General features: G+C 68.2%; 111 protein-coding genes, 1 tRNA gene, 1 rRNA gene and 1 pseudogene (1 of these 114 running past the window's edge). 72 read left to right on the top strand and 42 right to left on the bottom strand.

What is annotated here, in order from left to right:
- From J2X34_RS14745 to J2X34_RS14735, 3 genes are all read right to left on the bottom strand, one after another.
- A protein-coding gene (locus J2X34_RS14745) for an ATP-binding protein (RefSeq protein WP_181818798.1) crosses the window boundary here: on the bottom strand, positions 1-383 show its 5' portion. 1468 nt of this gene lie to the left of the window's left edge; only the first 383 of its 1851 coding nucleotides appear in the window; the start codon lies at positions 381-383; its stop codon lies beyond the left edge, outside the window.
- 113 nt (positions 384-496) lie between these two features.
- Complete coding sequence (locus J2X34_RS14740) at positions 497-1360, bottom strand: DUF6339 family protein (protein WP_429518028.1); 864 nt, start codon at positions 1358-1360, stop codon at positions 497-499.
- Positions 1353-1922: a hypothetical protein gene (locus J2X34_RS14735; RefSeq protein ID WP_114722267.1), complete on the bottom strand. Its 570-nt coding sequence runs from the start codon at positions 1920-1922 to the stop codon at positions 1353-1355. The genes J2X34_RS14740 and J2X34_RS14735 overlap by 8 nt, the downstream gene beginning before the upstream one ends.
- Positions 1923-1940: 18 nt before the next feature.
- Between J2X34_RS14735 and J2X34_RS14730 the strand changes: the two genes are divergently transcribed.
- The 3 genes from J2X34_RS14730 to J2X34_RS14720 all read left to right on the top strand — a co-directional run bounded on the left by J2X34_RS14730 (position 1941) and on the right by J2X34_RS14720 (position 4180).
- Entirely contained in the window at positions 1941-2135 is a 195-nt protein-coding gene (locus J2X34_RS14730; RefSeq protein ID WP_114722266.1) for a hypothetical protein, read from the top strand.
- Positions 2136-2468: 333 nt separating this feature from the next.
- Positions 2469-3092, top strand: a complete 624-nt coding sequence (gene pnuC / locus J2X34_RS14725) for a nicotinamide riboside transporter PnuC (RefSeq protein WP_429518025.1) — start codon at positions 2469-2471, stop codon at positions 3090-3092.
- A complete protein-coding gene (locus tag J2X34_RS14720) occupies positions 3092-4180 on the top strand; it encodes an AAA family ATPase (protein WP_429518023.1) in 1089 nt (362 codons plus the stop codon). The genes pnuC and J2X34_RS14720 overlap by 1 nt, the downstream gene beginning before the upstream one ends.
- Positions 4181-4189: 9 nt before the next feature.
- On the opposite strand, the gene J2X34_RS14715 is transcribed toward J2X34_RS14720, so the two are convergent.
- The gene (locus J2X34_RS14715; protein ID WP_429518021.1) at positions 4190-5569 is read right to left on the bottom strand and encodes an FAD-binding oxidoreductase; all 1380 of its coding nucleotides are present in this window, start codon (positions 5567-5569) and stop codon (positions 4190-4192) included.
- Positions 5570-5666: 97 nt separating this feature from the next.
- Here J2X34_RS14715 and J2X34_RS14710 point away from each other — a divergent pair, with 97 nt between their 5' ends.
- The 7 genes from J2X34_RS14710 (at position 5667) to J2X34_RS14680 (ending at position 10614) form a co-directional block, all read left to right on the top strand.
- Complete coding sequence (locus J2X34_RS14710; RefSeq protein WP_429518019.1) at positions 5667-6293, top strand: maleylpyruvate isomerase family mycothiol-dependent enzyme; 627 nt, start codon at positions 5667-5669, stop codon at positions 6291-6293.
- A gap of 21 nt (positions 6294-6314) precedes the next feature.
- Entirely contained in the window at positions 6315-7055 is a 741-nt protein-coding gene (locus J2X34_RS14705) for a DUF429 domain-containing protein (protein WP_429518017.1), read from the top strand.
- 127 nt (positions 7056-7182) lie between these two features.
- The gene (locus J2X34_RS14700) at positions 7183-7707 is read left to right on the top strand and encodes a DUF3558 domain-containing protein (RefSeq protein ID WP_429518015.1); all 525 of its coding nucleotides are present in this window, start codon (positions 7183-7185) and stop codon (positions 7705-7707) included.
- A 167-nt stretch (positions 7708-7874) separates the two neighbouring features.
- Complete coding sequence (locus J2X34_RS14695; protein ID WP_429518013.1) at positions 7875-8120, top strand: hypothetical protein; 246 nt, start codon at positions 7875-7877, stop codon at positions 8118-8120.
- Positions 8121-8218: 98 nt separating this feature from the next.
- On the top strand, positions 8219-8740 hold the full coding sequence (locus J2X34_RS14690; RefSeq protein WP_429518011.1) for a DUF3558 domain-containing protein: 522 nt from the start codon (positions 8219-8221) through the stop codon (positions 8738-8740).
- Between the two features lie 58 nt (positions 8741-8798).
- Positions 8799-9134, top strand: coding sequence for a hypothetical protein (locus J2X34_RS14685; RefSeq protein ID WP_429518009.1), 336 nt, complete (start codon positions 8799-8801; stop codon positions 9132-9134).
- Between the two features lie 28 nt (positions 9135-9162).
- A complete protein-coding gene (locus tag J2X34_RS14680; protein WP_429518007.1) occupies positions 9163-10614 on the top strand; it encodes a PPE domain-containing protein in 1452 nt (483 codons plus the stop codon).
- A 95-nt stretch (positions 10615-10709) separates the two neighbouring features.
- On the opposite strand, the gene J2X34_RS14675 is transcribed toward J2X34_RS14680, so the two are convergent.
- From J2X34_RS14675 to J2X34_RS14660, 4 genes are read right to left on the bottom strand one after another with little or no spacing between them, the layout of a single operon-like run.
- Positions 10710-11294 (bottom strand): hypothetical protein, encoded by a 585-nt coding sequence (locus J2X34_RS14675; RefSeq protein WP_429518005.1) that lies wholly within the window; start codon positions 11292-11294, stop codon positions 10710-10712.
- Between the two features lie 46 nt (positions 11295-11340).
- Positions 11341-12780 (bottom strand): HAD-IB family hydrolase, encoded by a 1440-nt coding sequence (locus tag J2X34_RS14670; protein WP_429518003.1) that lies wholly within the window; start codon positions 12778-12780, stop codon positions 11341-11343.
- Complete coding sequence (locus J2X34_RS14665) at positions 12777-15092, bottom strand: glycerol-3-phosphate 1-O-acyltransferase (RefSeq protein ID WP_429518001.1); 2316 nt, start codon at positions 15090-15092, stop codon at positions 12777-12779. The genes J2X34_RS14670 and J2X34_RS14665 overlap by 4 nt, the downstream gene beginning before the upstream one ends.
- On the bottom strand, positions 15089-16561 hold the full coding sequence (locus J2X34_RS14660) for a wax ester/triacylglycerol synthase domain-containing protein (protein ID WP_429517999.1): 1473 nt from the start codon (positions 16559-16561) through the stop codon (positions 15089-15091). Before J2X34_RS14660 ends, J2X34_RS14665 begins: the two co-directional genes overlap by 4 nt.
- Positions 16562-16724: 163 nt before the next feature.
- Here J2X34_RS14660 and J2X34_RS14655 point away from each other — a divergent pair, with 163 nt between their 5' ends.
- From J2X34_RS14655 to J2X34_RS14645, 3 genes are all read left to right on the top strand, one after another.
- Entirely contained in the window at positions 16725-17036 is a 312-nt protein-coding gene (locus J2X34_RS14655) for an FmdB family zinc ribbon protein (RefSeq protein ID WP_429517997.1), read from the top strand.
- A 32-nt stretch (positions 17037-17068) separates the two neighbouring features.
- On the top strand, positions 17069-18322 hold the full coding sequence (fmdA, locus tag J2X34_RS14650; RefSeq protein WP_429517995.1) for a formamidase: 1254 nt from the start codon (positions 17069-17071) through the stop codon (positions 18320-18322).
- Positions 18323-18657: 335 nt separating this feature from the next.
- On the top strand, positions 18658-19026 hold the full coding sequence (locus J2X34_RS14645; RefSeq protein ID WP_429517993.1) for a hypothetical protein: 369 nt from the start codon (positions 18658-18660) through the stop codon (positions 19024-19026).
- Here the strand turns inward: J2X34_RS14645 and J2X34_RS14640 are convergent.
- The 3 genes from J2X34_RS14640 to J2X34_RS14630 are packed head-to-tail and all read right to left on the bottom strand — an operon-like array spanning position 18984 to position 21175.
- A complete protein-coding gene (locus J2X34_RS14640) occupies positions 18984-19640 on the bottom strand; it encodes a Type 1 glutamine amidotransferase-like domain-containing protein (RefSeq protein ID WP_429517991.1) in 657 nt (218 codons plus the stop codon). The genes J2X34_RS14645 and J2X34_RS14640 overlap by 43 nt on opposite strands.
- Positions 19641-19646: 6 nt before the next feature.
- On the bottom strand, positions 19647-20468 hold the full coding sequence (locus tag J2X34_RS14635) for a maleylpyruvate isomerase family mycothiol-dependent enzyme (protein ID WP_429517989.1): 822 nt from the start codon (positions 20466-20468) through the stop codon (positions 19647-19649).
- A complete protein-coding gene (locus J2X34_RS14630; RefSeq protein ID WP_114722315.1) occupies positions 20465-21175 on the bottom strand; it encodes a DsbA family protein in 711 nt (236 codons plus the stop codon). Before J2X34_RS14630 ends, J2X34_RS14635 begins: the two co-directional genes overlap by 4 nt.
- Positions 21176-21391: 216 nt before the next feature.
- On the opposite strand from J2X34_RS14630, the gene J2X34_RS14625 reads away from it, so the two are divergent.
- The gene (locus J2X34_RS14625; RefSeq protein WP_429517987.1) at positions 21392-22939 is read left to right on the top strand and encodes an AMP-binding protein; all 1548 of its coding nucleotides are present in this window, start codon (positions 21392-21394) and stop codon (positions 22937-22939) included.
- Here the strand turns inward: J2X34_RS14625 and J2X34_RS14620 are convergent.
- The gene (locus J2X34_RS14620; RefSeq protein ID WP_114722245.1) at positions 22915-23280 is read right to left on the bottom strand and encodes a DUF488 domain-containing protein; all 366 of its coding nucleotides are present in this window, start codon (positions 23278-23280) and stop codon (positions 22915-22917) included. The genes J2X34_RS14625 and J2X34_RS14620 overlap by 25 nt on opposite strands.
- A 269-nt stretch (positions 23281-23549) precedes the next feature.
- On the opposite strand from J2X34_RS14620, the gene J2X34_RS14615 reads away from it, so the two are divergent.
- From J2X34_RS14615 to J2X34_RS14605, 3 genes are read left to right on the top strand one after another with little or no spacing between them, the layout of a single operon-like run.
- Complete coding sequence (locus J2X34_RS14615) at positions 23550-24665, top strand: Re/Si-specific NAD(P)(+) transhydrogenase subunit alpha (RefSeq protein ID WP_114722244.1); 1116 nt, start codon at positions 23550-23552, stop codon at positions 24663-24665.
- On the top strand, positions 24665-24997 hold the full coding sequence (locus tag J2X34_RS14610; protein WP_114722243.1) for an NAD(P) transhydrogenase subunit alpha: 333 nt from the start codon (positions 24665-24667) through the stop codon (positions 24995-24997). Before J2X34_RS14615 ends, J2X34_RS14610 begins: the two co-directional genes overlap by 1 nt.
- Positions 24997-26421, top strand: coding sequence for an NAD(P)(+) transhydrogenase (Re/Si-specific) subunit beta (locus J2X34_RS14605; protein WP_114722242.1), 1425 nt, complete (start codon positions 24997-24999; stop codon positions 26419-26421). The genes J2X34_RS14610 and J2X34_RS14605 overlap by 1 nt, the downstream gene beginning before the upstream one ends.
- Positions 26422-26557: 136 nt before the next feature.
- Here the strand turns inward: J2X34_RS14605 and J2X34_RS14600 are convergent, their stop codons facing one another.
- The 4 genes from J2X34_RS14600 to pdhA form a co-directional block, all read right to left on the bottom strand.
- Positions 26558-27652 (bottom strand): MFS transporter, encoded by a 1095-nt coding sequence (locus J2X34_RS14600; RefSeq protein ID WP_429518173.1) that lies wholly within the window; start codon positions 27650-27652, stop codon positions 26558-26560.
- A 136-nt stretch (positions 27653-27788) separates the two neighbouring features.
- A complete protein-coding gene (locus J2X34_RS14595; protein WP_429517982.1) occupies positions 27789-28940 on the bottom strand; it encodes a dihydrolipoamide acetyltransferase family protein in 1152 nt (383 codons plus the stop codon).
- Between the two features lie 19 nt (positions 28941-28959).
- The gene (locus J2X34_RS14590) at positions 28960-29955 is read right to left on the bottom strand and encodes an alpha-ketoacid dehydrogenase subunit beta (protein ID WP_429517979.1); all 996 of its coding nucleotides are present in this window, start codon (positions 29953-29955) and stop codon (positions 28960-28962) included.
- Positions 29952-31049 carry a pyruvate dehydrogenase (acetyl-transferring) E1 component subunit alpha gene (gene pdhA / locus J2X34_RS14585; protein ID WP_429517974.1) on the bottom strand — a complete coding sequence of 366 codons (1098 nt, stop codon included), beginning with the start codon at positions 31047-31049 and terminating at the stop codon, positions 29952-29954. The genes J2X34_RS14590 and pdhA overlap by 4 nt, the downstream gene beginning before the upstream one ends.
- 166 nt (positions 31050-31215) lie before the next feature.
- Between pdhA and J2X34_RS14580 the strand changes: the two genes are divergently transcribed.
- Together J2X34_RS14580 and J2X34_RS14575 are read left to right on the top strand one after the other, a co-directional pair.
- Positions 31216-31695, top strand: a complete 480-nt coding sequence (locus J2X34_RS14580) for an Lrp/AsnC family transcriptional regulator (protein ID WP_114722237.1) — start codon at positions 31216-31218, stop codon at positions 31693-31695.
- A gap of 167 nt (positions 31696-31862) precedes the next feature.
- Entirely contained in the window at positions 31863-32891 is a 1029-nt protein-coding gene (locus tag J2X34_RS14575; protein WP_429517972.1) for a phosphotransferase family protein, read from the top strand.
- Between the two features lie 6 nt (positions 32892-32897).
- Here the strand turns inward: J2X34_RS14575 and J2X34_RS14570 are convergent, their stop codons facing one another.
- From J2X34_RS14570 to J2X34_RS14550, 5 genes are all read right to left on the bottom strand, one after another.
- Entirely contained in the window at positions 32898-33356 is a 459-nt protein-coding gene (locus tag J2X34_RS14570) for an acyl-CoA thioesterase (protein WP_174909428.1), read from the bottom strand.
- Between the two features lie 23 nt (positions 33357-33379).
- Positions 33380-33865, bottom strand: coding sequence for a DUF6328 family protein (locus tag J2X34_RS14565; protein ID WP_429517970.1), 486 nt, complete (start codon positions 33863-33865; stop codon positions 33380-33382).
- The gene (locus tag J2X34_RS14560) at positions 33866-34696 is read right to left on the bottom strand and encodes a shikimate 5-dehydrogenase (RefSeq protein ID WP_174909432.1); all 831 of its coding nucleotides are present in this window, start codon (positions 34694-34696) and stop codon (positions 33866-33868) included.
- A gap of 43 nt (positions 34697-34739) precedes the next feature.
- Complete coding sequence (locus J2X34_RS14555; RefSeq protein WP_429517968.1) at positions 34740-35444, bottom strand: HNH endonuclease family protein; 705 nt, start codon at positions 35442-35444, stop codon at positions 34740-34742.
- A 64-nt stretch (positions 35445-35508) separates the two neighbouring features.
- A complete protein-coding gene (locus tag J2X34_RS14550) occupies positions 35509-35826 on the bottom strand; it encodes a hypothetical protein (RefSeq protein ID WP_429517966.1) in 318 nt (105 codons plus the stop codon).
- A gap of 89 nt (positions 35827-35915) precedes the next feature.
- Here J2X34_RS14550 and J2X34_RS14545 point away from each other — a divergent pair, with 89 nt between their 5' ends.
- The 3 genes from J2X34_RS14545 to J2X34_RS14535 are packed head-to-tail and all read left to right on the top strand — an operon-like array spanning position 35916 to position 39808.
- Positions 35916-38741, top strand: coding sequence for a DEAD/DEAH box helicase (locus J2X34_RS14545; RefSeq protein ID WP_429517962.1), 2826 nt, complete (start codon positions 35916-35918; stop codon positions 38739-38741).
- Between the two features lie 22 nt (positions 38742-38763).
- Positions 38764-39564, top strand: a complete 801-nt coding sequence (locus J2X34_RS14540) for an SWIM zinc finger family protein (protein WP_429517960.1) — start codon at positions 38764-38766, stop codon at positions 39562-39564.
- Between the two features lie 31 nt (positions 39565-39595).
- On the top strand, positions 39596-39808 hold the full coding sequence (locus tag J2X34_RS14535; RefSeq protein ID WP_114722229.1) for a hypothetical protein: 213 nt from the start codon (positions 39596-39598) through the stop codon (positions 39806-39808).
- A gap of 33 nt (positions 39809-39841) precedes the next feature.
- Here J2X34_RS14535 and J2X34_RS14530 read toward each other — a convergent pair whose 3' ends face one another.
- Positions 39842-40207 carry a nuclear transport factor 2 family protein gene (locus J2X34_RS14530; RefSeq protein WP_429517958.1) on the bottom strand — a complete coding sequence of 122 codons (366 nt, stop codon included), beginning with the start codon at positions 40205-40207 and terminating at the stop codon, positions 39842-39844.
- A 130-nt stretch (positions 40208-40337) separates the two neighbouring features.
- On the opposite strand from J2X34_RS14530, the gene J2X34_RS14525 reads away from it, so the two are divergent.
- The 6 genes from J2X34_RS14525 (at position 40338) to J2X34_RS14500 (ending at position 47397) form a co-directional block, all read left to right on the top strand.
- The gene (locus J2X34_RS14525) at positions 40338-41135 is read left to right on the top strand and encodes a helix-turn-helix domain-containing protein (protein ID WP_174909439.1); all 798 of its coding nucleotides are present in this window, start codon (positions 40338-40340) and stop codon (positions 41133-41135) included.
- On the top strand, positions 41132-42463 hold the full coding sequence (locus J2X34_RS14520) for an alpha/beta fold hydrolase (RefSeq protein WP_429517955.1): 1332 nt from the start codon (positions 41132-41134) through the stop codon (positions 42461-42463). The genes J2X34_RS14525 and J2X34_RS14520 overlap by 4 nt, the downstream gene beginning before the upstream one ends.
- A gap of 305 nt (positions 42464-42768) precedes the next feature.
- On the top strand, positions 42769-43434 hold the full coding sequence (locus tag J2X34_RS14515) for a GntR family transcriptional regulator (RefSeq protein WP_114722226.1): 666 nt from the start codon (positions 42769-42771) through the stop codon (positions 43432-43434).
- Positions 43435-43460: 26 nt separating this feature from the next.
- On the top strand, positions 43461-45098 hold the full coding sequence (locus J2X34_RS14510; protein WP_429517953.1) for a BCCT family transporter: 1638 nt from the start codon (positions 43461-43463) through the stop codon (positions 45096-45098).
- Positions 45095-46234 (top strand): mandelate racemase/muconate lactonizing enzyme family protein, encoded by a 1140-nt coding sequence (locus J2X34_RS14505; RefSeq protein ID WP_429517951.1) that lies wholly within the window; start codon positions 45095-45097, stop codon positions 46232-46234. Before J2X34_RS14510 ends, J2X34_RS14505 begins: the two co-directional genes overlap by 4 nt.
- Complete coding sequence (locus J2X34_RS14500; RefSeq protein ID WP_114722223.1) at positions 46231-47397, top strand: mandelate racemase/muconate lactonizing enzyme family protein; 1167 nt, start codon at positions 46231-46233, stop codon at positions 47395-47397. Before J2X34_RS14505 ends, J2X34_RS14500 begins: the two co-directional genes overlap by 4 nt.
- 136 nt (positions 47398-47533) lie before the next feature.
- Here the strand turns inward: J2X34_RS14500 and J2X34_RS14495 are convergent, their stop codons facing one another.
- Positions 47534-49207 (bottom strand): sulfatase-like hydrolase/transferase, encoded by a 1674-nt coding sequence (locus J2X34_RS14495; protein ID WP_429517948.1) that lies wholly within the window; start codon positions 49205-49207, stop codon positions 47534-47536.
- 215 nt (positions 49208-49422) lie between these two features.
- On the opposite strand from J2X34_RS14495, the gene J2X34_RS14490 reads away from it, so the two are divergent.
- From J2X34_RS14490 to J2X34_RS14465, 6 genes are read left to right on the top strand one after another with little or no spacing between them, the layout of a single operon-like run.
- Entirely contained in the window at positions 49423-50928 is a 1506-nt protein-coding gene (locus J2X34_RS14490; RefSeq protein ID WP_114722221.1) for a CoA-acylating methylmalonate-semialdehyde dehydrogenase, read from the top strand.
- Positions 50929-50932: 4 nt separating this feature from the next.
- Positions 50933-52078, top strand: coding sequence for an acyl-CoA dehydrogenase family protein (locus J2X34_RS14485; RefSeq protein WP_429518171.1), 1146 nt, complete (start codon positions 50933-50935; stop codon positions 52076-52078).
- 48 nt (positions 52079-52126) lie between these two features.
- Entirely contained in the window at positions 52127-53275 is a 1149-nt protein-coding gene (locus J2X34_RS14480) for an acyl-CoA dehydrogenase family protein (protein WP_429517946.1), read from the top strand.
- Complete coding sequence (locus tag J2X34_RS14475) at positions 53272-54366, top strand: enoyl-CoA hydratase/isomerase family protein (protein ID WP_429517944.1); 1095 nt, start codon at positions 53272-53274, stop codon at positions 54364-54366. The genes J2X34_RS14480 and J2X34_RS14475 overlap by 4 nt, the downstream gene beginning before the upstream one ends.
- Positions 54363-55274, top strand: coding sequence for a 3-hydroxyisobutyrate dehydrogenase (mmsB, locus tag J2X34_RS14470; protein WP_114722217.1), 912 nt, complete (start codon positions 54363-54365; stop codon positions 55272-55274). Before J2X34_RS14475 ends, mmsB begins: the two co-directional genes overlap by 4 nt.
- Positions 55271-56047, top strand: coding sequence for an enoyl-CoA hydratase (locus tag J2X34_RS14465; RefSeq protein WP_114722216.1), 777 nt, complete (start codon positions 55271-55273; stop codon positions 56045-56047). The genes mmsB and J2X34_RS14465 overlap by 4 nt, the downstream gene beginning before the upstream one ends.
- Before the next feature lie 66 nt (positions 56048-56113).
- Here J2X34_RS14465 and J2X34_RS14460 read toward each other — a convergent pair whose 3' ends face one another.
- The gene (locus J2X34_RS14460) at positions 56114-56650 is read right to left on the bottom strand and encodes a MarR family winged helix-turn-helix transcriptional regulator (protein ID WP_114722215.1); all 537 of its coding nucleotides are present in this window, start codon (positions 56648-56650) and stop codon (positions 56114-56116) included.
- Positions 56651-56818: 168 nt separating this feature from the next.
- Here J2X34_RS14460 and J2X34_RS14455 point away from each other — a divergent pair, with 168 nt between their 5' ends.
- Positions 56819-57274: a tellurite resistance TerB family protein gene (locus J2X34_RS14455; protein ID WP_114722214.1), complete on the top strand. Its 456-nt coding sequence runs from the start codon at positions 56819-56821 to the stop codon at positions 57272-57274.
- A 76-nt stretch (positions 57275-57350) separates the two neighbouring features.
- On the opposite strand, the gene J2X34_RS14450 is transcribed toward J2X34_RS14455, so the two are convergent.
- The 5 genes from J2X34_RS14450 to J2X34_RS14430 all read right to left on the bottom strand — a co-directional run bounded on the left by J2X34_RS14450 (position 57351) and on the right by J2X34_RS14430 (position 60881).
- Positions 57351-57479: a hypothetical protein gene (locus J2X34_RS14450; RefSeq protein WP_258557924.1), complete on the bottom strand. Its 129-nt coding sequence runs from the start codon at positions 57477-57479 to the stop codon at positions 57351-57353.
- A gap of 166 nt (positions 57480-57645) precedes the next feature.
- Positions 57646-58329 (bottom strand): TerD family protein, encoded by a 684-nt coding sequence (locus J2X34_RS14445; RefSeq protein WP_114722213.1) that lies wholly within the window; start codon positions 58327-58329, stop codon positions 57646-57648.
- 26 nt (positions 58330-58355) lie between these two features.
- Positions 58356-59474 carry a DUF475 domain-containing protein gene (locus J2X34_RS14440; RefSeq protein WP_114722212.1) on the bottom strand — a complete coding sequence of 373 codons (1119 nt, stop codon included), beginning with the start codon at positions 59472-59474 and terminating at the stop codon, positions 58356-58358.
- 61 nt (positions 59475-59535) lie between these two features.
- Entirely contained in the window at positions 59536-60114 is a 579-nt protein-coding gene (locus J2X34_RS14435; protein ID WP_114722312.1) for a TerD family protein, read from the bottom strand.
- Between the two features lie 191 nt (positions 60115-60305).
- Complete coding sequence (locus J2X34_RS14430) at positions 60306-60881, bottom strand: TerD family protein (protein ID WP_114722211.1); 576 nt, start codon at positions 60879-60881, stop codon at positions 60306-60308.
- A 166-nt stretch (positions 60882-61047) separates the two neighbouring features.
- Here J2X34_RS14430 and J2X34_RS14425 point away from each other — a divergent pair, with 166 nt between their 5' ends.
- The 6 genes from J2X34_RS14425 to J2X34_RS14400 are packed head-to-tail and all read left to right on the top strand — an operon-like array spanning position 61048 to position 67993.
- A complete protein-coding gene (locus J2X34_RS14425; RefSeq protein WP_429517939.1) occupies positions 61048-62241 on the top strand; it encodes a hypothetical protein in 1194 nt (397 codons plus the stop codon).
- A 29-nt stretch (positions 62242-62270) separates the two neighbouring features.
- On the top strand, positions 62271-63428 hold the full coding sequence (locus tag J2X34_RS14420) for an HpcH/HpaI aldolase/citrate lyase family protein (RefSeq protein WP_429517937.1): 1158 nt from the start codon (positions 62271-62273) through the stop codon (positions 63426-63428).
- Positions 63425-64732, top strand: a complete 1308-nt coding sequence (locus J2X34_RS14415; RefSeq protein WP_114722209.1) for a phosphoribosyltransferase family protein — start codon at positions 63425-63427, stop codon at positions 64730-64732. Before J2X34_RS14420 ends, J2X34_RS14415 begins: the two co-directional genes overlap by 4 nt.
- Entirely contained in the window at positions 64729-65838 is a 1110-nt protein-coding gene (locus tag J2X34_RS14410) for a cysteine protease StiP family protein (RefSeq protein ID WP_429517934.1), read from the top strand. Before J2X34_RS14415 ends, J2X34_RS14410 begins: the two co-directional genes overlap by 4 nt.
- The gene (locus J2X34_RS14405) at positions 65835-66707 is read left to right on the top strand and encodes an HAD family hydrolase (RefSeq protein WP_114722207.1); all 873 of its coding nucleotides are present in this window, start codon (positions 65835-65837) and stop codon (positions 66705-66707) included. The genes J2X34_RS14410 and J2X34_RS14405 overlap by 4 nt, the downstream gene beginning before the upstream one ends.
- 38 nt (positions 66708-66745) lie before the next feature.
- A complete protein-coding gene (locus tag J2X34_RS14400) occupies positions 66746-67993 on the top strand; it encodes a TerD family protein (RefSeq protein WP_429517932.1) in 1248 nt (415 codons plus the stop codon).
- A 36-nt stretch (positions 67994-68029) separates the two neighbouring features.
- On the opposite strand, the pseudogene J2X34_RS14395 reads toward J2X34_RS14400, so the two are convergent.
- Positions 68030-68991 (bottom strand): annotated as a pseudogene (locus J2X34_RS14395) (MFS transporter).
- A 561-nt stretch (positions 68992-69552) separates the two neighbouring features.
- Between J2X34_RS14395 and J2X34_RS14390 the strand changes: the two are divergent.
- A complete protein-coding gene (locus J2X34_RS14390; RefSeq protein ID WP_114722205.1) occupies positions 69553-70404 on the top strand; it encodes an alpha/beta fold hydrolase in 852 nt (283 codons plus the stop codon).
- Here J2X34_RS14390 and J2X34_RS14385 read toward each other — a convergent pair.
- From J2X34_RS14385 to J2X34_RS14370, 4 genes are all read right to left on the bottom strand, one after another.
- Positions 70394-71797 carry an alpha/beta hydrolase domain-containing protein gene (locus J2X34_RS14385; RefSeq protein ID WP_114722204.1) on the bottom strand — a complete coding sequence of 468 codons (1404 nt, stop codon included), beginning with the start codon at positions 71795-71797 and terminating at the stop codon, positions 70394-70396. The two genes, J2X34_RS14390 and J2X34_RS14385, sit on opposite strands and share 11 nt — an antisense overlap.
- Positions 71798-71914: 117 nt before the next feature.
- On the bottom strand, positions 71915-73063 hold the full coding sequence (locus tag J2X34_RS14380) for a sulfotransferase family protein (protein ID WP_114722203.1): 1149 nt from the start codon (positions 73061-73063) through the stop codon (positions 71915-71917).
- A 22-nt stretch (positions 73064-73085) separates the two neighbouring features.
- Positions 73086-73868 (bottom strand): SDR family oxidoreductase, encoded by a 783-nt coding sequence (locus J2X34_RS14375; protein ID WP_114722202.1) that lies wholly within the window; start codon positions 73866-73868, stop codon positions 73086-73088.
- A 3-nt stretch (positions 73869-73871) separates the two neighbouring features.
- Entirely contained in the window at positions 73872-75038 is a 1167-nt protein-coding gene (locus J2X34_RS14370; protein ID WP_114722201.1) for a hypothetical protein, read from the bottom strand.
- A 93-nt stretch (positions 75039-75131) separates the two neighbouring features.
- Here J2X34_RS14370 and J2X34_RS14365 point away from each other — a divergent pair, with 93 nt between their 5' ends.
- The 5 genes from J2X34_RS14365 to J2X34_RS14345 all read left to right on the top strand — a co-directional run bounded on the left by J2X34_RS14365 (position 75132) and on the right by J2X34_RS14345 (position 80428).
- The gene (locus J2X34_RS14365) at positions 75132-76067 is read left to right on the top strand and encodes an IclR family transcriptional regulator (protein WP_114722200.1); all 936 of its coding nucleotides are present in this window, start codon (positions 75132-75134) and stop codon (positions 76065-76067) included.
- Between the two features lie 176 nt (positions 76068-76243).
- On the top strand, positions 76244-77170 hold the full coding sequence (gene cysD / locus J2X34_RS14360; RefSeq protein WP_429517927.1) for a sulfate adenylyltransferase subunit CysD: 927 nt from the start codon (positions 76244-76246) through the stop codon (positions 77168-77170).
- Positions 77170-79023: an adenylyl-sulfate kinase gene (cysC, locus tag J2X34_RS14355; protein ID WP_429517925.1), complete on the top strand. Its 1854-nt coding sequence runs from the start codon at positions 77170-77172 to the stop codon at positions 79021-79023. The genes cysD and cysC overlap by 1 nt, the downstream gene beginning before the upstream one ends.
- Entirely contained in the window at positions 79020-80135 is a 1116-nt protein-coding gene (locus J2X34_RS14350) for a 3'(2'),5'-bisphosphate nucleotidase CysQ (RefSeq protein ID WP_429517923.1), read from the top strand. Before cysC ends, J2X34_RS14350 begins: the two co-directional genes overlap by 4 nt.
- Positions 80136-80173: 38 nt before the next feature.
- Positions 80174-80428 (top strand): helix-hairpin-helix domain-containing protein, encoded by a 255-nt coding sequence (locus J2X34_RS14345; protein ID WP_429517921.1) that lies wholly within the window; start codon positions 80174-80176, stop codon positions 80426-80428.
- 26 nt (positions 80429-80454) lie between these two features.
- On the opposite strand, the gene J2X34_RS14340 is transcribed toward J2X34_RS14345, so the two are convergent.
- Genes J2X34_RS14340 through J2X34_RS14330 form a run of 3 tightly spaced genes read right to left on the bottom strand, consistent with a single transcriptional unit; the run spans position 80455 to position 84637 of the window.
- The gene (locus J2X34_RS14340; RefSeq protein ID WP_114722195.1) at positions 80455-80928 is read right to left on the bottom strand and encodes an SRPBCC family protein; all 474 of its coding nucleotides are present in this window, start codon (positions 80926-80928) and stop codon (positions 80455-80457) included.
- A 16-nt stretch (positions 80929-80944) separates the two neighbouring features.
- Positions 80945-81280: an ArsR/SmtB family transcription factor gene (locus J2X34_RS14335; protein ID WP_429517918.1), complete on the bottom strand. Its 336-nt coding sequence runs from the start codon at positions 81278-81280 to the stop codon at positions 80945-80947.
- 60 nt (positions 81281-81340) lie between these two features.
- On the bottom strand, positions 81341-84637 hold the full coding sequence (locus tag J2X34_RS14330; RefSeq protein ID WP_429517916.1) for an arabinosyltransferase domain-containing protein: 3297 nt from the start codon (positions 84635-84637) through the stop codon (positions 81341-81343).
- A 90-nt stretch (positions 84638-84727) separates the two neighbouring features.
- On the opposite strand from J2X34_RS14330, the gene J2X34_RS14325 reads away from it, so the two are divergent.
- Together J2X34_RS14325 and J2X34_RS14320 are read left to right on the top strand one after the other, a co-directional pair.
- A complete protein-coding gene (locus tag J2X34_RS14325; RefSeq protein WP_429517914.1) occupies positions 84728-85792 on the top strand; it encodes a TIGR03617 family F420-dependent LLM class oxidoreductase in 1065 nt (354 codons plus the stop codon).
- Entirely contained in the window at positions 85789-87069 is a 1281-nt protein-coding gene (locus tag J2X34_RS14320) for a hypothetical protein (protein WP_429517912.1), read from the top strand. Before J2X34_RS14325 ends, J2X34_RS14320 begins: the two co-directional genes overlap by 4 nt.
- 63 nt (positions 87070-87132) lie before the next feature.
- Here the strand turns inward: J2X34_RS14320 and J2X34_RS14315 are convergent.
- The 3 genes from J2X34_RS14315 to J2X34_RS14305 form a co-directional block, all read right to left on the bottom strand.
- Positions 87133-87205, bottom strand: a tRNA-Arg gene (locus J2X34_RS14315).
- 163 nt (positions 87206-87368) lie between these two features.
- Complete coding sequence (locus J2X34_RS14310) at positions 87369-88088, bottom strand: DUF305 domain-containing protein (protein WP_429517910.1); 720 nt, start codon at positions 88086-88088, stop codon at positions 87369-87371.
- Between the two features lie 8 nt (positions 88089-88096).
- On the bottom strand, positions 88097-89002 hold the full coding sequence (locus tag J2X34_RS14305) for a DUF3105 domain-containing protein (RefSeq protein ID WP_114722190.1): 906 nt from the start codon (positions 89000-89002) through the stop codon (positions 88097-88099).
- A 166-nt stretch (positions 89003-89168) separates the two neighbouring features.
- Here J2X34_RS14305 and argS point away from each other — a divergent pair, with 166 nt between their 5' ends.
- From argS to prfA, 8 genes are all read left to right on the top strand, one after another.
- Positions 89169-90821 (top strand): arginine--tRNA ligase, encoded by a 1653-nt coding sequence (gene argS, locus J2X34_RS14300; RefSeq protein WP_114722189.1) that lies wholly within the window; start codon positions 89169-89171, stop codon positions 90819-90821.
- Entirely contained in the window at positions 90818-92239 is a 1422-nt protein-coding gene (gene lysA / locus J2X34_RS14295; protein WP_114722188.1) for a diaminopimelate decarboxylase, read from the top strand. The genes argS and lysA overlap by 4 nt, the downstream gene beginning before the upstream one ends.
- Positions 92236-93549 carry a homoserine dehydrogenase gene (locus tag J2X34_RS14290; RefSeq protein ID WP_114722187.1) on the top strand — a complete coding sequence of 438 codons (1314 nt, stop codon included), beginning with the start codon at positions 92236-92238 and terminating at the stop codon, positions 93547-93549. The genes lysA and J2X34_RS14290 overlap by 4 nt, the downstream gene beginning before the upstream one ends.
- Positions 93546-94649: a threonine synthase gene (thrC, locus tag J2X34_RS14285; protein ID WP_114722186.1), complete on the top strand. Its 1104-nt coding sequence runs from the start codon at positions 93546-93548 to the stop codon at positions 94647-94649. The genes J2X34_RS14290 and thrC overlap by 4 nt, the downstream gene beginning before the upstream one ends.
- Before the next feature lie 77 nt (positions 94650-94726).
- Entirely contained in the window at positions 94727-95659 is a 933-nt protein-coding gene (thrB, locus tag J2X34_RS14280) for a homoserine kinase (protein ID WP_114722309.1), read from the top strand.
- A gap of 332 nt (positions 95660-95991) precedes the next feature.
- A complete protein-coding gene (gene rho, locus J2X34_RS14275; protein WP_429517905.1) occupies positions 95992-97992 on the top strand; it encodes a transcription termination factor Rho in 2001 nt (666 codons plus the stop codon).
- 215 nt (positions 97993-98207) lie between these two features.
- Positions 98208-98441 (top strand): 50S ribosomal protein L31, encoded by a 234-nt coding sequence (gene rpmE, locus J2X34_RS14270; protein ID WP_031938367.1) that lies wholly within the window; start codon positions 98208-98210, stop codon positions 98439-98441.
- A gap of 163 nt (positions 98442-98604) precedes the next feature.
- Positions 98605-99684 (top strand): peptide chain release factor 1, encoded by a 1080-nt coding sequence (gene prfA / locus J2X34_RS14265; RefSeq protein ID WP_114722184.1) that lies wholly within the window; start codon positions 98605-98607, stop codon positions 99682-99684.
- Positions 99685-99693: 9 nt separating this feature from the next.
- On the opposite strand, the gene J2X34_RS14260 is transcribed toward prfA, so the two are convergent.
- The gene (locus J2X34_RS14260; protein WP_114722183.1) at positions 99694-100101 is read right to left on the bottom strand and encodes an amidohydrolase; all 408 of its coding nucleotides are present in this window, start codon (positions 100099-100101) and stop codon (positions 99694-99696) included.
- A 141-nt stretch (positions 100102-100242) separates the two neighbouring features.
- On the opposite strand from J2X34_RS14260, the gene prmC reads away from it, so the two are divergent.
- From prmC to J2X34_RS14195, 13 genes are all read left to right on the top strand, one after another.
- Entirely contained in the window at positions 100243-101133 is an 891-nt protein-coding gene (prmC, locus tag J2X34_RS14255; RefSeq protein WP_174909503.1) for a peptide chain release factor N(5)-glutamine methyltransferase, read from the top strand.
- Between the two features lie 33 nt (positions 101134-101166).
- Entirely contained in the window at positions 101167-101829 is a 663-nt protein-coding gene (locus J2X34_RS14250; protein WP_114722181.1) for an L-threonylcarbamoyladenylate synthase, read from the top strand.
- 63 nt (positions 101830-101892) lie between these two features.
- Positions 101893-103074, top strand: a complete 1182-nt coding sequence (locus J2X34_RS14245) for a glycosyltransferase family 4 protein (RefSeq protein ID WP_114722180.1) — start codon at positions 101893-101895, stop codon at positions 103072-103074.
- Between the two features lie 41 nt (positions 103075-103115).
- On the top strand, positions 103116-103580 hold the full coding sequence (locus tag J2X34_RS14240) for a hypothetical protein (RefSeq protein WP_429518169.1): 465 nt from the start codon (positions 103116-103118) through the stop codon (positions 103578-103580).
- 411 nt (positions 103581-103991) lie between these two features.
- The gene (gene atpB / locus J2X34_RS14235; RefSeq protein ID WP_181818792.1) at positions 103992-104771 is read left to right on the top strand and encodes a F0F1 ATP synthase subunit A; all 780 of its coding nucleotides are present in this window, start codon (positions 103992-103994) and stop codon (positions 104769-104771) included.
- Positions 104772-104842: 71 nt separating this feature from the next.
- Positions 104843-105097 (top strand): ATP synthase F0 subunit C, encoded by a 255-nt coding sequence (locus J2X34_RS14230; RefSeq protein WP_114722178.1) that lies wholly within the window; start codon positions 104843-104845, stop codon positions 105095-105097.
- Between the two features lie 9 nt (positions 105098-105106).
- Positions 105107-105667, top strand: coding sequence for a F0F1 ATP synthase subunit B (locus J2X34_RS14225; protein ID WP_114722177.1), 561 nt, complete (start codon positions 105107-105109; stop codon positions 105665-105667).
- A 5-nt stretch (positions 105668-105672) separates the two neighbouring features.
- Positions 105673-106497, top strand: a complete 825-nt coding sequence (locus tag J2X34_RS14220; RefSeq protein ID WP_114722307.1) for a F0F1 ATP synthase subunit delta — start codon at positions 105673-105675, stop codon at positions 106495-106497.
- A 61-nt stretch (positions 106498-106558) separates the two neighbouring features.
- Complete coding sequence (gene atpA / locus J2X34_RS14215; RefSeq protein WP_114722176.1) at positions 106559-108202, top strand: F0F1 ATP synthase subunit alpha; 1644 nt, start codon at positions 106559-106561, stop codon at positions 108200-108202.
- Between the two features lie 48 nt (positions 108203-108250).
- Entirely contained in the window at positions 108251-109231 is a 981-nt protein-coding gene (locus tag J2X34_RS14210) for a F0F1 ATP synthase subunit gamma (RefSeq protein ID WP_114722175.1), read from the top strand.
- Between the two features lie 3 nt (positions 109232-109234).
- Positions 109235-110683, top strand: coding sequence for a F0F1 ATP synthase subunit beta (gene atpD, locus J2X34_RS14205; protein ID WP_114722174.1), 1449 nt, complete (start codon positions 109235-109237; stop codon positions 110681-110683).
- Between the two features lie 6 nt (positions 110684-110689).
- Positions 110690-111058, top strand: coding sequence for a F0F1 ATP synthase subunit epsilon (locus tag J2X34_RS14200; protein ID WP_114722173.1), 369 nt, complete (start codon positions 110690-110692; stop codon positions 111056-111058).
- A gap of 48 nt (positions 111059-111106) precedes the next feature.
- On the top strand, positions 111107-111529 hold the full coding sequence (locus J2X34_RS14195; RefSeq protein WP_174909512.1) for a DUF2550 domain-containing protein: 423 nt from the start codon (positions 111107-111109) through the stop codon (positions 111527-111529).
- Positions 111530-111603: 74 nt separating this feature from the next.
- Here the strand turns inward: J2X34_RS14195 and J2X34_RS14190 are convergent, their stop codons facing one another.
- A complete protein-coding gene (locus J2X34_RS14190) occupies positions 111604-112182 on the bottom strand; it encodes a cob(I)yrinic acid a,c-diamide adenosyltransferase (protein WP_429517898.1) in 579 nt (192 codons plus the stop codon).
- 55 nt (positions 112183-112237) lie between these two features.
- Between J2X34_RS14190 and murA the strand changes: the two genes are divergently transcribed.
- Positions 112238-113500 carry a UDP-N-acetylglucosamine 1-carboxyvinyltransferase gene (gene murA, locus J2X34_RS14185; RefSeq protein WP_429517896.1) on the top strand — a complete coding sequence of 421 codons (1263 nt, stop codon included), beginning with the start codon at positions 112238-112240 and terminating at the stop codon, positions 113498-113500.
- Positions 113501-114064: 564 nt separating this feature from the next.
- Positions 114065-114143 (top strand): 16S ribosomal RNA (locus J2X34_RS14180); the annotation flags it as partial.

The following is a 114143-nucleotide window of genomic DNA, read 5'->3' as shown; positions in this document are numbered from 1 at the left end:
TCGACTTGGCGATACGGCTTCTTGCCTCGTGCCTTCCGGCACTCGCCGATGATCGATCGATCCTTCACGTGTGTGCGGAATTTGTAGATGAAGCGTTGCAGCGTGCTCTCATTGGCGCGAGTGCGACTGTCGATGTCGTCGACAGCTGTTGAGAACCAGAAGTCAGACAGGCTCTTCCCGCTCGGAGCGCCATACAGCGCGTGAAGAATCGACGACTTGTTCGAGCCGTTTGGGCCGACAAGCGCGGTGATCGGGAAAGTGAAGGTGATTGTGAGGTTCGGCGCCAACGCTTTGTATCGGGGGAAGCGAATCTCCGTGATGACAGGATCGGCCGCCTTGCCTGCAAATCGTTCCCGCAACTCGTCGTCGGTTGGAGTCCCCACCCTGATCAGTTCCTTTCGCGAATCTCACTCAAGACCGGACGAACTTATCAAGCGTGTGACGGTCGGATGCTTGACGCCTGAGAATGTCGGACAGGAGCCACGGGTTCGGCATCTCACCGAGTCGCTGTGGCTCGACGCTTCGCGGATCGAGTGTTGAGACGTTCTGCCGCTTCGTGGGCGAATTCCCGCCCCCGCTCAGCAAGCATTCGCCCACCAGCGAGTGATTCGCTTGTTGTGTCGGCGCACGGGGGACCCACGGGCAGTTCGTCCCAGTCGGCCGCCGACGCCCCGTTGCGCACCCAAGTCTGAAGGTTGCGGGAATCGTCGCGCTGAAAGTTCGTCTGAACCTCCGGTAGCGAGCCAGCTGTGACGAGATTGAGCACGCGGGCAAGGTCGTTCACGTCATCGGCTGATAGCGCGGTCTCTCCGTCCCTAGGCAAGATCACGTCGACGAGGGCGAGAGCGAGCGAACGACACCGGACCAGTGGGCGATGGAGGTAGCTGTTGGGCAGATCCTGGCGAATGAACGCGCGTACGACGGGACCGTAGTCGGCGCCGTTGCGGAACAGTTCGGCGCCCCACCACAGTCGTGCGAACGCCTGCTTGTGAATCTCGCCGCGCCAACGGTTCTCGACGATGCCCTTACGGCCATCCCAACGCCACTCGACGTACCAGTGGAATCGGACCGCCAGCCAGGTCCACACGTCGGGATCGGACGCTTCAGCCCGCGTCAGACGCAGGGCGTAGTGCAGTCGCGGCGCCAGCCATCCGTCACTGGTCGACGGATCACGCCACGTGTCGAGACGTGCAGAGAACTCTTCCATGAGTCCGGCGAGGACGCCGATCCCGATCGCGGCCCCACCACGTCGCGCGACGGTTTCGGAATTGCTGAGCCACGCGTTGTCCACGATGAGCTGGGATCGGGTAGCGGGGTCGAGGCGGCGGACATAGCGTCGCAGGGTTTCGTGGTCAGCCACGGCGGATCTCCTCGGTCACCATCGCCAGGGTGTTCGGTACACCCGCGAGGACGTCGATCGCGACGTCGATATGGGTCCACAACTCCGCGGATTCGGCACGCTTGCCGTGCGAGTCGTGCAGCCGCTGATACAGCTCGTCGACGGAAGCGAAGTGGGGGATCGTGTCGGCGACCGCCTCGCAAACCTGGCGGAACAGCGGGTCGGAGGGCGGCGACGGCTCGTCGTCCTCGCTCGCGATCTCCACTGCCGCGGCACGGAACAGCGTCGCCAGGGTGTATCTCGCGATCTGCGAACCGAGGAGCTCCCTCGTCCGCCGGCGCTCGAGTTTCGCCGTCTCCGACGACAACAGATCCTGGAACCCGGGAATCGCGCTGTTCAGCAGCAGCATCGGCCGGGCGGCGGACAGATCTAGCACCGCCGGAGCGTCGGGGCTCTGTCGTGCGACCAGCGGCGAGTCGGGCGCACCGAAGTCGATCCACGATTGGGAGATCGGCGGCTGTCCCGGCTTGACGGGTGCGGATCCCGGTTCGACGACGATCGTCCAGGGAATCGAGCGTCCCACGACCCGGGGAGCGCCGCCGTGGACCGACGCGACCTCGGTGACGAGCGTCGAGCCAAACGGTGGGCCGCATCGAAACCGAATCTGGTCAACGTTGCGGTCAGCCGGGCGAAGAAGCGGCTGTACGTCATCGGGGACCGTGATGCCTGGTCGCGGCATCCACGGTTTGATGTGCTTGCTCGTGAACTCTCCCGGCATCGAGAGAACGTGATGTGACGGACCGGGGCGGGCACGCCATCTTTCTGGATCAGCTGAAGCGAGTGGCGGAGCGGCCCAGAATCGGATTCGCCCTGTGAGAGAACGTACTGATCGCTGCGCGGTCGTGTCCGCGCAGCAGGTGGGAGCGCCGCGTCCAGACGAGCGCCCTCGCGTCGTCTACGAGCAGGACGCTCGACAGCCCGGGGAACGACGGGCAGTCGCGAATCGTCGTTGGTTCAGTTCGGCGCGGGGGTCGTATCGAACGAGGTTCGCGGACCATCCATTTACCCGGATGCCGAGTTAGCGCAGATGTGCGCTAATGTTCGGGCAGTGCAGATCCAAGGAGGGGTGATGATCGATTTTCTGAACTCAACGGCGTTCACCGCGTTCGGTGCGCCGACGAGCTGGGCGGAGGTGCTGGGCTTCGTGACGGGAGCCTGGTGCGTGTGGTTGGTGGGCCGTCAGTCGATATGGAACTGGCCGATCGGCATCGCCAACAACCTGGTGTGGATCCTGCTGTTCGCCACCGCAGGGCTTTTCGCGGACTCGGGGCTGCAGGTGGTCTACATCGCGCTCGCGGTGTGGGGATGGCGCAACTGGGTGCAAGGACGAGCGGGGGACACGCTGCCGGTCACCGGTACCACCGGGACCGAATGGATGTGGCTCGCCGCCACGGGAATCGCCGGAACCGCCGCATTGACGATGCTTCTCGACACCGCGACGTCGTCGACGGTCCCGTTCTGGGACGCCGTCACCACGGTCCTGTCGCTGCTCGCGACGTGGGGGCAGGCAACCAAGCGGTGGGAGTCGTGGTTGCTGTGGATCGCCGCCGACCTGATCTACATCCCGCTGTACTTGCACAAGGGGCTGACACTGACGGCCCTGCTCTACGCAGGGTTCCTGCTGCTGTGCGTTCGCGGCCTGCTCGCCTGGCGGCGCAGTCGCGCAACCGAACTCGTGCCGGCGGTGGCGTGATGACCACGACGCACCGGCACGCCCTGGTGATCGGCAAGTTCTATCCGCCGCACCGCGGACACCACCACCTGGTCCGGTGGGCAGCGCGGATTGCGGAGCGCGTGACGGTCGTGGTGATGGCGTCGGCGGCGGAGTCGATCCCGCTCGCCGACCGGGTGTCCTGGATGCGGCAGACGCACGCGAGCGATCCGGCGGTGCGGGTCACCGGAATCGCCTGCGACGCACCGATGGACCTCGAATCGACCGCGGTGTGGGCGGCGCAGGTCGCCTGCATGCGCGCGGCAGTGCGGCAGGTCGACACCACACCGATCGACGCGGTGGTGTCGAGCGAGAAGTACGGCGACGAGCTTGCCCACTGGTTCTCGGCCACCCACGTGTGCGTCGACCCCGACCGGGTCGCGCACCCGGTGTCGGGGACCGGGTGCCGCGCCGACCTCGCGGGCCACTGGGACCAACTCGGCGAGGCTGCGCGTGCCGGGCTGACGACCCGCGTCGTCGTGATTGGTGCGGAGTCGACCGGGACGACGACCGTCAGCCGAGCCCTGGCGAGCCGCTTTCGGGACCGCGGCGGCGTGTGGTCGCGGACCGGATGGGTGCCCGAATACGGGCGGCAGGCCACCCTCGACAAGCTAGATCGACTCCGTGTGACGCGCCCCGACGCCGCGGTGGAGGAGCTGACCTGGAGCGGTGACGATTTCGCGCACATCGCCGTTGAACAGACACGGATGGAAGAGAGCGCCGCCCGAACCGGCTCGCCTGTGCTGATCTGTGACACCGACGCCTTCGCAACCACCGTCTGGGAGCGGCGCTACCTCGGAACCGACAGCGGGCGCGCCTGGGAGGGCGTCGTCGACCGGCCGGCGATCTACCTGCTCACCGATCACGTCGGCGTCCCGTTCGTGCAGGACGGCATCCGCGACGGCGAACACGTGCGTGCCGAGATGACGCGGTGGTTCGAGGACGCGCTGACGGCGACCGGGCGGTCCTGGGTGCTGCTCACCGGTCCGCTGTCCGAGCGGGTGGATCTCGCGGTGCGGGTGGCCGATCTCGCCTTGGCGCAAGGGTCGTCGTTCGGGGCGCCGCTGTAGAACGTGGGGTCAGGACAGGACAGCACCAGGGTTGAGGATCCCCAGTGGGTCGAGCGCGGTCTTGATCCGCCGGTTCAGCTCCATGACATCCTCGCCGAGCTGCCCCGGCAACCAGTCACGCTTGAGTCGTCCGACGCCGTGCTCACCGGAGATGGTGCCGCCCAGGGCGATTGCCAACTCCATGACGCGGGCGAAGGCGGTACGGGCGCGGTCGGTCATGTCGGGATCGGTGGGATCGAAGACGATCAGCGGGTGGGTGTTGCCGTCGCCGGCGTGCGCGACGGTGCAGATCAGGACGTCGCAGTCCTCGGCGATCGCCTCGACGCCGGTGATCAGACGCGGCAACTCCTGCATCGGAACACCGACGTCCTCGAGCAGCAGGCTGCCCATCGCCTGCACGGCGGGGAAGACGGATCGTCGTGCGGCGGTGAAGGCCTCGCCCTCGGCGGGATCGTCGGTCGCGAACACCTCGGTGGCGCCGTGCTTTTCGCAGGCGGCGACGATGGTCGCGATCTCCTGTGCGCCGGCGGCGCCGGGGGCGTCGGACTGGGCGAGCAGCAGCGCGCGGGCGTTGCGGTCCAGGCCCATCCGGACGGAATCCTCGACGGCGTTGATGCTGGCGTGGTCCATGAACTCGAGCATGGCCGGCCGGAGCTCGCGGGTGATTGCGAGGACGGCGTCGGCCGCCGATTCGACCGAGTCGAACGACGCGACGACTGTCGACGCGGGCGGCTGCGCCGGGATCAGGCGCAGCGTCAGTTCGGTGATGATGCCGAGCGTGCCCTCGCTGCCGACGAACAGCTTGGTCAGCGACAACCCGGCGACGTCCTTGAGGAGCGGCCCACCGAGACGCACCGCGGTGCCGTCCGCGAGTACCACCTGCATGCCGAGCACGTAGTCGGTGGTCACGCCGTACTTGACGCAACAAAGGCCGCCCGCGTTGGTGGCCGCGTTGCCGCCGATGGAGCAGATCTCGAACGACGACGGGTCCGGCGGATACCAGAGCCCATGCTCAGCGGCGGCCTGCTTGACCTCGGCGTTGAGCAGTCCGGGCTGGGTGACGGCGACGCGGGTGACCGGGTCGACGGTGATCTCCCGCATCCGTTCGGTGCTGAGCACGATGCCGCGGTCGACGGCACTCGACCCGCCCGACAATCCGGACCCCGCCCCGCGCGGCACCACCGGCACCCGGTGCGCCGACGCCCACCGCATCGTTGCCTGCACGTCCTCGGTGCAGGTCGCGCGGATCACGGCGATCGGGGTGCCGGCGTTGGGGTCCGCGGCCCAGTCCTGGCGATAGCCCGCGATCATGTCCGGGTCGGTGAGCACCGAACCGTCGGGCAGTGCGTCGATGAGTTCGTCCAGCAGAGCGGGATCGACCGTCGTCATGAATCCATCATCCCCCGGATGCCCGGTTTTCGACCGAAGGCGACCCAACGCCGTTAGCGTCGGACACGGAAACCAAACCGAACAGAGGGGGAACGCTGTGGCATCGAGCTTCGACGGGGACCGGGATCTGCTGATCCGACTGTGGCGGGCGTGGGCGAAGCGCGCCGGCGAGCTGTCCGACGAGCAGTGGACGACCGAGACCCGACTGCCCGGCTGGACCGTGCGCGACCTCTACGTCCACGTCACGCCCGATGTCATGATCGCGATGCTCGCCCAGCCCGCATCCGACGGTGTCGCGGAGGTGACCAGCGCGGCGCAGATGCTCCGCGTCTTCAATGCTGACCCGGTCGCCGCGGAACCGATGCACGCGCAGCTGGCCGAGATGGTCCGCGAGCTGGCGGCCGACGCCCGACGCGAGACGCTGGTCGAGCGGTTCGACGTCGAACTGCCCGACGCCTTCGCGCGGCTGACCGGACTGACGCGGGAGACCGTCATCCCGCACCCGATGCTCGGCTCGGTGTCGTTGGGCGCCTTCATGGACATGGCGATCCTCGAGGCGACCGTGCATCTGCTCGACGTCGTCGACGCGGTCGGCGGTCCGGCACCGGAGACGGAGGCGCTCGAGCGCGCCCGCGACGTGCTGGCGGCGGTGCCGGATCCGCGCGCGTTCATCGAGGCGGCATCGGGGCGGACGAGCGGTCAGGTGCTTCCGGTGATGCGGTGACGTGGCCGCTACCGTGACGGCATGAGAACCGTCGGCATCGATCTGGCCGCCGAACCGTCGAAAACCGCAGTAGCGAGCGTGGTTTGGGAGGGTGAGACTGCGCGGGTGGTCGATCTGCGACTCGGTGCGACCGACGATCAGCTGATCGAGGCCGTGGCGGGCGCCGACAAGTGCGGCATCGACGCTCCGTTCGGGTGGCCGGACGCGTTCGTCGAGTTCGTGGTCGCGCACCATCGTCGCGAGCCGTCGCGCGAGCTCGAGCTCAACAGTCGGGCCGGCCGGTTGCCGCTCGTGCGTCGGCGCACCGACCGCGTCGTCCACGAGGTGACCGGCATCGTGCCGCTGAGTGTCTCGGCGGACCTGATCGCGCACGTGGCGTTGCGATGCGCGGGCCTGCTGGCCCAGCTCACGATCACGGGGATGGACGTGAACCGTGTCGACGGGACGGTGGTCGAGGTCTATCCGGCGGCTGCGCTGCAGCGTTGGGGTCTGCCGTTTCGCGGATACAAGGGCGCGGTCAATCGAGCGAACCTCGAGGAGTTGGTCGGGCGGTTCGAGGAAGCGCTGCCTGGGCTCGAACTCGGCGAGTTCCGCGGCCGGTGCGTGACGTCGGACGACGCGTTCGACGCCGTGGTGGCGGCGGTGATCGCGAGGGCGGCCGCGATCGGGCGGACCGGGCTTCCGGGATCGGCGGCCAGGGATATCGCAGAGCGTGAGGGATGGATTCACCTTCCGGATGGGGCGCTGTCGTCGCTGATCTGACGGGCTGCTGGTCGAACCAGGAGGTCCGGCCTTGGTGCGAAGCGGCACCTCCCGCGGGTGGAACCGAACGCGAGTCCCGCGCGTCTGTTTAGGGTGGAGCGGGTTTGGGGTGAAGGAGGGGTGCCGGGTGCGTTGGGTTGCTGCCGTGGGGCTGATCAGTGCGGGACTGGTACTGGCAGGATGCGGCTCGGAAGCCGTGTCGGGGGACGCCGAAACTGAGGGCGTCGCCGCGGGCGAACCGGCGTTCAGTCCGTGCGATGACATTCCGGATGATGTTGTTCGCTCGCTCGGAGTCGATCCGACGACGAAAGAGCGGGACATCATGGGTGTAAAGCAGCCAGGGTGGAACATCTGCGGGTGGATGGGCGCTGGTCCGTCGCTCAGTGTGTTCGCCACGAACCATTCACTCGACGACGTTCGAGCGAATCAGAAGAACACTGAGTTCACCCCGGTTGATCTCGAAGGCCGCAGTGGCTTCTCATACCGTGAGATCGCGGATACGGATCGCAGGAGTTGTGACGTTGCGGTGGGAACCAGTGGTGGCGCCGTGCTGATCTCGGTCTCCTACCTCGGGGTCGATGCCGTAGTCGAGGATCCCTGCGTCATAGCGACTCGTGCGACTCGGGGGTTGGTCGGATACCTACCTGCTTAGAGTCAATTCGATAGCTAGATGGGGGAGCCATGACGACAATCGGAACACCGGACGCGAGCTGGTCAGGTCTCGCTCGCGCCGCTGAATCAGGAGAACTACTTCTCGACGGAGATGTCGGCCTGCGATGTGCGCGGCGATGTGAAGAGCTTGTTCGAGAGCTGAAGTCGGTGCAGGCCAGGGCTAAGCGACTCGACAAGGTCGACGGTCTGGGAACGCTTCCGTCCGGCGTCGCGCTGGCAGCGAAGTTCGGACGCAAGGCCTCGGGCGGCGATTACTCACTGGACCGAGCGCTTGCCGATCACATCGCCCAGGTCGAGCAGATGCGAGATCTCTTCGCCAAGATAGGCGCCCAGTACCAGGCAACCGAGGACGCGAACCAGCACGCCATGACCACTGCGGGCGGCGGTTTCTGACAGTGATCGGATCCGATTCGCCATCAGCATGGAACCGAACGCGAGTGTGATGCGTCTGTTTAGGGTGGAGCGGGTCTGCGTTGAGGGAGGGGTGCCGGGTGCGTTGGGTTGCTGCGGTGGGGTTGATCGGTGCTGGACTGGCGCTCGCGGGGTGTGGTTCGGGAACCGTGCCGGGGACAGCTGACCCGGAGGCCGTCGCGTCGGGAGAGCCGGCATTCAGTCCGTGCGATGACGTGCCGCCCGATGCACTGCATGCTGTCGGTGTTGACCCATCGACGTCAGAGCGAGACATCGATGGGGTCAAGCAGCCGGGGTGGAACCGATGTCGCTGGGCTGGAACTGATCACTCACTGACAGTCTTTGCCACGACGAGAACCTGGGACGAGATCCGCGGCAACGACCGCAATACCGACTTGATCGACCAGCAGATCAATGGGCGAGACGTCATGGTGTACCGAGAATCTACGGATGTCCGGGGCGAACGGTGTGATGTGGCGTTCCGTGCGGGCGATGGCGCGTCGATCGTTCGGGTCAGTCTGTACAACCCTGAACGAAGTGGCGATCCGTGTGAGCTGGCGGTTCACACAGCGACTGCTCTCGAAGGCGCAATTCCGAAGTAGGCGGGGACAACAAGGGAGCATCGTGTTTGAGTCTGGGTGGATTGGACTGTCGGAATCCGTGGCGTCCGGTGAATTGACACTCGAGCGTGGCGTGGCCGAGAGCTGCGCTGGCCGGTGCGACGACTTGATCGTGCAGTTGCAGGCGGTCAAGGACCGCGCAGCCGACCTGACGACGATTGACGGCTTTGGCGACCGCCTCCCATCCGGCGTAGCGCTCGCCGCGAAGTTCGGTCGCAAGGCCTCGGGCGGCGATTACTCCCTGGACCAGGCGCTTGCTGAGCACATCGCCGAGGTCGAGCAGATGCGAGATCTGTTCACAAAGATCGGCGCCCAGTACCAGGCGGCCGAGGATGCCAATCAGCAATCACTGACGAACGTGGACGCCGGCTTCTGACGCCGGGGCTAGCGGAGGGGGGAAGCACATGGGATTCACCGACTTCATAGGCGACCTGGGCAAGGAGGCGTACGGGCTCGTCCGCGATCCGGGCAATGCTCTGGTCGATCTCGTGACGGGTTACGACCTGAACGAGCGCGACCGCGTCCGGGACGAGCAGGCGGCCGGCAATACCGAGCGTGACGAGATCTACCTGCAGCAGGCGGGGCTGTACGGCCGGTTCGGTGGAGAGTTCGATGCCCCCGCGCTCGGGTCGCCCGAAGCGTTCGAGACGATGTCACACGAGGACATCAAGGCCGCCGTCGACGCGATGAACGGCGGCTCGCTCCGCGCCAGTGCCGAAGGCTGGACGAAGATCGGCGAGTCACTCGAGCAGGCGCTCAATGACTTCCGCGACTTCATCACCCACGAGACCGAAGGCAAGTGGGAGGGCATCGCGAAAGACTCCGCCGTCGCTGCAACGAACAGATACGTCACCGAGTCGGGGAAGCTGGCAGAGGCTGGAACCCTCATCGGCACCAAGATCACCGAAGCGGCCACCGGTGTCGACCAGGTGAAAGCCACCCTGCCCCCGGTCGCCGAGCGCGGCATCCTCGAATCCGCATTGAACCGGGTGCTGCCCAGCGTCGGGATCCTCAAACGTGTCCTCCACGAGCAGGACGAGGCACACCAGCAGGCGATCGAGATCATGCGCACCGTCTACACCCCCGTGATGCAGCAGGCCGACACCAACGTCCCGAGGCTCCCGGAACCGCCCCGAATCGGCGACGGCCCCACCGGCCTCGACGGAACCCAACCCGGTGGCGGCGCACCCGGCAGCGGCGGATCGAACCCGTATGCGCCGCACGCAGGACCGAACTCGGGATCACCGCACAACCCGACACCGATGCCGGGTGCCCCGCTGCCCGGCGGAACCCCGGGCGCCGGGTCAGCCCCCGGAGTCGGCGGCTTCGACCCCGCGGCAGCCGGCGCCCAGCCCGGCGCGAGCGACCAGTTCGCGCCGAACCCCAACCAGACCGACGCCGTAACCACGCCCGCCTCCGCCTGGACTGCGCCCGCGGCGGCGTCGGGCGGTGACGGCACCCGACTCGGCCAGTCCGGTCTCGGAACGTCGGGATCGGGAATCGGCAGCTACTCCGCCGGCGCCGGCGGACTGGGATCCGGGGGAGGAGGCGGATCGGGTGCAGGTTCTCTCGGCGGCTACGGATCCGGTGGAATCCTCAGCGGTGGAATCGGTTCCGGATCGGGATCCGGTTCCGCAGGCGGGACAGGCGCGACCGCGGCGACGACATCGGGCTCGGGCGCGGCGGGAGCCCGACCGGGCGCGGCAGGTGCCGGCATGATGCCCGGCGCCGGGGCGCGCGGCCGCGGTGACGACGAATCCGAGCACAAGACGCCCGGCTACCTGGTGAACGTCGACAACGGCAGCGAACTGATCGGCAAGCTTCCACTGGCCGCCCCGCCCGTGATCGGGAGCTGAGGCGGCCAGTGCATATCTTCTGAATGGAGGCGGCCGGATCGGCGACACGACGAGCAGTCGTCGTCCACCCGGCCGCCTCCATCCCGGGGCGCTCGCTAGGTGCCGATCAGTTGCTTGGCGGCCGACACCGCGGCCGGACCGTCCAGCGACGGCATGTCGTCCCACTGCCCGCCGGTGATCGTCACCTTGACATCGGGTGTTGCGACCGTGGTGACGATCACCCCGGCGACCGCCGTCGTCACCGGGAGGGTGTAGGCGACGCCACCGGCCTTCGCGAGCTCGGCGTCCGGGAGGAGGACGAGCTGGCCGGCCTCGAGGTCCTGCACCGTCGGAACCTCGCCGGTCCCCGGCTCGATGAGAACCTCGACGCCACGGATCTCGCTCAGCGACGTGGCGCCGTCCGGGGTCTCCCAGTTGCAGATCGCGCCGTACTCGTCGACCGCATTGGACGGGCTCTCCTGCAGCCCCGCAATGTACTGCGCCACCGCAGGCGAGACGTCGTCGCAGCTCGTGAACCGCGCCAACACCTCCGCGCCCGCGGCGCTCGCCGCACCCTCGTCGGCGACCGCGACCTCGTCGGGCGCGACCTCCGGGGCGGCCGTGTCGGCGTCGTCGGAACCGCAGGCGCTGAGCGCGGCAGCAAGAAGCAGCACAGGAACAAACCGGGCGTTTCGGATCATATGGGGCACTGTACCGACCCGAAGGTCCCGAAATAGGAGAGACACCCTAGGCCTTCACCGGCCCCGCCCGGAGTACCTCGTCGAACCGCGCCCGCACCTCGGCGATGTGCTGGTCGAGGTCGTCGACGTTCCAGTCCTTGGTCTCGATGGGGTCGAGGACGTCGACGTAGACCGTGCCCGGGTGAGCGACGAACGAGTTGCGCCACATCAGGTCCCCGGCATTGTGGATGACGATCGGCACGATCGGGACCTGCGCCTGCATCGCCATGTGGAAGCCGCCCTTCTTGAATCGGCCCAGTCTCGGCGTGGGGGAGCGGGTGCCCTCCGGGGCGATCGCGATCGACGTGCCGTCCTTCAGTTTGTCCACCGCCGGCCCGAGTGCCGCGCGGGCCTGTTTGCTGTCCGCCCGATCCACGTACGCGACATCCAGTAGCGTGCCGATCGCCGCGAACCGCAGATCGTGCGCCGCCTCCTTCTTCGCCACGCCCGTCGCGTCCCGCTGGACCACCTTGCCCACCAGCAGCAGGTCGAGCGAACTCTGGTGATTGAACATGAACACCGCCGGACGGTCCTTCCACGCGTTGTCCTCGCCGGTGACCTTCACGTCGATCCCGCAGATCGTAAGCGCCAGATCCGGCCCCACCGTGCCCACGACATTGGCGGCGGTGCGACGGTTTCCCGTCAACACCCCGGCTCCGATACCGACCATGGTGGCCGCGCCCAGCGCGCCCAGTGCGGTCGCCGTGCGCAGCGTCGCGATCGGCGTCGCACCCCGATCCGGCTTGGGCAGGTTCACCGACAGCCACCCCTCGGCGCGTGCGAGGTCCGCGAGCTTGCGGTCCGGGTTGAGCGCCACCGGACGTCCCACCGAATCGAGCATCGGAACATCCTCGGCGCCGTTGGAATACGCGAACGCCTCCGACATCGGCACCGCCACCGAATCGGCGAACTCCCGCAGCGCCTTCGCCTTCGCCGGACCCCACAGGGCGGGACCGGTGAGCGCGCCGGTCAGCATCCCGTCGACCACCTCGGGTCGGCTGCACAGCACCTCGTCGATCCCGAGATCCTCGGCCACGTACTGCGCCTGATACGTCGTCGCCGAGGTCGCCATCACGATCCGGTGCCCCGCCCGGCGGTGCGCGTCGAGCAGCCGTCGGACATCCGGGTAGATCATCGACGCGATCTCCTGCCGGAACAGCCGCTGACTCCACTCCCGCAGCTCGTCCTCACGCCGACCGGCGAGCCCGGTCACCGCGATCTCCATCAGCCGGCCCACGTCGGCGCCGCGGAACTGCGTGTCGAACGCGGCGCCGGTGGTGCGGAGCAGCTCGGCGATGCTGATGTCGAAGCGGCGCAGCCGATCCCGATACACCACGGTGGCCGAGTAGCCGGTGATGAGGGTGCCGTCCAGGTCGAAGGCCGCGAGCGTCGACGGGCCCTCGGGAGCGGCCGCGATGGCGGCGTACAGATCCCTCAGTCGGTTCATCGGTCCAACTCCGCCCCGGGATCGCCGACGATCTGGGCGGTCGAGTCGGCGCCCTTCACCTGATCGAGTTTCACGTGCGCGAGTGCGCGGATCTCTCGGACCCGGCGCACCAGCGTCCGCACCTCCCGGGCGAACGCCAGCCGGCGCTCGGGTACCTCGGGATCGGCCACCTCGATCAGCTTCCGGTTGCGCGCCAGTTGCAGCGCGGTCGCGAACAGCTCCGACGAGATGGACTCGCTGCTCGCGAGCTGCTGGCGCAACCGCCGCTGCTGGGCCAGTGCGAGACACCCGGCGACGAAGGTCTTCTCGTCGAAGTCCTCGGACACCGGCGCATCCAGCAGATGATCGGCCACCACCTCGTAGGCCTCGAGGAACGGCTGCAGCACCCGGTGCGCCAGATAGGGGCGGACCTCGGAGAGGATGTGCTCCACGTGCTCCGTCTTACTCAGATCGCTCTCCCACGCCGGGTCGATCAGGCTCAGCTCCGCGCGCAACTCCTCCTGGAACGTCTCCTTGTCGCTGAAGAAGAACTCGAACTTGAGCAGATCCCGGATGGCCTTGGCCTCCGCCCAGCCGTCGGCGAGCGGGTCCGCGAACTTCTCGTCCACGGCCGAGACCAGCACCATCTCGGCGATCGCCCGCACCAGCAGGAAGTGAATGGTGTTGTTGCGGTAGAACGCCGCCACCAGTCCCTGGTCCCTGCCCAGGTAGTACACCCGCTCGTTGCCCTCGTCGAACCGCTTGAGCACTCCCGAGTCGAGGTGGGTGAACAGCGCCTTCCGGATCACCTGCGGGTTGGTGAGATCGACGTCGCCGGCGGTGGGGAGCTTGCGGGCGGTCATGTAGTCGACCATCGGGCCGAGGATGAAACCCAGCTCGGGCACCGTCAGCGCCCGGTCCTCGATGCCGAGGAACGCGAGCATCACCAGCGACGACGCCGTGATCGGGGTGACCTCGTTGATGCGGTGGCTCACCTCGATGCCGGTCTTCTGGATCGCCCGCCGCAGATCGTCCTCCTGCGCCAGCGAATCCCGCAGCGACAGGGGCCGTCCCACCGTCACGTGCGCGACGCCGCGGCGCTGCCCCTGCGCCCGGACGTAGCCGACCAGCCAGCGGATGCTCTCCTTGCGCTTCTCCGCGCCGTGGGCCTCCGCGGCCATCGCGCTGACCTCGTACAGCTGGTCGTACACCAGCGAGACGGGGACCAGGTAGACGTCCGACGCGTCGCTCGACTGGAACGCCTTCGCGAGGTAGGTGAGCAGCCCGTATCGGGGTGGGCGCAGCTTCCCGGTGCGGGACCGCCCGCCCTCGATGTACCACTCGAGGTTGAACCGCTTGTTCAGCAGGAACCGCATGTACTCGCGCAGCGTCCACTTGTAGATCTCGTCGCCGTCGAACTTGCGGCGGATGAACACCGTGCCCGACCGCTTGCTGATCGGACCGATCGGCCAGAAGCTGACGTTGAGTCCACCCATGACGTGGTTGAGCGGCAGGTCGTTGGCGAGCAGCGCCGGCCGCAGCACCAGCGGATCCAGGTACGAGCGGTGGCTGGGCAGGAACACCAGCGAATGCTCCCGGTTGAGCTCGCGCAGTTCCTCGAACCGGGTGGTGTCCACGTCCAGGCGATACGCGCGGGAGAAGTAGCGGCCCAGCTGATCCCACAGCGCGATCGCCCGCCGGCTCTGCGCCGCCACCATCTCGTCGAGGTCGGCGCGGGCCTGGCGGTCGACGTCCACCACGGTCAGATTGAGCCGGGCGGCCAGGTTCTTGATCCCCGCGGTGAACCGGCTGGTGTCGGTGATCTCCTCGACCACGAACCGGGACACCTTGTACTGCGTGCCGAGCAGGCTGCGTTCGGCCCGTTCCAGCGCGAGCGCGGCCTGACGACGGATGAAGTTGGGCAGCGATCCGCCGCCGCGTTCGGCCAGCCGGTCCCGTAGCTCGCTCAGCGACGCGGCGTCCCCCTCGATGACCCGGCAGCGCGCCGGATCGGTGCGGAGCACCCGGCGCTGCGCGTTCGCTCCGAGATGGAGCGGGTCCCTCGCGGACAGTACATCCCGAAGCCGTTGCGCACGATGGCCGTTGGTGATATCGGGCAGCCATACGACGCGTACCGGTGTCACCATCGGGTCGTCGTCCCGGCGCGTCAGGGCCGACAGTGCCTGATCGGTGTTCGCGAACGTGACCGTCGGCGATCCGGTTTCGGACTCCTGTTGCCCCAGCCAGGTCCGCAGTGCGCGTTCCTCGGTCTCCGTCATCGGCTCGGTGAGATAGATCGTCGGGTGTGTGGACTGTGCGCCGTGTTCGGTCATCCCTCGGCTCCCTTCGCGGCGCCGGCCAGCGCCACCACCTCGTCCAAACCCTCCTGCAGGCACTGCATGAACAGCGCCGGTTCGGTCACCGCGGCGGTGTCGAGGTTGACGCCGATGCAGCAGGTCCCGACGTGGGAGACCATCGTCGCCATCACGGCGCAGCCCGGTGCCGGGCCGAAGGGGAACATCCGCTCGATCCGCGCCCCCGCCAGATACACCGGCACGGGCACCCCCGCGACATTGGACGCCTGCAGATCCAGCCCCTTGGACTGCGACAGGTACCACTCGGCGAGCAGCCGGGTCGGCAGCCGCACCAGCAGCGGCGACGCCGCCTCGACAATGTCGAGGGCCGGTTCCTCCCGCAGCGCCAGCACGATCGCGCGGACCTTGCGGATCCGCAACGCCGGATCCGGTTCGGTGGCCGGCCCCGCGAACCGCACCGCGGCGATCCGGTTGCCGCCGGACGGATCCGACGCGGCCCGCATGTTGATCGGCATGCCCATCGGGATCTTGCCGACGGACTCGCCGAGCTCCTCGTGGTACCGGCGGAAGCCGCCGAGCAGCGCCGCGATGTAGGCGTCGTTGACCGAACCACCGGCCGCGTGGCCCGCGGCCTTGAGGACCGGCAACTCCACCTCGAGCACCCCGAACCAGCGCCCGAGACCGCGGTTGCGCAGCAGGGGAGAGCCCGTCGCCGGGGGCGGCTGGATGACGCGGCGCAGGGAGTTCGCGTAGTCGAGGACCTCGCCCGCCGCGTCGAACGGCCGGGTGACGGCGGTGATCGCGGCCCGCGCCGAGCCCGAGACCAGGTCGGCGATCCGGCTCGGGGCGCGGCGTACCTCGGTGAGCACCTCGAGCCCCAGCGCGGACAGATCCGACAGGTGCTCGGGCGGCGCGGGCGCGCGGTCCGGCTTGTCGGGCGTCGGTTCGGGGCGGCGGCTGTGCAGCAGCGCCATCATCTGGATGCCGCCCATGCCGTCGGTGATGCTGTGATGGGTCTTGACGACGTAGACGGCGCGGCCGTCAGCCAGGCCCTCGATGAGCATCGCCATCCACGGCGGGCGGGCCTTGTCGAACGGTTCGGTGGCGAGGTGCCGGCAGATCCGCAGCGCGTGGTCGAGGTCGGCCGGCTCCGGCAACCGCACCCGGCGCAGGTGGTAGTCGAGGTCGAACTCGGGGTCCACCGACCACACCGGATTGCCGAGGCCGAACGCCGGTTCCACTGCGCGCATCCGGATGCGGGGCACGATGTGCGACGCCCATTCGTGCGCCCGCACCAACCGATCCCAGTCCGGCGCCCGGTCGAGGACGTCGACGGCGACGATGGGGGTGCGCAGTTCGGGGCGCACCTCCTCCATCCGCCACATGCCGGTCTCGAAGTCCGACATGGTCCGGTTCTGCGCCCATCCGACCGCGGAGAGGTCCACATCCACCGCACTCGGTGGGATGAACGGTTGCCCGTCGGCCATACGCACGCTCCTCGAATCCACGATCGGGGGTGTCGCCTCAAGTGTGGCCCCGCGGGAGCGGACGCGTCACGAGATTCGGGCTTCGCCTTTCCGGACACGGCGGACAAGTCGTATGCCGCGCGATCGGGTGCCACCTCGGTTAACGTCTGAGGGACTTCGATCCTTGCCCCGGCGAAAGGACGCGGTCATTCCCCTCTATCAGTTCCGGTGCGCGCAGTGCGGTCCGTTCGACCGCACCTACTCGATGGCCACCGTCCCCGACAGCTCCGCCTGCCCCGCCTGCGCGTCCGACGCGCGCCGTCAGATCACCGGCCCACGGCTCGGCCACGGCTCGTCGACGCAGATGCGTCTGCTCGACTCCACCGCCCGGTCCGCGAGCGAGCCCGCGGTGGTCTCGGGCCCGCGGCCCGGTGCCCGGACGGCCGTGCAGAATGTCACCACCAATCCGCTGCACCGAAAGTTGCCCCGCCCCTGAGTCTTTCCCCTCGCGTCGTGAAGGAGATCCGTATGCCCGAGTTGCTGTTCCCGTTGGATTCGCGCAAGAAGTTCACCGAGCAGGAGAAGATCGGCCACAACCGGTGGCACCCCGACATCCCCGCCGCCGTCACGGTGAAGCCGGGCGATTCGTTCCGCGTGCACTGCCGGGAATGGTTCGACGGCGCGATCCGCAACGACGACTCGGCCGACGACATCCTCAATGCCCCGCTGACCACGGTGCACACGCTGTCGGGGCCGTTCGCGGTGGAGGGCGCCAAGCCCGGTGACCTGCTGATCGTCGACATCCTCGACATCGGACCGATCCCGCAGGAGGACTCGGGTCCGCTCGCCGGCCAGGGCTGGGGGTACACCGGCATCTTCCCGCGCGACAACGGCGGCGGCTTCCTGACCGAGCAGTTCCCCGACGCCTACAAGGCGGTGTGGGACTTCTCCGGGCAGACCGCGACGTCCCGGCACGTGCCGCACGTCAAGTTCACCGGCATCGTGCATCCGGGCCTGATGGGCACCGCGCCGTCGCACGAGTTGCTCGGCAGGTGGAACGCCCGTGAGGCCGCGCTGATCGCGACCGATCCGGACCGGGTGCCGCCGCTCGCGCTGCCACCGGAACCGCGCGACGCGGTGCTGGGCACCCTCACCGGCGCCGACTTCGACCGCGTCGCCGGCGAGGCCGCCCGCACCGCCCCGCCCCGCGAGAACGGCGGCAACCAGGACATCAAGAACCTCACCAAGGGCAGCCGCGTGTTCTATCCGGTGTTCGTCGACGGCGGCAAGCTGTCGGTGGGGGACCTGCACTTCTCGCAGGGCGACGGCGAGATCACCTTCTGCGGTGCGATCGAGATGGGCGGGTTCATCGATCTGCGCGTCGACCTGATCAAGGGCGGCATGGAGACGTACGGCGTGTCGGAGAACGCGATCTTCATGCCCGGCAACACCGATCCGCAGTATTCGGAGTGGCTGGCGTTCTCGGGCACGTCGGTGACGCTCGACGGCGAGCAGCGGTACCTCGACTCGCACCTCGCCTACCAGCGGGCGTGCCTGCACGCGATCGACTACCTCACCAAGTTCGGCTACAGCCCGGAGCAGGCGTACCTGCTGCTGGGCGCCGCGCCGATCGAGGGCCGCCTGTCCGGCGTCGTCGACATCCCGAACTCGTGCGCCACGGTGTACCTGCCGACCGCGATCTTCGACTTCCCGGTCGCGCCGTCCGCGGACGGTCCCGTGCGGATCGATCCGGGAATGGGCGCGCCGCACTCCGCACGCTAGGCCCCGGCCGGCGGGGGAACCGGCTCGCGTCGTACCTGATGCGGGCCGGTTCCCGCGCGCCCGCGAAATGAACTCCTGTACAAGAAGAACAGGACCGTTCGTTCGAACTTAACGCGTATTTTCCCTGGCTGTAGCCTCGAGCGCGAAATTCGGAGACGTTATTCAATCGTTATGATCAAACAGTAACACCCACGTCTTTCGCCGCGTTAGCGTCGTTCTCATCGCACCACGCAATCAAAGCGTTACGCGATATGACCATGAACATCTCCTTGTTTCCGGATCTGTTATTTCCGGTGGTGAGGGCTAGGCCGTCGGGGAGAAAGGGGCGCAGAATTGTGAGCGCTTCGAACTGCATCGAGGACTACGTCGCCGCAATGTTCTCGTACGAGTTCCTCGACGGCGGAGTCGACTACGACGCCCTCGAGCGCATCCACCGCGGTGACGTGAACGACTGGGTCTCGGCGGTGGCCGGCTCCGGGCTGTTCACCAACGACCAGGTGGGCCGCATCGACGCGTCGTGGGACCGCAACCCGAAGGCCCTGCTCACCGCCCTGCTCTCCGAGGCCGACGAGATGACCGTCAAGCGCTGCGAGATCACCTGGTCCGCACTGGACCGGCTGGCCCCGCGCGAGGAGCGCCGCGAACTGGCCGCCGTCGGCGGCTACAGCAACGCGGTGGCCTCCGCATCCACGACGATCGCCTGATCGTCGGTCAACGCCCGATACCGAACCCCGGCACCGCGACAGGCCTCGATCATGCGAGCCGCGTCGTCGCCGGGGTTCTGTGCGTCCGGGGGAGTGTCCGGACCCACGCAGTGCGGCACGATCGAGAAGTCGATCAGGCCCAGCCCGTCCCAGCGCGGCGGCACCCCGCAGGCCGGCGCCACCTCGCCCGGATCGTCCCCGCTGTCCACGCCGACGAGGGACGGTGCCATGACGCACGCGCCGGCGCTGTAGCCCGCGTAGGCGAGGGCGTCACGGCGGAGCAGATCCCGCAGGACGTCGTCGGCACCACTTCGTGCCAGCTGTGCACGCAGGACGAACGTGTTGCCGCCGCGCACCCACACCGACCGGAATCCCGAGAGCGTCTCCGCGAGAGCGGCCGGACGGTCGACGTAGTGGCGTAGATCCACCTCCGACGGTGAGAACCCGAGACGGCGCAGCGGCACGACGTCGCTCACCACGGCCGAGTCCCGGGCCCGCGCCGGCCACGCATCCGCGGCATTGGCGATCACCGCGATCGGGCCGGGGCCGCCGACCAGTTCGACGAACCGGTCCACGTGCAGACCGAACCGGTACGACGCCAGGAACAGTCGCACGGTTGCTCAGACGGTGAAGGCGAGGTTGTCGACGATCCGTCGGCCCACCTCGGCGTCGCCGCCGAGCTCGAACTCCGACGTGTGCTCGGCGGCGGTGGTGCGGCCCGTGGCGAGCCGGGTGAACAGCGGCGAACCCATCGCGATCGTCGACGTGGCCGGTGCGGACAGCTGCGGGACCACCGCGGCCCGGCCGTCGACTTCGACGTGGATGGTGCGGGCCAGCGGTCCGGACAGCTCGAATGTGACCCGGGCACCCTCGGGGGCACCGCCCAGCTTGCCGACGATGAACCCCAGCGCGCCCGCGATCTCCGCGAACGCCAGCTCGCCGCGGGTGCCGCCCTCGTCGCCCGCGGGGGCGCCCAGCGCATCGCGGATGTCGTGCTCGTGAATCCAGCAGTCGAACAACCGGATACGCATGAACCGGCCGTACGTGGCCGGACCCGCCGGCGTCATTGCGGGAGCATCGAAGTCGGCCTGCGTCATGTCGGCGAGTACCTCGCGCCGGCTGGAGGTGATTTCGCGGAACATCGCGAGAGTCTGCGCCCCGGTATGGGCTCGCAGGCCCTCCACCCAGCGCTCGTTGAGCGCACCGATCTCGTTGCGCACGTGGGGAAGTGTGTGCACGTCGATCGCCGTCTCCGGGGGTTTCAGGCCCGACAGCAGCGATTCGGTCCCGATGATGTGCGAGACGATGTCGCGCACCGTCCAACCCGGCAGGGCCGTCGGCGTGGTCCACACATCGCCCTCGACCGTGGACAGCACATCGTCGAGCACTGCCCACTGCTCGGACAGTGCATCGACCAGCATGCCCTGGGGGAAATCGCTCATGTATCTCGCTCCGTTTCCAGTCCGGAAAGGTCCACGACCTCACCGCGATTGACACTCTGCCAGTCCCGGCCCCGCAGGTACGGGGCCAGTGCCTCACCGATGGCCGCCGCGTCCACCGGCCCCTTCACGCGCTGAAGCTCGTAGACGCGGGGGAACTCGAGCATCTCGGTCACCATGTTCCACAGTCGCACGGCGGCCTCGCCCTCGGGCGGATCGACCAGGACGGGCCCGAACAGTGGGGTGCCCAGCACGAACAGCGTCGGGACACCGAACCCGCCCGCCGCGACCACCCGGTCGTGGTCGGCCCGGACGTCGTCGTGCGTGGTCGGGTCGGCCAGCGCGGCGTCGAGCAGGCCGGGGTCGAGTCCGAGTCTGCCGAGCAGATCCCGTGCGACATCCGGGTCGTGCGGTTTTCCGCCGTCGACGTGCAGCAGGTGGCCGGTCGCGGCGTACCAGCGGTCCAGCAGATCCATGCTCTCGCGACGCAGCAGCGCACCGATCCGCATGAGCGACCACCCGTAGGCCCAGTCCCGCTCCCATGGATGCAACTGCTGCTGCTTCTCGTCGTCGCGGCGGTTGATCTCCTCGAGGCTGAAGAAGCGCCAGTCGACGTCGATGCCGGTCTCGGCCCGCACGTGCCGGATCCAGCGCGAGGCGTGGAACGCGAACGGGCACATCGGATCGAAGTGGAAGTCCACCGACGTGATCGCCTCGTCGCCGGCGGGCGCGGCAGCATCGGATGTGTCGGTGGTCACCCTGTCACTCTATGACCGATCGGCCTCCGGTGCGACGCCATGACACATCGAAAGAGCGCACCCGGTCGGGATCCGGCGATTCGGGCGAAACCCGTCACGGAAGGGCACGCGGTGGTGGACGATCGGGCCAGACCGAAGCGCGAACGACCGTTCACATGAGGAGCTGCCGTGTTCCCGGGAAACTTCGTAGCCGCCACCCCCGACAAGCCCGCGATCATCCGGCCCGCCACCGGTGAGCAGCTGACGTATCGGCAGCTCGACGAGCGGTCCCTGCGGCTGGCCCGGTACCTGCGGGAGGTGGGGATGCGGCCGGGCGATCACCTCGCGATGGTCGCGGGCAACGACCTGCGGATGCTCGAGGTGTACTGGGCCGCGCTGCGATCCGGTCTCTACATCACGGCGGTCAACTGGCACCTGACCGCGGCCGAGACCGCGTACGTGGTCGACGACTGCGGGGCATCGGTTCTCGTCGTGTCCGCCGACGCGGCCGCGGCGCTCCCGGACGACCCGGCCGATCTTCCCCGGGTCCGCCGCCGTCTCGTCTTCGGTGGCGCGCTCGCCGGCTACGACGACTACGAGCAGGTGCTCGCGGCGCAGACCGTCGAACCGCTCGAGTCGCAGCCGCGCGGCCAGGACATGCTGTATTCGTCGGGCACCACCGGCCGGCCCAAGGGCATCAAGCCCAGACTGCCCGTCGGCGAGGTCCACGAGACGACGGACCCGTACACCGCGGTGTTCGCGCCCATGTACGGATTCGACTCCGACACCGTCTATCTGTGCCCCGCGCCGCTGTATCACGCAGCGCCGCTGCGCTTCTGCGGAACCATCAACTCCGTCGGCGGCACCGTGATCGTGATGGACCGGTTCGAGCCCGCCGAGGCGCTCGACCTGATCCAGACGTACAAGGTCACGCACAGCCAGTGGGTGCCGACGATGTTCGTGCGAATGCTGAAGCTGCCCAAGGCGGTTCGGGACAGCTACGACATCTCCAGCCTGCAGGTCGCCGTCCATGCCGCGGCGCCGTGCCCGCCGGACGTCAAACGGGCGATGATCGAGTGGTGGGGACCGGTGATCCAGGAGTACTACGCATCCACCGAGGGCTCCGGGGTCACCTTCATCGACAGTGCGCAGGCGCTCGCGCATCCGGGCTCGGTCGGCCGGGACGGCGTGCTCGGGATCGTGCACATCTGCGACGAGGGCGGGCGCGAGCTGCCGGTGGGGGAGATCGGCACCGTCTACTGGGAGCGCGCCGAGCTGCCCTTCGAGTACCACAACGATCCGGCCAAGACGGCGTCGGCGCAGCACCCGGACCATCCGACCTGGACGACGAGCGGCGACATCGGCTACATCGACGACGAGCGATACCTCTATCTCACCGACCGGGCCGCGTTCACGATCATCTCCGGCGGCGTCAACATCTATCCCCAGGAGTCCGAGAACGTGCTGACCCTGCATCCCAAGGTGTACGACGTCGCGGTGATCGGGGTGCCCGACGAGGAGATGGGGGAGCAGGTCAAGGCCGTTGTCCAGCTGGCGGACGGTGTGACGAAGAGCGCCGACCTCGCGCGCGAGCTGCTCGACTACGTCCGCGACCGCGTCGCGCACTACAAGGCGCCGCGCTCGGTCGACTTCGCGGACGATCTACCGCGCACTCCGACAGGCAAGTTGGTCAAGCATCAGCTCCGGGCTCGCTATGTGACGTCCCTGAGGAACTGACGCAGTACCGCGGCGTGGCTGTGCTCGACGTCCTTGGTGGCGGTCAGGAGGACGAGTGGACGGTCGTGCGCGAGTTCGAGAACGCGCTCCACGGCGCTGCGGCCGTCGGGCGACTCGAGTTCGGCGAGATAACGGGACCGAAACTCGCCGAACTCGGCGACGTCGTGGCTGTACCACCGGCGCAGCTCGGTGGACGGGGCCAGCTCCTTGGCCCAGTCGTCGTAGTGGAACGAATCCTTGCGCAGCCCCCGTGGCCAGAGCCGGTCGACGAAGACGCGGAAGCCCGCTTCGGCACCCGGATGGTCGTACACGCGTTCGATCTCCACCGTCTTGACGGGCATCTCTCACCTCCGTGTCTTGGGCCTATTTCGGCGCCAAGTTACGTCCATGTGAAATAGTGAGCTGTATCACAAAATGTGTTCCTTACAGTGGTATACCTCTGTTCGGACTCGATTCAGACAACACTGACGACTTGCGTGTGTTCCCTTGCTCACGGTAGTTCTGCTTACCATCGTGGACCACTTGCATCGATCGGGTCATCGTCCGTCGATCGCTCGAGAGTTGCCGCCCGTCGTGGCGTGCACACCATCTAACGCAGGAAGTCGAAACATTGGATACATCGAAGAGCGCGGCACAGGTGCGCCCGTCGGTCGGTGTCGTTCGGGAGACGAACGACGACGAGCGGCGGGTGGCGCTGGTGCCGAAGGTTGTGGCGTCGTTGTCCGCCAAGGGCGTCGACGTCGTTGTCGAGTCCGGGGCCGGCCTGGCCGCCCTGATTCCGGACGAGCTGTACGTCGAGGCGGGTGCCACCATCGGTGACGCGTGGTCCGCGGACATCGTGGCGAAGGTGGCCGCGCCGTCGACCGACGAGATCGCCAAGCTGCGCTCGGGCTCGACGCTGATCGGCTTCCTGGCGCCCCGCAACGCGGACAACCGGATCGCGGATCTGAAGGCGGCCGGCGTGCAGGCCTTCGCGGTCGAGGCCATCCCGCGTATCTCGCGTGCCCAGGTGATGGATGCGCTGTCGTCGCAGGCGAACGTGTCCGGCTACAAGGCGGTGCTGGTGGCGGCGTCGGAGTCGACGCGGTACTTCCCGATGCTGACCACCGCCGCGGGCACCGTGAAGCCGGCGACCGTGCTGGTCCTCGGTGTGGGTGTCGCGGGTCTGCAGGCGCTGGCGACGGCGAAGCGTCTCGGCGGCCGCACCACCGGCTACGACGTGCGCCCCGAGGTGGCCGATCAGGTCCGCTCCGTCGGCGCCCAGTGGCTCGATCTCGGCATCGATGCCGCCGGCGAGGGTGGCTACGCCCGTCAGCTGACCGAGGCCGAGCAGGCCCAGCAGCAGCAGGCGCTCGAGGACGCGATCAAGGGCTTCGACGTGGTCATCACGACCGCGCTGGTGCCGGGTCGTCCGGCGCCGCGTCTGGTGACGGCCGCAGCGGTGCAGGGCATGAAGCCCGGCTCGGTGATCGTGGACCTCGCCGGTGAGACCGGTGGCAACTGTGAGATCACCGAGCCCGGTCAGACCGTGGTCAAGCACGGTGTGACGATCTGCTCGCCGTTGAATCTGCCGGCGACGATGCCCGAGCACGCCTCCGAGCTGTATTCGAAGAACCTGCAGGCGGTCATCGAGTTGATGCTCGACGAGAACGGTGCCTTCGCGCCGGACTTCGACGACGAGATCCTCGCCGCCGCCTGCGTCACCCGTGAGGAGGCGAACGCCTGATGTACAACGAACTGCTCGCGAACATCGCGATCCTGGTCCTGGCCGGGTTCGTCGGCTTCGCCGTCATCTCCAAGGTGCCGAACACGCTGCACACGCCGCTGATGTCGGGCACCAACGCCATCCACGGCATCGTCGTGCTCGGCGCGCTCGTCGTCCTCGGGCATCTGCCCGGTGACGCGCCCTGGAGCATCAAGATCATTCTGTTCGTCGCGTTGGTGTTCGGCACCTTGAACGTGGTCGGTGGTTTCGTGGTCACCGACCGCATGCTCGCGATGTTCAAGCCCAAGAAGGACGCCCTGAAGGCGGCTGCGAAGAAGGGGGCTGACGCCTGATGGGCTACCTCGTCACGATCCTGTACATCGTCGCGTTCGCGATGTTCATCTACGGTCTGTCGGGCCTGACCGGCCCGAAGACCGCCGTGCGCGGCAACTACATCGCCGCGGTCGGCATGCTCGTCGCCGTCGTCGCGGTCCTGATCGATATCCGCGACACCGACAACTGGGGCCTGATCATCGGCGGCCTGGCCGTCGGCATCATCCTCGGTGTCCCGCCCGCGCTGCGCACCAAGATGACCGCGATGCCGCAGCTGGTCGCCCTGTTCAACGGTGTCGGCGGCGGCACCGTCGCGCTCATCGCGTGGGCCGAGTTCCTCAACTCCGACGGCTTCACCGCCGTCGAGGCGGTGCCCTCGGCGCCGTTCATCGTCGGCTCGCTGTTCGCCGCGATCATCGGCTCGGTCTCGTTCTGGGGCTCGCTGGTGGCGTTCGCGAAGCTGCAGGAACTGCTCAACAAGAACCTCGAGAAGAAGGTCGTCGCGTCGGCCAAGCTGTTCCAGCTGGCGAACATCGTCCTCGCGCTCGTCTCGCTCGGTCTCGCGATCTACATCGGCCTGGGCGCCGACGGCGACCCGCAGTCGCCGTGGCTGATCGTCGGCCTGCTCGTCGCCGCCGGTGTCATGGGTCTGTTCGTGGTGCTGCCGATCGGCGGCGCCGACATGCCCGTCGTCATCTCGCTGCTCAACGCCCTCACCGGTCTGTCCGCGGCGGCCGCCGGTCTCGCGCTGAACAATCAGGCGATGATCGTCGCCGGCATGATCGTCGGCGCGTCGGGCTCGATCCTGACCAACCTGATGGCCAAGGCGATGAACCGGTCCATCCCGGCGATCATCTTCGGCTCGTTCGGCGGCGGGGACGCCGGCGGCGCCGCCGGTGCCGCGTCGGGTGGCACTGTCAAGGCCACCTCCGCGTCGGATGCGGCGATCCAGATGGCGTACGCCAACCAGGTCATCGTCGTGCCCGGCTACGGTCTCGCGGTGGCGCAGGCCCAGCACGCGGTCAAGGAGATGGCCGCGCTGCTCGAGGACAAGGGCGTCGAGGTCAAGTACGCGATCCACCCGGTCGCCGGCCGCATGCCCGGACACATGAACGTCCTGCTCGCCGAGGCGGATGTCGCGTACGACGCGATGAAGGAAATGGACGACATCAACGGCGAGTTCTCCCGCACCGATGTCACCGTCGTCATCGGCGCCAACGACGTCACCAACCCCGCGGCCCGCGAGGATTCGTCCAGCCCGATCTACGGGATGCCGATCCTCAACGTCGACCAGTCCAAGTCCGTCATCGTCCTCAAGCGGTCGATGTCGTCGGGCTACGCCGGTATCGACAACCCGCTGTTCACCGCCGACCAGACCTCCATGCTGTTCGGTGACGCGAAGAAGATGGTCTCCGAGGTCACCGAGGAGCTCAAGGCCCTGTAGCCGCTTCGGGAATCACGGAAGACGGCAGCTGCGGGTGACTCCCCCTCCGCTCGACAGTCGTAGGGTCCCTTCACACGCTCCCAGCGTGTGAAGGGACCCTTCCGCCGTTTCGGGAGACCGAGTTTCGGGGGGACTTTCACACCTGCACGGGCCGGCTCGTGGGGCGCCGGACGACACCCGCGAAGCACGCCGCCACCAGTACGCAGGCCAGCGGCACCACCATCGCGACGGTGAGCGGCACCAGTTGGGTGACCCACCCGATGGTCGCGGGCCCGGCGAGGAAACCGATGTAGCCCATGCCCACGACGCGCGACATGTTCGCGCCCGCCGCGCCGGTCCCGAGATTGCCCGCGGTCGTGAAGATCTGCGGCACGCACCCGGACAGGCCCAGGCCGAACAGTGCCCACCCGAGCAGCGTCGTCGGCAGCCACTGCGAGACGATCACCAGCGCCATGCCGGCCGCCGCGATGAGCGTGCCGTACCGGACGATCGCGACGGGACCAAGCGCCGCGCTGACACGGTCGGCGGTGAAGCGGCCCAGCGTCATCGTCAGCGAGAACCCTCCGAACGCGAGCGCGGCGACGGCGGCGGTCGTGTCGAGATGCTCCTTGACCTGCAGCGTGCTCCAGTCGTTCGCGACCCCCTCCGCGAGCATCAGCACGAACGCGACCGCACCGAGTGCGACCACCCGGGTCGAGTACCGCCCCCGTGGCCGGGTCTCGTGATGCTCCGGCTGTGGATGCGCGGACGGCGGCAGCAGCCGCGTCGTGCAGACGGCGATCCCCACGAGACCGACCACTGCGGACCCGCCCAGCGCGACGAGCGGCGACCAGCCCGCGGCCAACGTCGCCGCCCCGACGAGCGAGCCGGCGACGCCGCCGATCGAGAACATGCCGTGGAACGCCGACATGATCGGCCGCCGGTACGCCTGCTCGACGTAGACGGCCTGCGAGTTCATCGCGACGTCCAGGGCGCCGTTGCCGAACCCGAACACCGTGAGCGCCAAGCCGAGCTGCCACGCGTTGCCGGCCAGGCCGGGCCCGATCACGGCGATCGACAGCAGGGTGCCGCTGAGCGCCACCAGCCGTCGGCTGCCGAACCGGTCCGACAGCGGACCCGACAGCTGCATGCCCGCGATCGCGCCCGCCGCGAGGAGCAGCAACAGCGACCCCAGCGTCGAATGGGAGATGTCGGTGCGCGCCTCGATCGCCGGGATGTGGACCACCCACATCGCGAGCAGGAAGCCGTTGATCCCGAACACCCCGAAGATCGCGGCACGCCCCGATCGCAGGTGGAGCGGCCGGTCCGTCTGCTGGGCGTTCACGTACCCCTTTGTACCGAACTCCGGTGCCGGGCGGCCGGACCGGTCACAGCTGCGCGAGCAGGGTCGGTACCGGGTCGGTGAGCGCCGCCCCGAGATCGGCGAGGAACCGCGACGCCTGTTCGCCGTCGACGAGGCGGTGGTCCACCGTCAGGCTCAGTGTGGTGACCTCGCGGATCGCGAGCTGGTCCTCGTGCACCCACGGCCGACGGTTGATCGCGCCGAGGGCGAGGATCGCGGCCTCGCCCGGGTTGAGGATCGGGGTGCCCGCGTCGATGCCGTACACGCCGACGTTGGTGATCGTGATCGTGCCGCCCGACAGCTGCTCGGGGGTCGCCTTCCCGGATCGCGCGGTCTCGCTCACCTCGGCGATCGCCCGGCACAGGTCGGGGAGCGCCAGGTTCTGGGCGTCCTTGATGTTGGGGACGACGAGCCCGCGTTCGGTAGCCGCCGCGATGCCGAGATTGACGTAGTGCTTGGTGACGATCTCCTGGGTGTCCTCGAGCCACGACGAGTTCAGGCCGGGATGCGACCGCAGCGTCACCAGCACCGCCTTCGCGACCAGGGCCAGCGGTGTGAGGTGCAGTCCGGTGAACCGGTCCGACGACCGGAGCTGCTCGAGCAGTCGCACCGTCTCGGTGACATCGGCGGTGAGGAACTCGGTGATCTGTGGGGCGGTGGACGCGCTGCGCACCATGGCCGACGCCGTCTCCCGCCGCACCCCGCGGATCGGGGTCCGGGTCTCCCGCGGGTCCGCCCCGTCGGTCCCGTCGGTCCCGGCCGGGGCCGGCCGCGCCTGGTGCCGGCGCACCGCGTCGGGGCGGGTGGCCGAATCCCGGTGTACCGGACCGGCACGACGGTGCCGGCGGCTCGGGGCGGGGGCGGACGGCCCGTAGCCGACCAGCACCGAATCGGCCCGGGACGTCTCCGCGGCCGGCTTCGGGGGCGTCGCGGAGTCGGTCTCCACCCGGATCAGGGACGCGCCCACCGGCACGGTGTCGCCGGGCCGGGCGAGCAGTTCGCGTACGATACCGGCGAACGGCGACGGCAACTCCACCAGCGCCTTCGCGGTCTCGACCTCCCCGATCGCCTGGTTGAGCTCGACGGTGTCGCCGACGGCCACCGCCCACGACACCAGTTCCGCCTCGGTCAGTCCCTCCCCGAGGTCGGGCAGCCGGAACTCCTCGATCCGCGTCATGATGCGAGTGCCTCGCTACTCATGCCGCGAGCACCTCGTCGACAGCGCCGAGGATGCGGTCGGCGTCGGGGACGTGATGCTTCTCGAGCTTGGCCGGCGGGTACGGGATGTCGAAGCCGCCGACCCGCAGCACGGGCGCCTCGAGCTGGTAGAAGCACCGCTCGGCGATGCGCGCCGCGATCTCCGCGCCGAGGCCGACGAACACCGGGGCCTCGTGCGCCACGACCAGCCGACCGGTCCGCCGCACCGACGACTCCACGGTGTCGAAGTCGATCGGGGACAGCGACCGCAGGTCGACCACCTCGAGGGACGTGCCCTCGGACTCGGCGATGTCCGCGGCCTGCAACGCCGTCGGGACCATCGAGCCGTAGGCGACGAGCGTGGCGTCGGTGCCGGGCCGGACGATCCGGGCCCGATGCAGCGGCAGATCCGGGGGAGCGTCGACGTCGACCTCGCCGCGATCCCAGTAGCGACGCTTGGGTTCGAGGAACACGACGGGGTCGTCGAGGGCGATCGCCTGCCGGATCATCGCGAACGCGTCCGCCGGGGTGCTGGGGCTGACCACGCGCAGCCCGGCGGTGTGCGCGAAGTACGCCTCCGGGGACTCCGAGTGATGCTCGACCGCGCCGATGCCGCCGCCGTACGGGATGCGAATCGTCAACGGCGCCTTCACGTGACCGCGGGTGCGGTAGTGGATCTTGGCGACCTGCGAGACGATCTGGTCGAATGCGGGATAGACGAAGCCGTCGAACTGGATCTCGCACACGGGTCGATAGCCCCGCAACGCGAGCCCGAACGCCGTTCCCACGATTCCGGATTCGGCGAGCGGGGTGTCCATGACGCGGGCCGGTCCGAAGTCCTTCTGCAGTGCGTCGGTGATCCGGAAGACGCCGCCGAGCTTGCCGATGTCCTCGCCCATCAGCACCACCTTCGGATCGTCCTCGAGCGCCCTGCGCAGTCCCGCGTTCAGCGCGGCGCCGAGGGCCATCGTGGTCGTGGGTGTCGTGGTGGTCATGACAGGGCCTCCTCACCGGCGGTCAGCGTGTCGAGGTACGCCCGGTACTCGGCGCGTTCCTCGTCGAGCAGGGGATGGTCGGTGGCGTACACGTGCTCGAACAACTCGTCGACATCCGGGTCGAGCGCCTCGAGTGCCCCGGCCCGCAGCCGGGCGGCGACCTCGTCGGCACGGGCCTGCACCCGGTCCGCGAGGGCGTCGTCGAACAGCCCCTCGCGTTCGAGGAGACGGCGCATCCGGTCGATCGGATCGCGCGCCTTCCACACCTCCGATTCCGCCGCGGTCCGATACCGGGTGGGGTCGTCGGAGGTGGTGTGCGGGCCCATCCGATAGGTGATGGCCTCGACGAAGGACGGCCCGCCGCCCTCGCGCGCGTGTCGCGCGGCCTGGCGGGTCACCGCGAGAACGGCGAGCACGTCGTTGCCGTCGACCTGGACCGCCGGCATCCCGTAGCCCGCGGCCCGCGCCGCGATCGGCGCCGGACTCTGCAGATGCACGGGTTCACTGATGGCCCACTGGTTGTTCTGGCAGAAGAACACCACCGGCGCCCCCAGGCTCGTCGCGAAGCCCAGCGCCTCGGCGAGGTCGCCCTGGCTGGTGGCGCCGTCACCGAAGTAGACGACGGTCGCGATCTCCGCGCCGTCCAGGTGCGCGCCGAGGGCGTACCCGGTGGCGTGCAGGCCCTGCGACCCCACCACGATCGCGGGGTTCGTCATGTTCACCGACGCCGGATCCCAGCCCGAGAACGCGCACCCGCGCCACAGCCGGGTCATCACCGCCGGATCCACGCCGCGGCAGTACGCGACGGCGTGCTCGCGGTAGCTGGTGAAGATGTAGTCGTCCGGCTCGAGCGCCCGCACGGACCCGATCTGCGCGGCCTCCTGCCCCAGGAGCGGCGCCCAGATCCCGAGCTGGCCCTGCCGCTGCAGCGCGGTGGCCTCGGTGTCGATGCGCCGGACGACGACGAGGTCCTCGTACAGATCGCGCAGCCGGTCGGGACCGTTGTCGGCGACCAGCGCTGCGTAGTCGGGGCGGTGCACGCGTCGTCCGTCGGGTTGGACCAGCTGCACCGGGAAGGCGATCTTGTCGGCCATCGTGGGTCACCTCGCTGCCGGGATCCGGGGCCGCCTCGTGAGCGGACGCCGAATGCAAGTGCTCTACCTCACAGCATCCACCGTCCCGCGATCTGCGCAAGCGAAGTTGCAACGATTCAGCACAATGCACAACTCCGGGGGTGCTGCGGCGGGCACACTGCGAAATATGACTACTCTGGATGGCACCGATGCCCGACTGCTGCTCGAGCTGTCGCACAATCCCCGCGCGACGGGCGTGGAACTCGCACAGCGGCTCGGGCTCTCCCGCAACACCGTCCAGGCGCGGCTGGCGCGGTGGGAGGGATCCGGTGCCATCGGCGGATTCGACCGGCTGGTGGATCCGCGGGCGCTGGGCTATCCGCTCGCGGCCTTCGTCTCCACCCGGGTGGACCAGCACCAGCTCGACGCCGTGGTCGACGCGCTCGCCGACATCCCCGAGGTGGTCGAGGTGTACGGCATGACCGGCCTGACCGATCTGTCGGTGAAGGTGGTCGCGACCGACGCCGACGACCTCTACCGGCTCGCGGGGCAGATCCTGAAGATCCCGGGTGTCGAGCGCACCAACATGGCGCTCGTGATGCGGGAGTTGGTGGGGCCGCGGACCGCCCCGCTGCTCGAGCGCACCGCCGAAGGCCGCGCGCCGTAATGCCCGCATCGGAGCTTTCGGGCGGCTAGCATCGGCGGACGGATGTTGGCGGGGGTGTGTTCGACGCCGTGGAATCGGCAGTTTCGCCGACTGTTTTCAGCAGCTTGTTCGAACTGTTCAGGTCAAACGGGAGTAGCACACGAGACGCGGCAGGGGAGTGGTGTGAAGTGGGCATTGTGGGTCTCGACGAGGATGCCGTCTCGACATGGATCGCCGGCCTGGGAGTCGGCGCGATAGCGCCGCTGTCGTTCGAGCGGATCGGGATCGGGCAGTCGAATCTCACCTTCGCCGTTCGTGATTCGGGCGGCGGACGCTGGGTGCTGCGGCGTCCGCCACTGGGACAGTTACTGGCGTCCGCGCACGACGTGGTTCGTGAGCATCGCATCCTCGCCGCGCTGCAGGGCACCGACGTCCCGGTGCCGAAAATGCTTGCGTTGACGACGGATCCGGCGGTCACCGATGTCCCACTGGTGCTGATGAGCTACGTCGACGGCCTCGTGCTCGACCACGAAGCCGTGGCCGAGCAGCTCAGCCCCGAGCGCCGCCGCGCCATCGGCCTGTCGCTTCCCAAGGCGCTCGCCAGCATTCACCGTGTGGACCTCGAGAGCGCCGGCCTGCTCGACCTCGCGAGCCACGCACCGTATGCGCAGCGCCAGCTCAAGCGGTGGTCCGCGCAGTGGGCCCAGTCCAAGACACACGACCTGCCCGACATCGAGAGACTCGCCGCCCGGCTCGCGCGCAACGTCCCGGAGCAGACCGAAACCACGCTGGTCCACGGCGACTTCCACCTCAGCAACGTCATCACCTCGCCCGACGACGGTCGCGTCGCGGCGGTGCTGGACTGGGAGCTGTCCACACTCGGCGACCCGCTGGCCGACCTGGGCGGTCTGCTCGCCTACTGGCCCGAACGGGGCGACGGCGTCGCCGGCCCGTTCATGGCGTCGACTCTCGAGGGATTCCCGACGCGGGACGAGCTGGTCGAGGTGTACGTCCACGAGACCAAACGGGATGCGTCCGCGGTCGGGTTCTGGCACGTGCTGGCGCTGTGGAAGCTCGCGATCATCGCCGAGGGGGTGCTGCGGCGCACCACGGACGATCCCCGCAACCGCGCCGAGCGGGGCGGACCGACCGCCGAACTGATCGACGGCGTCGTCAGGCGCGCGGTCGCCACCGCGGATGCCGTGGGCCTGAACTGAGCGGAGTCAGTTGGCATCCGTGGTGAGTAGGTGTGCGGCGCTGCGGATCTCGGGTGGGATCGGGACCGGGCGGCGAGTCTCTGCGTCGACGTAGACGTGGACGAACCGACCTGTCGCCGCGAGGTCGAGCATCCCGTCGCTGTCCTCGCGGAAGATCGCGAGCGCGTACACGATGCTGCTGGTGCCGAGCCGTTCCACGGACAGACCCACGTGCAGCTGGTCGGGGAACGACAGCTCGCGGACGAACCGGCACGACGTCTCGGCGACGATCCCGATGGCCGGCAGCTCGCGGATGTCGAGGCCCGTGCTCGCCATCAGCCATCCGTTGACCGCGGTGTCGAAGTACGAGTAGTAGGTGACGTTGTTGACGTGCCCGTAGTGGTCGTTGTCCGCCCAGCGGGTGGGTACCGGCCACAGTGCGGGATAGGCCTCGGCGCGAGGCTCGGGCTCGTCGGGGGCTGCCATGAGTTCAGACGATAGCGCGGAATTCACGCGGGCAGCTCGTCGTCCGGACGGAGCAGCCGCGGCACGACGAACCACAGCCCCACGAACACCACCGCCGTGGCCGCACCGATCAGTTTCGCGAACCACCCGCCGACGGCCACCTCCGCAACGATCAGGACCGTCCCCGTCATGGTGGCCGCGAGGAAGGCCGAGCCGGCGAGCGCGCACCGGTTGGCGTAGCGCAGGATCTCCTCCCGACGCCGGTGCCGGAACAGGATCCGGTGCCACACCGCCGGCGCGATCAGCAGCGCCGACGACGCCGCGGCGCACAGCATCGTCACCAGGTGCAGTCCCCGGACATACGCCGACTGCTCCGCGTAGACGTCGGTGAACACGATCGCGAGCAGGAACGCGAACAGGATCTGCACTCCCGCCTGCGCCACCCGCAGTTCCTGCAGGAGCTCGCTGAAGTTGCGCGCCAGGCGTGCGCTCGGCGTCTCTCCCGGTTCGGCGGGCGGCAGTTCGGCCATCTAGGACCTCGAATACTCCGACGCCCGCCGGATCTGCTCGTCGGTGGGGCGGACTCCGGTGTAGAGCACGAACTGCTCGGCCGCCTGCAGCGCGATGACGTCGGCGCCCGTTACGACGGTCTTGCCGTGCTCGGTGGCGAGCCGGACCAGGGGCGTGTCGGGCGGCAGCGCGACCACGTCGAACACGGCCTGCGCGGCGACGACGGCGGCCTCGGGGAACGGCAGCGCGTCCGATTCGGGGCCGCCGGCCATCCCGATGGGGGTGGCGTTCACCAGCAGTTGCGGGTGCGCGGCGCCGAGTTCGGGCTGCCACTCGAACCCGTAGGTTCGCGCGAGAGCGGTACCGGTGTCCGCGTTGCGGGCGACGACGGTGACGGTCCGGAAGCCGCTGTCCCGCAACGCCGCGACCACGGCCTTGGCCATGCCGCCGCTGCCGGTGACCGCGACCGTGAGTTCCGGACTCAGCTCGGCGCGGTGCAGCAGATCGGCGACCGCCTGGTAGTCGGTGTTGTAGGCGTGCAGTTCGCCGTCCTCGTTGACGATCGTGTTGACCGAGTCGATCGCCGAGGCCGACGGGTGCACCACGTCGACGTGCTCGATGCATGCCTCCTTGAACGGCATCGAAACCCCGCACCCGCGGATCCCGAGGGCGCGGATCCCGGCGACCGCTGCCGGCAGATCGGTGGTGGTGAACGCCTTGTAGACGAAGTCGAGGCCCAGTTCGTCGTAGAGATAGTTGTGGAAACGGGTGCCGATGTTGCTCGGCCGTCCGGACAGCGACATGCAGAGGCGGGTGTCCTTGCTGACATCTCCGGTGATCGTTCGGCTCACCCGTCCACGCTAACCGGCGGCCCGACCTCGCGCGGGGAACTCGTCACGCGCACCCGGCGGCGACATCGTCGATCGCGTCTCGGTCCGCCGCGGTGATCGGCAGTCCCCAGCGCACCGCGACACCGAGATACTTGCCGACGTAGAAGCACCGGTACGCCGGATCCGGCGGCAGCCAGTCCGACGGTGTGCTGTCGCGTTTCGCCTGATTCTCCGGTCCACTGACGGCCAGCAGGTTGTAGGTGACGTCGTTCGCGAAATCACGTCGCCGCTCCGGCGACCACGTGGCGGCACCCATGTCCCACGCCGCGGCGAGCGGGTACACGTGATCGATCTGCACAGCGCCCGCGTCCTGCTTGGTGAACTCGATGCGCCGGCCCGAATACGGGTCGGCGAGCACGCCCGCGATCACGACACAGTCGCGGGTGCCCTCCCGGAACGTGATGTCGGTGAGGTCGGCCGCCAGGACGTTGTTGCGGGTGTCGCAGCCGTCGTGGCCCGCGGGTCCGGAATGGTCGTCGGACCACGACGGGCCGAACACGCAGCCCTGGCCGGCCTTGCAGCCGCGCTGGTAGCCGGGCGCGTCGGGACGGGACGCCACCACCTGGGCACGGGCGAGGAGGTCGTCGATCGCGGCGCGGGTGGGGCTGCCGGGAGCGGGCGCCGACGTGCTCGGCCCGATCGCACACCCAGCCGACCAGGACACCAGCGCGACCGCCGCGGCGCACAGCACAACCCGAACCCGTCTCACCGCTGCCCCTCCCCGGACGCTGACCTGCCGCGGTCAGTGTGCCGGACCGCACCGACAGGGGACGTCAGGAATGCGGGAACTTCGCGGCGCGGATCGAACCGGCGCCGACGCCGTCGTGGCCGATCAGCCACGACCCGCCGTTCTGCCGGCACTCGGCGATGGTGCCGAAGACGCTGAGCAGGAAGTAGATGGCCTGCTCCGGCGAGCTCGTCGTGGCGAGCCGATGCGATTCGCCCTGCTTGGTGACGTCGAGCCACACCCCGGACTGGCCGTCGAGGCGCATCGCGACGATGTGGTCGGCGTCGACGAAGGCGACCTTGCGTTGCTGCCACGGTGTGGTGGGCGAATACACCTGTTCGAAGACCTGAATCATGATCGTCATGACCGCTCCCGGTTGTGCGTCTGCCCAGTATGGGCCTGGTGACGGGGCGAACTCCAGGTTTGTCGGCGGCGGCTGGTTGGATGGACCGCATGCTGCACGGGCTCTGGTCGCCGGGAGCGGGCCTCATGCTGTGGCGAGGCCCGGACTCGGAGCTGCCCGAGTTGCCCGAGGCGCTCGGCCGCGTGCTGCGCCGACGCTTCCGCCGCCACCACACCGTGCACGTGCCCGCCGCGGTCGGGGTGGAGCCGCAGCGGGTGCCGGTCCTGGCGCTGGCTCCGGCCGAGGCCGCCGACGTCCTGCTCGCGGTGCCGGACGGCGTTCCGGGGATCTCGGGCGACCTGCGGTACCTGGCGCACGTGGCCCGCGGCGTCGAACGCTGGGCGCGCGCCGGGCGCGTCGTGCCCGAGCTGTACCGGGCGGAGGGGCACTGGTGGCCGCGGTGGCGGCTGCTCGGTGGCGAGCGGCAGCGCGCGTGGCTCGCGGAGCTGGCCGCGGCGATGCCGCCGGTGCAGCGGCACGAGGGCAGCCCGCGGGAGATCCTCGACGACTTCGTCGCCGAGCTGACCGATGCGGTGGTGCGCGAGCTGCTGGGGGATCGGGACTCGGACCACCCGCTGCTGCGGGCGCTGCTGCGCGGCGAGCCGTACGACGGCGGCAACAACCGGATGGCCAGTGGTCTCGAGGCGTGGCGGGGCAGCCTCACCGTCGACGAACCGGAACTGGTGCTGCGGCTGGTGGAGCCGGAGGGGCAGGCCGAGGACACCGACGAGGCGGGCGCGGAACCCGAACTCCTCGACGACGCGCTGTGGCGCCTGCAGGTGTGCCTGCGGCCCGAGGGTGAGGCGCCCAATCCGATCCTGTTGCATCGCACGGACTCCCGCCTGCTCGAGATCGGGGTCCGCAAGCTCGCGGCCGCGGTCGCGGCGTATCCGCGGCTGCGGGACGTGCCCACCGACCCGGACAGCCTCGACCTGCTGCTGCCCACCCCCGTCGTCACCGATCTGGTGCTGCACGGGGCGCGGGAGCTGACCGCGGCCGGGATCACGCTGCTGTTGCCGCGCGCGTGGGCAGTGGTCTCGCCGTCGCTGCGGGTCAAGGTGTCCTCGCCCCCGGTGCCCGCGGCGGCCGAGGACCGTGCCGTCGGCATGGACGAGATCGTCGGTTACGACTGGGAACTCGCGCTCGGCGACGTCGTGCTCACCCCCGACGAATTGGTCCGGCTGGCGGGCACCCAGAGCGATCTGGTGCGCCTGCGCGGCAAGTGGGTGCAGGCCGATCACACCGTCCTCGCGCAGGCGGCCCGCTATGTGACGCAGCGCAACTCGGGCGAGGACGGCACCCTGGGCGGGCTGTTCGGACAGCTCACCGAGGCGGAGCGTCCCCCGGTGCCGGTGGACGAGGTGCACGCCACCGGGTGGGTCGGCACCCTGCTCGACGGCACCCTCGAGCCGACGCCGGTGCCGCAGCCGGCGGGGCTGCACGCGATCCTGCGGCCCTATCAGCAGCGCGGCCTGGACTGGCTCGCGTTCATGAGCGAGACGGGGCTCGGCGCCGTCCTCGCCGACGACATGGGCCTGGGCAAGACGCTGCAGTTGCTGGCGCTGCTGGCCCACGAACGGTCCGAACATCCGACGCTGCTGGTGTGCCCGATGTCGGTGGTCGGGAACTGGCAGCGCGAGGCCGCCCGGTTCGTGCCCGACCTGCGGGTCCACGTGCATCACGGCGCCGGGCGCAGCCGCGGTGACGAGTTGACGTCGGCGGTGCGCGACAGCGACCTCGTCATCACCACGTACTCGCTGCTGGCCCGCGACGTCGAGGCGCTGGGGGAGCAGGCGTGGCGGCGGGTGGTGCTCGACGAGGCGCAGCACATCAAGAACTCGGCCACCGCGCAGGCGCGGGCCGCGCGCGCCATCCCCGCGCAGCACCGGATCGCGCTCACCGGCACCCCGGTGGAGAACCGTCTCGACGAGCTGCGCTCGATCCTCGACTTCGTCAACCGCGGCATGCTCGGCAGCGCACAGGCCTTCCGGGCCCGGTTCTCCGTGCCGATCGAACGCGAGCAGGACGAGGCGGCGGTGTCCCGCCTGCGGGCGGTGACCTCGCCGTTCATCCTGCGGCGCGTGAAGACCGATCCGACGGTGATCTCGGACCTGCCCGACAAGTTCGAGATGACGGTGCGGGCGAACCTCACCGTGGAGCAGGCCGCGCTGTACCGGGCGGTGGTCGACGAGATGCTGAAGCAGATCAAGGACACCGAGGGCATGCAGCGCAAGGGAGCGGTGCTCTCGGCGCTCACCCGGCTCAAGCAGGTGTGCAACCATCCGGCGCACTTCCTCGGCGACGGGTCCGGGGTGCTGCGCCGCGGCCGGCACCGGTCCGGCAAGCTCGGCCTGGTCGAGGACATCCTCGAATCGGCCACCGCCGACGGCGAACGGGCGTTGCTGTTCACGCAGTTCCGCGAGTTCGGCGACCTGGTGGTGCCGTACCTGTCCGAGCGGTTCGGGGTGGAGGTGCCGTTCCTGCACGGCGGGGTCACCAAGGCGCGACGGGACCGCATGGTCGAGCAGTTCCAGGGCGACGACGGCCCGCCGATCATGCTGCTCTCCCTCAAGGCGGGTGGTACGGGACTGAACCTCACCGCCGCCAATCATGTTGTCCACCTGGATCGCTGGTGGAACCCGGCGGTGGAGAACCAGGCGACGGACCGGGCCTTCCGGATCGGGCAGCGGCGCGACGTGCAGGTCCGCAAGCTCGTGTGCGTCGGGACACTCGAGGAACGCATCGACGCGATGCTCTCCACCAAGCAGGAACTGGCCGACCTCGCGGTGGGCACGGGCGAGCGGTGGATCACCGAGATGAGCACCGACCAACTGCACGACCTGCTCACCCTCGGCGACGAGGCGGTCGGCGAATGAGAGCCTGCACGAGGTGGTGTCGATGAGTCCTCGCGACGGACGCCCGGACTTCCGCGGCTTCGGCCCGCGGCTCCGGGTGGTCGGTGGTGTCGAGGCGCAGTCCAAGCGGGGCGCGTTCGCGCGCGGGTGGTGGGGCCGCGCCCTGACCGAGGTGCTCGAGCGGGCGGGCGACACCGGCCGGCTCAGTCGCGGACGCACCTATGCCCGCGGCGGCCAGGTGGTGGCCCTCCACATCGCGCCCGGACGGGTCACCGGCGAGGTGCAGGGCAGCCAGATCGCGCCGTTCACCTCGGTGCTGACGCTGCGCACCCTCGACGACGACGAGGTGGCGGCGTTCGTGGAGACGGTGCGTTCGACGCCGGGCATCCTCGCTGCGCTCGCGTCCGGCGCTGTGCCGCAGGAATTGGCGCCGATGCTGTTGCCGGGCAGCAGCGGCGAACTTGACTTCGACTGCACGTGCCCCGACCCGGGCTGGCCTTGCAAGCACGTCGCGGCCGTCGCCTACCTGCTGGCCGAGCGGGTGGACCACGATCCCCTCACGATGCTCACCCTCCGCGGCCTGGACCTCGACACCCTGATCCGCAGCGTCGGGGGCGAGGACGAGCAGCCGCCGGCCGGGACCGACGACTACTTCGGCGACGGCGCGCACCTGCCCGAGCTGCCCGCCGTCGAATACTGCGCGGCAACGGACGACCTGGACCCCGCGCTGCTCCGCAAGGTGTTGCAGGCCGACACCGACGATCCCTCCGAAGTGGTGTCGGCGCTGCGTGACCTCGGCGCCTGCTACCGCGCGCTCGGCGCACGCGATCCGCGACGGCGGTAACGGGCGACCGATCCGCCCGGATACACCGGGTATGAACAGGATCAGGATTACCGCCGCCGTCGCGCTCGTGGGTGTGCTCCTGCTCGTTGGTGGTGGCGTCGCGAACGCCAGCCCTCCGGGTCCGAACCCGCTCGGAAGTCTGCCCGAACCACTGTGGCCGCTCGCCGCAGTGGTCGGCCAGATCTTCGCCGACACCTGGAACTTCTTCGCCGGTATCGCCGACCTGATCATGTTCGGCTCGTAGCTCCGCGGGGTGTCGCGGGCGCGACCTCGCCCGTCAGGCCGTGGGGACCTTGTCGAGGAACCCGAGAACCAGTCGGATCCTGCCGGTGTGGTCGCGTTCGAGGACGTCGAACCCGACCACCAGCGCCTCGCCGTCGACGGGGCCGAGTTCCCACGTGAAGCGGGCCTGATCGTGGTGTGCGTCGATGCCGCCGGCCAGTTCGAAACGCATGCCGGCGAACTGTTGCTGCACGGAGCCGATCAGCGCGCTCACCGCGGCCGGACCGTCGGCGGCGCCGATGGGATCGACGTAGCGGCCGTCGTCGGCCCACAGTTCGGCGACCATCGCGTCACGCTTGCCGGTGTCCGTCTCGTTCCAGGTGGCCAGGTAGCGCTGGACCAGGGTGTCGAAGTCGTTCATCGTTCGCTCCTTCGTTTCCGGTGGGCTGCCGGTCGGCGGCCTGCGGGAACGAATCTGCCCGGCATGCGGCGTCCGGTCGATTACCTCGGAGGTAATGGGGACCGTTCCCCGGAGCTTCTACTGTGGTGCCATGACCGCGGCACAGGAGACGACCACCGAGCCGGTCGGGGAACTGCTCCGCCGGTGGCGGGGACATCGGCGGATGACCCAGCTCGACCTGGCCAATCGCGCCGAGGTGTCGACGCGGCACGTCAGTTTCCTCGAGACCGGCCGCGCGCAGCCGACGCGGGAGATGCTGCTCCGTCTGGGCGAACAGCTCGACATTCCGTTGCGCGACCGCAACACGCTGCTGCTGGCGGCCGGCTTCGCCCCGGCGTTCCCTGAACACGTGCTCGCCGACGTCCCGATGTCGGCGGTGGTCGACGCCGTCGCGCAGATTCTCGCGGCGCACGATCCGCTGCCGGCGGTCGTCGTCGACCGGCACTGGAACATGATCGATGCCAATTCGGCGATCGGACTGCTCACCGACGGCGCCGCCGCCTGGCTGCTCGAGCCGCCTGTCAACGTGCTGCGGTTGAGCCTGCACCCGGACGGGATGGCGCCGCGCATCACCAACCTCGGGCAGTGGCGGGCACACGTGCTGCACCGGCTCGACCACCAGATCGAGGCGACCGGGGACCGCGAGCTGCGCTGTCTGCGCGACGAACTGGCGGCCTATCCCGGTGGGGAGAGCGCGGTTCCTCAGGGCGGGGTCTCGCTCGTGGTGCCATTGCGCCTCCGCGTGAACGGTCACGATCTCGCGTTCCTCAGCACGACAACGGTATTCGGCACCCCGATGGATGTGACGGTGTCGGAGTTGGCGATCGAATCGTTCTTTCCGGCCGACGCTGCGACCACCCGGTTCCTCGCGGCGAGCGGAGCCCGGTGACGGCGCGGCGACCGATGGCAGTGCTCGCGGCCGCGACCGTGTGCGGCGCGGTCCTGTCCGGTTGCGGCGGCGCGACCGAGACGGACACCTCGCTGTCGCTCGGGTGGGGTCCGTGCGGCGACCTGGCCGACTACGTGACGGATCTGGGCATCGACCCGGGCGTCGTCGAGCGTCTGCAATGCACGAGCGTCGACGTGCCACTGAACTACGACGACCCCGACGGCAGGACAGTGGAACTCGCACTGAGCCGGATCACCGGAACCGATCCGGGCGCCCCCACGCTGTTCGTCAATCCGGGCGGTCCCGGAGTCGAGGGACGCAGCATGGCCGCGGCGGTCGCATCGTCGCTCGGTGTCGGCGGCACGGTCGTCGGCATCGACCTGCGCGGGACCGGTGCCTCGACCGGCCTCGCGTGTCCCGAGCCCGATGATCCCGACACCGACGACGACGCCGCCCTCACCGCGTACGCCGAATCGATCGCGGAGGCCAACGCGGACTGTGTCGGCGTCGATCCCGGCCTCGTCGCGAGCATGACCACCGCGAACGCGGCCCGCGACCTGGACGCGGTGCGGCGGGCCCTCGGTCTCGACACCGTCGACTTCCTCGGTGTCTCGTGGGGCACGGTCCTCGGGGCGGAGTTGCAGTCCCGCTTCCCCGAACATCTGCGCCGCGTGGTGCTCGACAGCATGGACTACACGGGTACATCCGCTGCCGAGGCTCTGCGAGTGCTCGCGACCGCCGACCCGGATGCTGCGCCCGGGCTCGTGCCCGAGCCGAACGACATCGTGCCGGAGGGGGAGGATGCGCCCGCCCCCGACGAGCCCGACGTGCCGTCGGACACTGATCCCGGCGCCGCGGGCGACGACACGCCGCTCGATCCGTCGACCGAGGACTTCCTGGAACACGCGGTGAACCCGACGGCGGGAACCGCGTACATCTGCAACAGCCTCGGACCCGTCGGCGACACCGAGACCCAGCTGGCCGAGCATCGGGCGCTCAACGCCGACATTCGACGAGACCCGCAGCGGCGCATCGAATTCCCGGCCGACTCCGACGTGCCCGGCATCAGTCTGTGCACGGGCTGGCCACTCGACGGAGAGCCGACTTCCGTGGCGAACACCGGCACCGACCTGCTGATCATCGGGCACCGCGACGAGTTCGTGACGCCGTACCCGTGGGCACTAGACGCGCACGACGCGATGGGCGGTCGGCTCCTCACGATCGAGGACAGCGTGCACGGCTCGACGGTCGGCTCGAGTTGCGGTGGGCTGGTGACCGAGTTCCTCGCGTCCGGCCGTGTCGTGCAGGACGACTGCGCGCCGCAGTGACGGTGCCAGCGTGCAGGCTCGTCACCGGCACCGGCCTGCACCCGTTCACCTCGACGATGCGGTGGTGTGCCGGCTGAGACGGTCCGTCGCGTGCGTACTCCCCACACCTTCTCTGTCGCCAAGGCGGCCAACTTCGGGGCTCGTCGATGCCTCGACGGGATCTGCATTCCCGAGATCAGGCACCGGAACTGAACCATGACCGTCGGTGGAGGACTGGGTGCCCCAGATGCGACCGGCTTGTGTCGGAGATCACGATCAATTATTGTCGACAATCGTCAATCGATTGACGATGAAGGGATGTCGAAGTGGGGAAACTCGTGAAACTCTCGCTCAAGGACCGGCTCGTCGCGGAGCTCAGCCGGAAGATCCTCAACGGCGAGCTGGCTCCGGGTTCTCGCGTGATCGAGCAGGAACTGGCGGACGAGTACGGCGTCAGCCGATCGGTCGTCCGTGAAACTCTCGTCGTTCTCGAACTGCAGGGCTTGATCATTTCGACGCCCTATACCGGTACCGAAGTGGCCTCGATCTCTCGCAACGAGGTAGAGGGACTGCTGCTGCCCATCCGAGTCGATGTCGAGCAGTTCGCCCTGAAAGAGGGGCTGAAGCGATTCGACTCGGACGTGTTCGACGCCTTCTCGGTGGTGCTCGCGGACATGGAGCGCGCCGTCGACGGCGGCGATATCGAGGCCTTCAACATCGCCGACATCCGATTCCACGAACTGATCGTCGATTCATGCGATTCGGTGACCGCCCGCAGCATCTGGGATTCCATCCATCAACGGATTCGGATGCATTTTGCCCTGCAAACCGGTAGGACCGGGGCCCTTACCTCATTCCTCGAGGACCACCGTCGACTCGTGGACACCTTCCGTACCGGGGATCTCGACAGCAGCCTCGCTGCCCTCAAGGCCCACATTCTCGATACCAATTCCCCCCACCTGGACGTGCTGGGTGCCGAACGCGCCGAGTGAGCGCATCTCGCTTCATAGGAGAAGAAATGACCGCAGTGGATACCGCGCCGGCGGTAGCGGAAGCGTCGGCGGCTCGTCGACCGAGAGTGGATCTCGTCCTGGCAATCGGCGCCCTCGTCGTTGTCGGGTTGGTCGTCGTCGCGCTTTTGATCTGGCCGGACCAAGCGCAGAACGGCGCGAATACGGTGTTCAACGCCTCGACACGCATATTCGGTGCGCCGGTCCAGTTGATGGGCTTCGGCTGTTTCATCCTTGCCGTCGGGCTTGCTATCTCGCGTTTCGGAAAGATCAAGCTCGGCGAGGGCAAGCCTGAATACTCCACGCCCAGCTGGCTGTTCATGTTCATCTCCGCCGGCCTCGGCTCGGCGACGATGTACTGGGCTTTCATGGAGTGGGCGTACTACTACCAAACGCCAGGACTCAACATCGAACCTGAGTCTCGTGAAGCGATGGACATGGGAATCGCCTATGCGTTCTTCCACTGGGGTCCGATTGCTTGGTCGATGTACGTGGTGGCGGGCATCTCGATGGCGTACTACTTCCACGTTCGGCGGGGACGACGACTCAGTTATGCCGGCAACATCGAGGCCGTAAACGGGCGTATGCGCGCCGGCGGCGTCTGGGGTCGTGTGATCGACCTGCTGTTCCTCTTCGGTACGTTCGGTGGCCTGATCCTCACGGTCACGGTCACGGTGAATACGGTTTCGGCCGGTGTATCCGGGCTGGCCGGAGTGGAGGACTCGTTCTGGATCAAGGCCGTGATCCTGGCTGGGTCTACCTTGGTGTTCGGCTTGAGCTCGTTCATCGGTATCGACAAGGGCTTGCAGAAGCTCGCGAAGATCGCGGTCCTCGCTGCGTTCGGCTTCGCTGCAGTCGTGTACATCATCGGCCCGACCGAGTTCATCACCAACAACATCACCAACGGTCTCGGGCTCGAGATCCAGAACTTCGTCCATATGTCGTTGTTCACCGATCCCAATGGTGGGGGCTCGTTCACGCGTGACTGGACCGTCTTCTACTGGTTGTACTGGATCTCCTACCTGCCCGGTGTCGCGATCTTCATTGCGCGAGTCTCCAAGGGCCGCACCATTCGTCAGACGGTGATCGGGCTGGTAGTGGGCGGGTGCGCCGGAATCATGTTCTTCTTCGGCGTGTTGTCGAGCTACGCGATGAACGAGACCGTCAACGGCACCGTCAACGCGCCCGAGCTGCTCACCACGCGCGGTGGCGACTTCGCGGTGGCGCAGCTGCTGAACTCCCTGCCGCTGGGGCAGGTGTTCTCGGTGGTCTACTTCGTGATCATGCTGCTGTTCTTGGCGTCCCACATGGATGCCACCTCGTTCACAGTTGCGGCGGTGAGCACCCGAAACCTCCCGGTGGGCACCGATCCCGCTCGCGGCCTCCGTCTGTTCTGGGTCGTCATGCTCGCAGCGATTCCGATGGCGATGTTGGCGATCAACGCAAACCTCGGGACGCTCAAGACAGGTCTGACACTGACCGCGATTCCGTTTCTGTTCCTGCTCGGGATGCAGATCGTCGGCCTCACCCGGTGGCTTCGGCAGGACGGTCCCCGAGTCGATCCCGAATCCGGGCTCGTGCGACCGGAGGAGATTGCGGACCCAGCGGAAGACGCGTTGGAGAAAGAGAGCAGCACGCCGCGATGAAGATCATTGACGTCGAGCCGATCTGGCTCCGGGTTCCTGGGTTGACCGAGCAGTGCGAGTGGGGTGAGGACGCCTTCCTCGTCCGGGTTCACACCGATCAAGGACTGATCGGCATCGGCGAGGCCGACAGCTCTCCTGCCGTGATGTGTGCGCTCGTGGACACACCGTCGTCGCATTCCACCAGCATCGGCCTGCGCGAGATCCTGGTCGGCGAGAATCCGCTCGACATCGAGCGCGTGTGGCGAAAGATGTACGAGTACTCGTCTTACATGGGCCGCCGCGGCGCTGCCATTCACGCCATCAGCGCAATCGATATCGCCCTGTGGGACATCGCGTCGCAGTACTACGGTGAGCCGGTCCACCGGCTCCTCGGCGGCCGGGTGCGCGATCGGATCCCCGCCTACGGCACCTTCATTCCTGACGACGACCCCGATGCGAACCGGCGCATCGTCGCAGGACTCCAGGAGGAGGGCCTGAACCGTATGAAACTGGGCGGGGGATTGTTCGGACTCGATCCCGAGCATGATGCCGCGGTACTGCGGTCGGTACGTGACGAAGTGGGCGCCGATGCCGAATTGGCCGTCGACCTCGTGTACCGGTGGCGGAACTACCGGTATGCGCAGGAGCAGGAACGGCGCATGTCCGAGTTCGGTCTGTCCTGGATCGAGGAGCCGCTCGCAGCAGATGACCATTACGGGTTGAGGCGCCTCGCCGAGGCGTCGGGCACACCGATCACAGGTGGAGAGTGCCTGACCACACGAGCCGAGTTTGCCGAGTTCATCCGTGAGACAACGCCCGACATCGTCCAGCCGGACATCACCCGATGCGGTGGGATCACCGAGATGCGGCGGATCCAGGCACTGGCCGACGAGTACAGCACCCGCCTGGTCCCGCACGGATTCAGCACCGGCATTCTGCTGGCGGCCACGGTGCAATTCCTCGCGGCAACGCCTGGCGGCGACCTGGTCGAATACTCGCGCAGTACAAGCCCGTTGTCGACGAGTTTGGTGACGAACCCGCCGCCTCTTGTCGATGGACACGTTCTGGTCAGCGATCGTCCCGGCCTCGGAATCGAACTGGACGAGGACCTGCTCGAGCGGTACCGGGTCAGGATCGGCTGGGGTGGGCAATCATGACTGCATCGAACTTCGATCGAGGAATCGCCGAATCCCGCGTTGCAGAACCGGGGTTCATCGAGTCCGTCGATGTCTTCGTCCTCGCGAATCCTGACGCTCGATATCGCACCTCTGCGCACTACGACGAGCTGCACATCACCAACACGATCGTTCGGATCACCGCAAGCGACGGTCGATTCGGGGTGGGTGCGGCGATTTCGTGGACGGAGGGCGGTGTCGACGTCGCACTGGGACATGCGATCGAGCATGTCGGTAGTGCGCTGATCGGGCAGGATCCGACCCAGCGCGAACGTCTGCATGTGCTGATGGCGAACCGGTGTGCCTCGATGCTTCCGGTTTCGCTGGCGCCGCTGGACATTGCATTGTGGGATCTCGAGTCGAAATCCTTGGGTGTGCCGCTGTACCGACTACTGGGCGGGTTCCGCCACGAGATTCAGGCGTACGCGAGCACGCCCTTCTTCCCCACGATCGGTGAGTACTTGGATGCGACGGCCGAGTACCTCGATGCCGGGTATCGGGCCGTCAAATTCCACACTTGGTGCTACCCGGACCGTGACCTGGAATTGGTCGACGCGATTGCCGAGCGCTACGGGCATCTGGATGTCGCATGGATGCTCGACGTCGAGGGCCGGTACAGCCGTCGCGATGCGCTCCGGGTCGGCCGGCGGCTCGAGGAGTTGGATTACACGTGGTTCGAGGCGCCCTTACCCGACGCCGACCTCGACGGATATCGATGGTTGCGGAGCAAGCTTGGAATCGAGATTCTGCCTGCAGGCAATGAGATTCTGACGCCCGAGCTCATCAGATCCGGTATCGAGGCGGGTTGTTGGGATCACGCGCGCGTCGATGCCACGCTGGCCGGCGGCATTACCGGTGCGCGCCGCGTGATGGAACTTGCCCGTGCGAGTTCGATGAATGTCGAGCTTCAATCCTGGGGGTACACGCTCTCCCAGGCGGCAAACCTCCACCTCATGCTTGCCTATCCGAATTGCCGCTACTTCGAACAGGCTATGCCCATCGAGCCGATGGAGTTCGCGGCCCTCGACCACATCAGAGTCGACGACACCGGACATGTGCGAGCACCCAACAAACCGGGCCTGGGAGTCGACTTGGACTGGGATCTGGTCGAGGCAACGTGCTTACGGCGCATCACGATCGGATAGAACGGCCTGCCTTGGGAGCGGAGAGTCTATGGGCGAAGTGAGTTTCGGGACCGCCGACGACGTTTTCGTTCAGCGGCGCAGTGCGCGTTCCGACGAAGTCTCGAACTGATGCGAGGACTTGTCGGAGGGCCGCCGACTAGCTCCCGAACGGCACCGGGCTCAGGCCCTTCGCCGGGGTGGTGCCGCAGCGATCCATGACCTCGAACAGTTTCGTGTGCATGGTCATCGCCTGTGCCGGTGCGAACCACGTGATGTTCAACGGATCGGCGCGGTTGTGCAGTTCGAGCGGGTCGGTGTCGAGGTCGTACATCTCGAACTGCGGGGGCACCACACCGGCGGGGTCGAAGTAGGCCGAGTACTTCCAGCGTCGGTCCCGGATGGTGCGCATGTGGTTGGGCTGGGTGACGATGTTCTGTCCGTCGGGGGTGGCGCAGTTCTGGTCGTCGTAGGTGAAGTGGACGACCTCCTGCACCTCGGCGCTCGGTGACTGCGGGTGGGCGGCCGCGTCGGTCACGACCGGCATCAGATCGACGCCCTTGAAGTCCCACGCGGACCGGTCGGGGACGTCGGCGAGGGTGGCGAGCGTGGGCATCACGTCGATCAGTGTGGCGAGGGCGCCGGTCCGCACCGGTTGCGGGAACATCACCGGGTTGCTGATGACCATCGGCACGCGGAGGGTCTCCTCGTAGGCGTTGAACACCTTCTGCCGCAGCCCGCCGTGCGAGAGTCCCATCTCGCCGTGGTCCGACATCCGGATCACCACCGTCGAATCCCTTCTGCCGGGCTGGGATTCGAGCGCGTCGAGCACGGCACCGATGTGTTCGTCGACCACCTTGTGCATGTAGGCGTAGAAGTTGGCGTAGTTGTGGGCGGCGTCGGGGCCGACCAGCGGTCCGAGTCCGGCGGCCAGCAGCAACTCGGATTGCACCTGCGCGGTGGGTTTGAAGTTCGCGGCGAGCTTCTCGTCGTAGGTCGGCGGCAGTTCGATGCCCTGCTGGAAGATGCCGGGGGCGTCGGAACCGTAGTTGTCGCAGGTTCCGTTGATCGCGTCCCACGTCTGCGGATAGGCCAGCACGTCGTGCGGGTTGACGAACGAGACGATGAGCGCGAACGGGGTGTCGTCGCCGGCGGCGAGGCCGTGAAGGAAGTCCACGGCCTCGGTCGCGTAGCGGCTGTCGAGATCGGCGCACCCGCCACCGAAGTGGTCGGGGTTGGTGTCCTGGCCGCCTTCGGGCGGAATCCAGCCCTGGAATCCGTAGGCGGCGAGATCGGCGCCGGACGGGTCGCCGCCGTCGGAGCCCTTGCTCATGTGCCACTTGCCGCGGTAGTGGACGTTGTAGCCGGCCGATTCCAGCAGCTCGGCCATGTTCTGGATGTCCAGTGGCAGGGTCGGCTCGGTGGGGGAGACCGTCCCGCCCTCGGTGAGTGTCGCGGTGACGCCGTGCTGCGCCGGGTAGAGGCCGGTGAAGAACGTACTGCGACTCGGCGAGCACATCGCCGCGTTGCAGAACGAGTTGTCGAACGACAATCCGGTGTCGGCCAGCCGTTTACGGTTGGGCAGGTTCTGCTCCGCCCATCCTTCGGGCCAGAACATCGGTCGGCGTTCCTGGTCGGTGATCACGACGACGATGTTGGGTCGACGCGGCACGCTGCCGGGCTTTTGGGCGACGGCCGGTTGCGGGGATGCGCCCGCACGCGCGGTCGCGCCCGCCATGCCGGCGAGCAGTAGCGCGCCGGCACCGCCCATGAGCGCGCGACGGCTCAGCGGGTGATCGATCGCGGCGAGTAGCGGTGTGCTCGGGGAGTCCATCGGGTGATCTCCATCCTGCAGACAACGGCGTGAGGCAGGCGTGCGGATCGTCATTCTCACCCACCTTTGACCCTCTGAGCTGCGGTTCGGGCAATTGTCGGGATCAAACCCTGGACTTACATGGACTTCCAACTATAGGATCAGCGAAGAATGTTGAAGGTGACGCGTGTCTCCTTCGCCTCCCCGCAGCGACCAGCAAAGGACGGGTTCGGACAATGAGCGTTCGAGAGCTCTCCCATTTCATCGGCGGCAAGCGCACCCCCGGAACGTCCGGCCAATTCGCCGACGTGTACGACCCCAACACGGGGCAGGTGCAGGCGCGCGTGCCGCTTGCCGACAAGGCCGAGACCGAGGCCGTGATCGCGAATGCTGTTGATGCGCAGCGGGAGTGGGCGGCATGGAATCCGCAGCGCCGCGCCCGTGTCCTGATGCGGTTCCTGCAGCTGATCCAGGAGGAGATGGAGCCGCTCGCGCGACTGCTGTCCTCCGAGCACGGCAAGACCATCGCCGACGCGAAGGGCGACATCCAGCGCGGCCTCGAGGTGGTCGAGTTCGCCGTCGGTATCCCGCACCTGCTCAAGGGCGAGTACACCGAGAGCGCCGGTAGCGGCATCGACGTGTTCTCGATGCGTCAGCCCCTCGGCGTGGTCGCCGGCATCACGCCGTTCAACTTCCCCGCGATGATCCCGCTGTGGAAGGCCGCGCCCGCTCTCGCGTGCGGCAATGCGTTCATCCTCAAGCCGTCCGAGCGGGACCCGTCGGTGCCGCTGCGGCTGGCCGAGCTGTTCCTCGAGGCGGGCCTGCCGCCGGGCGTCTTCAACGTCGTCAACGGTGACAAGGGCGCGGTCGACGTGCTGCTCACCGATCCGCGGGTCAAGGCCCTCGGCTTCGTCGGCTCCACCCCGATCGCGCAGTACATCTACGAGACCGCGGCGGCGCACGGCAAGCGCGCGCAGTGCTTCGGCGGTGCCAAGAACCACGCGATCGTGATGCCCGACGCCGACCTCGACCAGGTCGCGGACGCCCTCGTCGGCGCCGGCTACGGCTCCGCCGGTGAGCGCTGCATGGCCATCTCGGTCGCGGTGCCGGTCGGTGAGGAGACCGCCGACGCGCTCGTCGCGAAGCTCACCGAGCGGGTCGGCAAGCTGAGGATCGGCACCTCCGACGACGAGAACGCCGACTTCGGCCCGCTCGTCGGCGCCGACGCCCTGGCCCGGGTGAACAACTACGTGCAGATCGGTGTCGACGAGGGCGCCGAGCTGGTGGTCGACGGCCGCGGCTTCACGCTCGACGGCCACGAGGACGGATTCTTCGCCGGCGCAACGCTGTTCGACCGCGTCACCCCGGAGATGCGGATCTACAAGGAGGAGATCTTCGGACCCGTCCTGCAGGTGGTGCGCGCGCACGACTACGAGGAGGCGCTGCGCCTGCCGAGCGAGCACGAGTACGGCAACGGCGTCGCGATCTTCACCCGCGACGGTGACACCGCCCGCGACTTCTGCGCCCGGGTCGACACCGGCATGGTCGGCGTCAACGTCCCGATCCCCGTGCCGATCGCCTACCACACGTTCGGCGGCTGGAAGCGGTCCGGATTCGGCGACCTCAACCAGCACGGTCCGGACTCGATCCGCTTCTACACCAAGACCAAGACGGTCACGCAGCGCTGGCCCTCCGGTGTCAAGGAGCATGCGGACCACTTCGTCATCCCCACGATGGACTGACGTGGTGAAGAAGTACGTGCCGAGCTGGCACGACGACGAGGTCAGGGCGCTGTCCGAACTTGCGGCCGGATTCTTCGAACGCGAGGTCGTCGCCAACAACGAGAAGTGGGAGGCGCAGCGCCGCATCGATCGCGACGTGTGGCACACGGCCGGCCAGCTCGGACTGCTCTGCTGCTCGATTCCCGAGGAATACGGTGGCGGCGGAGGTACGTTCGCGCACGATCTCGCGGTGTTCGAGGCGCAGGGCTATGCGGGTGACCTCGCGTTCGGGGTCTCCGTACACAGCGGAATCGTCGCGCACTACATCAACGAGTACGGCACGGAGGAGCAGAAGCGGACCTGGCTGCCCGGCATGGCGTCCGGGCAGATCCTCGGCGCCATCGGGATGACCGAACCGGGCGCAGGGTCCGACCTCAAGGCCATCCGGACGACGGCCGTCAGGGACGGCGACCACTACGTCGTCAACGGTTCCAAGACGTTCATCACCAACGGTTCGTCGGCCGACATGATCGTCCTGGCGGTCAAGACCGACCCCAAGGCCGGCGCCCGGGGAATCTCGTTGTTGATCGTCGACCTGCGGGACTGCTCCGGATTCACGGTGGGGCGGGTGCTCGACAAGGTGGGGCAACACGCGGCGGACACCTCCGAACTGTCCTTCGTCGATGTGAGGGTTCCCGTTTCGAACCGGTTGGGTGAGGAGGGCCGAGGCTTCGGTCAGCTCGTCGCGCAACTCGTCCAGGAACGGTTGATCATCGCGGCCCAGGCGTCGGGTGCCATGAACCGGGCCGTCGAGGAAACCGTCGCCTACGTCAAGTCCCGGCAGGCGTTCGGCCACAGCCTGTTCGAGTTCCAGAACACGGCGTTCGAACTCGCCGAGTGCCAGACGATTGCACGAACGTGCGAGGTGTTTCTCGACCACTGCATCCGGGAACACCTGCGGGGAGACCTCGACGCGGCGGAAGCGGCCATGGCGAAGTACTGGCTCACCGACAAACAGTGCGAGGTCGTCGACCGCTGTGTGCAGCTGCACGGTGGTTACGGGTACATGCGCGAGTACCTCGTTGCCCGCATGTACGAGGACGCACGGGTGCAGAAGATCTACGCGGGTGCCAACGAGGTCATGAAGGGGATCATTGCGAAATCTCTCTGACGACGGCGGCCACAGCGTGATCCTGACGACGAACTAGGAGCGAAGGCAATGTTCAGACTTTCCGACGACGAGCGCGCCATCAGCGACACCGCGCGCGACTTCGCCGCGGAGTACCTGGCGCCCAACGCGATCGAATGGGACCAGACCAAGCACTTCCCGGTGGACGTGCTGCGCAAGGCCGGCGCGCTCGGCATGGGCGGCATCTACATCCGCGAGGACGTGGGCGGCTCCGGCCTGACCCGACTCGACGGCGTCCGCATCTTCGAGCAGCTCGCGACGGGATGCCCGTCGATCGCCGCGTACATCTCCATCCACAACATGGTGACGTGGATGATCGACGAGTTCGGCGACGACGAGCAGCGGCGCCGCTGGGTGCCGGGACTGGCGTCGATGGAGCAGTTGGGCAGCTACTGCCTCACCGAGCCGGGCGCCGGATCCGACGCGGCGGCCCTGAGCACCAAGGCCGTTCGCGCCGGCGACGACTACGTCCTCACCGGCGTCAAGCAGTTCATCTCCGGGGCCGGCACCTCCGATGTCTACGTCGTCATGGCGCGGACCGGGTCGGTCGGTGCCCGCGGCATCTCGGCGTTCATCGTGCCGAAGGATGCGCCCGGACTGTCGTTCGGCGCCAACGAGAAGAAGATGGGCTGGAACGCGCAGCCCACCCGTCAGGTGATCCTCGACGAGGTGCGGGTGCCGGCGGCGAACCTGCTCGGTGGCGAGGGCGAGGGCTTCCGGATCGCGATGAAGGGGCTCAACGGCGGCCGGCTCAACATCGCCGCGTGCTCGGTCGGCGGGGCCCAGGCCGCGCTCGACAAGGCGGTCGCGTACCTCGCGGAGCGCAAGGCGTTCGGGTCGGCGCTGATCGAGTCGCAGGCGCTGCAGTTCCAGTTGGCCGACATGCGGATCGAGCTCGAGGCCGCACGCACCCTGCTGTGGCGGGCCGCGGACGCGCTCGACGCGGACACCGCGGACAAGGTGGAGCTGTGCGCGATGGCCAAGCGGTTCGCCACCGACACCGGGTTCGACGTCGCGAACAAGGCGCTGCAGCTGCACGGCGGCTACGGCTATCTGGCGGAATACGGATTGGAGAAGATCGTGCGTGACCTGCGGGTGCATCAGATCCTGGAGGGGACCAACGAGATCATGCGGATCGTGGTGGCCCGCTCGGTCGTCGGATCGGCGGGCCCGGCGTGAGTGAATCTCTCGGAAGCGACGACGCCGAGGTCCGCGAGGTCATTGTCGACCGGGTCGGCGACCTCGGGCGGATCACACTCAACCGGCCCAAGGCGATCAACGCACTGAACCATGCCATGGTGCGGCAGATGGCCGCCGCGCTGCTCGAATGGTCGGACGACGACGCGGTCCGCGCGGTGCTGCTGCGGGGCGCCGGCGAGCGTGGCCTGTGCGCGGGCGGCGACATCGTCTCGATCTACCACGATGCCCGCGAGGGCGGTAACGGCTCACGGGACTTCTGGCGGGACGAGTACGTGCTCAACGCCGCGATCGCCCGCTACGGCAAGCCGTACGTCGCGATCATGGACGGCATCGTCATGGGCGGCGGCGTCGGCGTCTCGGCGCACGGCAACGTCCGGGTCGTGACCGAGCGGTCGATGATCGGGATGCCGGAGGTGGGCATCGGATTCGTGCCCGACGTCGGTGGCACCTACCTGCTGTCGCGGGCGCCAGGTGAACTCGGGACGCATATCGCGCTCACCACGGCGCGTTTGACGGCGGGCGACGCGATCCACTGCGGCTTCGCCGACCACTTCGTCCCGTCCGACCGGATCGCCGCCCTCGAGGAGGCACTCGTCGGCGGATCCGTGGAGTCGGCGCTCGCCGAGTTCGCAGAGCCTGCGCCGGCGTCGGACCTGGCGGCCCGGCAGGATTGGATCGACGCGGCCTACGCGGCCGACACCGTCGAGGAGATCGTCGCGAACCTGCGCTCCAGCGGCATCCCGGAGGCCGAGGCCGCCGCCGACCAGATCCTCGCGAAGTCGCCGACCGCGGCGAAGGTGACGTTGCGGGCGCTGCGGCGCGCGCGTGAGCTCGACAACCTCGAGGCCGTGCTGGATCAGGAGTACCGGGTGTCGTTGGCGTGCCTCGGATCCCACGATCTGGTGGAGGGCATCCGGGCGCAGGTGGTAGAGAAGGACCGTAACCCCGCATGGTCGCCGTCGACCCTCGAGGCGGTCACCGACGAACACGTGGATCAATTCTTCGAGTCGCTCGGCGAGGCCGAACTGGGCCTGACCGCGGCACTCGTGAGTGGGGAGGAACAGCGATGAGCAGTACCGATGTCACCGTAGGGTTCGTCGGACTAGGCCACATGGGCGGTCCGATGGCCGCGAACCTGGCGACGGCGGGCTACCGCGTCAACGGGTTCGATCTCGCCGAGGCCGCGCTCGATCAGGCCCGCCGAGACGGCGTGACCGTCGCCCCGTCGGCGCACGCCGCGGCCACCGACGCCGATGTCGTCATCACGATGCTGCCCAGCGGCAAGCACGTACTGGACCTGTACGAGGGTGGGCTGCTGGCGGCAGCGCGGCCGGGCACGCTGTTCGTGGACTGCTCCACGATCGACGTCGCCGACGCCCGCGCGGCCCACGAGCTGGCCGAGCTGGCCGGACACCGCAGCGTCGACGCTCCGGTGTCGGGCGGTGTCATGGGCGCGAGCGCGGGCACCCTCGCGTTCATGGTCGGCGGCGCCGACGAGGACTTCGAGGCGGCGAGCCCGCTGCTCGAGGTGATGGGCCGCAAGGTGGTCCACTGCGGCGGTCCGGGCGTCGGCCAGGCGGCGAAGATCTGCAACAACATGATCCTCGGCGTCTCGATGATCGCGATCAGCGAGGCGTTCGTGCTGGGCGAGAAGCTGGGCCTGAGCAACCAGGCACTGTTCGACGTCGCATCCAACGCGTCGGGGCAGTGCTGGGCACTCACCACCAACTGCCCGGTCCCGGGACCGGTGCCGACGAGCCCGGCGAACAACGACTACCAGCCGGGGTTCGCGGCGGCGCTCATGGACAAGGATCTCGGTCTGGCATCGAACGCGTTGCGCGCCAACGGTGTCGATGCCGAGCTCGGCATGCGCGCGGCCGAGCTGTACCGGCGGTTCCACGAGACCGGACACGGCGGCGAGGACTTCTCGGCGATCATCAGGGACATCAGGGACAGGTCGAACGGAGGCACTCGATGACGGACTACGAGACCATTCTGGTCGGACGCACGGGGCGGGTGGGCATGATCACGCTCAACCGTCCCGAGGCGCTCAATGCGCTGAACGCGCAGTTGATGTCGGAGGTGGTGGCCGCCGTCGACGACTTCGAGCGCGACCGCGGTATCGGCGCCATCCTGATCACCGGCTCGGATCGCGCGTTCGCGGCCGGCGCCGACATCAAGGAGATGCAGAGCAAGTCGTTCATGGAGATGTACCTCGATGACTGGTTCTCGGCGTGGGACCGGCTGGCCGCGGCCCGCAAGCCCATCGTCGCCGCCGTCGCCGGCTATGCGCTCGGGGGCGGCTGTGAGCTCGCGATGATGTGCGACGTGCTGCTCGCCGCGGATTCGGCGAAGTTCGGTCAGCCCGAGATCAAGCTGGGTGTCCTCCCGGGTATCGGTGGCTCGCAGCGACTCACGCGGGCCGTCGGGAAGGCGAAGGCGATGGACCTGTGCCTCACCGGGCGGACGATTGACGCCGAGGAGGCCGAGCGGGCCGGTCTGGTCGCGCGGGTGGTTCCGGCGGTCGACCTCATGGACGAGGCCATCGCCACGGCGTCGAAGATCGCCGACATGTCGCTGCCGATCGCGATGATGGTCAAGGAATCCGTCAACCGCGCATTCGAATCGACGCTGTCCGAGGGCGTGCGCTTCGAGCGGCGAGTGTTCCACTCGGCGTTCGCAACCCAGGATCAGAAGGAAGGTATGGCCGCCTTCACCGAGAAGCGGGATCCCAACTTCGGGCACCACTGAGTACCGCAACGCGCATCGGCCCCGTATCGCTCGTCGATACGGGGCCGATGCGCGTTCGGTGTGATCTCAGTGCCACTTGCCCGGCTGATCGCCGGTGTCGAAATCGCCTGCCTGATAGCGCAGTTCGGTGAGGACGCGGATCAATGAATCCAACTGCTCGGGGGCGAGTCCGGGTTCGGCGAACACCTGCGCGTTGAGCGCCTCGGTCGCCCGCAGCGCGAGGTCGCGCCCCTCGTCGGAGATCTCGACGAGCGTGGCACGCCGGTCGGTCGGGTGCGGCACCCGCCGGACCAGACCCGCGTCCTCGAGGCGGTCCACGGCGTTGGTGACACTCGTCGGGTGGACCTGCAGGCGGGCACTGGCCTTCGCCATCGGCAGGGCGCCGGAGCGGGTGAACGTCAGCAGCGTGAGTAGTTCGTAGCGGGAGAACGTGAGCCCGAACGGTTTCAGTGCCTTCTCGACGCGCGCCATCATGATCTGCTGAGCCCGCATCAGCGACGTCACGGCCGCCATGCCGTCGGCCACTGCGCCCCAGCCGTGCTGCGTCCACTGGCGGTGCGCTTCCTCGATCGGATCCAGCGGCAGTGGTGACGGTGACGGCATGCGTCGATCATCCCATGCTGCGCCGGGCGAATCGACCGCTGTCCCTCCCCGAAACGCGCTCGGACGTGCTCTGGGGGCAGACGGCGGCGGTATCCGATCTGTCTGATTCGGCTAGGCTGGCTCGGACCGGTGTACTGCGGATACAGAGCGTGAACGAGGAGGAATCTCATGGGATTTTGGGATCAGCTCAAGTCGAAGACCCAGGAAATGAGCGGACAGCTTCAGACGAAGACCGCGCAGTTCAAGAACAAGGAATTCGCGAACGGCTCCATGGCGATGTGCGCGCTGATCGCGGCCGCCGACGGCAGCATCGATCCGTCCGAGCGTCAGAAGACGGCAGCGCTCATCATGAACAACCAGTCGCTGCAGGTGTTCGACTCCTCCGAACTGCGTGAGAAGTTCGACTGGTACTGCGACAAGCTGGCCGGAGACTTCGACTTCGGCAAGGTCGAGGCCACCGCGACGATCGGCAAGCTGAAGTCCAAGCCGGAGCAGGCGCGCGCGGTCATCCAGATCGGCATCATCATCGGTGGCGCGGACGGCAACTTCGACCAGCACGAGAAGGCTGCCGTCAAGGAGGCCTGCTTCGCGGTCGGCATCGATCCGTCCGAGTTCGAGCTCTGATCCTGCAGATTTCGTGCCCTCGGCGTTCGACAGGTCCGTGAACGCCGGGGGCATTGCTCTGCGCCGGGCGGGACGCTCAGTGGTGTTCGAGCCGGGCGCGCAGCAGCGCCCGTCGTCGACTGGTGCCGAGGTGGCGGTGGTGGTGATGTCGAGGCCCACGTAGCTGCCGGACGTCGTGGTGGGCCTGCTGTACGAACTCGAACATGCTCTGTCCTCCCGTCGGTACGGGGAACGCTAGTGGAGGCAGGGGGCGAGCGTCCTCACTCGTGGAGAGTGAGATCGCTGTCGGCATCGGCCCGGACGAACTACAGGAGCGGCAGCGCACGTGGATTGCCACGTGCGCTGCCGCTCCTGTTCGGCGAAGGGTGGAACTACTTACGGCCTGCCTGCCACTGCATACCCCACCCGTAGGCGGCGTCCAGGTCGGACTGGCTGCCGTTGATGTAGTTGACCAGACGGTTGACCGTGATGCCGTTGCCGTTGTTCTCGAGCATCGCGATCGCGCAGATGCGGGCATTGTTGTCGGCCGAGTCGAGGCGGACCTCGACCTGCGGACCCACCGTCGGGAACAGCGTCACGACGCCGTCGACGGCCGCCCAGTTGGGGGCACCCTGGTAGATCATCGCGAAGATCAGCACCCGCCGGAACATCTCCGGCCGGTCCAGGTTGACGTGCATGTTCTCGCCGCCGGAGACGGCACCGCTCCGGTCGTCGCCGTCGAGTTGGACGAAAGGTGCGGTGTCGAGCGCACCGAAGCTGTTGCCCAGCGCCTGGATGACGCCCTTGGATCCGTCAGTCAGCTCGTAGAGGCAGCCCAGGTCGAGGTCGACCCCGCCACCGCCTCCGGTCAGCTTGGCGAAGAAGCCCTTCTTCTGGGGCTCACCGCCCTGCGACCAGTTGAGGTTCACGCGCATCTTGCCCTGGCGCTCACCGGCCTTCGTGAGGCTGACCGACGGTGCACTCTTGGTCAGGCTGATCTTGCTGAGGTTCACACCGCCCTGCGGCGTCGCGCCGGCCGGGGGAGTGCTGGGGCGGCGGGTGTAGTCGATGGCCATCTGTGGCTCCTTCGGTTCGGGTCGGGTCAGCCGACTGAGGCGGGAGTGCGCTCGGCGACAGCGTCGCCGTCCTTGCCGGCCTTGCGGTTACGGACGAGGCTGGAGATGAACGCGGCCCCGATGAGGAGGATGCCGACGAGGCCCGTGATCAGCTCGTTGACGTGCACGCCGATCGACACGAGCAGGATCACCGCGAGGGCGCCGATGGCCCAGTGCGCGCCGTGCTCGAGGTAGACGTACTCCGAGAGCGTGCCCTTGCGGACGAGGAACACGGTGATCGAGCGGACGAACATGGCGCCGACGAAACCGAGGCCCAGGGCGATGATGATCGGATCCGCGGTGATCGCGAAGGCGCCGATCACACCGTCGAACGAGAACGACGCGTCGAGAACCTCGAGGTAGAGGAACAGGAAGAAGCCGGCCTTACCGGTGGCCTTCGCCAGGTTGGACGGACCACGTGACGGTTCGGCCTCCTCGCCCTCCTCCGGCAGGTTGAACAACTCGCCCAGGCCGTTGACGACGATGTAGAGGATCAGGCCGGCCACACCGGCCACCATGATGGTGCCGCGGTTGTCGTCGTCGGCGAACAGGAACGCGGTCGCCAGCAGTAGGGCGCCGGCGACGACGACCTCGAGCTGATCGAGTTTGCCGATCTTGGCCAGCGGGCGCTCGAGCCAGCTGAGCCAGGTGATCTCGCGCGATTCGAAGATGAAGTTCAGGAACAGCATCAGCAGGAACATGCCACCGAACGCGGCGATCTGAGGATGCGCATCGGTGAGGATCGTCTCGTAGCTCGCGCTGCCGTCCGGGAAGTGCGACGCCCCGTCGGCCGGCGGATTGAGAGCGAGGCGCATCGCCTCGACCGGGCCCAGGCCGGAGGCGACCCAGACGATCACCAGCGGGAAGACCAGTCGCATGCCGAACACCGCGATCACGATGCCGACCGTGAGGAAGATCTTCTGCCAGAACTCACTCATCCGCTGCAGGACGGTGGCGTTGATCACGGCGTTGTCGAAGGACAGGGAGATCTCGAGGATGGACAGGATCGCGACCAGGAAGACGGCCTCGGGGCCGCCGTAGATCCCAGCCACGATGAGAGAGAGCACAGTGACGACTAAAGAGACGCCGAAAATGCGGAGAACCATTGTGCGGCCGTTCTGTAGGGTCGCCGACCTGGACGGCCGACGTCAGAGTTGGGTAACTCGGTCAGCCGAGGTTCACGCCGTAGTCGCGGGCGATGCCGGCCAGGCCGGAGGCGTAGCCCTGCCCGACGGCGCGGAACTTCCACTCGGCACCGCGGCGGTAGACCTCGCCGAAGACCATCGCGGTCTCGGTGGACGCGTCCTCGGACAGGTCGTAGCGGGCGAGCTCGATTCCGGTGTTGCGATCGACGACGCGGATGTAGGCGTTGCGGACCTGGCCGAAGGACTGACCGCGCGCATCGGCCTCGTGGATCGACACCGGGAAGAAGATGTTGGTCACGTCGGCGGGCAGGGCGATCAAGTCGACATTGATGACCTCGTCGTCGCCGTCGCCGTCACCCGTGAGGTTGTCTCCGGTGTGCTCGACCGAACCGTCGGGCGATCGCAGATTGTTGTAGAAGACGAAATGCTGGTCGGAGAGGACCTTTCCGGTCGCGCCGGTCAGTAGAGCCGAGGCGTCGAGGTCGTAGGCGACTCCGGTGGTGGCCCGTTCGTCCCAGCCGAGGCCGACAGCGACTGTGGTGAGGTTGTCGGTCTGCTTCGAGAGGGAGACGTTGCCCCCCTTGGTGAGCGTGACGCTCATGGTCTGTTTCCTCTGTTGACAGCGGATCTCGGACACGGGAAAGCGGACGCCCACGGGAATCGGGAACTGTTGTCGTGCAACGTTGCCGGTCCCGTGCAGCGTCGGAGGTTCCTGGCGCGTGTGGCCGCGGGATCGTAGTTCGGATCGCGCGGCCACACGCTCAGATGAATCGGTGGAACGTGCCGGAACGACTAGACGTTGACGCCGTAGTCGCGGGCGATGCCGGCCAGGCCGGAGGCGTAGCCTTGGCCGACCGCGCGGAACTTCCACTCGGCGCCGTGGCGGTACAGCTCGCCGAAGACCATCGCGGTCTCGGTCGAGGCGTCCTCGGACAGGTCGTAGCGGGCCAGCTCGTTGCCGTTCGCGCGGTCGACGACGCGGATGTAGGCGTTGCGGACCTGGCCGAACGACTGTGCGCGGGTGTCGGCATCGTAGATCGAGACCGGGAAGAAGATGCTCTCGATGTTCGCCGGAACGGCCGCGAGATCGACGTTGATGACCTCGTCGTCGCCGTCGCCCGCACCCGTGGTGTTGTCGCCGGCGTGCTCGATCGAGCCGTCGGGCGAGCGCAGGTTGTTGAAGAAGATGAAGTGCTGGTCGGAGATTACCTTCTTGTCGGCGCCCGCGCCGATCGCGCTCGCGTCGAGATCGAAATCCGTGCCGGTGGTGCTGCGCACGTCCCAGCCGAGACCGACTGCAACCGCCGTGAGGTTCGGCGCCTCTTTCGTGAGGGAGACGTTTCCGCCCTTGGTCAAGCTGACACCCATCGAGGAGTCCTTTCGGTGGTGTGGAATCAGGCACTAACCTTCGGCCACGTGCCCGATATGTCGTGTTACAGCGATCGTGCAGCAACACCATAATCGTTCGACATGACATCGCGTTACGGCGCAGGTCGCCAGGTCGCGAATGCGGGCAAACCAGTACGATGCAGCGGTGGCCGGTAGATGGTCGGGACGGTTCTTCGGAGAGTCCCGCGACGAGGACGAGGCGATGCGTCGTGCCCGCGAAACCATGACCGCCGCGTTCCTCGACCTGGACGGCCGCCAGCGTATCGCCGAGTCGTCGGTTGCGGCATCGAATCGGCTCTATCCGGACAAAGGGATCCACCGGCAGTGGCAGTCGGTGCGCGACGGTTGTTACGAGGTCGGCAGTCGGTACGTGGCGACATGTGACGATGCCGACAGCGGACGGGCCACCGTAACCGACCTCGACGCGACCACCCGGGCGCTGATCGACGCGGCCCACCTCGTGGACGAGTTCTACGGCTCCCACCGTGCGCATCTCGAGCATGCTGCGTCGTTGCTCGACGCAATTCCACGGATCGCCGTCGAGGCGCAGTCCGCCGCCGATGCCGCGCGCCGGAGTGCGGTGGGCCCGTACGCGGGCTACTCCTCGGTCCGGGCCGGGGTCGCCGCCATCGACGAGGCCTCGCTCCTGCTGGCCGGCGCGGGTGCGCAGGACGACATCCGTCGGGTCCGCGACGCGGCCGCGCGCCTCAACGACGCGGTGGCCGAGCTGGGATCCGCGTTGGCGGCCGCACCGGACCGGGAGCGCCAGGCGCGGAATGCGCTGTCGTCGGTGACGACCCGGATCGCCGCGGTACGGAACCGGGCCGCGGACCTCGGCCCCGCGTACTCGTCGATCCTCCGCGAGTTCAACGCCGCGAGTTCGGACGACCTGGTCGGCAACGATCGCGAGAGCGTGCGCCTCATCGAGCAGTCCGAGGTGCTGTTCGCCGAGGCCCAGGCTGCGCTCGCCGCGGGCGACCCCGACCTCGCGTCGGAGCTGACCGCGAGAGTGCGTGCAACGCTGGTGGATGCGGAGGGCCTCGTCGACGCCGTCACCGATCGGCTCCGGCTCCTGCGCGACGTACGCACCGACCCGCGGGCGAAGGTCGATGCCGTACGCTTTCGGCTTCGAGACGCCCAGTTGCTCGCGGTCAATTCGGGGCTTGCCGTTGAGTGGGGTTCTGCACTGGACGCTCAGGTGGACCGGATCGAACGCGCCGTCGACCGCCTGGCCGGGACACATCCGGACTACTGGGCCTACATCACCGAGCTCGACGCCGTGTCGAGTTTCGTCGCTGGAATTGTGCAACGCATGAGAGGGCAGAGCGCCACACCATGACATGGGGGACTACAACCGAGTCGTGCGCGATGAGGCATTTCCATCAACTCGACGCGGCGGCCGCCGAGACGCTGTTCCTGCATTCGACCGAGGCGTTCGACGACAGCGCGGATCGGGATCTGCTGGCCGTCGCGCTCGGTGCGACGCTGTACGTGCCGGCCACGCGTGACGACCTCACCGCGACGATCCTGCGTCGCGGCAGCGAGGGCGTCTGCTCGATGGTGCTCGATCTCGAGGACGCCGTCGCGGACGACGAGGTCGAAGCGGGCATGGCCAATGCAGTTGCGGCGCTGGACGAGCTCGCCGGGACCGTGGCGGCGAACATGCTGCTGTTCGTGCGGGTCCGGACGCCGGACGGTATCCGGGCGATCACCGACGCAATCACCACCGGCGTCGTCGCGCTGACCGGGTTCGTCGTTCCGAAGTTCACCAGTGCTAGCGGCGCGTTCCTCGACGAGATCGCGGACGCGTCCGACCGGCTCGGCAAGCACCTGTACGCGATGCCGGTACTCGAGTCGCCGGAGTTGGTGCACCGGCAGAGCCGCGACGCCGAGTTGCATGCGGTCGGTGAACTGCTCGCGCGACATCGTGACCGCGTCCTCGCGGTCAGACTCGGCGCGACCGACATGTGCAGCACGTTCGGGATCCGCCGGGACCGGGACCTCACCATCTACGACGTCCGAGTGGTCGTCGACGTGATCGCCGACGTCGTGAACTACCTGGGCCGCGCGGACGGGACGGGCTTCGTCATCACCGGCCCGGTGTGGGAGTACTTCGCCGACCACGAGCGAATGTTCCGGCCGATGCTCCGGGCCACCCCGTTCGCCGAACACGACGCGGTGCTCTTCCGCCAGCAGCTCGTCAGTCGCGACCTCGACGGGCTGTTGCGCGAGATCGCCCTGGATCGGGCGAACGGCATCCAGGGCAAGACCGTCATCCACCCGTCCCACGTGGCGGCGGTCCATGCGCTGTCCGCGGTCACGCACGAGGAATACCACGACGCGCTCGACATCCTCGGCAGCGAGGCGGTCGGTGGTGTACAAGCGTCGGGATACAGGAACAAGATGAACGAGGTTCGCCCACACCGGAACTGGGCCGAGGCGACGCTGCGCCGTGCCCGGGTGTTCGGGGTCACCAACAAGGGTGTGACGTTCGTCGACCTGTTGACCGCGCTGGTGACGCGGTGACGGCTCCGGGGGCTCCGGTCGTCGAGTCGTGGGCGACGCGTGAGTTCGGGCTCGCGCTCGACCACGTCGATTCGGACGCCGGCTACACCGTCCCGCAACTCGTCGAGCCGGGACTGCGTCGCAATCCGCGTCGCGCGCACCTGCTGGTGTCGACGGTCCTCGGCAAGCATCTGCCGACCGCGCCCGACGTCGTCATCGCGGCCGGTGACCGGCTCGGTGACCTGGTGCTCGCGGCGCTGGGGGTCCCCGCCGAACGCGAATCCGAAGTCGATGTCACCGTCCTCGGATTCGCCGAGACGGCGACCGGTCTCGGGCACTGCGTCGCCACCCGGATGCGAGCCCGCTGCTATCTGCATTCGACCCGGCGCGACGTGCCCGGGGCCCGGACCTTCGCCGGGTTCGAGGAGGGGCACTCCCACGCGACGAGCCATCTCCTGCAACCCACGTCGCCGGATCTGCTGGCGGACGACTGTCCGATGATCCTCGTCGACGACGAGATCTCCACCGGTGCAACGGCTGTCGACGCCATTCGTGCGCTGCACGCGCATCATCCGCGAGGTCGCTACATCGTCGCGTCGCTGGTCGACATGCGGACCGGACGCCACCGTGACCAGACAGAGGCTGCCGCAGCCGATCTCGGGGTCACCATCGACTTCGTGAGCCTCGCGAGCGGGCGCACCGTCCTCCCCGAGGGGCTGATCGATCGGGTCGTCGCCCTGCCGGACCCGGTTCTCAACCCGATCTCCGGTGACCGCGGCACGGTCGAGCGCATCGAGTTGCCGTGGCCGGCGGGGGTACCCGACGGTGGACGGCACGGATTTCTGCACGCCGACGCCGACGACTTCGACGCGGCGATCACGGCGGCCGCGAGGGAGTTGGCCACCCGTGTCGACCCCGAGCGCCCGGCCGTCGTCGTCGGTCACGAAGAGCTGATGTACCTGCCACTGCGACTGGCGGCCGCGCTCGGCGCGAGCGGTCGTGAGGTCCGGTTCCAGACCACCACGCGCTCACCGGCGTACGTGCTCGACGAGCCCGGGTACCCGCTGCGCCGCGGATACACCTTCGTCGCGCCCGAAGGGGACGACACCGCGGCGCGGTATCTCTACAACGCCCATTGGCCCGACGATCCGGCGGTGCGTCCGCTGCTGATCGTCGTCGCGGATTCTCCCGCCGACACCGACCGGCTTCACGTCGGAGGAGGGCTCCTCGACGTGCTGACCGCGGCGGGCAACGACGTCCTGCTCGCGGTGGTCCCGGCTGCCGACCCTCGGCACCTCGCCCGCATGCGACAGGATCCGGCGTGACCGCGCCGTTGACCGGCCCCGACTTCGGCTCGTACCCGGCGACCGACGTCCGCTGGTTGCTCAAGGACCTGTCCGGGGTGGATCTCGAGGCCGATGTCGCCGAACGTGAGCGGCGCATCCAGTCGGGCCGCGCGCACTACGCCGAATCGCTGCCCATCGAGTACCAGCCGGACGCGCAGTACCGGGAGCTCTTCGACAAGGTCCTCGTCGAGAGTGCCGAGCGCCTGGCCCGGGCGGTGGGTGTGGTCACCGAACTCATTCTCGAGGAGCGGGGCCACGACATCACGCTCGTCTCCCTCGCGCGTGCCGGGACCCCGATCGGGATCCTGATGCGCCGGTGGGCGATGTGCATGCACGGGCTCGACCTGCCGCACTACGCAGTGTCGATCGTCCGGGATCGCGGGATCGACACTGCGGCGCTGGACTACCTTGCCGCCCATCATGATCCGGCGTCCGTCGTGTTCGTCGACGGCTGGACCGGCAAGGGTGCGATCACGCGGGAGCTCGACGCGGCGCTGGCGGCCTATGCCGCGTCGGGCGGGGCGGTGTTCGATCCCGACCTCGCGGTCCTGGCCGATCCGGGCTCGTGTGCGCGCACCTACGGCACCCGGGACGACTTCCTCATCGCGTCGGCGTGCCTCAATTCGACAGTCTCCGGACTCGTGTCGCGCACCGTCCTCAACGACGCACTGATCGCGCCCGGCGAGTTCCACGGCGCCAAGTTCTACCGCGAACTCGCCGCCGCCGACGTCTCCAACGATCTGCTCGACACGATCGGCGCCTGCTTCCCCGACGTGCAGGCGACCGTCGAGGGCGACGTCGCCGCCATCCGATCCGGCGACCGCACGCCGACCTGGGCGGGCTGGGCCTCGGTCGAGGAGATCCGCGCGCGGTACGACATCTCGACGATCAACTACGTCAAGCCCGGCGTGGGGGAGACCACCCGGGTGCTGCTGCGCCGCGTCCCGTGGAAGGTACTGGTCCGGGATCTCGATGCGCCCGAACACGCCCACATCCGTCTGCTCGCGGATGCCCGGGGCGTCCCGGTCGAGGTCGTGCCCGACCTCGCGTACTCCTGCATGGGCCTGATCAAGGATGTGACATGACCGTTCTCGTCGCCACCGACCTCGATCGGACGATGATCTATTCGCGGGCCGCGATGGGCCTGGACCCGACGGCCACCGACTCCGACCTGCGCTGCGTCGAGCACTACGACGGCGCACCGCTGTCGTTCGTCACCGAGACCGGGGCGACGCTCCTGCAGGCCGTGGCGCGGGCTGCGGTGCTGGTTCCGACCACGACCCGCACGATCGAGCAGTTCCGCCGCATCACCCTGCCTGGCGGCCCGTGGCGGTACGCCATCACCAGCAACGGCGGCAACATCCTCGTCGACGGGATCCCGGATCCGCGGTGGCGGAGCGGCATCGACGAAGCCACGCAGCGCGCGGGTGCAGAGCTCGACGAGGTCACCGCCGCACTGCGGTCGCGGATCAGCGACGACTGGGTCAGCAACTGCCGCGTCGCCGACCAGCTCTTCTGTTATCTCGTGGTCGATCTCGCGGTGTTGCCGGACAGCTTCCTCGCCGAGTGGGGTGCGTGGTGCGCCGCGCGCGGCTGGAACGTCTCCCGACAGGGCCGCAAGATCTACACGATGCCGAACGCGGTGTCGAAGAGTGCCGCGGTGGCCGAGGTTCGCCGACGTCTGATCGCCGACGGCTCCATCGCCGCGGATTCGATGACGCTCGCGGCCGGGGACGGCGCGCTCGATGCCGACATGCTCGCCGCCGCCGACGCCGCGATCCGGCCCCGGCACGGCGAACTCGACGCGCTGGACTGGCAGCACCCGCACCTGACCGTCACGGCCGGACGCGGAATCGCTGCGGGGGAGGAGATCCTGCGCTGGTTCCTCCGTCACGCCGGGACCGCTCGACCGGCCGGCCCGAGCGCGTCGACCGCCACCGCCCCGCACACCTGACCGAGACCCGTACCGTCCACCAGAAGAGGATGATCGCCGTGCCCCAAGAGCTCACCAAGGGTCAGAACGCCGCCCTGTCCGTGAACGATGTCGTCGTCTCGATCGTCCTCACCGCGGCGGCGGACCTGTCCGCGCTGCTGGTCACCGCGGAGGGAAAGGTCCGCTCCGACAGCGACTTCGTGTTCTTCAACCAGCCCACCGGGCCGGGCGTGCGCCTGCAGCCCGGTGCCCCCGGGCAGGCCGCGGAACTGGCGGTGTCGCTGTCGGCGATCCCGGCCGACGTGGAGCAGGTGCGAGCGGTCATCACCCTCGACGACGCCGCGAGCAGCTTCGGTCGCTCGGCGCCGCCGACCGCGCGACTCTCCGATGCTTCCGGAAACGTGTTGTACGAGTACCGCATCGACGGTCTGGACACCGAGTCGATCGTGATCGCGCTCGAACTGTACCGCCGCCAGGGCTCGTGGAAGGTGCGTGCCGTCGGCCAGGGATACGCCGGCGGATTCGCGGCACTGGTCACTGATCACGGAGTGTCCGTCGACGACGCGCCTGCTCCCACGCCCGCGGTGACCGGCGCGGCCCCCACGATGGTGCCGCCCGCGGCACCCGCGCATCAGTCCACCAACGGCGGCACCGCCGGCACGCATGCGGCGCCGCCACCGGCCCCGGCAGCGCCGCAGGCGCCCGAGGTCAGCCTCACCAAGAAGAAGCGGGTGAACCTCAGCAAGGGGCAGAAGGTCACCCTCCGTAAGGACGGCGGGGTGGCGCTGACCCAGGTCCGGATGGGGCTGGGCTGGGATCCCGTCAGCAGCCGAGGACTGTTCGGGTCGCGGTCGTCGTCCAGCATCGACCTGGACGCCTCGGCCGTGATGTTCGCCGGGACCAAGGTCTCCGACATCGTGTTCTACGGTGCGCTCCAGTCCGACGACCGGGCCGTCGTGCATTCCGGAGACAACCTCACCGGGGACGGCGCCGGCGACGACGAGGTGATCACCGTCGATCTCGCCCGCGTCGATCCCACGGTCACCGCCATCGTCTTCATCGTCACGTCGTTCCGGGGACAGACCTTCGAGCAGATCGCCAACGCCTTCTGCCGCCTGGTCGACGCACCACAGGGGACCGAACTCGCGCGGTTCACGCTGCAGGGCGGAATGCCCTTCACCGCTGTCGCGATGGCGAAGGTCTACCGGCAGGGCGGTGAGTGGAAGCTGCAGGCGATCGGCGAGGGCTTCGACGCGAAGACCGCGAGCAAGGCCATTCCGCACCTCGGCCGCTTCCTGAACGACTGACGACGCGGGCGGCCGGGCGCGCGTGATCGGCGCGTGTCACGGCTGCCGGCTTGCAGTCCCGATCATCACGGCCAGGGCGAGCGCGACGCACGCGGTCATGCTGAGCACGAGTGCCACGCTGGTGTTGCCGAGCAGGCCCACGGCCGGAGCGACCAGCGCGCCGACCGCGTACTGCATCGAGCCGAGCAGGGCCGCAGCACTTCCGGCGGCCTCACCGTGCCGGGACAGCGCGAGCGCAGGGGCGTTCGGCAGCACGAAGCAGATGGCGGCGAGCATGATCCACAGGGCGGCGACCAACCCGGCGAGCCCGCCGAATTCGAAGTGCGCGACCACGATCGCGGCCAGCCCGAAGCCCAGCGCGGCGGTGAGCGACGCCCGCACGATCTGCAGCGGAGACCAACGGCGCAGCAGTCGGACGTTGACCTGGGTTGCGCCGATCATCGAGAAGGCGCCCGCGCTGAAGACGAGCGCGAACTGTTGCTGGTCGAGTCCGAACTGGTCCTGGTACACGAAGGACGCCCCGGAGACGTAGGCGAAGAGCGAGGCCATCACGACACTCGACACGGGCGTCAACGCCACCAGCAGCGCGCCACCGACACCGGGGGCGATCACGGGCGCGACACCGAGGATCAACATCAGTCGGGACATCACGACGGCTACGGCCTTGTCGGAGAACAGGTCGCGGACCATCGCCATCGTGACGACCGCCGCGGCCGCGGCGCCCATGCCCTGGAACACGCGCAGGGCGCCGAGCATCGCGATGCCGGTGGCGAACAGCGCGAGGAGCGAACTGACGATATGGAGGGCGATCCCCGCGACCAGGGGACGCTTGCGGCCCAGGCTGTCCGACAGTGGACCCACCACGAGCTGGCCCAGTGCCAGACCGATCAACGTTCCGGTGATGGTGAGCTGCGCGCCAGACGGCGTGGAGTCCAGTGCCGAGGCTCCGGCAGTGCCGGCAGATACATGTCGATCGTGAAGGGGCCCAGGGCCGTCATGGAGCCGAGTGCCACGATCGTGCCGGTTCGCCGGTCCCCGCGTCTCGTTCGTGGCGGCGCGAGCGGCGTCCGGATCGGTTCCGGGCGTTGTTCGTAGCGTGTCGTCGGCGGTCATGCACAGACGATGGCGGATGTGCGCCCGGTCACGCGAGCGCGCTCCCGCGGGATGGAAACCCGGACGCACGATGGCACGCCGTGCGCGCGGATTCGGCGTCCGGCCTTCCGTGCGTGGATGCCGCAAGGGCCGGGCTCCCTGGGGAACCCGGCCCTCACGTGGTGGCGATGATCAGCTCAGCGAGCTGAGCTGCTGGATCAGCGGCATGATGGTCTTGACGAGGTCGATGACGGCGCTGAGCGTGGAGAAGGAACCCATGTTTAGTCCTCTGAGTGAGCTGGTGGATGTGGCCCGACGCCACTGGGTCTAGAAGTTAGCAGGCGAATGTCGGATATGGGTGAACTCGAACCAAACTACTGGACGTTTGTCCAATTGGCGGGTCGTTGACGGGCCGAGGGGGCGTCGATAGCGTGAGATGGCGCACGCCGACGTGAGGGGGTTCGGGCATGACGGGGCGGGTCGCGTCGTACGGGCGGGACGGGCTGACGTTCGACGTGCTTGACGGGGGCCCGATCGGCGGTGAGCCGGTGGTGCTGCTGCACGGATTCCCGCAGGATTCCCGGTCGTGGGACAAGTTGGCGCCGCTGCTGCACGCGCGCGGCTTCCGGACCCTTGCCGTCGATCAGCGCGGCTGCTCGCCGGGGGCCCGGCCCCGCGCTCGGTGGGCCTATCGGCTCTCCGAACTCGCGGCGGACACCGTCGCGCTCGTCGAACAGTCCGGGCTCGGTCCGGTACACGTGGTGGGGCACGACTGGGGTGCGGCCGTCGCCTGGACGCTCGCCGCCCGTCGTCCGGACCTGGTCCGGACCCTCACCGCCCTGTCGGCGCCGCATCCTGCTGCCTTCGCGCGGGCGCTGATGACGAGCCGCCAGATCGGGATGTCGTGGTACATGCTTGCGTTCCAGCTGCCGCTCCTGCCCGAACGGGCGTTCGCGGCAGGAGAATTCGTGCGACGTCACCTCCTCGCGAGCGGGATGACCGCGGCGGCGGCCGACCGCGATCTCGCGGCGATGCATGATCGTGGCCGAGCCCGCGGGGGACTGAACTGGTATCGCGCGATGATGCTCACCACTCCCGGTGCGACGTCGGCCAGGGTGCGTGTCCCCACCCTGTATGTGTGGAGCGACGGGGACATTGCAGTCGGGGAGGCAGGCGCGCGTGGGACGGAGCGGTTCGTCGACGCGCCGTACACGTTCGAGATCCTCCGCGGAGTCAGCCACTGGATCCCGGAGGAGGCGCCGGAGCGCGTCGACGCCCTCCTCGGCGCCCACCTCGGGCAGCCGCCGGTCAGCTCCTGACGTAGGTGCTGCGGGCGGCAGCGACCAGGGTTCGACCGTCCTCGAATCGCAGGAAGCCGGCCGCGACCGCGCGATCGGTGGCCTGGGAGACCCGGGAGACGTAGGTGTCCTGGTCCGGGTACAGCGCGGTCAGCGTCTCGGCGTCGAGCGGCACGGTCGCGCCGTTGTTCGGCACCCGAACCGTCTCTCCGGTCAGCGCCGCGACCGGGGCCTCGACGGCCGGCGTGCGCACGCCGCCGCGGGCGTTGCCGAAGCGGTCGCGGACGATGCCGGAGCCGGTGGTCTCGATGGGCTCGGCGGATGCCGGCGCGGTACCGTCCGTGACCCAGGTGCGCAGGGCACGCAGCGCGGCCGACACGACCTGTGCCTGAGGGCCGTCGTTGACGATCCCGAACATGGTGCCCAGATCCCGGATCTGCCCGAACTGGGCGGTGTACTGCGGGTAGAGGATTCGCAGGGCGTGCGCGTCGGAGTGCGCGGTGCCCGCGATCTCCCACGTCCGGAGGCGGTCGGTGTCCGGTTGGCGGGCGGCGACGAACGACTTGGGGCCGGGTCCCCCGCCCAGTTCGAACAGTTCGGTTTCGGTGAGGACCTGGAACACCGGGATGTCGAGGTCCGTTCGCACCCGGGCGGGCGCGACCACCGTCGGGCCGTCCGGCCCGTCGAGCGCCGCGACACCGGATCCGGAGCCGAGCGGTGCCCCGAACCCGGCGCGGCTGTGGACGAAGAGACCGTCGAAGACCCGTGCGTGCGGATGGATCGCGTTGGCGTACGTGAGCATCCGGAATCCGGATTGCGACTGGCCGGTCGCAATCAGGTTCTCCACCACCAGTCCGGCGAGCGGGGCGGCACCGCGCGGTGCGCGCAGTGCCGCCCCGGCCTGGGAGAAGATGTCGTACGAGTAGGCGTCGCCCGGGTGGTGCAGCGGTCCGTAGCGCTGCGGATCCCACGCCTTGAGCCCGACGACGTTGGGTCCGAGCGGGCTGCCGCCGGTGCTGTTGACGCCGGCCGCCTGAGCGGAGACACCCACCCACGCGTAGCCCTGCAGCAACTCGGAGTGCATGTAGCCGAAGTCGACGTCCACATCGACGTTGCCGCTGACGTTGAGCCACTCGACGACGACGGTGCCGTTGAAACGGCTCGGATCCTTCGGCGCCCGCACCAGCAACCGCGTCCGGTACGGGGCCTGCCCGGCCTCGGTGACCGCCCACCGTCCGTCGGATTCCCACGCCCCGTCCTCGCGGTACGCCGTGGCGGTGCCGCTGAGGAAGAACTCCTGCTCGGTGTAACCGGCCGCCGCCAGGTCGACGGAGGTCGCAGTCCCGGGGGAACTGTGCATCCCGTCGGGCAGTCGGTCGCGGTCGGTGTCGAATCGTCTTGCGTGCAGGAACATTCGGATCGAGCCTCTCTGACAGGGGACTGCGCCGTTGCAGCCCCCACGCGTGAAACCTAACGCGTCGGTGTGGCGACGATCACACTGGGGTCTCGCTGGGTGGGACTCTTTCTCGGTTCAGCCCCCGGCGTAGTCCCCGAACCGCTCGTCGACCTCCTCGGCGGTGAGCCCGTACTCCTCGAGCGTGTACCGGTGGGCCGGTTTGCGGTTGCCGGAGTGGCTCTCGGAATGCATGTCTTCCATCTCGCGATGTGCCTGGTCGGACATCGGGATCGAGAACTGGGAATAGATCTTCTCGACCGTCCCCAGCGGGTCCGCGACGAAGTCGCGGTAGTCGACGTCGATGAACTGGGCCGGGTCGTACTTGGCCCGCGCCGCCGTGAAGTCCTCGAGCCCGCGCGCCCACAGGTCCAGCTGGCCGCGGCCGATCACCTCGCCGCGGAACGTGTTGGACCAGCCCTCGGTGGCGTGCTCGGCGAGGCTGCACATCGACGGGATGATGGTGCTCGGCGGACGGTGGGTCTGGACGATCAGCGCGTCCGGGTACACCGCCATCAACTCGTCGAGCGCGAACAGGTGGCTCGGGTTCTTGAGGACCCACCGCCGGTCGCGGTCCGGCAGGCCGATGAGCTGGAGGTTCTTCTTGTGTCGGGCGTAGGCGTTGGTCCAGTCCTGGCCCTGCAGCCATGTCGAGTACGTCGGCAGGTTCGCCAGGCACTCGTACGACACCGACTTGAAGGTCTGACGCAGCAGCTGCCAGCACTCCTCGACCTCGCCGGCCGACATGTAGTGCACGCCCATGAACTCGGGGTGATCCACGTGGTGCTGGCTGAACTGCTGTTCGATCGCCTGGAACACCGGATTGGAGTCCCACGTGTCGCGCGGCGGCCGCGGCTGCGGCATCTCCGTCAGCCACATCTCCAGACCCTGATGCGCGGGGTCGACGGTCAGGAGGCGGTGCAGTGCGGTGGTGCCGGTGCGGGGGAGGCCGGTGACGAAGATCGGACGCTCGATCTGCACGTCGGCGTATTCGGGGAACTGCTTCCAGGCCGCCTCGCTCAGCAGCCTCGCCACCAGCGCGCCGCGGAGGAAGACGCGAGAGATCTTGCTGCCGAACGGCGTCAGGTCCTCGTCGCGGGCGTACGAGTCGAGCAGTACGCCGAGAGCCTCGGTGTAGTCGTCGACGCCGAAGTCGGTGAGGCCGGTCATCCTGGTCGCGGACGCGTGCAGGTCCTCGACGGTGCCGACGGTCGTGCGTTCAGTCATGGTGCTCCTTCAGAAGCCGGCTCTAGTGGTGGAACTCGCCGCAGTTGACGTCGAGGCACTGGCCCGTGATCGCGCTGGCCATCGGTGAGGCCAGGAAGATCACGGCGTTGGCGACCTCGTCGGTGGTCGGCAGGCGCTTGAGGTCGCTGTTCGCCGCGGTGTGCTCGTAGACCTGGTCCACCGTGATGCCGAACTTCTCGGCCTGGTGCTCGAAGAACTTCTTGAGCGTGTCACCCCAGATGTAGCCGGGCGCGACGGAGTTCACGCGGATGCCCTGCGGTCCCAGTTCGGTGGCGAGCGACTGCGACATCGCGAGCAGCGCCGACTTGGCGAGCTTGTAGCTGCCGTAGCGCTCCTGCGAGTGCCGCAGCACCATCGAGTTCACGTTCACGACCGCACCCTTGGACTCGGCCAGAGCCGGGGTGAACAGCTGCGTCAGGCGGAGCGCACCGAGCACGGTCAGCTCGATCGCGTCGCGGATGTGCTGGAAGTCGGTGCGGCCGAACGGCTTCATCGACGGCACCGTGAAGGCGTTGTTGATCAGGCCGTCGACCCGGCCGAAGGCGTCGGTGGTGGCGGCCAGCAGGTGGGCGGCCGAGGCGTCGTCGGTGATGTCGGTCGACACCGTCACCGCGCGTCGGCCCAGATCGGTGACCTCCTTGGCCACCTCGTCGAGTCGCGACTGGGTGCGCGCGGCCAGCACCAGATCGGCGCCGGCCTCGGCGCAACGCAGCGCGAGGGTGCGGCCCAGCGCCGGTCCCACGCCCGAGATGACGATTACCTTGTCCTGCAACAGATTTGTCATGTCCTACCCCAGCATTCTGTCGGCGACGGCAGACTGGCGCGCCGCGATGCGGGCGGCGAAGTCCTCCGGCGTGATCTTGTTGTGTTCGTGGAACGGCAGTTTCGCGGCGATCTCGTCGAGCTTGACCACCTCGACGGTCGGGCCGTCCTCGGGCGTGAACTCCCGCGACGTCCGCTGCCACCGGAACTGCAGGTAGCCGCGCGGATGGCCGAGGGCCTCGAGCCAGTTGGTCACGCCCGGGTTGTGCTCGCTCAGGACCATCCGGATCATTCCGTCCGGATCGACCTGCGCCTGGGTGTTGTTCAGCGACGTCTGGTGATCGATGTAGTCGAGCGAGATGTACCACAGGCTGCCCAGCTGGAAACCCTGGTACGGCGCATCGGATTTCGGCACCGTGATGATCATCGCCTCGTCGTCGGCGAGTTCGTAGTGGCCCACCGAGGAGTATTGCGTGGCCAGGCCGCCCGGGGTGAGCCGCGGTGCGGTCATCGTGTTGACCGGCAGGTTGTCGTAGAACCACTGCGGGAACTGCAGCCACGTCTTGACGCGGGTGACCAGTGCCTTGCCTGCGCGCGCGAACCGCTTCTCGGTCTCTTCCTTCGTGAGCGGCGGCACCGGGACACCGATCCGGTCGGCGCGTTCGATCCGGATGGTGCCGCGCTGCTGGCTCCAGTCGCTGTAGACCTCGCGGACCACCAGCTGGCTCGAGCCCGGTCCAAGCGTGAAGTGGTTCCGTCGCCCGTCCGCCGGACTCGGCCCGAACGTGGCGACGAACGTCCCGTCGTCCTCGATGTGGAGTTCCCGGTCGTCGAAGGCGATCTCGCTGCCCGGCACGTTCGCGTTGGTGTAGTTGCCGCTGAGCACCTGGAAGCTCAGGTCGGCGGTGGTGCCGCGGGTTCCGGTCACGATGTACTCGGCGTCGTCGTTGATCCGTGCCCCGAAGTACAGGGTGTCGGGATTGTCGAGGCCCATCTTCGTGTACGGCCCGGTGCCCTGGATGAAGGTCGGATGAGTCTTCTCGGTGGCCCAAGCCGCGTGGACGGTCGCGAGGATTCCGCCGGCGAGGTACTGCATCCCCTCCAGTAGGTCCTGCTCCGACCGAATATGGGGGGCGCTCTCGACCAGTTTCTCGGCCTCGGCCATGGCCTCGGCGAGTGGATCCGTCAGCACACCTTGCTCCTTCTATCCGGTGGTACAAATATGTACCTGGGTGGTAGAACATGCGATGCGTCAGACGATAGAACGTGTTTCAAGGAGTGGTCAATGACTGCAGGGGTCGCCGAGCCCGCCGAGTCCGGTGGACGCCGTTCTCCGCCGACGGCGCGGGTCGTCCAGATCCTCGACTTCCTCGTCGCTCGGGAGGAGCAGCGATTCGGGCTGTCCGAACTCGCGCGCACGCTGGCGATCAGCAAGCCGACCTGCCTCGGCATCCTCTCCGAATTGGTGTCCGGCGGATACCTCACCCGTGATCTGGCGTCGAAGACGTACGGGCTCGGTCCTGCGCTCATCGCCGCTGGACGCGCCGCGCAGCGCGGATTCGCCATCGGGCCGATCGCGCGTGCCCAACTCGACAAGATCGCCGCCGAGTTCGGTGCGGTGTGTACGGCGTCTGCGGTGGTGGGTGACCAGGTCATGATTCTCGAGACCGTCAACCCACCGGGGGTCACCCTGGGGCGCACGGCGGCCCGGGTGGGGCAGGCGTATCCGTTCGCCCCGCCGGTCGGACTCATGTACGTGATCTGGGACGGCGACGACGATCTCGAGGCCTGGTTGCGGCGGGAGCCGGCGCTGCCGGTCGTCCTCGACCGTGACCTCCTGCAGCGGGTCGTCGACGACTGCCGCCGGGTCGGCTACCTCGTCGAGCGGCTCACCCCGGTCGGGCGCAAGCTCTTCTCGCTCATGGCGGGCGTCGCCGGTCGGGATCTACCGACGGAGCTTCGCGAGCTGATCGGCGAGATGGTGTCGAGCCTCGGTGAGCGTGTCTATCTGCACAGCGAGACCGAGGTCGACGTCGAGTATCCGGTGAGCCTGATCGCCGCGCCGGTCTACGACGCGGACGGCCACCAGGCGCTCGTGCTGACGCTCGACGTGGGTGGGGCGATCAGTGGCGCGGAGATCGCACGGCGTGGTGCGGCGCTCGTGGCGGCCGCGGATGCCGTGACTGCGGAGGTCGGCGGTCGGTGTCCCGTCCGCCCCTGACCGGCCGAATGTCACATGCGTTCGGTCTGACTGAACCGATGTGACATTCGGCCACGGCGCGGGGTGATCGCGAGCCATTGACCGCCCGGTGGAACCGGTTCTATTCTCGGCTCAGAGTCAGTATGCGAACCGACCCGGTACAAAACTGTACCGATTGATCCGTCGAGGAGCCGCGCGTGACACCCCTGGCGTCCCCGTCCACCTACGAGCTGTCCCACCTGCAGGCGCTCGAGGCCGAGGCGGTCCACATCTTCCGTGAGGTCGCCGCGACGTTCGAGCGTCCCGTGCTGCTGTTCTCCGGCGGCAAGGACTCGGTGGTCATGCTGCACGTCGCGGCGAAGGCCTTCTGGCCCGCGCCGTTGCCGTTCGCCGTGATGCACGTCGACACCGGGCACAACTTCGACGAGGTCATCGAGTTCCGGGACCGGACCGTCGACCGCCTGGGGCTGCGGCTGGTCGTGGCGAGTGTGGAGCACGACATCGCCGCCGGGCACGTGGTGGAGGAGACGGGCCCGCGGGCCAGCCGCAACCGGCTGCAGACGCACACCCTGCTCCGCGGCATCCGCGACAACCGTTTCGACGCGGTCTTCGGCGGCGCCCGGCGCGACGAGGAGAAGGCCCGCGCCAAGGAACGGGTGTTCAGCTTCCGGGACGAGTTCGGCCAGTGGGATCCCAAGGCGCAACGCCCGGAAGTGTGGAGCCTCTACAACGGGCGACACCGCCGCGGCGAGCACATCCGGGTGTTCCCGCTGTCGAACTGGACCGAACTCGACATCTGGCAGTACATCGCCGCGGAGGAGATCGAGCTGCCGTCGATCTACTACGCCCACCGCCGACCCGTCGTCGAGCGCGACGGAATGCTGCTGGCGCACACGCGGTTCCTGTCCCTGTTACCGGGGGAGGAGTCCCGTGACGAACTCGTCCGGTTCCGCACCGTCGGCGATGCGACGTGCACCGGCTGCGTCGAGTCGTCGGCCGTCACCGCGGCCGAGGTCGTGACCGAGGTGGCCGCGAGCCGCATCACCGAGCGCGGCGCCACCCGCGCCGACGACCGGATCTCCGAGGCCGGGATGGAAGACCGCAAGAAGGAGGGGTACTTCTGATGGTGCACACCCAGCAACTCCTCCGCGTCGCGACCGCGGGCAGCGTCGACGACGGCAAGTCCACCCTGATCGGACGCCTGCTGTACGACTCGAAGTCGATCTTCGAGGACCAACTCGAGGCGGTCGAACGCAGCAGTCGCGAGCGGGGCACCGAGTACACCGATCTCGCTCTGCTCACCGACGGACTTCGGGCCGAGCGCGAGCAGGGCATCACGATCGACGTCGCGCACCGCTACTTCGCCACCCCACAGCGCAAGTTCATCATCGCCGACACCCCCGGTCACGAGCAGTACACGCGCAACATGGTCACCGGCGCCTCGACCGCGGACCTCGCGCTGATCCTCGTCGACGCCCGCAAGGGTGTGCTCGAGCAGACCCGGCGGCACGCGTTCCTGTCGACGCTCCTCGGGATCCCGCACCTCGTGTTGTGTGTGAACAAGATGGACCTCGTCGAGTGGTCGCAGGAGCGATTCGAGGAGATCAAGGACGAGTTCGGCCAGTTCGCAACCAAACTCGACGTGCACGACCTGACGTTCATCCCGGTGTCTGCACTCAAGGGCGACAACATCGTCACCCGCACCGAGAACATGCCGTGGTACGAGGGTTCGTCGCTGCTGCACCATCTCGAGGACGTGCACATCGCGTCCGATCGCAACCTCATCGACGCGCGCCTGCCCGTGCAGTACGTGATCCGGCCGCAGCAGCAGACCGACGCCGACCTGCACGACTTCCGCGGCTACGCCGGAACCGTGGCCAGCGGTGTGTTCAAACCCGGCGACGAGGTGGTCGCCCTGCCGTCGGGATTCACGTCGACGATCGCCGCGATCTGGGGGCCCGGCGGCGAGCCGGTGAAGGAGGCGTTCGCGCCGTCCGCGGTGTGCGTGCAGCTGGCCGACGACCTGGACGTGAGCCGCGGCGACACCCTGTGCCGGCCCAACAACCGCCCGCTCGTCGGTCAGGAGCTGGACGCGATGGTCTGCTGGCTCACCGAGCAGTCGGCCCTCAGCGAGGACGCCCGGTACACCGTGCTGCACACCACGCGCGCCACCAGGGGCCAGGTCGTCCGGCTCGACTACCGCCTCGACGTCAACACCCTGCACCGCGACGAGACCGCGCAGTCGTTGACGCTCAACGAGATCGGACGCATCCAGCTGCGCACCCAGCAGCCGCTGCTGTTCGACCCGTACCGCCGCAACCGGGTCACGGGCAGCTTCATCCTCGTCGACGACTCGACCGGCAACACCGTCGCGGCCGGCATGATCACCGGCCCGACGCTCAAGGAATCGAAGGTGGTGTGGCACTCGGCCGCGGTGTCCCGGGAGGAGCGGGCCACGCGCGGGATGACCGTGTGGCTCACCGGGTTGTCGGCGTCCGGCAAGTCCACCGTGGCCGTCGAACTCGAACGCCGCCTGGTCGCGGCCGGGGTGCCGGCCTACCGGCTCGACGGCGACAATCTCCGGCACGGACTCAACGCCGACCTCGGTTTCACTGCCGCGGACCGCGCCGAGAACGCCCGTCGGGTGGGTGCGGTCTCGCAGCTGCTCGCGGACGGCGGCACCGTCGCGATCGCATCGCTCATCAGTCCGTACCGCGCGGACCGGGACCGGGTGCGCCGCCTGCACGAGGAGGCCGGGCTGCCGTTCGTCGAGGTGTTCGTCGACACCCCGATCGAACAGTGCGAGGCGCGCGACCCGAAGGGCATGTACGCCAAGGCGCGGGCGGGGGAGATCACCGGCTTCACCGGCGTCGACGACCCGTACGAGGCGCCCGAGGACGCCGAACTGGTGCTGCGGCCCGAGGACGGCGACCCGGTCGCGCAGGCCGCGAAGATCATGGAGTATCTGCACCTGTGAGCACCGACGCCGAACTCGCCGCCGACCTCGCCGCTCGCGCGGGCGACCTGCTACTGGAGATCCGCGCCCGCGAGCTGGGGGAGACCCCGCTCGACCGGGCGGCCGCGAAGGAACTGGGCCGACGCGGCGACAAGGCGGCCAACGTCCTGTTGCTGGACGGGCTGGCCGCCGCCCGGCCCGGCGACGCCGTGCTGTCCGAGGAGTCCGCGGACGATCCTGCGCGCCTGGACAGTTCGCGGGTCTGGATCATCGACCCGCTCGACGGCTCCCGGGAGTACGGCCTCGTGGGCCGCACCGACTGGGCCGTCCACGTCGCGCTGTGGGAGCGGGGACTCGGCATCACCGCCGCCGCCGTCGCACAACCCGCGCGCCGCGAGGTGTACGTCAGCGGTGCGGTCCACGCCGTCGCCACCGACCGTGCTCGGCCACGAATCCTGGTGAGCGACAGCCGGCCACCGCAGTTCGTCGACGCGCTGGCCCGGCGGGTCGGCGCCGACGTCGCCCCGATGGGGTCGGCGGGGGCGAAGGCGATGGCGGTGCTGCGCGGTGAGGCCGACGCGTACGTGCACGCCGGTGGGCAATGGGAATGGGACTCGGCGGCACCGGTGGGCGTCGCTCTGGCCGCCGGACTGCACTGTTCCCGGATCGACGGGACGCCCCTGCGCTACAACGAACCCCATCCGTACCTGCCCGACCTGCTCATCTGCCGCCGCGACCTCGCGGTCCCGCTGCTCGCCGGGATCGCCGAGGAGACCGGCGGTCCCACCGACACCCCGCGGGTGGCGATGGCGCGCGAATGCATCGACTCCCTCGTCACCCACGACACCAGCAAGGTCCGGCTCGCCCGGCACTGTCACCGCTACGAGAACGGCCAGCGCACAGGCGATTCCGGCGACGAGATTCGCGCCATGCTCGAGAACGGAGCGCAGTACCGGCCGATCAGCGCCGTCCGGGACCTCGAGTTCCGGGAGTGGGGCACCGACGTGGTGGCCCGCTTCCTGCTCGACATGAGCTTCGGACGCGACACCCTCACCGTCGCGATCACCGAACACTTCGCGATCCCGAGCGCCGAGATCGACTCGATCACGGCGATCATCGAACCGCAACGCTAGCTAGCTAGGCGTTCAGACCTGCCGGTAGTGTCACCCCCGTGGCATTCGATGACAGCGAACGGTCGGCCCTGTTGGCTCTGAAGGGTGTCGGGCCCACCGTGGTGCGACGGCTCGAAGACATGGGCCACGACAGCTTCGACGCATTGCGATCCGTCCACGCCGACGACATCCTCGACGCGGGGGCTGCCGTCACCGGGTCGACTTGCTGGCGCAACAGCCCGCAAGCCCGCGCGGCGATCGCTGCGGTCCTCGAGCGGGCACACCGGGATCGACCGGAGTTCGGGGCTCCGTAACCGGCCTCCGTCGTCGGGATCGACGATTACGCCGATGCGGACTCGGCCGCCAGGGCGGCCCCGAGCGCGTCGAGTAGAAGATTTGTGCCTTCCTCGCGGGACCCGGCGTCGTCGTAGCCGTCGAGGAACGCGCCGTGCTCGGTCATCATCAGCCGAGTGCCGGCCCCGGACGGGAACAACTCGATCGTCGCCAGCGACACGGAGGTCCGGACGTCGTCCATGTGCATGTCGTACGTGTAGACGATTCGCTCGTTCGGCACGATGTCCTGGTAGATGGACGAGAACGAATGCACCGGGCCGTCTTTCGGCCCGCCCGCGGTGGTCTCGCGACCGCCGACACGGAAGTCCATCGTGTTCTCGCCCGACACCCATTCGTCGGGGGCGGTGAACCAGCGGGCCTTGGTGTCGGGGTCGGCGAACGCGTGGAAGACCTGTTCCGGGCCGGCGTCGTAGGTGCGTTCGATGACGAATGTGGAATGGGTGACCGATCGGGTGCTCATGGCTGCTCCTTACGAATCAGCGTGCTTCGTCGGTCTCGGTGAGGTACTCGCCGAGTCGGTCGAGTCGACGCTCCCTGGTGGTGCGCCGCTGGGCGATCCACTGTCCGGCGCGGTCGAGAGCGCCCGGGATCAGCTGGTACGTGCGGGTTCGGCCGATCTTCTCGGACCGGACGAGTCCGGACGCCTCCAGCACCCGGAGGTGCTGCACCACGGCGGGCAGTGACATGTCGAACGGCGCCGCGAGCTCGCTGACCGAGGCCGAGCCGCGGCTGAGTCGCTCGACCATTCCGCGCCGACTCGGATCCGACAGTGCGTGGAACACCCCGTCGAGCGGCGCGGAATACTTAAGCACCCACTTAAGTATTCTCGCTCGCCGCCCCAAGTCAAGGGATCGACGTCAATTCGCGGGCCGTCAGAAACGCAGGGTCATCGGACCCGGGTTCCACAGCCCCGACCGCCGTTCCGTCACCGTCGTCAGTTCGGCCGGCACCGCGGACTCGTTGCGCGGCGTGAACTGTTCGATCTGTCCCCAGTCCCGACGCCAGTCGTGATCGAGATACGAAGGGATCGTCTCGGCGGTCAACAGTTGGTCGGTCCAGCCCAGCGGGCCACCACCGAAATGGTCCTCCCACCGGTTCGTCGAGACCGCACCCGGGCGATCGGGAAGGATCCGGTACCCGGGCACCTCCGCGACACCGTTCAGATGCGAGAACGGCTGCTGGCACGGGAACTGGAGCCCCACGGCCCAGTCCGCGAGCACCGGGGTGTCGGACCCGACGACGTCCTGGAGGGTTCGCGTCTGCGGAACTCGCGGAGGAGTGACCGCGAGCCATTGATCGGGATCGCGGTCCTCGTCGGAGGCGACGAGACGAACCGCGTCGGCCTCGGCGGGCAACTGGTCCAGGGGAACCCGCACGTTCCGCCACGACGGCTCGGGCCCGATGTCGAAGGGCAGCGCCCGGCCCAGGACGTCCACCGAACCGTCGGGTCGGCGGACGCCGTACTCGAGCTCGAGGTCCTGGCCGTACGTGACGATGCCGTCGCGGTCCATCGAGCGGATCCGCCCGGCGACCGCAATCGAGACGATGTCGCCGCGGGTGCCGTCGTCGCCCACGGCCGGCAGACCGTACCAGCCGCTGACCAGTGACGCCGGGGTCTGCTCGCTGGTGCGGTAGCTGCCGAGCACGGGCGTGGTGGCGGGGTCGAGCCCGTACGGCAGCGCGACTGAGCTGCCGTTGACGCCCACCGATCCCTCGCCGCCGCCCGTTCCGGCCGCGGTGTCCGTCGTCGTGGTCGTCGTGTCGGGGTTGACCATGTTTGCGGTGCCCGATGCCGCGGTCTCCGCGTCGGCGCTGAGATCAGACGCGACGCCGTTGGGCCCGAACCCGGTGGATTCGGTGCCGGCGAGCGCGGTCGCCGCGTCGCCCGAGAGCGGTTGCAGCATGGACGCATTCGGATCGGTTTCGAGCAGCACGTCGTTCGCGAGCCCGCAGTTCTGGCCACGCAGCGCGTCGAAGTTCGATCTGCCGACCGAGTACGCGGGGTACTGGCTCACCGTGCTCTTCGCGAGCGAGAGCACCTCGAACAGCACCATCGCGGCGGCGGCGATCGTCAGCGGGGGCAGCGCCCACAACCACCGGGTGCGGGAACCAGGTTCGGGTACACGGGAATCGCGGACGTGACACCACGCGGCAACCGCGACCATCACGATCGCCCCACCGAACAGCACGGTCGCAGCTCCGGTGCCGGCGAGCGACGGCGGCTTGTCCCACCACATCACACCCCACGCCGACACGTACCAGTAGTTGTTCGTCCCGATGAACGTGAACGCCAGGAGGAACAGGATCCCGGCTGCGAACAGAGCACGGTTACGGGGCGAGCGCAGCACCGCCGTGCTGACGGCGACTGCGGTGAGCACAGCGAGGGCACCCGCCAGGCCGGCGAAGACGCCGAGGTGGTGCGTCCACTTGGTGGGCGTGAACATCATCAGCGCGACAGCGCCGAACGTGACCCCGATGATGCGGCGGGACGGACCGGCCGAGGTGCCGGGGATGCGTCCTCCCTTGCGCAACATCGCGAGGACGGAGACCGCGAGCCCCAGGAACATCACGAAGATGCCGAACCTCCGCGAGAGCGAGCCGTCGGCGGTGTCGTTGAGCAACCACTGGTACCTCAGGTTCTCGCTGAACCACTTCTCGCTCGGGCCGCCGGCGTCGTGGGCGTCCTGCATCGCCGGGACGACCGCGAGCGTCTGGTCGGCGAAGATCGCGACGAGTATGGCGGTGCCGGCGGCCACGAGCGGCAACAACAGCGCCGCAAAACCGACGGTCTTCGCGCGTGCGATCACGATCCGCAGGAGCGGCCGCAGTCCGGCGAGCAGTGCAGCGAAACAGATGATTCCGGAGGGCCCGACCGAGAGCGTCGCGGCGGCGACGAGGATCGCGACCGCCGCCGGCAGCAGGCGCCGGGTCGCGATCGCCCGCTCCACCGAGCACCAGGTGAGCAGCACACCGGCCGCGACGATCGGTTCCGGACGCAGGCCGTTGTTGTACGGCAACCACACCGCGAGGAAGCCCAACGCGCCCGTCCAGAGCGCGAGGCGACTCGTGCGCGCCGCGGCACCGAGCCGCGGCACCACCTCGCGACTGAGCACCATCCACGTCACGATGCCCGCGAGCAGCGCCGGCAGGCGCACCCACGGACTCGCGTTCCAGATGTCGTCGAGCAGTCCGAAGATGTAGTAGTACGGGGTGCCGAACGGGGTCTCCGGGACACCGAAGTAGCGGAAGTAGTTGGACATGTAGCCGGACGACTGCGCCGAGCGCGCCATCGTGTACTGGTAGCCGTCGTCGGCAGTGGTCGCGCCGATGAAGTGCCACAGCAGCAGCGTTCCGATGACGACCACGTCCACGACCCCGAAACGCCACCACCGGGCGGGCAGGAAACGGCGCGCCCGGCGGCCGTCCGTCAGATCGAGTCGATGCAGCGCGAGCAGGGCCAGCAACGTCGCCAGCACCGCGACGATCATCGCGACGATCTTGATCAGCGTGGGCGTCGTGGAGAACCGGGTGTCGAGTTCCGCGGTCACCTGCAACCCGGCCGGTGCCGAACCGTCGAGATCGCTGAACACGCCGACCATCTGGGGGCGGACGTCGCCCTCGACAGTCTTCGTCGTCAACTCCCCGCCGGGGCCCGTGATCGACGCCGTCGTCCGGTTCGAATCGGACGAGATGACGATCGCGCAGTCGACGCCGCGCAGTTCCGACAGCGGAGTCGAGATCAGCGACCTGTCGCGGAGGATCACCTCCAGGCGGGCGGGTGTGGACTCCGACGCCGCCACGGTCTTGGCGATGAGGCCGTACTGCTCTGTTCCCGGCGCACCGGCGGGAATCGTCGAGACCAGAAGGCCTCCGTCGTCGAGGCCCGCGGCCGTCGCGCACGGGATGCGGGCGTCGAAGGTGAAGGGCGCATACGACACGAGGGGCGCCTCGACGCTGGTCGTGACGCCGTTCTGCGGCCACGACAGCGTCGCCTGCTCCTGATGCACCGGCAGTAAAGGTATGACCAGCGCCGACACGATGCCGACGATTGCCGCGACGATCGCGATCAGTCGCGCACGTCGAAGCCCCCACCTCGACGCCGCCCGATCGTCTGCTCGTGCCTGCCCGCTCGCGGATGCATGCTCCGCCCCCACCATGCTGTCGACCACGAGAAGCGATGGTAACCGCAATCACACGAACCGCGGCCATACGCACCGCGTCACTGCGAAATCCGGCAATTCGCCGGGTAGAACTGACGGATGAAGGTCTACACCGGAACCGATCCCGCCATCGATCTGTCGAAGGTGGCCGAGTTCGCCCGACGCGTGGAGGCCGCCGGCTACGACGGCCTCCACGTCTCGGAGACCGTGCACGACCCGTTCCTGCTCGCGTTGCTCGCGCTGCAGGCCACCGAACGGATCACGGTGCGGACCTCGGTGGCGCTCGCGTTCGTGCGCAGCCCGCTCGTGACCGCCTACACCGCATGGGACCTGTCGAAGCTGTCCGGCGGACGGTTCCATCTCGGTCTCGGCAGCCAGATCCGGCAGAACATCGAAGAGCGGTACGCAATGCCGTGGAGCGCGCCCGCGGCGGCGATGCGTGAATACGTCGGCGTCGTGCGGGCCGCGTTCGCGACGTTCCGCACCGGAGAACTCGTTGCGTACGAGGGGGACAGGTACCGCTTCACGCGGATGCAGCCGTACTTCAACCCGGGCCCCGATTCGGCAACCCCGATGCCCCCGATCTACCTGGGCGGCGTGGGACCGCTCATGTGCCGCGTCGCAGGAGAGTGCGCGGACGGCCTCGTCACCCACCCCACCAACTCCGATCCGCGCTACCTCGTCGACGAATGCGTGCCGGCGCTGACCGAAGGTGCGTCGACGGTAGGTCGCTGCCTCGACGGCTTCGATGTCGTTGCCGGACTGCAGGTGATCACCGGCGCGACCGACGCGGACGTCGCCGAGGAACGCGAACGTCGCCGCCGCCTGTTCGCGTTCCTGTACTTGACGCCGGCCTACCGCGGTGCGCTCGAGCGTCACGGCTTCCCCGACCTCCAGGGGCGGTTGTCCGACCTGGTCCGTTGCGAGGACTGGGATCGGTTGCGCGACATCGTCACCGACGACGTCCTCGGCACGATCGTGCCTACCGCGCGCTACGACACGCTCGCCGACGCGATCAGTCGGCGTCTGGACGGCGTCGCGCAGGGTGTCACGCTGGCGCTGCCCGAGAACCCCGACCAGGATCGGCGGATGGCCGACGTGGTGGCCGAGTTGCAGGCCATGCAGGGCCCGGAAGCTGGAGAGTTGTGGAGGGGAGTGGGATGAGTCGTGTCGCTCGGATCGTGCCCGTGCTCGCCGCACTGCTGTGCGGTGTGCTCGCCGGTCGGGTGCTGTGGTCGCCGATGCCCGACGACTACGTCAGGGGCGGGAGCGGGCTGCCCGACGCCCTCTCCGCGAACGGGGCGGGTGTCGCGTGTGCCGCCGTCGTGGCCGTGCTGGTGACGGTTGCATTGACCCGGCGGCGCTCGGTGACGCTGGTGACGGCCGCTGCCGTGGCCGGGCTGCTGCTGCTCGCCTTGCCGGAGGTGCTGTCGTATCCCGACGATCCGGCGGTGCTCCTGTACTCGAATTCCGTTGCCGCAGGCATGGTTCTGGGTGCGATCTCACCTCTCGCCGCCCGCGATCGGAACGTCCAGGCCGCGCTCGCCGGGGGTGCCATCGGTGCCTTCCTGCTGTCGGGGTCCGTCGTCGACCTGCGTCGGTTCGGTAGTGCGGACTCGGGTTGGATCGGCTATGCCCCGCTGACGTCGCGCGAGTCCGTGGAGCAGTCGGGCGTGGTGGGCCTGTGGCCCGCCGTCGTAGCCGCGGTCCTGGTCGTCCTGACGGCTCTCGTCGATCGGAGAGTTTCGTGGACTGCGCGGGTCGACACCCGGTGGCTCGCGGTCGCCGCCGCACTGCCCGTCGCGGCCTTCGCGGCCAACTGGATCCTGATCGAGTCGGGGGCGCGTCCCGAGTGGTGGTATCCGTACGTCGGTGTGACGGTGGCGCTGGTTGCCTGGATCGCGTGGCAGTTGCCCGGGCGTGACGGGCAGGTGGTGTTCGCCGGTGCCGCGGTACTCGCCGCGGCAACAGGGGGAATGCCGTGGTCGAGCACCGACTGGTGGGCCCTCGCGATTCCGGCCGCGCTGATCGTCGCCGGAGTCGCGACGGGGCTCCGGTGGCCGGTTCCGGTGGCCGGGTTCGCGCTCCTGGCGGCGGTGGCTGCGGCGTCCCTGGTGGCACCCGAGTGGGATCTCCGCTCGATCGCCTCCATGTTCGTGCTGCCCGCCGCAGCGGGGTACGTGGTCGGTACCTGCCTGCCCACAGCTGCGCCTGCGTCCACGGTCGGACTCTCGCTACCGTTCACCGTCGGGATCCCGGGCATCGCGGCAGCGGCCTGGACGATCACCGAACGGTACGCCGACTACGCGTCGTCGTCGGTCTTCGAACCGCAGGTGTCGGTCTCGGCGCCCGCCGCCGCGGTTGCCCTCGCAGCGATCGTGTTGTGCGGTGTGGGCGCGTGGGGACTCGATCTGCGATCGGGAGCCCGGGGGGCCTACTGACGTCACGGACCATGCCCGGAAACGGCCGAAGGCCCCACTCTCGAAAGAGTGGGGCCTTCTCGGTGCCCCCGGCAGGATTCGAACCTGCGGCCTTTCGCTCCGGAGGCGAACGCTCTATCCCCTGAGCTACGGGGGCGCACCGGAAATCCGGTGTGCCAGTGGGCGGAGTTAGCGTAGCGCATTGTCGGCGATCATCCACATCGCCTGGTAGATCGGTGTTTCTCGGCCGGTCGGCGCGGAAACGAGACCGGGCGGCACACCCGTTCGAGGATGCGCCGCCCGGTCCACAGGCGTACCGACTAGTTCATCGGTAGCGGGGCGGCGTTCCGCTCCGCGAGCATGCCCGTGATGAGCGTCGACTCGCCCTGCTGCGTCGCGACCATCGTCTTCGCGAGGTTACGAACCACCGGAACGTCCGCGTACTGCTCGGCGTACTGCATCATCGGGAGCCCACCCTGATGGTGCCGCAGCATGAGCTGAAGGAACATCACGTCGAGCGCCGGCCCCGACGACTGTCCCAGCGCCGACATCTCCTCGGGGCTCGCCATACCCGGCATCGAGCTGGAGTCCTGCGCCGGCTCCGCCGTCGATGCCGCTGCGTGGTCCGAATGACCGTGGCCCTCGCCCTCGGTCATCCAGGTCATGTACCCGCCGCTGGGCAGTGGCGCCTGATCCCACAGGGCCAGCCAGCCTTGCATCTGGCCGACCTGGTTCTGCTGGGTCGTCAGGATGTCGTACGCGAGGTTCTTCACCGCCTGATCGCCCGACTTCGTCAGCGCGATCGTGGCCATGTCGATGGCCTGGTTGTGATGGACCGTCATGTCCTGCGCGAACCCGACGTCGACGGAATCAGATTTCGGGACTGTGGTGGTGTCGTCGTTCAGCGGCAGCTTCACGAAGATCCCGAGCGCGAATCCGATGGCCAGGACACCGATCAGCCCGATCACGGTGAGCGCCGTTCGTTGACTGCGGCTGGACGGAGCGGGACCGGCCTCGGCCTGGTTCTGGTTGTCGGTCATCGGGTCGGTCAGCCGTTTCCGCCGGTCGCGGGCGCCGGCTGCTGGAGTTCGGTCGGAATCTGCATGCCATTGGGCAGACCGGCGCCGCCGCCGGTCTCACTCGCGTCCGGCGTGATGCCGCCGCCGTCCATCGGGACCGCGTCCGGTCCCGGCGCGGCCGCGTCGAACGGAGGCGGGTTGGCGGGATCGAACGAGCCGGGGATCGTCGAGCAGCTCGCGCCGACCTCGGGGTAGGCGTACCGGTTGAGGCGCAGGGCGGCGATGAACTGGTCGATGCGCTCGTCATCGGCGGTGTCGACCTCGAGCTGGTGTCCCCACGACTGCAGCGAGATCGGGGAGTCCATGCCCGGGTACGGAGACATCAGCATGTAGCCGTCACGGGAGCTTGCACGCTCCTCGAGCTGCTTGCGCTGCGCGTCGTCGATCTTGTCGGGGTTGTACGCGATCCAGATCGCGCCGTGTTCGAGCGAGTGGACGGCGTTCTCGGTGCGGATCGGATCGGCGTACACGGTGCCCATGCATGTGGCCCACACGGAATCGTGCGGTCCGCCGAACGGCGGGGTCTGGTCGTACGCGACCCGCTGGGTCGCGTCGACGTGCACGCCGGCCGGGTAGTCGACCGTGACGACGCCGTCGATCGCTGTCGACGGATCCTGATTGGACTCGGACGGGGTGAACTTCGCCACCGCCTGCTGATCCTGGTACTTCGGGAAGATGTTGATCGCGAGGACGCCGATCAGGGCGACGACGGCGATGACCGCGCCGATGGTCAGCCACGGAATCTGGCGCGCCGTGCCCCCGCCGCGCTTGGCGGCAGGCACCCCGCCCTTGTTCTTCGCTGCCTTGATTGCCTTGGCTGACTTGGCCCGGGTGTTGTTATTTCCGGGACCGCGACTTTCCGAACCGCTGGGCATCGATGAGTGCTCTTTCGGTGATTGGACATAGGGCATCTCCGAGGAGTATGTAGCCTCCCCGATCCCCCTCAGGCTTCACCACTGTACGTTCCGACCCTGAGTGAAACCTCTGAGAGGGCGATACTGGGTAATCGGTGTGCTCGTCCAGGCAATAAGATGGACTCCTGTGACTCCAGCCGACCTTGCCGAACTGCTCCGAGGGACCGCCGCGAAGGTGCTCGCCGAGCACGGACTCGACGTATCCGTACTGCCCGCGACGTTGACGGTCGAGCGTCCGCGAAATCCCGAGCACGGCGATTACGCCACCAACGTGGCGATGCAGGTCGCCAAGAAGGCCGGCGTCAATCCCCGCGATCTGGCCACCTGGCTGGCGGAGGCGCTGACGGCGTCCGAGGGCATCGACTCGGCCGACGTCGCGGGACCCGGCTTCCTCAACATTCGCCTCGCAGCCGACGCGCAGGGCGCGATCGTCGCGAAGGCGCTCGAGGCGGGCGCGGCGTACGGCGCGGGTGACGCGCTCGCCGGGAAGCGGATCAACCTCGAATTCGTCTCCGCGAACCCCACCGGCCCCATCCACCTCGGTGGAACCCGCTGGGCCGCGGTCGGCGACGCGCTGGGCCGTATCCTGTCCACGCAGGGCGCCGACGTGACGCGCGAGTACTACTTCAACGACCACGGCGCCCAGATCGACCGCTTCACGCGTTCGCTGATCGCCGCGGCGAAGGGCGAACCGGCGCCGGAGGACGGGTACGCCGGCGAATACATCGTCGACATCGCCGCCGATGTGCAGAAGCAGGCCCCGGGCGTCCTCGAGCTGCCCGAGGCCGAGTGCCACGAGACCTTCCGGTCCATCGGCGTCGAGCTGATGTTCACCCACATCAAGCGCACGCTCCACGAGTTCGGCGTCGACTTCGACGTCTACTTCCACGAGAACTCGCTGTTCGAGTCGGGCGCGGTGGAGACGGCGGTCGAGACCCTCAAGAGCTCCGGCAACCTGTACCACGAGGACGGTGCGTGGTGGCTCAAGAGCACCGACTTCGGTGACGACAAGGACCGCGTCGTCATCAAGTCGGACGGCAACGCGGCCTACATCGCCGGTGACATCGCGTACTTCCAGAACAAGCGGGCCCGCGGCTTCGACCTGTGCATCTACATGCTCGGCGCCGACCACCACGGCTACATCGGCCGCCTCAAGGCCGCCGCGGCCGCGTTCGGTGACGATCCGGACACCGTCGAGGTCATGATCGGGCAGATGGTCAACCTCGTTCGCGGCGGCGTGGCCGTGAAGATGAGCAAGCGAGCCGGCACCGTCATCACCCTCGACGATCTCGTCGAGGCGATCGGCGTCGACGCCGCCCGGTATGTCCTGGTGCGCTCGTCGGTGGACCAGAGCATCGACATCGACCTCGAGCTGTGGACCAGCACCAGCAACGAGAACCCGGTGTACTACGTCCAGTACGCGCACGCGCGCCTGTGCTCGATCGCCCGCAACGCCGCCGACCTGGGGTTGAGCGCGGAGAACCCGAACCTGGGTCTGCTCACGCACGACCGCGAGGGCGACCTCATCCGCACCATCGGCGAGTACCCGCGCGTCGTGGCGAAGGCCGCCGACCTGCGCGAGCCGCACCGCATCGCGCGGTACCTCGAGGAGCTCGCGGGCACCTACCACCGCTTCTACGACGCGTGCCGCATCCTGCCGCAGGGCGAGGAGGAGGCCGGCGACCTGCACACCGCGCGTCTGGCCCTGTGCGACGCGTCGCGTCAGGTGCTGGCCAACGGTCTCGGACTGCTCGGCGTCTCCACCCCGGAGCGCATGTGAACGCGCATCCCGCCGGTCCCCGGCACGCCGAGATCCAGCACGCCCCCGGGCTGCCGCCGCGTCCGACCACGGCGTCGGCGATGACGGCGCTGCCCGCGCAGGTGTGGCCGCGTGGCGCCGAGCGTGGCGCCGACGGTGTCGTCCGCATCGCCGGTGTCCCGGTCACCGACCTGGCCGCGAAGTACGGCACCCCGCTGTTCGTCGTCGACGAGGACGACTTCCGGTCCCGGTGCCGCGAAATGGCGCGCGCGTTCGGCGGCGCCGAGCGCGTGCACTACGCGTCCAAGGCGTTCCTGTCCGCCGAGATCGCCCGCTGGGTGCGTGACGAGGGACTGTCGATGGACGTCGCATCGGGCGGCGAACTCGCCGTCGCGCTGCACGCCGGGTTCCCCGCCGGGCGCATCACGATGCACGGCAACAACAAGTCCGTCGCCGAACTCGACACCGCGGTCACCGCCGGCGTCGGGCACATCGTGCTCGACTCGATGGTCGAGATCGACCGCCTGGACGAGGTCGCGGCTCGGCACGGTGTCGTGCAGGACGTGCTGATCCGGATCACGGTCGGTGTCGAGGCGCACACCCACGAGTTCATCGCGACCGCCCACGAGGACCAGAAGTTCGGGTTCTCGCTGTCCGGCGGCAAGGCCATGGAGGCGGCTGCCGCCGTGTTCGCTTCGGCGAACCTGCGACTGGTCGGTCTGCACAGCCACATCGGCTCGCAGATCTTCGAGGTCGACGGCTTCGAGCTGGCCGCGCACCGCGTGATCGGGCTGATGCGCGAGATCGTCGACCGTTTCGGGCCGGAGAAGACCGCGCAGCTGTCGATCGTCGACCTCGGCGGCGGTCTCGGTATCTCGTACCTGTCCAGCGACAATCCGCCGCCCGTGGACCAGCTCGCGGCCAAGCTCGCGCACATCGTCGCCACCGAGTCCGAGGCCGCGGGACTGCCCACCCCGACCCTCATGGTCGAACCCGGCCGCGCGATTGCCGGTCCGGGCACCATCACGCTGTACGAGGTCGGCACCATCAAGGACGTCACCCTCGACGCCGGTGCGACCCGGCGGTACATCAGCGTCGACGGCGGCATGAGTGACAACATCCGCACGTCGCTGTACCAGGCGGAATATGATGCGCGTCTGGTCTCGCGGGACAGCGACGGCGAGCCCGTCGTCGCGCGTGTCGTCGGCAAGCATTGCGAAAGTGGTGACATCGTCATCCGCGACGCGTGGATGCCGGACGACCTGGGTCCCGGAGATTTGCTCGCGGTCGCGGCGACGGGCGCATACTGCTATTCGATGTCCAGCCGGTACAACCTGCTCACCCGCCCAGCCGTGGTGGCAGTGCGAGACGGCGCCTCACGCCTAATCTTGCGTAGGGAAACTGTGGAAGATCTGCTCAGCTTGGAGGTTTCGGAGTGACCAGCGAATCGGCGCAGCGCGCCATCGGGGTGGCTGTTCTCGGCCTCGGGACCGTGGGCAGCGAGGTGGCTCGGATCATCCGGGACCACTCGACGGACCTCGAGGCCCGAGTCGGTGCGCGTCTGGAACTGCGCGGTGTCGCGGTGCGCCGCATCGACGGTGATCGCGGCGTGCCGCGGGAGTTGCTGACCACCGACGCGGAGTCCCTCGTGACCCGCGACGACGTCGACGTGGTCGTCGAGGTGATCGGCGGTATCGAGTTGCCGCGCAAGCTGGTGCTCGCAGCGCTCAACGCGGGCAAGTCCGTGGTGACGGCCAACAAGGCCCTGCTCGCCGAGTACACCGGCGAACTCGCCGAGGCGGCAGAGCGGCAGAGCGTGGACCTGTACTTCGAGGCCGCCGTCGCCGGCGCGATCCCGGTGATCCGCCCGCTGACCCAGTCCCTCGCCGGTGACCGTGTGGACCGCGTCCTCGGCATCGTCAACGGCACCACCAACTTCATCCTGTCCGCGATGGACGAGACCGGCGCCGACTACGCCGACACGCTCGCCGAGGCCGGTCGTCTGGGTTACGCCGAGGCCGACCCGACCGCCGACGTCGAGGGCTTCGACGCGGCGTCGAAGGCCGCGATCCTCGCATCGATCGCGTTCCACACCCGCGTCACTGCCGGTGACGTGTACCGCGAGGGCATCTCGAAGATCACCTCCGCCGACCTCGATGCCGCGAAGTCGCTGGACTGCACGATCAAGCTGCTGTCGATCTGCGAGCGCATCGTCGGCGAGGACGGCAGCGAGCGCGTCTCCGCCCGCGTGTACCCGGCGCTCGTCCCGCGCGAGCACCCCCTCGCCGGTGTCAACGGCGCCTACAACGCCGTGGTCGTCGAGTCCGCCGCCGCGGGCCGCCTGATGTTCTACGGCCAGGGCGCCGGTGGCGCTCCCACCGCGTCGGCCGTCATGGGCGACCTCGTCATGGCCGCGCGCAACCGCGTGCACGGCGGACGCGGACCCCGCGAGTCCAAGTACGCGGACCTGCCGATCGCGCCGATGGGCGACATTCCCACCCGGTACTACGTGAACATGCAGGTCGCCGACCGCGCCGGCGTCCTCTCGGCGGTCTCCGCCGAGTTCGCCAAGCGTGGCGTCAGCATCTCCACGGTCCGGCAGGAGGGCGCCGGCGACGGCGCGCGCCTGGTGGTCGTCACTCACCTCGCGAACGACGCGGCACTGTCGGAAACGGTTGCCGCCCTTGCCGAACTCGAATCTGTAACCGCTGTGACCAGCGTGCTCCGACTGGAAGGTACCTCCGAATGACCGGCGCCAACCCCAAGGCCGATACCAAGACCACCCCCGTCCACACGCCGTGGCCGGGACTGATCGAGGCCTACCGTGACCGGCTCGCGATCGGACCGAACTGGAAGACCGTCACCCTGCGCGAGGGCGGCACGCCGCTGCTGCCCGCCGGGCACCTGTCGGAGCTCACCGGCTGCGACGTGTACCTCAAGGTCGAGGGCCTCAACCCCACCGGTTCCTTCAAGGACCGCGGCATGACGATGGCCGTCACCGACGCCCTCGCCCGCGGCCAGCAGGCCGTGCTGTGCGCGTCCACCGGTAACACCTCCGCCTCCGCCGCCGCGTACGCCGCCAAGGCCGGGATGGGCTGCGCCGTGCTGGTTCCGCAGGGCAAGATCGCGATGGGCAAGCTCGCGCAGGCCGTCATGCACGGCGCGCGAATCATCCAGGTGCAGGGCAACTTCGACGACTGCCTCGAGCTGGCTCGCAAGACCACCGCCGAGTTCCCGACCATCGGCCTGGTCAACTCGGTCAACCCGGTGCGTATCGAGGGCCAGAAGACCGCCGCATTCGAGATCTGCGACGCCCTCGGCAAGGCCCCCGACGTGCACGCGCTGCCCGTCGGTAACGCCGGCAACATCACCGCCTACTGGCGCGGCTACTCGGAGTACTTCGCCGACGGGATCACCTCGGTGCGTCCGCGCATGCTCGGTGTCCAGGCCGCCGGTGCCGCTCCGCTGGTGCACGGCGCCCCGGTCAAGGATCCCGAGACCATCGCGACCGCGATCCGCATCGGCGCACCCGCGTCGTGGGACGGTGCCGTCGCCGCCAAGGAGGAGTCGAACGGCGCGTTCCGTGCCGCGACCGACGAGGAGATCCTCGAGGCGTACCGCCTGATCGCGGCCACCGAGGGTGTCTTCGTGGAGCCGGCGTCGGCCGCCAGCGTCGCGGGCCTGCTCGCCGCGCGCAAGGAGGGCTGGCTCGATTCCGGCCTGACCGTGGTCTGCACCGTCACCGGCAACGGCCTCAAGGATCCCGACACCGCGCTCGCGGGCATGCCTGCGGTGCAGCCGATCCCGGTCGACCCCGTGGCTGTCGCCTCCGCCCTCGAGCTGGCGTAGTGACCGCGGCCAGGGACACGGCAGCCACGCCGGCGAACCAGGACGAGACGACCCGGACCACGACTCGGAACCAGACGATGACACAGACCCTCCCCATCGGACTCACGGTGACCGCGCGCGTCCCCGCGTCCAGTGCGAATCTCGGTCCGGGATTCGACACCCTGGGGCTGGCGCTGGGTCTGTACGACGAGATCACGGTCACCACCACCGAGTCGGGCCTGACCGTCCGGGTCGAGGGTGAGGGCGCCGACGACGTGCCGTGGGGTCCGTCGCACCTCGTCGTCCGCGCCATCGAGCGGGGTCTCGAAGCGGCGGGAGTGTGGGCCGATGGCCTGGATGTGGTGTGCCGGAACGCCATTCCGCACTCGCGCGGGCTCGGTTCCTCGGCCTCGGCCGCTGTCGGTGGCCTGGCTGCGGCCAACGGACTCGCCCGCAAGGCGGCTCCCGAACTCGAGCTCACCGACGCGCAGCTGGTGCAGCTGTCGTCGGAGTTCGAGGGACATCCCGACAATGCCGCCGCCAGCGTGCTGGGCGGGGCAGTGGTGTCGTGGAGCGAGACCTCGGACGACGACGATGCGCAGCGCCTCTACCGCGCGGTGCGGTTGCCGGTGCACCCCGACGTCCGAGTGGTGGCACTGGTGCCGTCCGAGCGTTCGTCGACCGCGCTCACCCGCGGACTGCTGCCGGAGACGGTTCCGCACCGCGACGCCGCGTTCAACGTCAGCCGCGGTGCGCTCGCGGTCGTCGCGCTCACCCAGCGACCGGATCTGTTGATGACCGCGACGGAGGACAAGCTGCACCAGACGCAGCGCGCTCCGGCGCTGCCGTTGACGACGCGGTGGATCGCGAAGCTCCGTGAGGCGGGGATCGCGGCCACCGTCTCGGGCGCCGGCCCGACCGTGCTGGCGCTTTCCGACCGGCCGTTCCCGGAGGCGCTGCGGGTCGAGGCCGAGCGCGAGGCCCTGCGAGTGCTCGAACTCGAGATCGCAGACGGCGTTCAGATCGACTGAGTCCGGATGGACCGATGGGACGCGCTCAGGACTGGTTCTTGCCGAGTAGGGCATTCGCCGCTATCCTGAGCGTGTCCGTACATCGTGCGCTTCAGACGCCGGTGCTTCACCAGGGCAATCACTCCATTTCTTCGGGGTAATCCTGGCACGATTCCTACGCGATTTCTTCTGCGTGGATCGATCGACAGCACCCGCCTTCTCGGGTGATGTGATGGGGGACAAGGCCGACATTCCATCCAGCGGATACGGCACATCCGAGTTCAGTTGTCGACTGAACTGCGGGACGAACCCTCGGCTTTGCGCAGCGCGAGCGAGGGAAGGAAAGGACCTCCGTGACCGATACGGACCTGATTGCCACGCCTGTTCAAGATTCCCCGGCAGAGGCCGAGGGTGCCCGGGCGGGTAATTCTCCAAAGACTTCTGACGCTGCACCGCGCGAGGGCGCGGTCGTCGCGTCCACCAAGCGTGCCGAGGCCCGGCGTGGAGCCGGGCTGTCCGGGATGGTGCTCGCCGAGCTTCGTTCGCTCGCGGGCGAACTCGGTATCAAGGGCACCTCGGGAATGCGCAAGGGTGACCTGATCGCCGCAATCAAGGAGCGTCAGGGTGGCTCGAGTGCCGCCAAGGCGGCTCCTGCCGAAGCCGCTCCCGCTGCGGAAGCGCCGGCGCCTCGCAAGGAGAGCGCCGAGTCGTCGGCACCGGCGACTGCCGATGTGCAGGAGAGCGCCGACGCCGAGCAGGGCAGCCGTCGTGGTCGTCAGCGTCGCGGCGCCTCGCGTCGTACGGGTGCTCCCGAGGGTGCCGAGGCGGAGAACGCGCAGGCCGACACCGCCCAGGCCGAGCCCAAGGCGGCCGACTCCAAGCAGGAGCAGGGCCGGGAGCAGACCAAGGACCAGGGCAAGGACCAGCAGTCCGACGACCGCGGCGAGCGCGGCGGACGTCGTGAGCGCGGTGAGCGCGGTGAGCGTGGCGAACGCGGTGACCGCGGCGAGCGTGCTCAGGGCGGCGACCGCTCCCAGGGCGGCAACGGACCTCGTGGCGAAGGTCGCGGTGAACGCCGTGACGGTGACGACGAAGAGGGCGGTCGCGGACGTCGCGGACGCCGTTTCCGTGAGCGCCGTCGTGGACGCGACCGTGGCGAGGGCGGCGAGGTCCGCGAGGGCCGCGAGCCCGAGATCCGCGAGGACGACGTCCTGCAGCCGGTCGCCGGCATCCTCGACGTCCTCGACAACTACGCGTTCGTGCGCACCTCCGGCTACCTCGCAGGCCCGAACGACGTGTACGTCTCGATGAACCTGGTTCGCAAGAACGGCCTGCGTCGCGGTGACGCGATCACCGGCGCGGTCCGCGTTCCCCGTGAGGGCGAGCAGCAGAGCAACCAGCGGCAGAAGTTCAACCCGCTGGTGCGCCTGGACACCGTCAACGGTGGCGACGTCGAGGCGGCGCGCAAGCGTCCGGAGTTCAACAAGCTCACGCCGCTCTACCCGAACCAGCGACTGCGCCTCGAGACCACGCCGAACATCCTCACCACGCGTGTCATCGACCTGATCATGCCGATCGGTAAGGGTCAGCGTGCCCTGATCGTGTCGCCGCCGAAGGCCGGTAAGACCACCGTCCTGCAGGATATCGCGAACGCGATCACGGTCAACAACCCCGAGTGCTACCTCATGGTCGTCCTCGTCGACGAGCGTCCCGAGGAAGTCACCGACATGCAGCGCTCGGTGAACGGCGAGGTCATCGCCTCGACGTTCGACCGTCCGCCGGCCGATCACACCTCGGTTGCCGAGCTGGCGATCGAGCGCGCGAAGCGCCTCGTCGAGGCCGGTCGCGACGTCGTGGTTCTGCTCGACTCGATCACCCGTCTGGGCCGCGCGTACAACAACTCGTCGCCCGCGTCGGGACGCATCCTGTCCGGTGGTGTCGACTCGACCGCGCTGTACCCGCCGAAGCGATTCCTCGGTGCCGCTCGCAACATCGAGAACGGTGGCTCGCTGACCATCATCGCGTCCGCGCTGGTCGAGACCGGCTCGACTGGTGACACCGTGATCTTCGAGGAGTTCAAGGGCACCGGCAACGCCGAGATCAAGCTCGACCGCAAGATCGCCGAGCGTCGCGTCTTCCCGGCGGTGGACGTCAACCTGTCCAGCACCCGCAAGGACGAGCTGCTGATGAGCCCCGACGAGTTCGCCGTCGTGCACAAGCTGCGGCGTGTGCTCTCCGGCCTCGATTCGCACCAGGCCATCGACCTGCTCGTCGACCGCCTCAAGAAGAGCAAGAGCAACATCGAGTTCCTGATGCAGGTCTCGAAGACTGCTCCGGGCGCGCTGGGGGACTGACCTCCACAGGCCCGAACCTGATCGACGATCTCGTCCCCGTGTGCCTCGCGCAGCGGGGACGAGGTCGTATCGGGCGGGAATCAATCCCCGTGGGGGCGCGTTTATGAGGATGCGTCCGCCTCTGGCAGAATGGGCGATCGCGTGACAATCATGTCCGGTTCCGGTTCACGGCCTCGAACGGCGAGGTCGACCCGGCGGCCATCGAAAGGGACACCATGAAGGCTGGAATCCACCCCGAATACGTCGCCACCACCGTCGTGTGCGGTTGCGGTAACACGTTCGAGACCCACAGCACCGCGACCAGCGGACGTATCAACGTCGAGGTCTGCTCGCAGTGCCACCCGTTCTACACCGGCAAGCAGAAGATCCTCGACACCGGCGGCCGCGTGGCTCGCTTCGAGGCTCGCTACGGCAAGCGTGCCGACAAGAAGGCCGCTGCCGACCAGTAGCTGTCCCGCCGACGCCCGTCCTGCGATTCTGCAGGCCGGGCGTCGGTCTTTTTCTCCGGCACGACAGTTGTGCCGTCCCCTGAACCGCGTTTGGCGCGCTTGCCGCGGTCCGGAGGCTTCGAAAACACCGACAAGTGCGCGAAACGCGAAACAGGAGCCCACCATGGCAGGGACGACGCAGCCGTCGGCGATCGACGACATCCTGGCCGAGCACGCAGGTCTCGAGCAGCAGTTGGCCGATCCGGCACTGCACAACGATCCGACCGCGGCACGCAAGGCCGGCAAGCGCTTCGCCGAGCTCGCACCCGTCATGGCCACGTACGCCAAGCTCGTGGCGGCGCAGGAGGATCTCGAGGCGGCGCGTGAGCTCGCCGCCGACGACTCCACCTTCGCGGCCGAGATTCCCGCGCTCGAGGAGACGGTCACCGAGCTCGACAAGGCACTCACCGACCTGCTGGCCCCGCGGGATCCGCACGACGGCGACGACGTGGTGCTCGAGCTCAAGTCCGGCGAGGGCGGCGAGGAATCGGCGCTGTTCGCCTCCGACCTCGCCCGGATGTACGTCCGTCACGCCGAGCGGGCCGGCTGGAAGGTCGAGATCCTCGACGCCACGGTCTCCGATCTCGGCGGATACAAGGACGCGACCATCTCGATCAAGTCGAAGGGCGACGTCCGCGACGGTGTCTGGTCGCGCCTTAAGTTCGAGGGCGGCGTGCACCGCGTGCAGCGGGTGCCGGTGACCGAGTCGCAGGGACGCGTCCACACCTCCGCCGCCGGTGTGCTGATCTACCCCGAGCCCGAGGAGGTCGAGGAGGTGCAGATCGACGAGACCGATCTGCGCATCGACGTCTACCGCTCGTCGGGCAAGGGTGGCCAGGGCGTCAACACCACCGACTCCGCGGTGCGGATCACCCACCTGCCGACGGGCATCGTCGTGACCTGCCAGAACGAGCGTTCGCAGCTACAGAACAAGGCCCGCGCGATGCAGGTGCTCGCGGCACGCCTGCAGGCTGCCGCTGAGGAGGCCGCGGACGCCGAGGCGTCGGCGGGTCGTCAGAGCCAGGTCCGCACGGTCGACCGCTCCGAGCGCATCCGCACCTACAACTTCCCCGAGAACCGCATCACCGATCACCGCATCGGGTTCAAGGCGCACAACCTCGACGCGGTCCTCGACGGCGACATGGAAGCGCTGCTCGACGCCCTCGGCAAGGCCGACCGCGAAGCGCGTCTCGCTGCCGAGTAGCCGCCCGCGTCAGGGGACGACGGTGGTGGCGACGCCGCCCTGCGCCAGCACACAGGGCTGACCGGCGCCGTTGGTGTAGACACCGTCGAGCACGGTGACGACGGTGCCCGGTCCGGTGTCCGCGACGAACTCGGCGCGGGTCCCGTTGTTGGTGAGCGTGGCGATGCCGTTGGCGCCGGTGGAGTTGTTGACCCACACGACCCTGCCGCCGCCGGCCGGCGGCGGCTCGTCGACGCTGATCGCGAGCCGTCCACCGGGCAGTGGAGTGGCGTCGGCGACTCCCATCCCGTTGGGGCAGATCGCCGGTGCCGGCTGTACGTCGAACGGGGTGGCGTGCGCGAGAGCGGGTCCGATCGCGACGGTGACTGTGGTGAATGCTGCGGCGGTCAGCAAGCGCGCCGCTGTGGCGGAGAACATGGGATGTTCCTTCGTCCGGCCTCGGTCTGACGGTGTCCAGACCGGTCGTATTCTATCGCCGGTACGGCCGCTGGAGCGTCCGCGCAAGCCGTCCGGCACCTATCCGTGCTGCGTCCGTGACCGACGTGGCAGTCTGTACCCGTGAGACAACCCATCCGCCTGGCCATCATCGAGGCAGCCGCCGAGTTGGAGAGAGCCGGGGTCCCCTCGGCGCGGGTGGATGCCGAGCTCCTCGCCGCGCACCTGCTGGGCGTCGAACGGACGCGACTCGGCCTCGTGCCGCTGGTGGACCCGCCCGTGATCGACGAGTACCGCAAGCTCGTGGCGCGCCGCGCGGAACGTATTCCGCTGCAATACATCACGGGATCGACTGCGATGGGCAACATTTCGCTCGAGGTCGGGCCGGGGGTGTTCGTTCCGCGGCCGGAGACCGAACTCCTGCTGGCGTGGGCGCTCGCACATCTCGAGTCGTCCGGCCGCCGTGCGCCCGTCGTGATGGACCTGTGCACCGGATCCGGCGCGCTCGCGCTGGCGATCGCGCACGCCAGGCCCGATGCCGTCGTCCATGCCGTGGAACTCCAGCCGGAGGCGCTGGCGTGGGCGCGCCGCAACTCCGATCGTCGGCGCGAGGCCGGCGACACTCCGATCCGCCTCGTCCAGGGCGACGTGACCGACCGCGCGTTGCTCACCGAACTCGAGGGTGGCGTCGACCTCGTCGTCTCCAATCCGCCGTACATTCCCGAGGGCGCCGTGCTGGACCCCGAAGTGGCCGACCACGATCCGCACACCGCGCTGTTCGGTGGGGCGGACGGGTTGTCGGTGATCAAGCCGATGGTCAACAACATTGCGCGGTGGCTGCGCATCGGCGGCGCGGTGGGCGTCGAGCACGACGACACCAACGGCGCCCAGGTCGCCGAACTGTTCCGGTCACGCCGGGTGTTCGATCACGTCGTCGAACATCCGGATCTCGCGGGTCGGCCCCGATTCGTGGTGGCGCACCGCGTTGCGACCGATGTCGAGGCGGCACGATGACGGCGCTCCGAGCGTGAGTGAAAGGATGGGGGAGTGAGCACCGTCTACGACTGCAAGCAACCCGACAACCGTGAAGCAGGACTGACCGCGGCCAAGAACGCGCTGCGGGCCGGCCGACTGGTCGTGCTGCCGACCGACACCCTGTACGGACTGGGCGCCGACGCGTTCGACGGTGACGCCGTCGCAAGCCTGCTCAGGGCCAAGGGGCGCGGTCGGGACATGCCGGTGCCGGTCCTGGTGGGGTCGTGGAACACGATCGACGGACTCGTCTACTCGGTGCGCCCGCAGGCACGCGACCTCATCAAGGCCTTCTGGCCCGGTGGTCTGAGTCTCGTTGTGCAGCAAGCGCCTTCGCTGGCCTGGGATCTCGGCGACAGCCGGGGGACGGTCATGCTGCGGATGCCGCTGCACCCGGTCGCGCTCGACCTCCTGCGTGAGGTGGGTCCGCTCGCGGTCTCGAGCGCCAACATCTCCGGACGCCCGCCGGCGACCACCGTCGACGAAGCCCGCGACCAGTTGGGCGGGGCCGCCAGCGTCTACCTCGACGGCGGACCGGCCGCCCACGCCGTCGCGTCGACGATCGTCGACCTCACCGGCGACGAGCCGCGCATCCTCCGCGAGGGAGCGGTGTCGACCGCCGACGTCGCCGAGGTGCTCGGTGTCACCGCGGAGAGTCTGCTGCCGGGAGGGGCGTAGTCGTGACGGGACTCGTCGTGCACAATCCCGGCCGTCGGCCGGTCGGCCGGTAGCGTCGTCCAGGTGAGTCCTGCGGATACGGCCCTGCTGGCGCTCGCCCAGGGTGGCAACGGGGCGGGTGTGCCGCTGCGTGAGCTACTCCTGGTGCTGTTCACCGCAGCCGTCGTCACGTTCCTGGGGACGGGCGCGGTCCGGGTGCTCGCGATTCGCTTCGGGGCGGTCGCCGTGCCCCGCGACCGCGACGTCCACGTACAGCCCACACCACGACTCGGTGGTGTCGGGATGTACATCGGCATGCTCGTCGCGCTCCTGTTCGCGCAGCAGCTACCGGCCCTGACACGTGGGTTCGAGTTCACGACCGACATCAGCGCGGTCCTGGTCGCCGGTTTCGTCATCGTGCTGGTCGGTGTGATCGACGATCGCTGGGGCCTCGACGCGCTCACCAAGTTCGTCGGTCAGGTGACCGCGGCCGGGATCCTCGTCGTCATGGGGGTCAGTTGGTACATCGTCTTCCTGCCGTTCGGCGAGGGCACCACGGTGATCCTCGATCAACTGCAGGCGGGCTTGGTGACGGTCGCGGTGGCGGTCGTGATGATCAACGCGATGAACTTCGTCGACGGCCTCGACGGCCTCGCGGCCGGGCTCGGGCTGATCGCGTCGCTCGCGATCTGTGCCTTCTCGGTGGGACTGCTCCACGACCAGGGCGGCGACGTCAGCGCGTACCCCCCGGCGATGATCGCGGCGGCCCTCGCCGGCGCCTGTCTGGGCTTCCTGCCGCACAACTTCCAGCCGGCCCGGATCTTCATGGGCGACTCCGGGTCGATGCTGATCGGTCTGACCCTGGCAGCGGTCTCGACGAGTGCCTCCGGCCGGATCAGTCTGAGTGCGTACGGGTCCCGGGATCTGCTCGGCCTGCTCTCACCGCTCCTGCTGGTGGGTGCGGTCATGTTCATTCCGATCCTCGATTTGCTGCTCGCCATCGTTCGGCGGACGCGGGCCGGGGTCAGCCCGTTCAGCCCGGACAAGATGCACCTGCACCATCGACTGCTGCAGATCGGTCACTCCCACCGTCGCGTCGTGCTGCTGATCTATTTGTGGGTCGCGGTACTCGCGTTCGGAGCGGTCGGCTCGGCGCTGATCGATCGGCGGGTCGTGGTCCTACTGGTGGCCGGTGGACTGGTGTTCGCGCTGGTGGTCACGGCGGTGCCATCATGGCGTGGTTTGCAGCAGGATCGCCGCCGGTAGGCAAGGCGGGGGCAGCGGGCATCCCGCAGCCTTCCTCTAACCTGGGTGCCGTGACTTCGACCCCCGCGCCGTACTCTTCCGATCCCACCGCTGCCCTCCGCCGAGGCGTCCGTTACGGACTGCTCGGACTGCTCGTGCTTGCCGTCGGAGGTGCGATCATCGCGAGCCTGTTCGCCGGTGTCGAGGGATTGTGGGGGGCGCTCCTCGGAGCGGCCGTCGGCGGCGGATTCATCCTGTGCACCGCCCTCGCGGTGCTGCTGACCGCCAAGCTCCCGGCCGTAACGGCCGGCGCGGTGCTGCTCGGCAGCTGGCTGCTGAAGATGATCCTCGCGATCACCGTCCTCGCGATCCTGGACCCACTGGACTTCTACAACCGCCAGGCCATGGTCATCGTCATTGTCCTGTCGCTGGTCATCGTGCTGGGCGCCGAGACTTACGGCGTGATGCAGACCAAGGTTCCGTATGTCACGCCCGCCGAGTCCGACGACGACGGGGGCACCGACTAGCCCGTCACCGTGCGGGCCCGCAGGGGGGTGCCGGGAATGCCCGGAGAGCCTTTCCCGGATTCAAGGGGTACCCCATCTACACAACGTCGTAGATGTCTTGATAGTCTCTGGGCCAAGCGAGTGTGCTGACTACGGGAAATTCCATAGAACCCGCAGATTGGGCCGCGCTTGCAGGCAGCAGGGGTCGTCGGAGTTGTCCGAATTTTCGATTCGGACGGAACCGCCCTCGCGTTGCCGAGTCGACGACCGTCGCCGACACCGACAGACGCCAGGACCGGTTCACCCGGGTCTCCAGCTGCTGACGAATACGCGAGCCGACCTGGTCGACTTGTTAGATCGTCAATGTCCGATCGAACCGCAGACAGTGATGCCTGCGGCCGACTACGGGAGAGACCGCTGAGCGTCACCTTCATGGCCGCGGGTGAATACCATCCGCCGTCACTCGATGATTTCTACCCGCCCGCAGTGCTGTTCGAAGGCACCGCCTTCGAGCTCGACCGTCTGATGCTGATCCGTCTGCTGATGTCGGGCCTGGTGGCACTGTTCTTCATCATCGCGATGCGTAGCCCGAAGATCGTTCCCCGCGGTATCCAGAACGTTGGCGAGATTGCTCTCGATTTCGTCCGGATCAACATCGCGGAAGACATCCTCGGCAAGGAGCAGGGAAAGCGTTTCCTGCCGATCATCACGACCATCTTCTTCGTCGTGCTGGCAAGCAACATCGCGAGTATCACGCCGTTCTTGAACATCTCGCCCAATGCGAAGATCGGTATGCCGCTCGTGCTCGCTGCACTGGCATACATCACGTTCAACTACGTCGGCATCAAGAAGTACGGCTTCTTCAAGTACGTGAAGTCCAGCATCGTGGTGCCTGGTGTTCCGCCGGCGCTGCACGTGCTGCTCATCCCGATCGAGTTCCTCTCGACCTTCGTGCTCCGGCCGTTCACGTTGATGGTCCGTCTCATGGCCAACATGCTCGCGGGGCACATCCTGCTCGTGCTGTTCTTCAGCGCCACGCAGTACTTCTTCTTCACCTCCGGAGGGTTCCAGGCGATCTTCGGCGTGCCGTCGATCCTGGCCGGCATCGCCATGACCTTCTTCGAGTTGCTGGTGATCTTCCTGCAGGCGTACGTCTTCGCCCTGCTGACCTCGGTGTACATCGACCTGGCTCTCCACGCCGACTCGCACTGACCACTCACAATCGTTAGACCTGTCCCACTCGCCGCCCGGCGGTGGGCAATAGAAAGGGAACGGAACACCACATGAGCGTTGCGCTTCAGGCAGTTGAGGTCCTCGCGCAGGATACGACGACCACCTTCAAGGGTCTCGGCGCAGTCGGCTACGGTCTCGCGGCCATCGGCCCGGGCGTCGGCATCGGTATCGTCGTCGGCAAGGCGATCGAGGGCATGGTCCGTCAGCCCGAGATGGCCGGCCAGGTTCGTACCACGATGTTCCTCGGTATTGCATTCACCGAGGCCCTCGCGCTGATCGGCCTCGTTGCCGGCTTCATCTTCTAAGAACACACCATGTCAACCACCATTGCATTGCTCGCGGCCGAGGGGGAAACACACAACCCCCTCCTGCCCGCGACGTATGACATCACTTGGTCGATCGTTGCCCTGGTGGTCGTCGGGTTCGTCTTCTGGAAGTTTGTCCTTCCGATGTTCCAGAAGGTTCTCGCCGAGCGCACCGAGCAGATCGACGGCGGCATCAAGCGTGCCGAAGAGGCTCAGGCTGAGGCCAAGGCCGCGCTGGAGCAGTACCATGCCCAGCTCGCCGAGGCTCGCACCGAAGCCGCACAGATCCGCGAGGAAGCACGTACTCAGGGCCAGCAGATCATCGCTGAGATGAAGGCACAGGCTCAGGAGGAGAGCGACCGCATCGTCGCCGCCGGTCACAGCCAGCTCGTCGCCCAGCGTCAGCAGATCGTGACCGAGCTGCGGGGAGACCTCGGCAAGACCGCGGTCGACCTGGCCGAGAAGGTCATCGGGGAGTCTCTCGCCGACGACGTCAAGCGCGCCGGAACGGTTGATCGCTTCCTCAACGAGCTGGACGCAGTCAGCGCCGATTCCGCAGCAGGAAAGTGAGCACCATGTACGCAGCGAGCCGTGAAGCCCTGACGCAGACCCGTACTGCGCTCACCGCGGCGTTGGATTCCGTCTCTCCCGGCGCGGCCACTTCGGCCGCGGCGCAGGCTGGATCCGAGCTGTTCTCGGTGGTCGAGGTTCTCGACGGTCAGCGCACTCTTCGGAGTGCCCTGGCCGACGCGTCCACGCCTGCCGCTGGTCGACAGGGCCTGGCCCGCCAGGTGTTCTCGGGGAAGGTCGGCGCCGAGGCGCTGGCAGCCCTCGAGGCCGCCGCGGGCCAGGACTGGTCGACCTCGGCGGATCTGCTGAACTCGCTGGTCACGGTCGGACGCGAGTCCCTGCTCCGGGCAGCGGCGGACCAGAACCAGAGCGACACGGTCGAGGACGAGCTCTTCCGCCTCGGCCGCATCGTTGCCGGCAATCCGCAGCTGGAGCAGGTCCTTTCGGATCGTTCGACGCCCGTCGCCGGCAAGCGCGAGCTGCTGTCGAAGCTGCTGTACGGCAAGGTCACCGCGATCACGGAGGCCCTCTCCATTCAGGCCGTGGGTCGCCTGCGGACCGCTCCCGCTGACGCGTTCGACGAACTGTCGACGCTGGCTGCGGCTCAGCGGAACAAGGCCGTTGCGCACGTGCGCAGCGCCTCGGCGTTGTCGAGCGAGCAGGTCGATCGCCTGTCGGCGACGCTGACCCGTACCTACGGCAAGCCCGTCACCGTGCACGTGGAGGTCGAACCCGCCCTCCTCAGTGGCATGGTCGTCCGGGTGGGCCACGAGGTCATCGACGGGAGCGCGGCCGGTCGCCTCGCTGCCCTGCGGAAGACCTTCAAGTAGCCGACGACCGAACACATACTCCCGATCTTTTCGAAGACCAGATACCGAGAGCAGGAAAAACATGGCGGAGCTGACGATCTCCTCCGACGAGATCCGTAGCGCGATCGAGAACTACACCGCGAGCTACTCACCGGAGGCCTCCCGCGAGGAGGTCGGCACGGTGTCCGACACCAGCGACGGCATCGCTCACATCACCGGCCTGCCGTCGGCGATGGCCAACGAGCTGCTGGAGTTCCCGGGCGGCGTGCTCGGCGTGGCGCTGAACCTGGACGCGACGGAGATCGGCGCGGTCGTCCTGGGCGACTACGAGCACATCGAAGAGGGCCAGGAAGTCAAGCGGACCGGCGACGTTCTGTCGGTGCCGGTCGGCGACGGCTACCTGGGTCGTGTCGTGGACCCGCTGGGTCGTCCGATCGACGGCCTCGGCGACATCGAGACCACCGAGACTCGCGCGCTCGAGCTGCAGGCCGCTTCGGTGCTGGAGCGTCAGCCCGTCGAGGAGCCGCTGCAGACGGGTATCAAGGCCATCGACGCCATGACCCCGATCGGTCGCGGCCAGCGTCAGCTCGTCATCGGCGACCGTAAGACCGGCAAGACCGCGGTCTGCGTCGACGCCATCCTGAACCAGAAGGCAAACTGGGCGACCGGCGACCCGAAGCAGCAGGTCCGCTGCATCTACGTCGCGATCGGCCAGAAGGGCTCCACCATCGCCGGCGTCAAGCAGGCGCTCGAGGAGCAGGGCGCGATGGAGTACACCACCATCGTCGCTGCCCCGGCCTCCGATTCCGCCGGCTTCAAGTGGCTGGCCCCGTACACCGGTTCGGCCATCGGCCAGCACTGGATGTACCAGGGCAAGCACGTCCTCATCGTGTTCGACGACCTGACCAAGCAGGCCGAGGCGTACCGCGCCATCTCGCTGCTGCTGCGTCGTCCGCCGGGACGTGAGGCCTACCCGGGTGACGTCTTCTACCTGCACTCTCGTCTGCTGGAGCGTTCGGCCAAGCTGTCCGACGAGCTCGGTGGCGGTTCGCTGACGGCTCTGCCGATCATCGAGACCAAGGCCAACGACGTCTCGGCGTACATCCCGACCAACGTCATCTCGATCACCGACGGCCAGGTCTTCCTCGAGTCCGACCTGTTCAACAAGGGCATCCGCCCGGCGATCAACGTCGGTATCTCGGTCTCCCGAGTCGGTGGCGCCGCACAGACCAAGGGCATGAAGAAGGTCTCCGGTTCGCTGCGTCTCGAGCTGGCCCAGTTCCGTGAGCTCGAGGCCTTCTCGGCCTTCGCCTCCGACCTGGACGCCGCTTCGAAGGCTCAGCTCGAGCGTGGCCAGCGCCTCGTCGAGCTGCTCAAGCAGGATCAGTACTCGCCGATCGCGGTCGAGGACCAGATCATCTCGATCTACCTCGCCGGCGAAGGCGTGTTCGACTCGGTTCCCGTCGGCGACGTCCGTCGCTTCGAGGCCGAGCTGCTCGAGGACCTGCACCGCAACGCTGCCGGTGTCTACGAGTCGATCAAGGGCGGCAAGGCCCTCGATGCGGATTCGACCGCAGCCCTCATGGCGGCCACCGACAAGTTCAAGCAGGGCTTCCTCGCCTCCGACGGAAGCCGTGTCGTGAACGAGGCCGAGGCTGAAGCTCTCGACGCTTCCCAGGTCGGCCAGGAGAAGGTCACCGTCAAGCGCACCACTGTCAGCAAGTGAGCGTGGACCCCATGACTCAGCGTCACCCGAAGGGAGAGTGATCGATCGATGGCAAGCATCCGCGAACTGCGTTCTCGCATCAAGTCGGTCAACTCGACCAAGAAGATCACCAAGGCGCAGGAACTGATCGCGACTTCGCGTATCACGAAGGCGCAGGCCCGGGTTGCGGCTTCCAAGCCGTACGCCGAGGAGATCACCAAGGTGCTCTCCGAGCTGGCCAGTGCTTCGGCGTCGCTCGATCACCCGCTGCTCAACGAGCGTGCGAACCCGAAGCGCGCCGCTGTCCTGGTCGTCACCAGTGACCGCGGCATGTGTGGCGGTTACAACTCCAATGCCCTCAAAGAGGCGGAGGAGCTGTTCCAGCTGCTGCGCTCCGAGGGTAAGGAGCCCGTGATCTACGTGCTCGGTTCCAAGGGACTCGGCTACTACACCTTCCGCGGCCGCAACATCGGCGGATCGTGGACCGGCTTCTCCCAGGAGCCCGGTTACGCGGATGCCGCGAAGGCGAGCCGTCACCTGGTCGAGCTGTTCATGGCCGGATCCGGTGCCGAGGTCGAGGCACCGAACGGGGAAGGCACGATCGAGGGCGTCGACGAGCTCCACATCGTCTACACGCGCTTCGTCTCGATGCTCACCCAGAAGCCGGAAGTCCGGCGGATGGCCCCGCTCGAGGTGGACTACACCGAGGATCACATCGAGCTGGGCGAGGACATCCTGTCCAACGGCCAGCACGACGGCAAGTCGGGTCCGGTGGCTGGCTACGACTTCGAGCCCGAGGCCGGCACGCTGCTGTCGGCTCTGCTGCCGAAGTACGTCAGCACGCGTATCTACTCGGCTCTGCTGGACTCCGCCGCCTCGGAGTCTGCCGCCCGTCGTACCGCGATGAAGGCCGCGACGGATAATGCGAACGAACTGGTGAACACCCTGAGCCGTCAGGCAAACCAGGCTCGCCAGGCCCAGATCACCCAGGAAATCAGCGAGATCGTCGGTGGCGCGAATGCGCTGGCCTCGAGCGCAGGAAGTGACTAGCACATGACCGCAGCAGTAACCCAAACCAACGCGAACGGCCAGGACACCACGTCCGGCCGGGTCGTGCGGGTCATCGGTCCCGTTGTGGACGTTGAGTTCCCGCGCGGCCATGTTCCCGACCTGTTCAACGCCCTGCACTCGCAGGTCACCCTGCCGTCGGTGGCGAAGACGCTGACGCTCGAGGTTGCGCAGCACCTGGGCGACAACCTGGTGCGCACCATCTCGATGCAGCCGACCGACGGCCTGGTCCGTGGCGCTGCGGTGGCCGACACCGGCAAGCCGATCTCGGTTCCCGTCGGCGACGTCGTCAAGGGCCACGTGTTCAACGCCCTCGGTGACTGCCTCGACGCTCCGGGCACCGGTCGCGACGGCGAGCAGTGGGGCATCCACCGCAAGCCCCCGGCCTTCGATCAGCTCGAGGGCAAGACCGAGATCCTCGAGACCGGCATCAAGGTCATCGACCTGCTGACCCCGTACGTCAAGGGCGGCAAGATCGGTCTGTTCGGTGGTGCCGGCGTCGGCAAGACCGTTCTGATCCAGGAGATGATCACCCGTATCGCCCGCGAGTTCTCCGGAACCTCGGTGTTCGCAGGCGTCGGTGAGCGGACCCGTGAGGGCACCGACCTCCACCTCGAGATGGAAGAGATGGGCGTCCTCCAGGACACCGCCCTTGTCTTCGGCCAGATGGACGAGCCGCCGGGAACGCGTATGCGCGTCGCCCTGTCCGCGCTGACCATGGCGGAGTACTTCCGCGATGTCCAGGGCCAGGACGTCCTGCTGTTCATCGACAACATCTTCCGCTTCACCCAGGCCGGCTCCGAGGTCTCGACCCTGCTGGGTCGTATGCCTTCTGCCGTGGGTTACCAGCCGACGCTGGCGGACGAGATGGGTGAGCTCCAGGAGCGCATCACCTCGACCCGTGGTCGCTCGATCACCTCGCTGCAGGCGATCTACGTCCCCGCCGACGACTACACCGACCCGGCGCCGGCCACCACGTTCGCGCACCTCGATGCGACCACCGAACTCTCGCGTCCGATTTCGCAGATGGGTATCTACCCCGCTGTGGACCCGCTGACGTCGACCTCGCGCATCCTGGAGCCCGGCATCGTCGGTGCCGAGCACTTCCGCGTCGCGAACGAGGTCAAGCGGATCCTGCAGAAGTACAAGGAGCTGCAGGACATCATCGCCATCCTCGGTATGGACGAGCTTCAGGAAGAGGACAAGGTCCTCGTCGGCCGCGCCCGTCGTATCCAGAAGTTCCTCGGCCAGAACTTCATCGTCGCCGAGAAGTTCACCGGTGAGCCCGGCTCGGTCGTGCCGCTGCGCGACACCATCGAGGCGTTCGACCGCGTCTGCAAGGGCGAGTTCGACCACCTGCCGGAGCAGGCGTTCAACAGCTGCGGTGGACTCGACGACGTCGAGGCCGCTGCCAAGAAGATCGCCGGAAAGTAGACCGACATGGCTGAGATGACCGTTGAACTCGTTGCCGTCGAGCAGCGACTCTGGTCGGGATCGGCGAAGCTCGTCAGCGCCCAGACGACCGAGGGCGAGATCGGTGTCATGCCCGGGCATGAGCCGGTCCTCGGTCAGCTGGTGGAGGGCGGCGTGGTTTCGATCACGACCGTCGACGGCGAGCGTGTGGTCGCGGCCGTGCACGGCGGTTTCCTCTCGGTGACCGCCACCACGGTGACGATCCTGGCCGAGTCCGCGGACATGGCCCAGGACGTCGATGTCGAGGCGGCCAAGGCCGTCCTGGCTGAGACCACCGACGACCTCGAGGCGATTGCGGTCGCCAAGGGTCAGCTGCGTGCGGTCGAGCGCGCCTAGTCAGTTCACGACGAGCCGCGACGGAGCCGACGAGCAGTGACGATCGGGATGGTAGTTCTCATCATTCTGGTTGTGCTGCTCGCGGTCTTCGTCGCGGCTTTCGTGTATCGACTGACGGTGTTGCGTCGCGGCGGGACCGCCGCGATCCTCCGTGTCACGCCCGCCCCCGGCGGGAGCGGTTGGCGGCACGGAGTGGTGCGGTACGGCGAGGGCTCCCTTGTCTTCTTCAAGCTGTCGAGTCTGCGGCCGGGTCCGGACACGCGGATGAGTCGCCAGGGCATCGAGGTCGGCGCTCGTCGCGGTCCGGTCGGCAACGAGTACGACATCATGACCGACGAGATCGTGATCCTCGAGGTGACGGATGGCGACCGGACGTACGAGATCGCGCTGGACCGGGGCGCACTGACCGCGTTCCTCTCGTGGGTCGAGTCGCGGCCATCGGGGCGTTCGATGCGCGGTCGTCCGGCCTGATCGAGCCGAGACGCCGCTGACGGAAAGAGAAAAGGGAGGCCCGCGGGCCTCCCTTTCGCGTCACCCGGTTGCGGTCAGGCGTCGCCTCCGGTACCGGGCTTCCAGAGGACATCGCCGCCCGGGTTCGCCAGCCGGCTGACGATGAACAGCAGGTCCGACAGTCGGTTGAGGTACTTCGCCGGAAGCACACCGGTGTCCTCGGGGCTGGCTTCGACGGCAGCCCACGCCGAGCGCTCCGCGCGCCGGGCGATCGTCCGGGCGGAATGGAGCAGGGCCCCGAGGGGGGTGCCGCCGGGCAGGATGAACGAGTGTAGCGGCTCGAGGCGCTCGTTGAACTGGTCGCACCAGGCCTCGACGCGGTCGATGTACGGCTGCGTCACGCGCAGAGGCGGGTATTTCGGGTCCGGGACGACAGGTGTCGAGAGGTCGGCTCCGGCGTCGAAGAGATCGTTCTGAATCTGCCGGAGTACGTCGACGATCTCCTCGGGTGGCGCACCCAGAGCGAGCACGACGCCGATGCTCGCGTTCGTTTCGTCGCAATCCGCGTACGCGATCAGTCGAGGATCGTTCTTGGACACACGGGAGAAATCGCTGAGTCCCGTGGTGCCGTCGTCCCCGGTCCGGGTATAGATCCGCGTCAAGTGAACAGCCATGGGCTAACGGTACCGCCCAGCAGGTCTGCCGCAGCCCTGGCTAGGCTGTGCGACTGTGAGTGAGCGCTTTCTTGTCACTGGTGGAAACCGCCTCGTCGGTGAGGTGCCAGTGGGCGGGGCGAAGAACAGCGTCCTGAAGCTGATGGCCGCGGCATTGTTGGCCGAGGGAACCAGTGTGATCAGCAACTGCCCCGACATCCTCGACGTGCCCCTGATGGCCGAAGTCCTCAGGGGCCTCGGGTGCGAGGTCGTCCTCGAGGGGTCCGTTGCGACCATCACGACGCCGGCCCAGCCCAAGTACCACGCGGACTTCGCCGCCGTGCGCCAGTTCCGGGCGTCGGTGTGCGTGCTCGGACCACTGGTTGCACGCTGCCGGAAGGCGGTTGTGGCACTGCCTGGTGGCGACGCGATCGGTTCTCGGCCTCTCGATATGCACCAGTCGGGACTGCGACTGCTCGGCGCTCACAGCGAGATCGAGCACGGATGCGTTGTGGCGGAAGCCGATGACCTGCACGGCGCGAACATTCGATTGGCCTTCCCGTCGGTCGGGGCGACCGAGAACATCTTGATGGCCGCAGTTCTCGCCAGGGGCGAGACCGTCATCGACAATGCTGCGCGGGAGCCGGAGATCGTCGACTTGTGCAACATGCTGACGAGGATGGGCGCGAAGATCAGTGGCGCCGGCTCGACGACGCTGACCATTCGCGGTGTCGAGAAGCTGGAGCCGACCACGCATCGCGTCATCGGGGACCGGATCGTCGCGGCGACGTGGGGGATTGCGGCGGCCATGACTCGCGGTGACGTCCTCGTTCGCGGGGTGAACCCCAAGCACCTGACTCTGGTGCTCGACAAGCTGCGGGCGGCCGGCGCTCAGGTGTCGGCAGAGGCTGATGGGTTCCGCGTGGCGCAGGCGAAGCGTCCCCAGGCCGTCAACTTCGCGACGCTGCCGTATCCGGGGTTTCCGACGGACCTGCAGCCCATGGCGATCGGGCTCGCCGCGATCGCGGAGGGCACCTCGATGATCACCGAGAACGTCTTCGAGGCGCGGTTCCGCTTCGTCGAGGAGATGATCCGGCTGGGTGCCGATGCCCGGACCGATGGCCATCACGCAGTAGTGCGTGGGGTGCCCGAGCTGTCCAGCGCCCCGGTGTGGTCGTCGGACATTCGCGCAGGGGCGGGCCTCGTCCTCGCCGGCCTGGTCGCGGACGGCGTGACGGAGGTGCACGACGTCTACCACATCGACCGTGGCTACCCGCGCTTCGTCGAGGACCTGTCGGGACTGGGCGGCGACATCCGGAGAGTGGTCGACGGCGAGTAGCGGCCGCGCAGGGGAGGGGCCCTGGAGCCTCTCGAGGGCCTGTGCTCGGCGTCACAACTGGACGTTTGTTCGTAATCGTCTCCGGTCGGGCCGCACGACCTGCGGAAAGTCTGCTCCGTACGTCTCCGACCAGGCGGTTTGACGCCCACCGCCGGCTCGCGTAACTTATTCCAGGTCAGAGCGACACGGACACCGACCCGGACCTGAGGGACTGGGAAAACGAGGTTGTACGGAGAGCGCCTGGCGAATCTGCTTCGATCGGTTCTGGTTCACGGATTTGCGTCCGGGTCCGGATCTGGTTAGGCTGGAACAGTTGCCCCGAAACGAGGAGCCTGAGGGTTTCGAGTGGTGGTGTGCGCGTGTTCTTTGAGAACTCAACAGTGTGTCGATGAATGTCAGTGCCAATTTTTTGGTACCTCGCATCCTTTTTGGGTGCGGGTTTGCTGATCGTTCCATTCTTCCGTCTGGGATGGTCAGCGCAACAGCTAGTTTGAGTTTATTTTGCTAGTGATTTGACTCGATGTCTATGACTGATTGCCGGTTTTTCCGGCCAATCTAGAGTCTTCAACGGAGAGTTTGATCCTGGCTCAGGACGAACGCTGGCGGCGTGCTTAACACATGCAAGTCGAGCGGTAAGGCCCTT

Origin of the sequence: Rhodococcus sp. BE178, assembly GCF_050433545.1 — a bacterium.
Taxonomy (GTDB): domain Bacteria; phylum Actinomycetota; class Actinomycetes; order Mycobacteriales; family Mycobacteriaceae; genus Prescottella.
Note: the sequence above shows the minus strand (reverse complement) of the source record. Positions and strands in the feature narration are given on the sequence as shown.

Bases quoted from the DNA above. Each gene is read 5' to 3' on its own strand.
- pnuC (WP_429518025.1), top strand. From the start codon at position 2,469: ATGATCGATTTTCTGAACTCAACGGCGTTCACCGCGTTCGGTGCGCCG.
- J2X34_RS14720 (WP_429518023.1), top strand. From the start codon at position 3,092: ATGACCACGACGCACCGGCACGCCCTGGTGATCGGCAAGTTCTATCCG.
- J2X34_RS14715 (WP_429518021.1), bottom strand. From the start codon at position 5,569: ATGACGACGGTCGATCCCGCTCTGCTGGACGAACTCATCGACGCACTG.
- J2X34_RS14705 (WP_429518017.1), top strand. From the start codon at position 6,315: ATGAGAACCGTCGGCATCGATCTGGCCGCCGAACCGTCGAAAACCGCA.
- J2X34_RS14680 (WP_429518007.1), top strand. From the start codon at position 9,163: ATGGGATTCACCGACTTCATAGGCGACCTGGGCAAGGAGGCGTACGGG.
- J2X34_RS14675 (WP_429518005.1), bottom strand. From the start codon at position 11,294: ATGATCCGAAACGCCCGGTTTGTTCCTGTGCTGCTTCTTGCTGCCGCG.
- J2X34_RS14670 (WP_429518003.1), bottom strand. From the start codon at position 12,780: ATGAACCGACTGAGGGATCTGTACGCCGCCATCGCGGCCGCTCCCGAG.
- J2X34_RS14665 (WP_429518001.1), bottom strand. From the start codon at position 15,092: ATGACCGAACACGGCGCACAGTCCACACACCCGACGATCTATCTCACC.
- J2X34_RS14660 (WP_429517999.1), bottom strand. From the start codon at position 16,561: ATGGCCGACGGGCAACCGTTCATCCCACCGAGTGCGGTGGATGTGGAC.
- fmdA (WP_429517995.1), top strand. From the start codon at position 17,069: ATGCCCGAGTTGCTGTTCCCGTTGGATTCGCGCAAGAAGTTCACCGAG.
- J2X34_RS14635 (WP_429517989.1), bottom strand. From the start codon at position 20,468: ATGAGCGATTTCCCCCAGGGCATGCTGGTCGATGCACTGTCCGAGCAG.
- J2X34_RS14620 (WP_114722245.1), bottom strand. From the start codon at position 23,280: ATGCCCGTCAAGACGGTGGAGATCGAACGCGTGTACGACCATCCGGGT.
- J2X34_RS14610 (WP_114722243.1), top strand. From the start codon at position 24,665: ATGTACAACGAACTGCTCGCGAACATCGCGATCCTGGTCCTGGCCGGG.
- J2X34_RS14605 (WP_114722242.1), top strand. From the start codon at position 24,997: ATGGGCTACCTCGTCACGATCCTGTACATCGTCGCGTTCGCGATGTTC.
- J2X34_RS14600 (WP_429518173.1), bottom strand. From the start codon at position 27,652: ATGTGGGTGGTCCACATCCCGGCGATCGAGGCGCGCACCGACATCTCC.
- J2X34_RS14595 (WP_429517982.1), bottom strand. From the start codon at position 28,940: ATGACGCGGATCGAGGAGTTCCGGCTGCCCGACCTCGGGGAGGGACTG.
- J2X34_RS14590 (WP_429517979.1), bottom strand. From the start codon at position 29,955: ATGACCACCACGACACCCACGACCACGATGGCCCTCGGCGCCGCGCTG.
- pdhA (WP_429517974.1), bottom strand. From the start codon at position 31,049: ATGGCCGACAAGATCGCCTTCCCGGTGCAGCTGGTCCAACCCGACGGA.
- J2X34_RS14580 (WP_114722237.1), top strand. From the start codon at position 31,216: ATGACTACTCTGGATGGCACCGATGCCCGACTGCTGCTCGAGCTGTCG.
- J2X34_RS14570 (WP_174909428.1), bottom strand. From the start codon at position 33,356: ATGGCAGCCCCCGACGAGCCCGAGCCTCGCGCCGAGGCCTATCCCGCA.
- J2X34_RS14565 (WP_429517970.1), bottom strand. From the start codon at position 33,865: ATGGCCGAACTGCCGCCCGCCGAACCGGGAGAGACGCCGAGCGCACGC.
- J2X34_RS14550 (WP_429517966.1), bottom strand. From the start codon at position 35,826: ATGACGATCATGATTCAGGTCTTCGAACAGGTGTATTCGCCCACCACA.
- J2X34_RS14545 (WP_429517962.1), top strand. From the start codon at position 35,916: ATGCTGCACGGGCTCTGGTCGCCGGGAGCGGGCCTCATGCTGTGGCGA.
- J2X34_RS14540 (WP_429517960.1), top strand. From the start codon at position 38,764: ATGAGTCCTCGCGACGGACGCCCGGACTTCCGCGGCTTCGGCCCGCGG.
- J2X34_RS14535 (WP_114722229.1), top strand. From the start codon at position 39,596: ATGAACAGGATCAGGATTACCGCCGCCGTCGCGCTCGTGGGTGTGCTC.
- J2X34_RS14530 (WP_429517958.1), bottom strand. From the start codon at position 40,207: ATGAACGACTTCGACACCCTGGTCCAGCGCTACCTGGCCACCTGGAAC.
- J2X34_RS14525 (WP_174909439.1), top strand. From the start codon at position 40,338: ATGACCGCGGCACAGGAGACGACCACCGAGCCGGTCGGGGAACTGCTC.
- J2X34_RS14510 (WP_429517953.1), top strand. From the start codon at position 43,461: ATGACCGCAGTGGATACCGCGCCGGCGGTAGCGGAAGCGTCGGCGGCT.
- J2X34_RS14505 (WP_429517951.1), top strand. From the start codon at position 45,095: ATGAAGATCATTGACGTCGAGCCGATCTGGCTCCGGGTTCCTGGGTTG.
- J2X34_RS14500 (WP_114722223.1), top strand. From the start codon at position 46,231: ATGACTGCATCGAACTTCGATCGAGGAATCGCCGAATCCCGCGTTGCA.
- J2X34_RS14495 (WP_429517948.1), bottom strand. From the start codon at position 49,207: ATGGACTCCCCGAGCACACCGCTACTCGCCGCGATCGATCACCCGCTG.
- J2X34_RS14490 (WP_114722221.1), top strand. From the start codon at position 49,423: ATGAGCGTTCGAGAGCTCTCCCATTTCATCGGCGGCAAGCGCACCCCC.
- J2X34_RS14480 (WP_429517946.1), top strand. From the start codon at position 52,127: ATGTTCAGACTTTCCGACGACGAGCGCGCCATCAGCGACACCGCGCGC.
- mmsB (WP_114722217.1), top strand. From the start codon at position 54,363: ATGAGCAGTACCGATGTCACCGTAGGGTTCGTCGGACTAGGCCACATG.
- J2X34_RS14465 (WP_114722216.1), top strand. From the start codon at position 55,271: ATGACGGACTACGAGACCATTCTGGTCGGACGCACGGGGCGGGTGGGC.
- J2X34_RS14460 (WP_114722215.1), bottom strand. From the start codon at position 56,650: ATGCCGTCACCGTCACCACTGCCGCTGGATCCGATCGAGGAAGCGCAC.
- J2X34_RS14455 (WP_114722214.1), top strand. From the start codon at position 56,819: ATGGGATTTTGGGATCAGCTCAAGTCGAAGACCCAGGAAATGAGCGGA.
- J2X34_RS14450 (WP_258557924.1), bottom strand. From the start codon at position 57,479: ATGTTCGAGTTCGTACAGCAGGCCCACCACGACGTCCGGCAGCTACGT.
- J2X34_RS14445 (WP_114722213.1), bottom strand. From the start codon at position 58,329: ATGGCCATCGACTACACCCGCCGCCCCAGCACTCCCCCGGCCGGCGCG.
- J2X34_RS14440 (WP_114722212.1), bottom strand. From the start codon at position 59,474: ATGGTTCTCCGCATTTTCGGCGTCTCTTTAGTCGTCACTGTGCTCTCT.
- J2X34_RS14435 (WP_114722312.1), bottom strand. From the start codon at position 60,114: ATGAGCGTCACGCTCACCAAGGGGGGCAACGTCTCCCTCTCGAAGCAG.
- J2X34_RS14430 (WP_114722211.1), bottom strand. From the start codon at position 60,881: ATGGGTGTCAGCTTGACCAAGGGCGGAAACGTCTCCCTCACGAAAGAG.
- J2X34_RS14420 (WP_429517937.1), top strand. From the start codon at position 62,271: ATGAGGCATTTCCATCAACTCGACGCGGCGGCCGCCGAGACGCTGTTC.
- J2X34_RS14405 (WP_114722207.1), top strand. From the start codon at position 65,835: ATGACCGTTCTCGTCGCCACCGACCTCGATCGGACGATGATCTATTCG.
- J2X34_RS14390 (WP_114722205.1), top strand. From the start codon at position 69,553: ATGACGGGGCGGGTCGCGTCGTACGGGCGGGACGGGCTGACGTTCGAC.
- J2X34_RS14385 (WP_114722204.1), bottom strand. From the start codon at position 71,797: ATGTTCCTGCACGCAAGACGATTCGACACCGACCGCGACCGACTGCCC.
- J2X34_RS14380 (WP_114722203.1), bottom strand. From the start codon at position 73,063: ATGACTGAACGCACGACCGTCGGCACCGTCGAGGACCTGCACGCGTCC.
- J2X34_RS14375 (WP_114722202.1), bottom strand. From the start codon at position 73,868: ATGACAAATCTGTTGCAGGACAAGGTAATCGTCATCTCGGGCGTGGGA.
- J2X34_RS14365 (WP_114722200.1), top strand. From the start codon at position 75,132: ATGACTGCAGGGGTCGCCGAGCCCGCCGAGTCCGGTGGACGCCGTTCT.
- cysC (WP_429517925.1), top strand. From the start codon at position 77,170: ATGGTGCACACCCAGCAACTCCTCCGCGTCGCGACCGCGGGCAGCGTC.
- J2X34_RS14340 (WP_114722195.1), bottom strand. From the start codon at position 80,928: ATGAGCACCCGATCGGTCACCCATTCCACATTCGTCATCGAACGCACC.
- J2X34_RS14325 (WP_429517914.1), top strand. From the start codon at position 84,728: ATGAAGGTCTACACCGGAACCGATCCCGCCATCGATCTGTCGAAGGTG.
- J2X34_RS14320 (WP_429517912.1), top strand. From the start codon at position 85,789: ATGAGTCGTGTCGCTCGGATCGTGCCCGTGCTCGCCGCACTGCTGTGC.
- J2X34_RS14310 (WP_429517910.1), bottom strand. From the start codon at position 88,088: ATGACCGACAACCAGAACCAGGCCGAGGCCGGTCCCGCTCCGTCCAGC.
- J2X34_RS14305 (WP_114722190.1), bottom strand. From the start codon at position 89,002: ATGCCCAGCGGTTCGGAAAGTCGCGGTCCCGGAAATAACAACACCCGG.
- thrC (WP_114722186.1), top strand. From the start codon at position 93,546: ATGACCGGCGCCAACCCCAAGGCCGATACCAAGACCACCCCCGTCCAC.
- thrB (WP_114722309.1), top strand. From the start codon at position 94,727: ATGACACAGACCCTCCCCATCGGACTCACGGTGACCGCGCGCGTCCCC.
- rpmE (WP_031938367.1), top strand. From the start codon at position 98,208: ATGAAGGCTGGAATCCACCCCGAATACGTCGCCACCACCGTCGTGTGC.
- prfA (WP_114722184.1), top strand. From the start codon at position 98,605: ATGGCAGGGACGACGCAGCCGTCGGCGATCGACGACATCCTGGCCGAG.
- J2X34_RS14260 (WP_114722183.1), bottom strand. From the start codon at position 100,101: ATGTTCTCCGCCACAGCGGCGCGCTTGCTGACCGCCGCAGCATTCACC.
- atpB (WP_181818792.1), top strand. From the start codon at position 103,992: ATGGCCGCGGGTGAATACCATCCGCCGTCACTCGATGATTTCTACCCG.
- J2X34_RS14230 (WP_114722178.1), top strand. From the start codon at position 104,843: ATGAGCGTTGCGCTTCAGGCAGTTGAGGTCCTCGCGCAGGATACGACG.
- J2X34_RS14225 (WP_114722177.1), top strand. From the start codon at position 105,107: ATGTCAACCACCATTGCATTGCTCGCGGCCGAGGGGGAAACACACAAC.
- J2X34_RS14220 (WP_114722307.1), top strand. From the start codon at position 105,673: ATGTACGCAGCGAGCCGTGAAGCCCTGACGCAGACCCGTACTGCGCTC.
- atpA (WP_114722176.1), top strand. From the start codon at position 106,559: ATGGCGGAGCTGACGATCTCCTCCGACGAGATCCGTAGCGCGATCGAG.
- J2X34_RS14210 (WP_114722175.1), top strand. From the start codon at position 108,251: ATGGCAAGCATCCGCGAACTGCGTTCTCGCATCAAGTCGGTCAACTCG.
- atpD (WP_114722174.1), top strand. From the start codon at position 109,235: ATGACCGCAGCAGTAACCCAAACCAACGCGAACGGCCAGGACACCACG.
- J2X34_RS14200 (WP_114722173.1), top strand. From the start codon at position 110,690: ATGGCTGAGATGACCGTTGAACTCGTTGCCGTCGAGCAGCGACTCTGG.
- J2X34_RS14195 (WP_174909512.1), top strand. From the start codon at position 111,107: ATGGTAGTTCTCATCATTCTGGTTGTGCTGCTCGCGGTCTTCGTCGCG.
- J2X34_RS14190 (WP_429517898.1), bottom strand. From the start codon at position 112,182: ATGGCTGTTCACTTGACGCGGATCTATACCCGGACCGGGGACGACGGC.